The sequence below is a fragment of the Leifsonia sp. NPDC058230 genome (assembly GCF_042882245.1).
Classification (GTDB): Bacteria; Actinomycetota; Actinomycetes; order Actinomycetales; family Microbacteriaceae; genus Leifsonia.
Window position 1 is genome coordinate 1 of the sequence record NZ_JBHVWM010000005.1, and the last position, 112689, is coordinate 112689.

A 112689-nucleotide genomic window follows, 5' to 3' on the forward strand; every position below is an offset into this window, starting at 1 on the left:
GAGGGGGCGCAACACGCCGTCGCGTGCACGGGCGAGACGGCGTGTTGCGACCCCTGATCGGTTATGACGTCGACTCGCGCCAGCCGAGGTTGCGGGCCATGGCCTCGAGGGTCGCCATTGCGGTGGCGTAGTCCTCGGCGCTGACTCCGTCGGCGACGGAGCTGCGAAGCTTCCGGATGTGCTCGAACGCGTCATCGTGGGCGGCTCGGCCCTCGGGAGTGAGCTCCGCGATGCCGTCGGTGATGGTCACCCAGCCGCGCTCGGCGAACGCGTCGAGAACGGATTCCACCCGTCCCGCACGGTTCTCGCCGCGGTGGCCACGGTGGTCGCGATGGCCAAGGTGGCCCCATTGGCCATGGTCGTGGTGGTCGTGGTGGTCGTGGTGGTCGTGGTGCTCGGCGTGGCCGTGGCCGCGCCACTCGCCGCGACCGAAGCCGTGACCGCGCCCTCGGCGGCCCTTGCCCTCACGGGCGGGAGGCAGTGTGCCGGCGATGTCCTCGGCGGTGGCGGGACCATCGGCGAGGGTGTGCAGGATGCGCCAGCTCCCGCGGCGGAGGCCGAGTTCGGCGAGCTCGTCGCGCATCGAAGCCCGGAGCTTGTGCTCGATGATGCCGAACCAGTATCCGGGCGGTGTGCTTTGAGAGTCTTTGGTGGTGTTCATCGTGAACCCCCTTCTATTGCATGTACTGTTACAAGCAAATGTATGATTACATACATGGAAATCGACGGTCAAGTCCCCGCGGAAAACTCCCGGTCTTCGGATGTGGTGGCCCTGATCGAGCAGTCGCTCGTGGCCGTGCGGCGCGACCACGCCCGCCGCCACCTGCAGCATCGCGCAGAGCACCACGGGGGTCCGGGAGGATTCGGCGGACCGTTCGGCGGCGCCCCTTGGGGCGGCGGCCCCTGGGGAGATCCGTCATTCAGGCATGGACCCGGCGGCGGACACCAACACGGGCACGGCGATGAAGCATCCACCGACGCATCCACCGACGGCGAAACACCGCGCGCCCGCCGCGGTCGCCCCGACGGCTCCCTCGGCAGGGCGGCGCGCTTCCGGATGCTCGACGCCCTGGAAGCCGCCGAACAGGCCGGAACCAGCCTCTCGATCGGTGCGCTCGCCGACGCGGTGGGCGTCGATCAGCCCCGGGCCAGCCGCCTCGTGCAGGAGGGCGTCGACCGCGGGCTGGTGCGCCGCATCCAGGACCCGACGGATGCGCGCCGCAGCCTCATCCAGCTGACGAGCGCCGGCCGCACCCAGATCACCGACGTGCGCACCCACCGCCGCTCCGCAGTCGAGGAGGCCATCGCATCCTTCACCCCGGAGGAGGCACGCACCTTCGCGACCCTCTTCGATCGCTTCGTGCGTGCGTGGCCCCGCGACTAGACCGGGTCAGAGCGACGCGCGCTCCGTGCGGGACGCGGATGCGCGAGCAGAGTGCGCAGCCTTCACCGGGATGAGGAGCGCGAGTCCGACCGCGAGCACGAGCACGATCCCGAGGATCCCCCAGAACTGGGCTCCGCCGATCGCCACGAACATCGCGAACAGCAGCGGCGCCAGGAAGCTCACGGCGCGACCCGTCGTCGCGTAGAGCCCGAAGACCTCGCCCTCCCGGCCGACGGGCGTGATCCGCGCGAGGAACGTTCGGCTCGCCGACTGCGCCGGACCGACGAAGAGGCAGAGCACCAGCCCGCCGATCCAGAAGGCTCCCGCGCCCAGATCGTGCGCGAAGAACACCGCGAGCCCGGCGACGATCAGGCCGATCAGTGAGGTGACGATCACCGGCTTCGGTCCGAACCGGTCGTCGAATCGGCCGGAGACGAGTGTGCTGACACCGGCGACGACGTTGGCCGCGATGGCGAAGATGATGACGTCCCCGCTGGAGAAGCAGAAGGTTCCGGCGGCGAGAATGCCGCCGAAGGTGAAGACGCCGACCAGGCCGTCACGGAAGAAGGCGCTCGCGACGAGGAACAGCACCGTGTTCCTGCTCTCCTTCCAGAGCCGCCCGATGTCACGGACGAGTGCCGGATACGACGCGAAGAAGCCGACCCTGACCCGGCGATCGGCGGCGGGGATCTCGGGGACGCTGAACAGTACGGGCAGGGAGAACACGAGGGTCCAGGCCGCAGCGATCAGGGTGACGATGCGGATGTTGAGGCCTTCGTCCTCGGGGACGTGGAGCAGGCCACCGTTACCCGACACCAGGCCGAAGTAGACGATGAGCAGGAGGACGATCCCACCGAGATAGCCGGCGCCCCACCCGTAGCCGCTGACCTTGCCGACGGTCTTCGGGGTGGAGACCTGCACGAGCATCGCGTTGTAGTTGACCGTCGCGATCTCGTAGAACACGGTCCCGACCGAGACCAGGATGACGCCGAGGAGGAAGTAGCCCGGCTCGCCCTTGACGAAGAACATCAGTGCCGTCATCACCACCACGACGCCCGTGTTCACCGCGAGCCAGAACTTGCGGCGGCCGGAGCCGTCGGTTCTGCGGCCGAGAACGGGAGCGAGGAGTGCGACGACGATGCCGGCGACGGCGAGACCCAGCCCGAGACCGCTCGACAGGGGCGCCGCTGTCGCCGTCGTCGGGCACGAGGCCGTCGGATCCTTCGTCAGCGCCATCGAGGGGTCGACGAAATAGCTGCTGGTCAGGTACACCGTGAAGACGAACGTCGTGATGACGGCGTTGAACGCTGCTCCGCCCCAGTCCCAGAGCGCCCACGCAACGACCCGCCCGCGCGGGATGACCCGCTCGGCCGCGGTGTCGAGGAAGAGGGGGCTCGCGGCGGTGAGCAGCGCATCCGTGTTCGCGGCTGTGGGGGGCTGCGCTCCGCTGCCGGCTTCGTCGCCGTGCGGACTCGGGTCGTTCGTCATGTGCACACAGTAGCGGCGCACGGTGAACTCCCGGGGAACCGCGCCTACCCGAACAATTCGGCCACCAGCTCCCCGAAGAGCTCGTCGGCATCGCACTCGTGTCCGCGCCGCGTGAACCACTCGCACACGTTCACGCAGTCGCGCTGCAGAAACTCCATACCCCCGGGGTTTCCGACCACGTCGACGACCTGCGGAAGGTCGATGACCACGACCCGGCCGTGGTGCACCAGGAGGTTGTACGCGGAGAGGTCGCCGTGGGCCAGTCCGGCGCGCGCCAGGGCGCGCATCGCATCCGTGACCTGCACGAAGCAGTCGGCGAGCTCGTCCTCGGTCAGCCGGGCCTGCGCGAGGCGCGGTGCTGCTTCGACGCCGTCGCCGATGAACTCCATGAGCAGCTCGGTGCCCTGCACCTGCACCGGATACGGGACCGGCAGCCCCAGGAGGAACAGGCGGCTGAGGGTCTCGAACTCGGCGTACGCCCATCGGCCCGCCGACACCTGGCGCCCGTAGGACGAGCCGCGTTTGACGGCGCGGCTGTCGCGGGTGTTCCGCATCCGCCGACCCTCCTGGTAGCGGCCCGAGCGATGGAAGTCGCTGGTCGCAGCGTCGCGGTACCGCTTGGCGGCGAGCAGGACGCTCCGGCCCGGCCCTCCCGTCGGAGGATCGAGCGGGTCGGCGGGATCGGCGGGGATGGCGCGCTCGACGAGGTGCACGTCCGCCTCCTTGCCGGTCTTGACGACGCCGAGTTCGGTGTCGATCGCGGCGGCCGAGGTGACCACCCACGGTGGATGCGGCTTCGGGCCGCGCTCGGAGGGCATGGTCGCCGGCCAGGTGCTCCACCGCTGGCCCTCGCCGGGCTTAGCGGTCGAGAACGTCGGGACCGAGAAACCGGGGGCTGAAAAGGTGGGAAAAAAGGGGTCTTGAAAAGACTGGTCTTGAGAAGACAACAGAGTGAGCTCCAGGGTTGGAGGCCACCGGGTGTCAGATGTTCGCCGTGGCCTCGAGGGTGAGTGGGCAGGATGCGGTCACTGCTTCGGCATTCATGAGTCACGCATCCTCTCCGCCCTGGGCTCGGGAGCAGATCTCCCGGCAGAACCCCCACACTCTACCGGCTTGTTTCCGCGAAGGGTAGACCGCTTGTACTGTTGGGCGGAGTTGTGATCAGACGAACGGAAACGTGAATGAGCAGAGTGAACGCGGCGAGCGAGATCCCGCCCGAAGATCAGGCCACGGCGGTGAGCATCCGCGGGCTGCGCAAGCACTTCGGGCAGAAGGCCGCCGTCGACGGCATCGACCTCGATGTTCCGAGTGGCAGCTTCTTCGGGCTCGTCGGCCCGAACGGCGCGGGAAAGACGACCACGCTGAGCATGGTCACCGGCCTGCTCCGTCCCGACCAGGGGCAGGTGCTCCTGCACGGTGTGGATGTCTGGCGCGACCCGATCCGGGCGAAATCCCTCGTCGGTGTGCTCTCCGACGGCGTTCGCCTCTTCGACCGCCTGACCGGTCAGCAGCTCGTCGAGTACGCCGGGTTGCTCAGCGGGATGGACCGCCCTACGGCGACCGAGCGCACGCTCGATCTGCTGCGCCTCCTCGACCTCGAGCAGGACGCCGGCACGCTCGTCGTCGACTACTCCGCGGGCATGACCAAGAAGGTCGCACTGGCTTGCGCGATGGTCCACGCCCCGCGCGTGCTGGTGCTGGACGAGCCGTTCGAGTCGGTCGACCCGGTGTCGGCGGCGAACATCCGGGACATCCTGCAGGGCTTCGTGCGCGGTGGCGGAACGGTGATCGTGTCGTCTCACGTCATGGACCTGGTGCAGCGGATGTGCGACCACGTCGCCGTCATCACCAGCGGCCGCGTCGTTGCGGCCGGCACGGTCGACGAGGTGCGCGGCGCATCCACGCTCGAAGACCGGTTCGTCGAGCTCGTCGGCGGACGCAGGGTCGGGGAGGGGCCGGAGTGGTTGCAACACTCGTAAGGCTTCGCCTTCTCGTGCTCCGGAACTCGTTCCGTCGCAGCACCGGCCAGCTGGTCGCCGTGATCATCGGCGCCGTCTACGGTGCGATCGCGTTGGTCGCGATCATCGGCGCGCTCTTCTCGTTCAACCTGCTCGGCGTGCCCGAACTGCGCACGATCATCGTGGTGGCGGGGTCTGCGCTCATCCTCGGCTGGGTGATCATCCCGCTGCTGACGTCGGGCGTGGAGCAGACGCTCGACCCGTCGCACCTGGCCGTGTACCCCATCCCGCTGAACCAGTTGCTGCTGGGGATCCTGCTCAGCGGCATCGTCGGCATCCCGGGCGCCGTCACGACGATCGCGGCGCTCGCGACCGCCGGGTCCTGGCTCCGGATGCCCGGCATCGCCCTGATCGCCCTCGTCACGGGGGCGATCGGCGCGGTCACCTGCGTCGTCGCCTCGCGGGCGGTCACCTCGATCTCGGCGGGTCTCGCATCCGGCCGCCGGTTCAAAGAGGCGAGCGGGCTGCTGATCCTCATCCCGCTGATCCTCGCCGGGCCGATCATCATCGGGATCACCCAGAGCATCCGCAACTCGGCGGAGGGGCTGCCGGGTATCGCCGAAGCGCTCTCCTGGACGCCGCTCGGCGCCATCTGGGCCGTTCCCTCGTCGGTCGCGCTGGGTGATCCGCTCGGCGCGTTGCTGCGGCTGCTGATCGCGCTTGCGACACTGGCCATCCTCTTCGTGGTCTGGCGGTGGGGCCTCGCCAAATCGCTCGTCACGCCCGTGCGTGGTTCGTCGCGCGCCCGTGGGCACGGCAAGCAGGGGTTCTTCGGGGTCTTTCCTGGCACGCAGGCGGGGGCGATCGCCGCGCGCTGCCTCACCTACTGGTTTCGCGACCCGCGCTACCAGCGGCAGCTCATCATCATCCCGCTGCTGCCTCTGCTGCTCTGGTTCTATTCGAGCCTCAACCACGGCTCCGGATTCCTGCTGATCTCGGGCCCGATCGTCGCGTTCCTGCTCGGCGTCGGGATGATCGCGGACGTGTCCTTCGACTCCACCGCGTTCGCTCTGCACATGTCCAAGGCCGTGCCGGGGAGCGCCGATCGCGCCGGCCGCGCCTGGGCGGTGCTGACGTTCGGAGTGCCCGTCGTGGTGGTTCTCACGCTGGGTGCCGCGGCCATCCAGAACTCCTGGATGCCCGTCCCCGGCATCCTCGGACTCGCACTGGGCCTCCTGGTCACCGGCCTCGCCGTCTCGTCGGTGACGTCGGCGCTCTTCGTGTTCCCCGCCCCGGCCCCGGGTGACGGCGCCTTCAAGGCGAAGCCGGGATCGAACGTGGCAAACCTCGGCGCGACTTTGGTGGCGTGGGTCGTGCTCGGCGTACTGTGCCTCCCCGAGATCGTGCTGCTCGTCGTCTCGATGCTGACCCAGGATGCGCTCTGGGGGTGGCTCGGACTCGTCGCCGGCACCGCGCTCAGCGTCGTGCTCCTGACCGTGGGCATCCGGATGGGCGGCCGCCTCCTCGACGCCCGCGCACCGGAACTGCTCGCCCAGCTCGGCAAGGAGAAGTAGCCGCGCCCTCGAATTGAAGGTCAGCTGGGCACCTCTTGGAGGGCGCGGACTTCGATGCGACTCTGTGTCGCCCTCGATGCCATCGTCGCCCAGCGCACGGCGGCGGCCTCGTCGTCCGCTTCGATCACCCAGAACCCGCCGACGTAGGCGCTCGCCTCGACGAACGGGGCGTAGACGACCTGTGTGGGCTCGGTCGTCGCGTCCACGGTCTTCGCTGTCGATGGCGGTTGCAACCCGCCGGCGAAGAGGAGGGCGCCGGCCTTCTCGAGCGCCGAATTCAACTCCCCGACTGCGCCCAAAAGGGCTTCCAGCTCCTCCGGATCGAGGTCCTTCATCGACGCCATTGTCGGCTCTGTGGCCGAGTCGTGCGGCATGGTCAGAAAGTACTGCATGATGTGTCGTCCCCTAGGTCTCGTCGGATGCCATGAACATTGCTACTCACTGATACGTCGAACAGCGGAGCCGCCGATCGACACAGCGGACGGGGCGCAGATCCTGAATCTCAGTATATTTTAGATGCAAACATTTCTATCTCGAGTGGTTCCTCGTAAGTTCGAGAAGCAGAACACGAGACAAGGAGTTTGCAATGCGTCGTCCTCAACACCTTCGACGTCGACTACTTGCCGCCCTCCTGTCGTTCGCTCCGGCGTCCGTCTTTGGCATCGCCGCGGCGATTCTTCTGCCACAGTTGCCCGCGAAAACGGTCTCGCATGTGTCCAGTCAGGGTGTTCCCGATGAGTACATGCCGACAGGGTCGGTGTTCGCGGTCGTATCCGTGGTAGTTCTTGCGTCGGCAGTCGGTGGAGCCGTATCGGCGTTGGTCATCTCTGACCGAACTGGGGCGGGAAAGGCAGCGAGCGTCTTCACTGTCGTCGGCGCCGCCACCGGCACCGGGTGGATTGTTACAGCGCGCTTGACCGTGTCGGATGCGGCGACCCCCGAATTTGGAGGCTGGGTCCTTCTAGTCGTCGTTGCCGTGGCGTACGGCTTTCTACCCTTCCTGGCGCTTCGCGAAAGAACCGGACCCGGTAACGGGGAGGGTGGGGATTCGGCGGCGCCCCCAGAGGCGACGCGTTCGTCGGACGGCAGGGGACCGCATTCTGCGTCACGACGACGAGAGGCCTGACCTATGTTGTCGGATGCTCTGATCTGAGCTCAGCCGCGTCGATGCTGGACTCTTTGGCTAAGACGCTGAACAAAAAGAACGACTCCAATCTCCACTTGGACCATAGGAACTCTTATGAATCGCACGAGATTAGCCCCTTGGCTCACTTGCCGAGGCTGAACGAAAGAAACACAATGGCACAACATCAAAAGGCCTTCATCTCGTTGATGGTCACAGCCGCACTTGTCGGATCTGTGGGTGCAGTCGCAAACGGTTCTCCCGCATCGGCAGTCCCGAGTCACTCGGTGGTGAGTCCATCTGCTCAGGAAGCGGAGTACACGGACTCGGAGATCGTTGAGCTCTTCCTCTTCGCTCAAGGGCGGGCGGCGGAAGACCATCCTGATCTAGCGGTTCAGGTTCTCCGGGGAACTACCATCCCAGTCGTCGAGCAAGGAATGGTCGATTTCGTCACTGCAGGTCTGATCAGAATGGACCCCGAATTTCACGCCACGGTGACCGGAGCCGTCCAGAGTCAGGATCCATATCTCGTCAAAGCGGCCCTCCTTCGTCTAACAGAGGACACGAACCACTGGCTTGATCAGACTCAGACGAACCAGAGCCCGATGGTTCAAGCCCGCGACTGGTTCTACCCGAAGAGCAACATCGCCGTTATGAATCAGGTTGCCGCGGCTGCAGTTGTGGCGGTGACCCTTGCAGCGCTCGTGTCGGTCGTAGGCGTGTTCCTCGCGCTCTACAGCTTCGATGACAAAGGCAAAGATCAATTCACCGCCGACAGTCTTGTCGCAAAAGTTGTGACGGCGCTGTGACGATCGACGAGATGGAGCACCGCTCGGGTCCAGCGCAACATGTACCTTCCTTCGAATTCTGGCTTTCGCGCGGACTCCCTCTCGCCCTGACCACGGCTATCCTTTTCGGGTTCCTCTCATTGTCCGCCTTCTTTACTCTTCCCAATAACGTCCTTGCCGAGAAGAGAGCAGGTGGGCCTCACGAGTTCTTCAATGGGGTCGCAGCTCAGAACTTCGCTTTCTTCACGAAAGATCCGCAAAGCACGGCACCATTTGCATTTGCTGTTGAGCGCGACGGTGTTCTGAGGGACCTTTCTACGACGCCTCAGAACACCCCCATGAACTTGTTCGGACTTACCCGTACCCAGCGCGCGCAAGGCCCGGAGCTCGCGACGCTCATGAACGACCCCAAGGTAGCTTGGTCCGCATGTGGAATTAGCGAAGCGATGACCGTCTGCGGCAACGCCCGATCCACCAGCGAAGCCGCTGACATCAAGAACACCAGTACGCACCCCACTATCTGCGGGGACGTCGTATTCCTCGAAGCCAGACCCGTGCCATGGGGGTTCAAAGATCTTGTCCCGGACAGTTACAGACCTGTCAGAGCAACCCACGTCATCGTTGGGTGTCGCGAATGAACGCCCGGACATGGCTTGAGGTGCGCATCGGCGAGTTCACCGAAGGCGTTGATCCCCGTGACCGGTGGATCGCAATAGGGCGCTCGACACTTGCGCTCGGTGCCCTTACTACGCTGCTATTCACCCCGATGGCCGCTCTCACCGTACCGATTGCAGGTGGGCCCGCTGGCCCGGTGTGTGCGTCCTTTCGCGCGGTCTCAATTCTGTGCATCGGTAATCCCGCCGAACTCACCGAACTTCGGCGATGGATAATGATCGCGGTCCTTGCTGCCGCAGCTGCCGGCTACCGGCCGCGCATCACCGGACCGCTTCACCTCTGGGTCGCATTCAGTGTCGCCACCAGCATCACTCTTCCCGATGGTGGAGACGCGATCGGGCTGATAATACTTACGCTCCTGCTGCCCATTAGCCTTGCGGATGGTCGACGCTGGCAATGGTCGCCTTCGGCCCTGCCTCTCGCAGCCCCTTGGCAATCGATTGTCGCCGCGTCGCACCTCGCCGTACGGATGCAACTCGCGTTTATCTACCTTGACAGCGGCATATCGAAATTCGCCACCGCGGACTGGTCAAATGGCACAGCGGAGTACTACTTCCTCCGGGATCCCATGTACGGAGATGGGGGCCCATTTGCTTGGCTCTCGCTTTGGGCGTCGTCATTTCCACTCGGGACTGTCACTATGACCTGGGGAGCGATAATTGTTGAAATCGCGATCGGGCTAACCCTTCTAATGTCATGGAGATGGCGGAGACTCTCACTTACACTCGACGCGCTCCTTCACGTTGGAATAATCGTCACCATAGGACTTTGGTCCTTCTCGATCGTCATGATCGGCGCGGCCACGATCTGCGCCAGCCCACTTGGCAAGGCTAAGCGACCAAGCCCGGCGCCCGCCCGGATCGAACCCGGCGGCCGCCTCCTCGACGCCCGCGCACCGGAAGTTCTCGCCCAGCTCGGCAAGGAGAAGTAGCAGGAGGGGACCTCGGCGCGTAGCGACTGCCGCTACGGCGTCACGATGTTGAACGAGGGGTCGCCCGCGCTCAGCACGCCCAGAAGCGATTGCAGCACCGAGGAGTCCCCTTGGGTCGCGATTCCCGGGCTCGACATGTCGCCACCGATCATGGCGATCATCCGTCCCTTCGTGAGTGAGAGGGATGCGCCCGCGGTGTCGTCGGCCGGGTGCTCACGGTAGATGAGCACGCCGTTGCGGAGGGTCAATCGATAGTTCTTTCCGAGGTCGGTGAAGGTGACATCCAGGGCGAGGTCGAGATCCCACGCCTTCGGGCCGTCGACCGACAGGGCGAGCGAGTCGAAGAGCTGCTCGGCGCTCAGTTGCGCGACGATGGCCGGCGCAGCCGTGGCGGTCGGGGTTCCGAAGTTCCCCTCGCGGAGCTCGGTCGCACCCGAGAGGAAGAAGTTGCGCCAGGTGCCGTTCTCGGAGCCGTAGGCGAGCTGTTCGAGCGTGTCGGCGTAGAGCGCGCGTGCGCCGGAGTGGTCGGGGTCGGTGAACACCGCGTGGTCCAGCAGCGTCGCCGCCCAGCGGAAGTCACCGGAGTCGAACGCCGTCTGTGCGAGCGTGACGACCGCGTCGAGGCCGCCGAGCGCATCCACGTAGCGTGCGGCGAGCTCCGCGGGCGGATGCGGCCACAGGCGGGCGGGGTTGCCGTCGAACCAGCCCATGTAGCGCTGGTAGATGGCTTTCACATTGTGGCTGACCGACCCGTAATACCCGCGCGTGTTCCACGCCTTCTCGAGCCGCGGCGGAAGCTGGATGATCTCGGCGATCTCGGCACCGTTGTAACCGTGGTTGAGCAGTCGAAGGGTCTGATCATGCAGGTAGGCGTAGAGGTCCCGTTGCGTCGACAGGAATTCGACGATGCGGTCCTGCTCCCACGTCGGCCAGTGGTGGGACGCGAACGCGACGTCGGCCCTCGAGCCGAACCTGTCGATCGCCTCGGTGAGGTAGATGGACCACACGTGCGGGTCGCGCACCAGCGCACCGCGCAGCGTGAGCAGGTTGTGCAGTGTGTGCGTGGCGTTCTCGGCCATGCACAGGGCACGGTACTTCGGGAAGTAGAAGTGCATCTCCGCCGGGGCCTCGGTTCCGGGGGCCATCTGGAACTCGATCTCGACGCCGTCGACGGTGTGCGTCTCTCCGGTCTTGCGGATGTCGAGTGTCGGCACGATCATCCCGACCTCGCCGCCCGAGGTGGTCTGCCCGAGGCCGGCGCCCACCTGGCCCTGCGGACCGCGGGCGAGGACCGCCCCGTACATGTAGCCCGCGCGGCGGCTCATCGCGGTGCCGGCGTAGACATTCTCGGAGACGGCGTGCTCCACGAAGCCCTCGGGTGCGATGACCTGTATGCGTCCGGCCGCGACGTCGGCCTCGGATGCCACTCCGAAGACACCGCCGAAATGATCCACATGGCTGTGGGAGTAGATCACGGCGACGACCGGCCTGTCGCCGCGGTGCGACCGGTACAGGGCGAGAGCAGCAGCCGCGGTCTCGGTGGAGATCAGCGGGTCGATGACGATGACACCGGTGTCGCCCTCGACGAAGGTGATGTTCGACAGATCGAGACCGCGCACCTGGTAGATGCCCTCGACGACCTCGAACAGGCCCTGCTTGGCGACCAGTTTCGACTGCCGCCAGAGGCTGGGGTTCACCGAGGCGGGTGCATCCCCGCTCAGAAAGGCGTAGCTGTCACCGTCCCAGACGACCCGGCCGTCCGCCGCCGTGACGACTCCGGGTTCGAGGGCGCCGAGGAATCCGCGGTCGACGTCATCGAAATCGGTGGTGTCGTCGAAGGGGAGTGCCGAGAGAAGAGCTTGGTTCGCGTCCTTCACCGACTGGGTTGGCGGTTTCTGATCCATCGGATGCTCCCATTCACGTGGCGGACGGCGGTCACCCTGCGACGCTAGGCGGTGGGTCCGCCGATGGCGTCATCCAATGAGGATGATGTCCTTGCCCATGGGTCAGTCCCCGCTGTAATGTCAGCGCATGCTGACCATTGTTCCGCGCGTCGACGTCATGAACCGGTTGGGCCGGGCGATGGCCGATCCGACCCGCTCGCGCATCCTGCTCTCGCTGTTGACGCATCCCGGTCACCCGGGCGCTCTGGCCACCGAGCTCGGGCTGACCCGCTCGAACGTCTCGAACCACCTGGCCTGCCTGCGCGGGTGCGGCATCGTGGTCGCGGTCCCGGAAGGACGATCGACGCGGTACGAGATCGCCGACCCGCACCTCACCCGTGCGCTGTCCTCCCTCGTCGACGTGGTGCTCGCGGTCGATGACGGAGAGCCGTGCACGGACGAGACGTGCGACCTCCCTCTCTGCTGCGGCGCCGGAGCCGTTGGATGAGTGCGGAGAGCGTCGCTCGCGTCGGCGTGGTCGGATCGGCGCGCAAACGCATCCTGCAGCGCCGGATCCGCTGGATCGTGGCGGCCACGATCGCGTACAACGTCGTCGAGGCGACCATCGCCCTCGCCGCCGGCGCGGTCGCCTCGAGCGCCGCGCTCATCGGCTTCGGGCTCGACTCGATCGTGGAGGTGCTCTCCGCTGCTGCGATCGCCTGGCAGTTCTCGGCTCGTGACCCCGAATCGCGGGAGCGAGTCGCATTGAGGGTGATCGCGGTCTCGTTCTTCGGGCTGGCCGCCTACGTCACCGTCGACAGCGCGCTTGCGCTCTTCGGCGTGCGCGAGGCGGCTCACAGCCCGGTCGGAATCGTGCTCGCTGCCGTGAGTCTGATCGTGATGCCCCTCTTCAGCTGGTTCGAGCGTCGCACCGGACGCGAGCTCGGCTCGGCCTCCGCCGTGGTCGACTCCAAGCAGACGCTGATCTGCGCCTACCTGTCTGCCGCCGTTCTCGTGGGCTTATTGCTCAACAGCCTCTTCGGATGGGCGTGGGCAGACGCCGTCGCCGCTCTGGTGATCGCGGCGTTCGCCGTCAAAGAGGGAGTCGAGGCCTGGCGCGGTGACGCCTGCACGGTCCCTGTGAGCGAGCTCACCGGCGAACGCGAGGCCGGCGGCGCCGTGCTCTAGGGGGAATGAATGCCCGTTCCTGAAAGTTGAGTCATGTGTACTCAAGTTTTCGCCGATCGACTTGACACCCGATTCGGCTGATGAAACACTTGAGCCATCAAGACTCAAGTCTTGATCCAGACTTTCAGAGCACGAATCAGCAACAACAAGGAGAGCACATATGTCCCGTGCAGTAGGTATCGACCTCGGAACCACCAACTCCGTCGTCTCCGTTCTCGAGGGTGGCGAGCCGACGGTCATCGCCAATGCGGAAGGCTTCCGCACCACCCCGTCGGTCGTCGCGTTCACGAAGGATGGCGAGGTGCTCGTCGGAGAGACCGCGAAGCGCCAGGCCGTCACCAACGTCGACCGCACCATCGCATCCGTCAAGCGCCACATGGGCACCGACTGGAAGACCGAGATCGACGGCAAGAAGTACACGCCGCAGGAGATCTCGGCACGCATCCTCGCCAAGCTCAAGCGCGACGCCGAGCAGTACCTCGGCGACACGGTCACGGATGCAGTCATCACCGTTCCGGCATACTTCAACGACGCCGAGCGCCAGGCCACCAAGGAGGCCGGTGAGATCGCGGGCCTCAACGTTCTGCGCATCATCAACGAGCCCACCGCTGCGGCCCTCGCCTACGGCCTCGACAAGGGAAAGGAAGACGAGCTCATCCTCGTCTTCGACCTCGGTGGCGGAACCTTCGACGTCTCCCTCCTCGAGGTGGGCAAGGACGACGACTTCTCGACCATCCAGGTGCGTGCGACCGCCGGTGACAACCGCCTCGGTGGCGACGACTGGGACCAGCGCATCGTCGACTGGCTCATCAAGAAGTTCAAGGACACCACCGGTGTCGACGTCTCGAACGACAAGATCGCGAAGCAGCGTCTGAAGGAGGCTGCCGAGCAGGCCAAGAAGGAGCTGTCGTCGAGCATGTCGACGAGCATCCAGCTGCCGTACCTGTCGCTGACCGAGAACGGCCCCGCCAACCTCGACGAGACGCTGACCCGCGCACAGTTCGAGCAGATGACCAGCGACCTCCTCGACCGCACGAAGAAGCCCTTCCAGGACGTCATCCGTGAGGCCGGCATCCAGGTGTCCGACATCGCGCACGTCGTGCTCGTCGGCGGTTCGACCCGCATGCCCGCGGTGAGCGAGCTCGTCAAGCAGGAGACCGGCGGCAAGGAGCCCAACAAGGGCGTCAACCCGGATGAGGTCGTCGCAGTGGGTGCCGCCCTCCAGGCCGGTGTCCTCAAGGGCGAGCGCAAGGACGTCCTGCTGATCGACGTCACCCCGCTGAGCCTCGGTATCGAGACCAAGGGCGGGATCATGACGAAGCTCATCGACCGCAACACCGCGATCCCGACCAAGCGCAGCGAGACCTTCACCACGGCCGACGACAACCAGCCGTCCGTCGCGATCCAGGTCTTCCAGGGCGAGCGCGAGTTCACCCGCGACAACAAGCCGCTCGGCACGTTCGAGCTGACCGGTATCGCGCCAGCTCCCCGTGGCATCCCGCAGATCGAGGTCACCTTCGACCTGGATGCGAACGGCATCGTGCACGTTTCCGCCAAGGACAAGGGCACCGGCAAGGAGCAGTCGATGACGATCACCGGTGGCTCCTCGCTGCCGAAGGAAGACATCGAGCGCATGGTGCGCGAGGCTGAGGAGCACGCCGCAGAGGACAAGAAGCGCCGCGAGACCGCCGAGACCCGCAACACGGCCGAGCAGCTCGTCTACTCGATCGAGAAGCTGATCAAGGACAACGAGGACAAGCTCCCCGAAGACGTCAAGAACGAGGTGCAGGGTGACGTCGACGCCCTCAAGGCGTCGCTGGCCGGCGACGACGACGAGGCCGTGAAGACCGCGTACGACAAGCTCAACGCGAGCCAGTCGAAGCTGGGCGAGGCCATCTACGCCTCCAGCCAGGCCGAGGCGGCAGCGGGCGAGCAGGCTCCCGCCGGTGAGCAGCCGGCCGACGAGTCCTCCGACTCCGACGAGGACGTCATCGACGCCGAGGTCGTCGAAGACGAGGAGAAGAAGTAACCATGTCGGATCAGAACCCCAACGGGCAGGACTCGAACGAGCCCGAGCACGAGGACCCGATCATCCGCGACAAGCGCAGGATCGACCCCGAGACCGGAAAGGTTCGTGAGCCGGCAGGCGCGGGGAACGGGTCGGAGGACTCCTCCGACCCCGACCCCGACCTCGCGCACGAGGAGCTCGTCGATGTCGGACCGGCCCAGGGCGACGACTTCGGGACCTTCCTGAGCGACGACGACCTGGATGTGCTGAGCGGTCAGGCCACGGCCGAGCAGCTGGCCGCAGAACGGCTCGCCGACCTCCAGCGGTTGACCGCGGAGTACGCGAACTACCGCAAGCGCACCGAAGCCAACCGCGAGGTGGAGCGGGAGCGAGCGGTCGGCGACACGGTGAAGGGTCTCATCCCGGTGCTCGACGACCTCGATCGCGCCGAGAAGCACGGCGATCTGGAGGAGGGCAGCGCGTTCGCGACCATCGCGGCCAAGCTGCGCACCACGATCGACCGCCTCGGACTGACGCCGTACGGCAAGGCGGGCGACGTGTTCGACCCGCAGATCCACGAGGCGATCTTCCAGCAGCCGAGCCCCGACGTCGCGGTGGCGACTGTCGCCGACGTCGTCGAGACCGGCTACCAGCTCGGCTCGACGACGGTCCGGGTCGCCAAAGTCGTCGTGGCGGTGCCGGCCTGAGCCGGAGCTACCTGACGAGAGAGCGGCGGGAGTCACATCCCGCCGCTCTCTCGATGCAAGATAAAGCAGAGAAACACCGAGGGAGGAGGCGCCGTGGCAAGCCAGGACTGGTTCGACAAGGACTTCTACAAGGTTCTGGGCGTCTCCAAGGACGTCACCCCGGCCGAGCTGAAGAAGGTGTACCGAAAGCTCGCGCGCAAGTACCACCCCGATTCGAACCCCGGAGATGCGGCCGCAGAGGCCAAGTTCAAGGAGATCAGCGAAGCCAACTCGGTGCTGAGCGACCCCGAGCAGCGCAAAGAATACGATCAGATCCGCGCCATGGGCTCGGGCGCCCGCTTCACCGCCCCCGGTTCCGCCGGTCAGGGCGGGTTCGACGATGTGTTCGGCGGGATGTTCGGCGGCGCCGCTCCCGGCGGTCGCGGCTACACCTACCAGCAGGGCGGCAACTTCGACGACATCTTCGGGGGGATGTTCGGCAGCGGCCGCGGCGGCGGGTTCGGCTCCTCCAGCGGCGGCTACCGCGGCTTCGGCGGCCCGACGCGGGGCAACGACGTCACCGCGCACACCACCATCGACTTCGTCACCGCCACCAGAGGCGAGACGATCACCCTGCAGGCTTCGGACGGCAAGCCGATCAAGGTCAAGATCCCCGCCGGTGTGGCCGACGGGCAGAAGATCAAGCTGCGCGGCAAGGGTCAGCCGAGTCCCGACGGCGGGGAGTCCGGCGACATCGTGCTCACCGTGACCGTGCGCAAGCATCCCGTGTTCGAGCGCGACGGTCTCAATCTGCGCGTGACCGTGCCGGTGACCTTCGCAGAGGCCGCGCTCGGCGCGACCATCGAGGTGCCGACGCTCGGCGGCGACCCCGTCAAGCTCCGCGTGGCACCCGGAACCCCGAGCGGCCGTGTGCTGCGGGTGAAGGGTCGCGGCGTGCAGACGGCGAAGGGCACGGGCGACCTGCTCGCGATCGTGCAGGTCGCGGTTCCGTCGCACCTGTCGTCGGATGCGGAAGAGGCGCTCAAGACGTTCGCCGAGAAGCTCCCCGACGAGAACCCGCGCGACGACCTCCTGGCCAAAGCGAGGGGCTGACGATGATGGACGAGAACAGCCAGGTCTTCGTGATCTCGATCGCGGCCGAGCTCGCGGGGATGCACCCCCAGACGCTCCGGCAGTACGACCGGCTCGGACTCGTCAGCCCCACCCGCACCTCCGGCAAGTCCCGCCGCTATTCGATGCGGGATGTGGTCAAGCTGCAGGAGATCGCGCGGCTCGGCGGTGAGGGAGTGAGCCTGGAGGGCATCCGGCGCATCATCGAACTCGAAGATCAGGTCGGCGAGCTGCGCAACCGTGTGCACGAGCTGGAGAGCGCGCTCGCCGACGAGCTGCTCAACCGCCCGGGCCGGCGTGTGTTCGCGGCCGGCTCGGAGGGCGAGGTCATCTCGATGCGCGCCGGCACCCGCGTGCGCCGCAGCAACCAGGTCGTCGTCTGGCGCCCCCTGGGCCGCGACTAGCCCGCGCCCGCCCCGAGCCCCCCCCACCCTCCCCCCCCCCCCCGCCCAGCTCGCGAGTACACGAATTGTCTGCGGACTCGGTGGTTTTGAGGCGATTTTGCGCGGACTCGAGAGGTAGATTCTGCGGACTCGGCAGGCGAGCGAGCGCGGCGGGGCGGTCGGTAGGGTTGAGGGTGCGGCTCACGAGGCCGCAGAACCACGTATCCCATGAGGACACGCACACGAGGAAGGCGCCGATGAAGGCTCTCTACAAATCCGAGGCAGGACCAGGTCTCGAATTGGTCGACGTTCCCGAACCCGAGATCGGGCCGGAGGACGTGAAGATCCGGGTGCTGCGCACGGGCATCTGCGGAACCGATCTGCACATCCAGCGGTGGGACGACTGGGCGGCGTCCGCGGTCGCGGCTCCGCTCATCCCCGGGCACGAGTTCTTCGGCGAGGTCGTCGAGGTCGGGCCTCTCGTGCACGACGTCGCCGTCGGGGACCAGGTCTCCGGCGAAGGGCACATCGTGTGCGGCACCTGCCGCAACTGCCGCGCCGGCCGCCGGCAGATGTGCATCCGCACGAAGGGGCTCGGGGTGCAGCGCGATGGAGCGTTCGCCGAATACCTGAGCCTGCCCGCCACCAACGTCTGGGTGCACCACAGCGCGATCGAGCCCGACGTCGGCGCACTGTTCGACCCGCTCGGCAACGCCGTGCACACCGCCCTCGCCTTCCCGGTCGTCGGCGAGGATGTGCTGGTCACCGGATGCGGTCCCATCGGCCTCATGGCGATCGCTGTCGCCCGCCACGTCGGTGCGCGATTCATCGTCGGCACCGACATCAGCGCATCCCGGCTCGCTTTGGCCGAGGGGATGGGGGCCGACTTCACCGTGGACGTCTCGGCCGCCCCCATCCGGTCGGCGCAGGAGGCGCTCGGGATGCGCGAAGGATTCGACGTCGGCTTCGAGATGAGCGGCGCACCGACGGCCCTGCCGCAGATGATCGAGAACATGAACCACGGCGGGCGCGTTGCGATGCTCGGGCTGCCGTCGTCGCAGATCGCCGTGGACTGGGGCATCGTCGTCACGCACATGCTCACGCTCAAGGGCATCTACGGGCGCGAGATGTTCGAGACGTGGAACGCGATGGGCGCGATGCTGCAGACCAGCTCGACCCTGCGCGACGCGATCGCGTCGATCGTCTCCGACCGGTTCGCGGCGCGTGACTGGAAAGACGGATTCGCGGCCGCGGCCGCTGCCGGCGGTGGCAAGGTCATCCTCGACTGGACGGAGCTCTGATGTACGGAACGTTCCGCGGCCACGTGGCCGCACAGCTGGCCGAGATCGAGGAGGCCGGGCTCACCAAGCGCGAGCGCAGCATCCGGGGTCCGCAGCAGGCGCTGATCACAGCCGACGGCGCACCGGTGCTCAACTTCTGCGCCAACAACTACCTCGGGCTCGCCGATCATCCGACCCTGGTCGAGGCCGCCAAGACGGCGCTCGACGACTGGGGCTACGGGATGGCCAGCGTCCGCTTCATCTGCGGAACGCAGGAGCAGCACCTGGAACTGGAACGTCGCGTGTCGCACTTCCTCGGCACCGAGGCGACCATCCTCTTCTCCTCGTGCTTCGACGCGAACGGCGGGGTCTTCGAGACGCTCTTCTCGGCCGAGGATGCGATCATCTCCGACGAGCTGAACCACGCGTCGATCATCGACGGTATCCGTCTGTCGAAGGCTCAGCGATTCCGCTACAAGAACCGCGACCTGGCCGACCTCGAAGCGCAGTTGCAGGCGGCTTCGGATGCGCGGTTCCGTGTGATCGTGACCGACGGCGTGTTCTCGATGGACGGTTACATCGCACCGCTGCGCGAGATCTGCGACCTTGCCGACAGGTATGACGCGCTCGTGTTCGTGGACGACTCGCACGCGGTCGGGTTCGTCGGCGAGCACGGCCGGGGTACGCCCGAGCTCTGCGGGGTGTCGGATCGTGTGGACATCTACACCGGCACCTTCGGCAAGGCGCTGGGCGGTGCATCCGGCGGCTATGTGTCGTCGCGGCAGGAGATCGTGGACCTGCTGCGTCAGCGTGCGCGACCGTACCTGTTCTCGAACACGCTGGCGCCCTCGATCGTGGCGGGAACGCTCGCTGCGCTCGATCTGCTGGAGCAGTCGGACGGGCTTCGCGCCCAGCTCGTCGAGAACGCGAGCCTGTTCCGCTCGCTCATGACGGAGGCGGGGTTCGACCTGCTGCCGGGTGAGCATCCGATCGTGCCGGTGATGTTCGGGGATGCGGCGCTCACCGCGCGCATCGCCGACGAGATGCAGAAGCGCGGGGTCTACGTGACGGCGTTCTCGTTCCCGGTCGTTCCACGGGGGCTGGCGCGTATCCGCGTTCAGCTCTCTGCTGCGCACACGGCGGACGAGATCCGTCGCTGCGTCGACGCGTTCGTCGCCTCCCGCGAGGCCGTCGCCGCCTGATCTAGGTTCGGGCGCCCGCCGGTGCGGTCGATTCGCGGACCACGAGGGCGGCCGGCGGTGCGTCGAGGCGTTCCACGCGTTCGCCGGCGCGCATGCGCGTGTAGGCATCGAGGAGGGTTTCGGCCAGTGTCCCGGCGGCGAACGTCGTCGTGGTGAGGCGGGGGATGTAGTCCGCGGCGGCGGGATGATCGTCGGCGCCGACGACCGACACGTCGGCGGGAACGCGGATGTCCGCATCGGCGAGAGCGCGGATGGCCGCCATCGCGAGTCGGTCGTCGTAGGCGACGACTGCGGTGGGCGCGGCCGGGTCGAAGCGCCACGCGTGGGCCCAGTCGCGCAGGGACGCGCTGGTGGCGCCCGCGTGCCAGACGGTCAGGTCGATGCCTGCCGCCGCGGCGGCGTCCCGTGCCCCAGCAAGACGTTCACTCCCGGTCTCGGCGGCGGCCGAGGCGGTGGGGGAGAGGAAGTGGATGCGCCGGTGGCCGAGCGCGACGAGGTGCTCGACGGCGAGCAGCCCGAACGGGCGCTGCGGGATCACGAGCGACGGAGCGTAGTCGACCGCCTCGGAGCCGTGCACGATCAACGCCCGCACGCCCGCCAGGCGCAGGAGCTCGGTGGCCTCGGCGTCGCAGCGGGCGGACTCGGCGAGCACAGCTTCCGGGCGCAGTGTTGCCCAGAGCTGGGCCGCGGCGGCGCCGGACTGTTCGGTGTCGGCGTGGAGGAGCGCATCCGTGCCGTCCTCGATGGTGTGGTCGAGGAGGAGGTCGAAGCTGCGCGCGACGGTCGCTCCGTAGTCGCGGCGGGTGGCGGCGAGGAGCAGGCCGGCGACCGCTTCACCGCTGGCGAGTGAGCGCGCGGCGGTGTTGGGGGTGTACCCCAGCAACCGGGCGGCTTCGAGCACGCGGTGGCGGGTGTCGTCGGAGACGCGCGAGTTCGGCTTGTCGTTGAGGACGAAGGACACCGTGGCGCGCGACACTCCGGCAGCGAGAGCGACATCGGTGCTCGTCGGCGCTTTGACGACCTGGGGAGTGAACATGCTGTGGCCAGTCTAGGTCGGAAGGGGCATCCGGTTACGCGAGTAAGCACAAAACCGAGTGATGGCTTGTATTAAGCCCGGGGAGTGGTTTATGGTTACGCGTGTTAGCACGCAACGTCGCCTGCTCGAAAGGACAACCCCTGTGACAACGCCGTCAGACAACCCGAACCAGCCGCCCACAGCGACCACTACGACCGCCGGATCTGATTTCAGTGCCGCGCCCACGTCGGCCCCCTCGGCCGTCGCCCCCAAGGTCAAGGTGCGCGGCAAGCTCCTCAAACTGATGATCTCGATGCTGTTCGCCAACGTCGGCATCTTCATGATCTGGGGCGCCGTGCCGGGCATCCTGCTGCCGCTGCAGATCCAGGGCATCGTCGGCGACGCGAACAAGGCGGGCGCGCTCGCAATCGTTGCGACCATCGGAGCGTTCGCCGCGATGGTGGCGCAGCCGATCGCCGGTACGGTCTCCGACCGCACGCGCACCCGCTTCGGACGCCGTGCACCGTGGATGGTCGCCGGTGTGCTGGTGGGCGGTCTCGCGCTCGTCGGAATGGCGGCGGCGAACGGCCTGGTGCAGCTCGCGATCGCCTGGATCATCGTGCAGATCGCCTACAACTTCGCGCAGGGCCCACTGAGCGCCATCCTGCCCGATCGGGTTCCGAGCGCTGTGCGCGGAACGTTCTCCGCACTGGCCGGACTCGGCGTGATGGTCGGCGCGCTCGGCGGCCAGATCGTCGGCGCTCAGTTCGCGAAGGCGATTCCCGCCGGCTACCTGACCTTCGCCGGGCTGGCCCTGATCTTCATCGTGCTGTTCATCGTCTTCAACCCCGACCGCTCGAACAAGGACGAGCCCAAGCCGGCCTTCAATCTCGTGGCGTTCGCCAAGACCTTCTGGGTCAGCCCCGTCAAGCACCCGGACTTCTTCTGGGGATTCACCGGCCGTCTGCTCCTCTATGCGGGGTACTTCATGGTGACCGGATACCAGCTCTACATCCTGCAGGACTTCATCGGCCTCAAGGACGAGGCCGTGGGCTACGTGCCGCTTCTCGGGCTGGTCAGCCTGGCCGGCATCATCGTGTCCACGCTCATCGGCGGTCCCCTCTCCGACAAGCTCGGCCGACGCAAGATCGTCGTCATCGTGGCCGGTCTCGTCCTGGCCGTCTCGCTGGTGTTCCCGTTGATCATGCCGACCGTGACGGGGATGCTGATCTTCTCGCTGGTGAGCGGCCTCGGCTTCGGTGCATATCAGTCGGTCGACACCGCACTGATGAGCGAGGTGCTTCCGTCCAAGGACGACTTCGCCAAAGACCTCGGAGTGCTGAACATCGCGGCCACCCTGCCGCAGACGCTCGCCCCGGGGCTCGCCGGCCTCATCGTCTTCGCCTTCAGCGGATACGCCGCGCTGTTCCCCATCGGCATCGTCATCGCGTTGCTCGGCGCATTCGCGGTCATCCCGATCAAGTCCGTTCGCTGACGACGCCCCGTTCATCCCTCTCCGACGAAAGTGAAATCGTGACCTCCGAGACAACCCTCACCGTGACGAACCCCGACACCGAGGCCGTCATCGCCGCCCTGCTTCAGCGGCTCACCCTCGAGCAGAAGGTGCGCCTGCTCACGGGCGCGTCCTTCTGGACCCTGCACGACGAACCCGACATCGGGCTCGACACCATCGTCGTCTCCGATGGCCCCGCTGGTGTGCGCGGACAGCTCTGGGACGAGCGCGACAGCTCGGCCAACCTGCCGTCGCCGACGTCGCTGGCCGCATCCTGGGACGTCGAGCGCGTCTTCGAACTCGGCCGGCTGATCGCCGCCGAGGCGCGCCGCAAGGGTGTCGGTGTTGCGCTCGGGCCGACGGTGAACATCCAGCGCTCCCCGCGCGGTGGGCGCCACTTCGAGGCCTACAGCGAGGACCCGTGGCTGTCGGGTGTGATCGGCACCGCGTTCGTGAAGGGCATCCAGTCGTGCGGCGTCGGGGCGACGCCCAAGCACTTCGTCGCCAATGACAGCGAGACCGACCGGATGACCGTCGACGTGATCGTCGACGAGCGCACCCTGCGCGAGGTGTACCTGGCACCGTTCGAGCGGATGGTCACCGAGGGCGGCGCGTGGCTCGTCATGTCGTCGTACAACTCGGTCAACGGCACGACGATGACCGAGAACGAGCTGCTGCGCTCGCCGCTCAAGGACGAGTGGGGCTTCGATGGTGTCGTGGTCTCGGACTGGATGGGCGTTCGCGACACGGTCGCGGCCGGTGTCGCGGCGCAAGACCTCGCGATGCCCGGGCCCGACGGTGTGTGGGGGGATGCGCTGGTCGAGGCCGTGCGCGCCGGCCAGGTCTCCGAGGCCGACATCGACGCGAAGGCGCTGCGCATCCTTCGGCTGGCCGGGCGCATCGGGGCGCTCGCCGATGTCGCCCCGGCCACGCCGCTCGCCGAGCCATGGCCGCAGGAGCGGATCGACGCGCTGCTGCGCGAGGCGGCGGCCGACGGGATGGTGCTGGTCAAGAACCAGGGCCTGCTCCCGCTCGACAGCGCATCCGCCCCCCGGATCGCCGTCATCGGTCAGCACGCCCGCGTCGCGCGCAGCCAGGGTGGCGGGTCGGCCACCGTCTTCCCGGATCATGTCGTCACGCCGCTCGCGGGGCTCACCGAGGCCTTCGGCGCCGACCGGGTGGCCTTCGCGCCCGGCGTCCGGGCCTCCGACGCGCTCCTGCCGCTGGACGGCGCGACCGCCTCCGACCCGACGACCGGCGAGCCCGGCGTGCACGTGCGCTTCCTCGCCGACGACGGCCGGGTCGTGCTCGACGAGCATCGCGGCAGTGGTCGGCTGACCTGGCTGGGCGACCCGGTGCTGGCCGACACGACCGTGGTCGAGGCGAGGGCGCGCTTCACCGCCCCCGCCGACGGCGAGTACGCGGTCGGGTTCGCAGGGTTGGGCCTGTTCCGCTTCGAGGTCGACGGCGAGCTGAAGAGCGACGGCCTGTTCTTCCCGGAGGGCACGGACCCGTTCATGGCGTTCCTGAACCCGCCCAAGCAGGCGTTCCCCATCGCACTGAGCGCCGGCCAGACCGTCGAGCTGCGCCTCGAGCACCGGCCGCAGCAGCAGGCGGGGCTCTCGGCGGTGATGTTCACGCTCGGCTACGAGGAGCCGTTCGCCGACGCCGCGGACGAGTTGGAGCGGGCGGTCGAGCTGGCCGCCGCATCCGATGTCGCCGTCGTGGTGGTCGGCACCACCGACCAGCTCGAGTCTGAAGGTTTCGACAGGCAGGATCTGCGGCTCCCCGAGGGTCAGGATGAGCTGGTGCGGCGCGTGCTCGCCGCCAACCCGCGCACGGTCGTCGTCGTCAACTCCGGCGGTCCGGTCATCATGCCGTGGCTCGATGCAGCCCCCGCGGTGCTGCTCACCTGGTTCCCGGGTCAGGAGATGGGCGGGGCTCTCGCGGACGTGCTGGGCGGCGTGCGCGAACCCGGCGGGCGCATCCCGACGACCTGGGCCGCCACCGAGGAAGACGTTCCGGTCTGGCAGGTCGAGCCGGTCGACGGCAAGCTCTTCTACGACGAGAAGCTCAACGTCGGGTACCGCGAGTGGGCGCGCCGGCAGCGGGCAGGAGGGCCGGCGCCTGCGATTCCGTTCGGGCACGGGCTCGGCTACACCGAGTGGGAGTTCGGTGACGCCACGCTCGACGATCTCACCGTGAGCGTGCCGGTGACGAACACGGGCGGCCGCGCCGGGAAGCAGGTCGTGCAGGTGTATCTGTCGCGTGCATCCGGGTCACGTGTCGAACGGCCCGTCCTGTGGCTGGCGGGCTACGCCGTGGTGCGGGCGGATGCGGGTGAGTCGACGGTCGCGACCGTCACGATCGAGCCCCGCTCGCTGCAGCACTGGTCGGTCGACGATCACGCGTGGATCACGGAGGCGGGCACGTACGCGGTGCGGGTGGGCGCATCCGTCGCCGCACTGTCGAGCCCCATCGAGTTCACAGTCTGAAGGCGATAGCGTGGCGGCAGCCTCGGAGAAGGAGCTGCCGCCATGCTTGTCGACAATGCCGTGTACGTCGATGGGCGGCGCACGGCCGCCCCGGCATCGCTCGACGAGACGTACGAGGCGGTTCGCGACCGCCACGGGTTCGCGTGGATCGGCCTGTACCGGCCCTCGGAGAGCGAGCTGGGCGCAGTGGCGACCGAGTTCACCCTGCCGGCGCTCGCCGTCGAGGATGCGCTCACCGGCCATCAGCGCGCCAAGATCGAGAAGTACGAGGGGACGACCTTCGTGGTGCTGCGCCCGGCGCGGTACATCGACGAGACCGAGAAGGTCGAGTTCGGTGAGGTCCACGTCTTCCTCGGTGACGACTTCCTCATCACGGTGCGGCACGCCGAGACTCCCGACCTGGCTGCGGTGCGGCGTCGGATGGAGTCGGACCCCGGGATGCTCGCCCACGGCCCGATCGCCGGGCTCTACGCCATCCTCGACCAGGTCGTCGACGAGTACGGCCCCGTCGTCGCAGGCCTCGAGAACGACATCGACGAGATCGAGGACCAGCTCTTCAACGGCGACCAGAGCGTCTCGCGCCGCATCTACGAGCTCTCGACCGAGGTGATGCACTTCCAGCGGGCGGTCGCTCCGCTCGGTGGGGTGCTGCAGACGCTGCGGGATCACCTGGAACAGGCGGGGTTCGACCTGTCGCTCCGCGAGGCGTTCCGGAACGTGCACGACCACGTCATCCGGGTCACCGAGCGTGCCGACGGGTTCCGCGAGATCCTGCAGAACGCGCTCAACGTGCACACCGCGCTCGTGGGGCAGCAGCAGAACGATGAGGTGAAGAAGATCTCGTCGTGGGCGGCGATCCTCTTCACCCCGACGCTCATCGGCAGCATCTACGGGATGAATTTCCAGTACATGCCCGAACTGCACTGGGCGTTCGGCTACCCCTTCGCGATCGCGCTGATGCTCGCGACGGGACTCGGGCTGTACTGGGCGTTCAAACGGAAGGGCTGGCTGTAGCCACGGACCCGCTCACGGCATTCCCGGCGTGCACGAGCTGCCGGACCTCGATCGGCGAGAACCGCGCCTCCACGAACCGTCCGGCGATCTCGACCGCGCGATCGATGCCGGCGACGTCGACCACGTAGTAGCCGCCCACCCACTCCTTCGACTCGCAGAACGGTCCGTCAACGGCGAGCACCATCCTCGTGCCTGGGTCGACGCGCACCGTCGCCGCCGCCGTCGTGCTCAACTCGTCACTGTCGACGAGTTCCCCGGATGCGGTGAGCTCCTCGATCACGGCGCGGTGCGTGCTGTCGAGCTCCTCCATGAGTCCGTTCCGGAGAGCCATGTCGAACTCGGCGTTGTTGTAGATCAGAATCTGGAACCGCATGAGCGCTTCCCCTTTCGTCGTTAATCCTGCCGTCGAACGAACGCGCACGTTTTCGACATCATCGCCGAGAATCCTGCCTACGCCGCCGCCGCCTTCTCGGCGAGCACCGCGCGTTCGGCCGCGTTACCGCACAGGTCGGCCGCGAGCAGGTACTCTCGCCGGGCTTCGTCGCGGCGCCCGAGACGGGCGAGCAACTCAGCGCGAACCGCCGGCAGCAGGTGCGACCCGTCGAGGTCGCCCCGCGCGGCGATCTCGTCGACGAGCTGCAACCCGGATGCGGGCCCGGACGCCATCGCGACCGCCACCGCCTGGTTGAGGTCGACCACCGGCGACGGCGCGACCTGTCCGAGCGCTTCGTAGAGCAGGACGATGCGGTCCCAGTCGGTCTCGGCGACCGAAGCCGCCACCGCATGGCACTCGGCGATCGCGGCCTGCAGACCATACGGACCGAGTCCACGGCCCGCCGAGGCGGCCTGGGCGAGTGCCGCCTGCCCGCGCCGGATCGCCGAGCGATCCCAGCGACGACGGTCCTGGTCTTCCAGGAGGACGGGCTTCCCGTCCGCGTCGACCCGGGCAGGGAAGCGGGCCGCCGTGAGTTCCAGGAGCGCCAGCAGCCCGTACACGTCTGGCTCGGGTTCGAGCCGTACCAGTACGCGTGCCAGGCGAACCGCCTCGTGCGCCAGGTCGATCCTGATCCACGCGTCGCCGCCGGATGCGGACGAACCCTCGGTGAAGATCAGATAGACGACGCTCAGCACCGAACCCAGCCGGTCGGCCCGCTCCCGTGCCTCCGGCACGGCGAAGGGCACCTTCGCAGCGGCGAGCGTCTTCTTCGCCCGGGTGATGCGCGCCTGCACCGTCGGAACCGGCACGAGAAAGGCCTTCGCGATCTCGTCCGTCGTGAGTCCGCCGACCACCCGGAGGGTCAGAGTGATCCGCGCCTCCTTCGACAGCACGGGGTGGCACGCCGTGAACATCAGGGCGAGCACGTCGTCGTCGATCGCGTCCGGATCGAACAGCAGGTCGGCATCCGGGCCGCCGGCGTCCAGGTCACCGGCGAGGATGGCGTAACGTTCGTCACCGGCGGCGCGACGGCGGAACGCGTCGATCGCGCGACGTCGACCGGCGGTCAGCAGCCACGCGACGGGGTCACGCGGCACACCGGCCGTCGCCCAGCCGACCAGCGCCTCGGCGAGAGCCTCCTGAGCGACGTCCTCCGCCAGAGCGAAATCACCCGTGTACCGGGCGAGCGCGCCGACGATGCGGGCGGACTCCATCCGCCACACCGCCTCGACGGCGCGCCGCTCTTCGGTCACAGCTGCCCGGTCGCCTCGCGCCAGGCGCGCTCCTTCTGGATCCACACGTTGTCCTGCGGAAACTCGTCGATCGTCGGAACCCGGCGGATCTCGACCTTGGTGCCGTCGGAGCTCGGCACGCGCTTGGCCCACTCGACCGCCTCCTGCACCGACGCGACGTCGAGGATGTAGTAGCCGTTGAACAGCTCCTTCGTCTCCCCGTACGGGCCGTCGGTGACCACCGGTGTCTCGCCCGTGAAGTCGACGACGACGCTCTTCGACGGGTCCTCCAGCCCTTCGGCTGCGAGCAGGACCCCCGCGCGGATCAGCTCGTCGTTGAACTTGCCGACGGACTCGAGCATCTCGTTGAAGTCGACGTTCTCGAACTTCGCGTTCGCCTCGTCTGTCGATCGCCAGATCAGCATGTACTTCGCCATCATGTTCTCCCTTGTCGTCCGGAAAGTCCGTTCTGACTTTCTCACCCCAAGGTCGAACGCGAAAGGCTCGAATCGACAGATCCGCGAGAAATCTTCGGAGGCGGGTCGGGATGGTAGGAAGGAGCGTGCCCAGCATCCCCGAGTTCCCCTTCGAGCGCCTCCGTCGCCGGCCCGACATCGAGGCGCCGAACCTGTTCGCGATGGATGCGGCCGATCGGCTCATCCTCGACACGGCCGCCGAGGCGCTCGGGGAGGCAGGCGACGGCGACGTGGCCGTCATCGGCGATTCGTATGGAGCACTCACGCTCGCCGCTGCCTTCCAGGGCGGCCGACGCATCCGGGTGTATCAGGATGCGTTGACCGGCTCCCGAGCACTCGCTGCGAACGCGGAGCTGCTCGGCCTGGACGGAACGTACGAGGAGCACCAGCTCGACCCGTCGCTCGTCACGGGCGCGCGAGTGGTGCTGCTGCGCCTGCCGAGAAGCCTCGACGCGCTCGCCGAGATCGCGGCCCTCATCGCCGAGCACGCGCATCCGGATGCGACCGTCTATGCGGGGGGCATGGTGAAGCACCTGACCACCGGGATGAACGGCGTGCTCGGGCAGGTGTTCGGCTCGGTGCAGGCGTCGCTCGCCCGGCAGAAGGCGCGGGTGCTCACGGTCACGGATGCTCTCCCCGCGGCCGCTGCGGCGCTCGGCTCCTGGCCCCGCCGCCACTACGACGACCACCTAGCGCTTTGGGTCTGCGCGCACGGCGCCGCATTCGCCGGAACCTCGGTCGACATCGGAACCCGCCTCCTGCTGGGCGTGCTCGACGACGCTGTTCCGGATGCGCGCACCGCGATCGACCTCGGCTGCGGAACCGGGGTACTCGCGAGCGCTCTGGCCATGCGTCGCCCGGGCATCCACGTGATCGCCACCGATCAGTCCGCCGCGGCGGTCGCCTCGGCCGCCGCGACCGCCTCGGCGAACGGCGTGACCTCGCGGGTGACAGTCGTGCGCGACGACGCCCTCGGGGGCCGTCCGGATGCGAGCGCCGACCTGATCGTGCTGAACCCGCCCTTCCACATCGGCAGCGCCGTGCACACCGGGATCGCGCACCGGATGTTCACCGACGCGGCCCGCGTCCTGTCGCCCGGCGGGGAGCTCTGGACGGTCTGGAACTCCCACCTCGGCTATCGCGCCGCGCTGGAACGCACTGTCGGGCCGACCCGGCAGATCGCGCGCAATGCGAAGTTCACCGTGACGGCGTCCCACCGCCCGTAGGAGATATCGATGACCGAAGAGGATGCACGGGCCCAGGTCGGAGGCGTTCTCGCGGCCTTCGCGCAGGGCCGGCCCGGCGACGCGAAGCTCCTGCTGCATCCCTACCTCCATTGGACGACGCCGTCGGGCGACACCGTGCGCGGCCGCGCCAACGTGCTCGCCCTCCTCTCCGAGCTCGCAGCGACGGATGCGGCGCTCCCCGAACCCGAGTCCGTCGAACTGCGAGACGGCCAGATCTACCGCTGGCTGAGCGCGTAGGGCTGATATTCCAATGTAAGCATTGTGTCCCTCGGCGCAGGATCGATAACTTCAGGGTCGGGAGTGTCATCGGGACGCCCGCGGAGCCCCTGAGGACGCTGCAAGTGAGGATCGTCGACATGTTCAGGCCCGATGTTCGTACAGCCATCCACGCCACCACGCCGCGCAAAGTGGCATCCGTCGGCTCGACACTCGGCGTTGTCGCGTCGGCCCTCATCTTCGGGGCGGTTGCTCCCTGGTGGCTCTGGCTCGTGTTGTTGGCAGCCGAGGGCGTGGTCTTCCTCGTGCTCGGCAACTACTGGGCCGGCCAGGACGCGGTCGCGGCTGAGAACCGTGAGGGATGAGGGAGCGCGTAGCGCGACCCCCGAAACGGATGAGGGGTCGCAACGCGCCGTGCGACGCACCGGGGAGACGGCGTGTTGCGACCCCTCATCCCGACACGGCGGCCGGAGGGCACCCGACAAGTGAGGAGGCTATTAACGGGCGCCGGTCAGCCTGACACGGTAGCTTGAGGACATCTGAGGGTGCATACCCGCTAACGCCGGCTGGGAAGTCGAATCGACCGAACGGCATGGCATGTCTACACTCGCACCTACGCTCGGCCCGATTCGCAAGACGGGGCCCCGCATCAGCACCCAGCCGATCGGCACGGGAAGCTACTCGCGGCTGCTCAGCACCGTGCGCGACGGCGGCCTTCTGCGCCGAACGCCGGTCTTCTACTCGCTGGTGTTCGCCGGGCTCGTGGTGGCGCTCGCCGCCGGGTTCGCCGGGATGGCACTGCTTGGCGACAGCTGGCTTCAGCTCCTCGTCGCCGGCGCCTTCGGCGTCATCTTCACCCAGTTCGCGTTTCTGGGGCATGAGGCGTCCCACCGGCAGATCGCCGCATCCGGACCCCTCAACGACAAGATGGGGCGCGTGCTCGCGACCCTCTTCGTCGGCATCAGCTACGCCTGGTGGATGACCAAGCACACCCGCCACCACGCAAATCCGAACACGATCGGCAAGGACCCCGACATCGAGGTCGACACCATCACGTTCACCGAAGAAGATGCGGCCAAGCAGCAGAGCGGCATCCTGGGCATGATCACGCGCCGCCAGGGCTACCTCTTCTTCCCGCTGCTCGCCTTCGAGGGCGTCAACCTCCACGTGCGCTCGTTCGGCACGCTGTTCAAGCGTGGCAAGGTCGACGGACGCGGCAAAGAGATCACGTTCCTCGTGGTTCGGTTCGCGCTCTACCTCGGTGTCGTCTTCTGGCTCATCCCGTTCCCCGTCGCCGTCGCGTTCCTCGGGGTGCAGCTGGCCGTCTTCGGCATCTACATGGGTGCCAGCTTCGCGCCGAACCACAAGGGCATGCCCCTGATCGAGGCGGGCGTGAAGGTCGACTTCCTCGGCCGTCAGGTGCTGACCTCGCGCAACATCGAGGGATTCGGCACGACCGCGTTCATGGGCGGCCTCAACTACCAGGTCGAGCACCACCTCTTCCCGAGCATGCCCCGCCCGCACCTGCGCAAGGCGGCGGCGATCGTGCGCGAGCACTGCGCGGCCGAGAACATCCCGTACACCGAGACGACGCTTCTGCGCTCGTACGGCATCGTCATCAAGTACCTCAACCGGGTCGGTCTCTCCGCCCGTGACCCGTTCGACTGCCCGGCAGCAGCGACGCTGCGCTGATCGCGGGCCACAGAGGTGAGAGAGCCGGCGCATATCGGGTCGCGGCCACGCAAGGTGGTCGCCTTCCTGGTCTACCCGCGCAGCCAGGCCTCCGACGTGTCCGTGATCCTCGAGGCCGCACCGGATGCGCTGCCCGCGACGGTCGCGATCGAGTCGCGGGAGCAGAACACCCACGGGCTCGACGTTTTCACCCTCTTCGACGACTCCGACGCTCCCCGATTCGTCACCTACGTCTACCGTAAGACGGTCGCGGCCGCGAGCTAGCGGCGAACCAAAAGGCTCGACCCCCTTTCGTGCGGCCCCAGGTCGGCGTTCTATTGAGCGGGCGAGGAGGTTCCAGGATGCGCGTACTCAGCGAACAGAGGTCGAAGCTGCGCGTGAGCGTGACCGGCGGCGACGTCCTCGGGGTGCGCGAAGGCGAAGTCGACTCGTGGCGGGGGATCCCGTATGCCGCGCCGCCGGTGGGGGACCTGCGCTACCGGTCGCCGGCTCCCGTGGTGCCGTGGGACGGTGTGCGCGACGCGACCAGGTTCGGTGCCGAGGCGCCCCAGACGCTTCGGCGGCGGCTTCGAGGAGCCCCCTCGTCGTACGCGTCCGATGAGGACTGTCTGAGCGTCAACGTGCAGACGCCCGCCGACGTCGATGGGCCGCTGCCGGTGCTGGTGTTCATCCACGGCGGAGGCTACAGCCAGGGGTCGTCTCGCGAGTTCTCCGGGCAGGGGCAGAGTTTTGTGCTGTGCCGTCGGGCCGTCTACGTGAGCTTCAACTACCGGCTCGGACCGCTCGGCTACCTCGACTTCACCCGGTACTCGACCCCCGAGCGGCCGATCGAGAGCAACCTCGGCCTCCGGGATCAGGTTGCCGTGTTGCGCTGGGTGCGGGACAACATCGCCGGTTTCGGCGGCGACCCCGACAACGTGACGGTCTTCGGGGAGTCGGCCGGTGGGAACGCCGTCGTGACCCTGCTCGCCACCCCGTCGGCCGAGGGGCTGTTCGCCCGGGCAATCGCACAGAGCGCACCGCCGAGCGCCGTCTACCCTCCCGCGCAGACGGGCGAGTGGGCGGCCGAGTTCATTCAGATCCTGCGCGGCCTGGTGCCGTCCCCTGTGCCCGAAGACGATCACGACCTGCTCGTGGGTGCGCGCGTCTCCGACCTCCTCAACGCGTGCCTGGTATTGCAGGTCCGCACTCCGGACGCCTACCCGGGGATGTTCTGCCTCGCTCCCGTGATCGACGGTGAGTTCCTCCCCGAGCATCCGATGGATGCCGTGCGCGCCGGCCGCGCGCACCGGGTCCCGCTGATCATCGGGACGAACGAGCGGGAGGGCTCCATCTTCCGTGGACGTGTCGACATCCTGCCGAGGTCGCCGTCGAGGATCGACTCGTTGTTCACCCGCGCCCCCGCAGCATCCCGTCCCCGGATGCGCAAGGCCTACCCCGGGCTGCCCGGACGTCGACCTGCCGCCGACTTCGGGGGAGACTACGGGTTCTGGTATCCGAGCATCCGGGTCGCCGACTTCCACTCTGCGTTCGCACCGGTGCACGTCTACCGGTTCGACTTCGCGCCCCGCCTGCTCAGACTCGTGGGGCTGGACGCCACGCACGGCGTCGAGATGTTCGCGCTGTTCGATCGGATGGACGTCCCCCTCGCCCGTGCGATCACCTCGCTCGGCGGCAGCGAGCTCTACGCCGATGCCGGAGAACGGATGCGGGAGCACTGGCTCACTTTCGCCGAGCGCGGCGAGGTCGACGGATGGCCGTCGTACACGGAGCGCTCGCGCATGACCCTGATCATCAACGACGAGGACCGCATCGAGGAGGACCCGCACCGGGCGCAGCGCCGCGCGTGGAACCTGTTCCTTCCGGAGTTCGGGCAGACGATCCGTCAACTGCCCGTATGACGCTCAGCGGCTCGTGATGCTGGTGAACTTGCGGATGGACAGCGGGATGAAGACCAGCAGCACGACCGTCACCCCGATGAGGACCGTCACGATTGGGTACTGCAGCGGCCAGGCGGTCGGTTCCGGAGCACCGGGCGGAACGTTGCCGAACAACTCTCGGGCAGCCTGAACGAGCGCACTGACCGGGTTGTACTCCGCGAAGACCTGCAACGGGGGCGGCAGGGTGTCGCTCGGAACGAACGCGTTCGAGAGGAACGTGAGCGGGAAGAGGATGAGGAACGAGACGTTGTTGATCACTTCGGGGCTGCGCACGCTCATCCCGAGAAAGGCCATCACCCAGGAGAGCGCATACGCGAACAGCAGGAGCAGGGCGACGGCGCCGATCGCCTCGATCGCGCTCGAGCGGATGCGCCAGCCCACGATGAACCCCGTCGCCATCATCACGCCCATCGAGATCGAATTGATCAGGAGGTCGCCGTTGGTGCGCCCTATCAGCACCGCGGAGGGGCTCATCGGCAGGGTGCGGAAACGGTCGATGATGCCGTCGCGCAGATCCTGAGCCATCGCCGAGCCCGAATAGGTGGAGCCGAAGACCACGGTCTGCGCGAAGATGCCGGCCATGATGAACTCGGTGTACGTGCTGCCCGGGATGTCGATCACGCCCGCGTAGACGTAGGTGAAGAGCAGCACGAACATGATCGGCTGCAGGGTGGTGAAGACGAGGACGTCGGGCACGCGCTTGATCTTGATCAGGTTGCGGCGCGTGGTGATCCAGCCGTCGTTGAACCAGTTCGCGATGGCCGAGGTGTTCGCCGGCGCGATCTCCGGGGGTCTGCTCGTCGTCGCAGTCATCGCTGCCTCGCTTCGCTTTCTCGCGCCGTCTTCTTCCGCTTGGACTTCGAGGTCGGGGCCTGGTCGTCGCCGTCGCCCTCTTCGTCGGCGGACGCCATGTGGCCGGTCAGGCGGAGGAAGACGTCGTCGAGTGTCGGGCGGCGCATCCCCGCATCGAACAGGCGGATTCCGGCGGCGCTGCACTCGGCGAGAACGTGCTGCAGGGCGGCGGGAGCGTCGTCGGCGTTGACGCTCAGCGCGCGACCCTCGTTCTCGACCTTCGGTTCCCCGGTGCCGTAGCGGCTGAGGATGTCGATCGCGGTGGCCGTGTCGTCGGTCGACACGAGTGTGAGCTCGATCTTCTGGCCGCCGATCGACGCTTTCAACTCGTCGGAGGTCCCCTCGGCGATCACCTTGCCGTCGTCGATCACCGAGATGCTGTCGGCGAGCTGGTCGGCTTCCTCGAGGTACTGGGTCGTGAGGAGCACCGTCGTCCCCTCGCCGACGAGGGAGTTGATGATGTCCCACATCCCCAGCCGGCTGCGCGGGTCGAGGCCGGTGGTCGGTTCGTCGAGGAACAGCATCCGGGGCCTGGTCACGAGAGCACCGGCGAGGTCGATCCGGCGCCGCATGCCGCCCGAGAATCCCTTGACCGGCCGGTTCTGCGCCTCGGTCAGGTCGAACAGGTCGATCAGTTCTCTGGCGCGGGCCCGGGATCGCCGCGCGCCCAGGTGGTAGAGCCGGCCGACCATGTCGAGGTTCTCGAAGCCGGTCAGGTTCTCGTCGACGGCCGCGTACTGACCGGAGACACCGATCATGGGCCGGATGCGCTCGGGCCGCGTCAGCACGTCGACCCCGTCGATCGTCGCCGTGCCCTCGTCCGGCTCGATCAGCGTGGTGAGCACCTTGACGGCCGTGGTCTTGCCCGCTCCGTTGGGGCCGAGCAGCGCCTGAACCGTGCCTTGAGGAACCTGCAGGTCGAGGCCGTCGAGAGCGTGTACGGGTTCCGCACCGCGGGGACGGTACGTCTTCTTCAGGCCACACGCTTCGATGTACGGCACGCAAAGGAACTTACCGCACATAGACCGCTCGCCGTCAGAGAGCTAGGGTCGTGACTGAGTCCCGATCCTGTCTGCGCCGATGCCGGGACACACGGGAGATGACTGACATGTGCCGTTGGCTTGCTTACTCGGGAGAACCGCTCAAACCGTCCACCCTCATCCTCGACGCCCAGCATTCGCTGGTCGCCCAATCGCTCAATTCGCCGCTCGGTGCTGAGACCGTGAACGGTGACGGTTTCGGGTTCGGCTGGTATCCGGAAGGGTCGGTGGCCGGCAGCACGCCGGCGATGTTCCACAGCATCGAGCCCGCCTGGCACGACGAGAACCTGCGCGAGCTGACGGATTCGATCGCCAGTCCGCTGTTCTTCGGGCACGTGCGCGCCGCGGGCGGGCCGCCCATCCAGCAGACGAACTGCCACCCGTACCGCTATGAGAACTGGCTGTTCATGCACAACGGCTTCCTCTCGGGCTTCGACAAGATGAAGCGCGACCTGACGTTCGCAGTCGACCCGTCGCTGTACCCGCACATCAAGGGCACCACCGACTCCGAGGTGCTGTTCCACCTCGCGCTCACGCTCGGCCTGCGCGACGACCCGATCGGGGGAGTGGAGAAGGCGCTCCGGATGGTCGAATCGGTCGCCCACGACCACGGCGTCGCATTCCCCGTGCAGGCCACCATCGCGCTCTCCGACGGAGCCACGGTGTGGGCGTTCCGCTATTCGACGCAGGGCATGACGCGCTCGCTCTTCCACTCGGTCGACATCCCGACGCTGCAGCAGCTGTATCCGGATGCAGAACGGCTGAAGCTGTTCGGCGAGCGTGCCCGCGTGGTCGTCTCCGAGCCGCTGAACGATCTGCCCGGCGCCTTCGTCGAGGTGCCGGAGTCGACGGTGATGACCCTCCACGAATCGGGCTACGAGCACCGGCCGTTCATGGAGGCCGCGTAGTCCTGCGCGCGCGTCCGGCCGGCTAGCCGCTGAGCTCGTCGAGCACCTTCGCGATCCGGCGTGCGCGCGTCTCGTCGGTGCGGGCTCCCGTGACGGCGAGCACGTGGCGGCGCTGGTTGCTGTAGGAGAGCCTCGCGAATCGCTCTCCCGCGGCGGCGTCGGCGGCCAGTGCCGCCGCGAGGTCGGCGGGCACGTCGACCGTGCGCGGCTGGTCGTCCTTCTCGATCGTCACGGTCAGTTCGTCGCCGGCCTCGACGCCTGCCAGGCCGCGGATCTCCGCGCTCACGGGGATCATCGCCTCACCGCTCAGCATGGCGATGGTGCTCGGATACTGCACGCCGTTGATCGTCACCTGCACCGGAGTCCGTTTGCCTCCTCCGAGCCCGGCGACGACGTCGTCCGGAACCCGGATGCCCGTGGCCGTCTTGCCCCCGAGCTGCAGCGTTGCGATGAACTCCATGGTGACCTCCCTGACGCGGAGCCTAGTCGGCCTCGGGGACGTACCGGTAGCCCATCCCGACCTCGGTGAGGAAGTAGCGCGGGCGGCCCGGATCCGGTTCGAGCTTCTTCCGGAGCTGTCCGATGTAGAGGCGGAGGTATCCCGTGTCGCCCACATGGTTGGGCCCCCGGATCTCGGTGAGCAGCGTTCGCTGGGTGACGAGCTTGCGCGGGTTCCGCAGCAGCAGCTCGAGGATCTGCCACTCCGTCGGGGTGAGCCGCACGACCGTGTCGACCCCCTCATCCCGAACGGTCGCCACCTTGGCGGCGAGGTCGATGGTGACGTTCGCGAATCGCACGATCGGTTCGTCGGCCGTGCCCGCGGTCCTCCGGGTGAGGGCACGGATGCGCGCCAGCAGCTCATCGGCGGCGAACGGCTTGGTGACGTAGTCGTCCGCCCCGGCATCCAGAGCGCTGACTTTGTCGGCGGAGTCGGTTCGTCCGGAGACGATCACGATCGGCACTGAACTCCAGCCGCGAATGGCCCCGATGACCTCCAGGCCGTTGAGCTGCGGCATGCCCAGGTCGAGCACGACGAGTTCCGGATGCTCGGCGATGACGGCGTCGAGCGCTTCCTTGCCCGTGCGAGCCAGCTTCACCTCGTAGCCGTGTGCCCCGAGGATGATCCTGAGCGCTCCGAGCATCTGAGGGTCATCGTCTGCGACAACGATCTTCACGCTTATCCCTCGTTCTTGCTCGGAGCCGGTTCGGCCTGCAGCGAGACGACCATGGTGAGACCGCCGCCGGGAGTGTCCTCCGCTGTGAGCGTTCCGTCCATTCCTTCGACGAAGCCCTTCGTCAGCGCCAGCCCGAGACCGATGCCGGTGGTGTTGTCCAGGTCTCCGACGCGCTGGAAGGGCTGGAAGATCTCCTCCTTCCGATCGTCGGGCACGCCGGGGCCGGTGTCGGCGACGCGCACTTCGACGATCCCCGCGAACGTGCTCGCGCTGAGGCGCGGCGGTTGACCTGCAGGCGCATAGCGGAGCGCATTGGTCAGGAGGTTCACGATCGACCTCTGCAGCAGCACGCCGTCGGCGTGCACCGGCGGCAGGTCGTCGGGGATGTCGATCACGATGTCGCCCGGAGCGAGGTCGAGCTCGTCGATGAGCGAGGGGACCAGGTCTTCGATATCGACGGCGGTGAGCGACACCGCGAGCACGCCGGCCTGGACCCGACTCACGTCGAGCAGGTTGGTCAGCAGGTCCGCGAGGCCGCTCAGGCTCACTTCGGCCGTCTCGAGCAGGCTCTGCCTGTCCTTCTCCGAGAGGACGACATCGCGCGAGCGGAGACTGGTGACCGCTGCCGTCGCCGCAGCAAGCGGGCGCCTGAGGTCGTGGCCGACCGCCGCGAGCAGGGCGGTTCGCACCTTGTCCGTTGCGGCGAGGGGGCCGACTTCCTTGGCGACCGTGCTGAGGTCCCGATGCTCGAGTGCCGCATCGAGCTGGGTGACGATGACGACGAGGAGACGGCGGTCGGATGCCTGCAGGTCGGGCCCGAACAGCTCGAGTCGTCCGCGCTCACCGACCGGCATGGTCGTCGACGGCGTGCCCTGGGTGTCACCGTCGGTCACGGGTTGGGTTCCTTCGGCCTCCAGTCGTGCGCCGCGCATCCCGAACGCCTCCCGGGCTCGGGAGACGATGGCCTGGAGGGCGTCGTCGCCACGGATGACGCCACCCGCGACCGTGGCCAGGAGTTCCGACTCGGCCGCTGCGCGCGCCGCAGCGCGGCTGCGACGGGCGGCTTGATCGACGACGAGGCTGACCAGGGTGGCGATGACCACGTAGAGGGTGAGGGCCAGAAGGTGCGTGGGACGCCCGATGGTGATGTTGAAATAGGGCTCGACGAAGACGTAGTCGAGCGTCAGCCCCGAGAGCACCGCAGCGAACAGGGCCGGCCAGATACCGCCGACGAGCGCGACCACCACGACGAGCAGCTGGTAGCTGAGCGTGTCCGCGGTGAGCGAGTCGGGATTGCGGATCGGGAGGAGCGCGAGGGTGAGCAGCGGACCGACGACCACGGCGAGCAGGAATCCGAGTAAGCGACGCCTCACACTCAGGGCGCCGCCGAGTCGCGGGAGGGACAGCAGGTGTCGCCCGGCCGCGGCATGCGAGACGATGTGAACGTCGATGTCGCCCGATTCGCGGATGACCGTCGCGCCGATCCCGGGACCGGTGAGCAGAGCCGTGAGGCGGCTGCGACGGGAGACGCCGATGACGAGCTGGGTGGCGTTGCTCGCCCGCGCGAAGGTGACGAGCGCTTCTGGAGTGTTCGAGCCGACCACCTGGTGATAGGTGCCGCCGAGTTGCTCGACGAGGGCGCGCTGGGCGGCGAGCGCAGCCGGGTTGGTCTCGCGCAGGCCGTCCTGGCTGGTCACGTGCACGGCCAAGAGCTCGCCGCCGGAGGAACGCGCCGCCACGCGCGCACCCCGCCGAAGCAGGGTCTCGCCCTCCGGCCCACCGGTGAGCGCCACGACGACCCGTTCGCGCGCCTCCCATTTCTGGTCGATGCCGTGCTCGGCTCGGTAGCGCTTCAGAGAGCTGTCGACCTCGTCGGCCAGCCAGAGCAGGGTCAGCTCGCGCAGGGCGGTCAGGTTGCCGAGGCGGAAGTAGTTCGAAAGGGCGGCGTCGATGCGAACCGCCGGGTAGACCTGGCCGTCGGCGAGACGGTCGCGTAGAGCCTGCGGGGCGAGGTCGACGACCTCGACCTGATTGGCGCTCCGGACGACCGAGTCCGGTACGGTCTCGCGCTGGGGAGCGCCGGTGATCTGCTCGACGACATCGTTCAGCGATTCGATGTGCTGGATGTTGACGGTGGTGATGACATTGATGCCGGCTTCGAGGATCGCGTCGACGTCTTGCCACCGCTTGGTGTTGTGCGATCCCGGCGCGTTCGTGTGCGCCAGTTCGTCGACCAACGCGATGTCCGGATGCCGCGCGAGCACGGCATCCAGGTCCATCTCGGTGAGCTCGATGCCGCGATGTTCGACGGTCACCCGGGGAACGACTTCGAGACCCGTGAGCATCGACGCCGTGGCGTCGCGGTCGTGGGTTTCCACGACCGCGACGACCACGTCTTTGCCCAGATCCCGCAGTCGGCGACCCTCTTCGAGCATTGTGTATGTCTTGCCGACACCGGGAGCCGCACCGAGCAGCACCCGCAGGTTGCCGCGGGCGGTCACGCTACCTGTCCCTACCCGTTTCCGTTGGGATCCAGCTGCGCCAGAGCGATGTTCAGCTGGAGCACGTTCACGGTCGGCTCGCCGAGGTAGCCGAGGTCACGACCCTGGGTGTGCGACTCGACCAGCTTCTTGACCGTGGCCGGGGCGAGGCCACGAGCCTTCGCGACGGCGTTGACCTGGAGCAGGGCGTAGTCGGGCGAGATGTGCGGGTCGAGCCCCGATCCGGATGCGGTGAGCGCGTCCGACGGGATGACGCTCGCGACGACCCCGTCCGTCTTCTCGATCACGGCCTTGCGGTCCCTGATCGCCTTGAGGAGGTCGGGGTTGTTCGGGCCGAAGTTGCTTCCGCTGGATGCTCCCGCATCCCAGCCGTCGCCGGCCGCGGACGGCCGCGACTGGAACCACTGCGGCAGCGGGTTGCCCTTCTTGTCGACGAAGCCCTGGCCGATCAGGCTCGAGCCGACCGTCTTGCCCTGGTAGGTGACGGCCGAGCCGTTCGCCTGCGCCGGGGTGATGACCTGCCCGATGCCCGTGACGACGAGCGGGTACACGATCCCGAGAGCCACGGTGAAGATGAGCAGCGCCCGCAGGGCCACCCAGTACTGGCGTCCCGTTCCACGTATCGATGCGTTCATGATGTTTTGTCCGGTCTACTTTCTAGAACCCTGGGATCAGGCCGACGACGAGGTCGATGAGCTTGATTCCGATGAATGGAGCGATGATGCCGCCGAGGCCGTAGATCAGCAGGTTGCTGCGCAGCAGTATCGATGCCGATGACGGGCGGTAGCGCACACCTCGCAGTGCGAGCGGGATCAGGATCACGATGATGATCGCGTTGAAGATCACGGCCGACAGGATGGCGGAGGACGGCGAGTGCAGCTGCATGATGTTGATCGCCTGCAGTCCGGGGAAGACGCCCACGAACATCGCCGGGATGATCGCGAAGTACTTCGCGACGTCGTTGGCGATCGAGAACGTGGTCAACGCTCCGCGGGTGATCAGCAACTGCTTGCCGATGCTCACGATGTCGATCAGCTTGGTCGGGTCGGAGTCGAGGTCGACCATGTTGCCGGCCTCCTTCGCGGCCGACGTGCCCGTGTTCATCGCGACTCCGACATCCGCCTGCGCGAGGGCAGGGGCGTCGTTGGTGCCGTCACCGGTCATCGCGACGAGGTTTCCGCCCTCCTGCTCGCGGCGGATGAGCGCCAGCTTGTCCTCTGGCGTCGCCTCGGCGAGGTAGTCGTCCACGCCTGCTTCGGCGGCGATCGCCTTGGCGGTGAGCGGGTTGTCGCCGGTGATCATCACCGTGCGGATGCCCATCCGGCGCATGTCGGCGAACCGGGCCGCGAGACCCTGCTTCACGACGTCCTTCAGGTAGATGACGCCCAGGATGCTGGCCTCACCGGTGGCCGTCTTGGTCGCGACCGCGAGGGGCGTGCCACCGACCTGTGAGATCCGTTCGACCTGATCGTGCAGTTCGCTCAGAACGGTCGAGGCGACCGGCCCGGACTCTTCCGCCCAGGCGATCACCGAGGACGCAGCGCCCTTGCGGACCTGCGTGCCGTCCGCGAAGTCGACACCGCTCATGCGCGTCTGCGCCGTGAACGGCACGATCTCGCCGTCCAGCGCGCCCTCGTGGGTGAAGCCCATCTGCGAGGCGAGCGAGACGACCGAGGATCCTTCGGGGGTCGGGTCGCTCAGCGATGCGAGCGCCGCGGCGCGGACCAGATCCATCGGGGCGACTCCGTCGACGGGCGTGAACTCGCTCGCCTGACGGTTGCCGTAGGTGATCGTTCCGGTCTTGTCGAGCAGCAGCGTCGTCACGTCGCCGGCGGCCTCGACGGCACGGCCGGACATGGCGAGCACATTGTGCTGCACCAGACGGTCCATGCCGGCGATGCCGATCGCCGACAGCAGCGCGCCGATGGTGGTCGGGATCAGACACACCAGCAGGGCGACGAGCACGGGCAGTGTGGGGGACGCATCCGCGAACCCGGCGATCGGGCCGAGCACGAGAACCACGACCACGAAGATGATCGTCAGGCTCGCGAGCAGGATGTTGAGCGCGATCTCGTTCGGCGTCTTCTGACGCGACGCACCCTCGACCAGCTTGATCATGCGGTCGACGAACGTCTCACCGGGCTTGCTGGTGATGCGAACGACGATGCGGTCGGAGAGCACGCGGGTGCCGCCGGTGACAGCGCTGCGGTCGCCGCCCGACTCGCGGACGACGGGGGCGGATTCGCCGGTGATGGCCGACTCGTCCACCGAGGCGATGCCCCAGATGATGTCGCCGTCGCCGGGGATGAGCTCGCCTGCGGTCACGACGACCACATCGCCGAGCCGGAGATCGGCCGACGCGACCTGGGAGACGGATGCGCTGGTAGCCGCCGCATCCGTCGCGTCGTCGTAGTCGGCGACGCGGTTCGCGACGGTGGTCGTGCGGGTCTTTCGCAGGCTCGCAGCCTGCGCCTTGCCGCGGCCTTCGGCGACCGACTCAGCGAGGGTCGCGAAGAGCACGGTCAGCCACAGCCAGATCGCGATCGACCAGGTGAACGCGAGCGTGGTCGTCGACCCGCCCGACGTCTGCTTGCCGAGGAACGGTTCCGCGATGGCCAGAATGGTCGTCAGCGCGGCGCCGATCTCCACGATGAACATGACGGGGTTGTGCCACATGTCCCGGGGGTTGAGCTTGCGGAACGCGCCGGGGAGCCCGCTGATGAGTTGACCCGTGCTGAAGGCGCCCTGCGGTGCCTTCTGCGAGGGCTTGTGCGCCTGGTGGGGCGCAGATTCGGAAATGGTGGACATGCTTAGTTAAGCCCTTCAGCCAGGGGACCCAGCGCGAGAACGGGGAAATACGTGAGTGCGGCGACGATGACGACCGTGCCGACGACCAGCGTCACGAACAGCGGCTTGTGCGTCGGCAGGGTGCCGGCGGTTGCGGGGACCTTGTCCTGGGCCGCCAGCGATCCGGCCAGTGCGAGCACGAAGACGATCGGCAGGAACCGGCCGAGGAACATCGCGGTACCGAGCGCTGCGTTCAGCCACGGGGTGTTCGCGGTGAGTCCCGCGAACGCGGAGCCGTTGTTGTTCGCCGCGGAGGTGAACGCGTAGAGCACCTCGGAGAAGCCGTGCTGACCGGGGTTCCAGATCGAGACCTTCTCGATGTTGTCCCTGATCGCCGGGATCGCGAAGCTGAGGCCGGTGCCGAGGAGCACGAGCGACGGAGTCGTGAGGATGTAGAGGCTCGCGAGCTTGATCTCGCGGGAGCCGAGCTTCTTGCCGAGGTACTCGGGGGTGCGTCCGACCATCAGGCCGGCCAGGAACACGGCGATGATCGCGATGATCAGGATGCCGTACAAGCCGGCCCCGATACCACCGGGAGCCACCTCGCCCGTCATCATGTTCAGCATCGTCATCATGCCGCCCAATGGCGTGTAGCTGTCGTGCATCGAGTTGACGGCACCCGTCGAGGTCAGCGTGCTCGTCGTTCCGAAGAACGTCGATCCGAGTATGCCGAGACGTTGCTCCTTGCCTTCGAGGGCGCCTCCGGCCGCCTGGGTGGCGGAACCGCCGCCCTGCAGCTCGAACAGCGTCAGAGCGACCAGGGACACGATGAAGATCGTCGCCATCGCGCCGAGGATCGCGTATCCCTGCCTCTTGTCGCCCACCATCTTGCCGAAGGTGCGCGGCAGCGAGAACGGGATCAGCAGCATGAGGAAGACCTCGATGAGGTTGGTCCAGGCCGTCGGGTTCTCGAACGGATGCGCGGAGTTGACGTTGAAGAAGCCGCCACCGTTGTTGCCCAGCAGCTTGATCGTCTCCTGAGAGGCGACCGGTCCTCCCGGAATGGTGACCGTGCCTCCCGTCAGCGAGGTGACGTGCGTGAACCCGTTGAAGTTCTGCACGGCGCCACCGATGATCAGGATGATCGCGAAAACGGCCGCGAGCGGCAGAAGGATGCGCAGGGTCGCGCGGGTCACATCCACCCACATGTTGCCGATGGTGCCCGAGCGGTGCGCGGCGAATCCACGCACGAGGGCGATCGCGACCGCGATGCCGACGGCGGCCGACAGGAAGTTCTGCACGGCGAGACCGGCGATCTGCACGGTGTAGCCCACCGTGACCTCAGGCGAGTACGACTGCCAGTTGGTGTTGGTCACGAAGGAGATTGCCGTGTTGAACGACAGACCTTCGGGCACCGGGGGCAGGCCCAGGGAGTACGGGAGAACCGCCTGCGCGCGTTGCAGCACGTAGACGAGGAGCACGCCGATGATGGAGAAGGCGAGCACGCTGCGGAGGTACACGGGCCAGCTCTGGCTGGCCTTCGAGTCCACGCCGATCAGCCGGTAGAAACCGCGCTCGATCTTCAGGTCCTTCTTCGACAGGAAGGTCGCGGCCATGTAGTCGCCGAGCGGCCGGTAGGAGAGCCCGAGCATGAGCACGAGCGTGGCGAGCATCGCCACGAAGAGCCAGAACGTCATTTAGAACTTCTCCGGCTTCAGCAGGGCGTAGACGAGGTACGCGAGCGATGCGACGGCGAGTACCGCCGCCAGGAGATTGAAGAAGATCACAGCTTCTCCACCCCTCGGCCGACCAGGGCGACGATCGCGCCAAGCGCGAGAATCCCCAGCACACAAATAATGTCCAACAACGGAATATCTCCATCCGCGGATAAGCGATGCACCTCTCGGTGCTCCAACCGGGGCGGCATGGTGCCGAAAACCCCGGACTCATATAACTCCCAGCGGAGGGGCCGAAACGAAGTCCTAACGCAATCCATGCGGGTGTGCGGCGAACCCTAACGGGATCCATCCGACCCGCCTCGATTGCGAAACGGGGCGCCGGAATGCGTTGCCGGGCAGAGCCGTTCGGAGCGCGTTAGGGTCTGCGACGTTCGTGTATCAACAGCGTTAGGATCGCCGCCGAGCCTGCGCCGGAGTCGCAATCTGAACTGATGCACATTCTGTTTCAGAAATTGACCGAGGGCGCGCATCCGTGGGGGACCGTCGACGTGTCTCCTGCCGGACGGGGCGCCTGGCAGCGCGTCCGCCTGACCGTCTACCCGCCCGGGACCACCGCCGGCGAACGCCGAGCCCTCACCTTCGCACACGCCTGGCCGATCCTCGGTGCGGTGCTCGCTGTGCTGCTTCTCGCTCCTCTGGGATCGGCGTGGCCTGCCCCGCTGGTGCTCGTGACGATGCTCGTCGTCTATGTCGCGGGCTTCTGGGTCGGGGCACGGATCACCAGACCGATCCGCGGCCGGCTGCGGAGTCTCACGACCGCGACCGTGTACCTGTCGGGCGAGGTCCAGGAGTTCGGCAACCTGCGCCTGCTTCGCGAGACGCTCGCGGAGTTCGACCGCATCGATGCACTTCGCCGTCGAGGCGAGCTCACGCCGGTGCAATACGAGGCCGAATGGTCGGCCATCTTCGACACCCTGCCGGCCTCGCCCGAGCTGCACGCGCAGGTCGATGAGAGGCCGTCCGAAAAGAGGTAGCCGTCTGGGAAATAAGGGGATGCGCCATAAAGTTGACCCAAGTAGACTCAACTTTGCCCGTACGACGAAAGGGACACGGATGGCGAACATGCAGGGGGCCCCCTCGACTCAGGAAGAGCAGAAGAGCGCGCTCGAACAATACGGCGTGAACCTCACGGAGATCGCGAAGAGCGGCAAGCTCGACCCGGTGATCGGCCGCGACGCCGAGATCCGCCGCGTCAGCCAGGTGCTCACGCGGCGCACCAAGAACAACCCGGTGCTGATCGGTGAACCCGGCGTCGGCAAGACGGCCGTCGTGGAGGGTCTCGCGCAGCGGATCGTCGCCGGCGACGTCGCCGACTCCCTCAAAGGCAAGCAGCTCGTGGCGCTCGACCTGTCCGCGCTGGTCGCCGGGGCCATGTACCGGGGCCAGTTCGAGGAGCGGCTGAAGGCCGTGCTCAAGGAGATCAACGACGCCGACGGCCAGATCATCACGTTCGTGGACGAGCTTCACATTCTGATGGGCGCCGGCGGCGGCGAAGGTTCGGTAGCGGCCTCGAACATGCTGAAGCCCATGCTGGCCCGCGGCGAACTCCGGCTGATCGGTGCGACCACGCTCAACGAGTACCGCGAGTTCATCGAGAAGGACGCGGCCCTCGAGCGCCGCTTCCAGCAGGTCTACGTGGGTGAGCCGAGCGTCGAGGACACCGTGGCCATCCTCCGCGGACTCAAGGGGCGGTACGAGGCGCACCACGGCGTCACGATCGAGGACTCGGCGCTGGTCGCAGCCGCATCCCTCTCCAACCGGTACATCACCGCACGCCAGCTGCCCGACAAAGCGATCGACCTCATCGACGAGGCCGCCAGCCGGCTCAAGATGGAGATCGACTCGGCGCCGGTCGAGATCGACACCCTGCAACGCGTCGTCGAGCGGATGAAGCTCGAAGAGTTCGCGTTGAAGAAGGAGAAGGACGACGCCAGCAAAGACCGGCTGGCGGAGCTCCAGACGCGACTGCTCGAGAGCGAGGCCACCCTCGAGGAGCTGCAGGAGCGCTGGCGGCTCGAGAAGGCATCCCTCAACCGGGTCGGTCAGTTGCGGCTGCAGCTCGACGAGGCGAAGACGAAGCGCGACCTCGCACTGCGCGACGGCCGGTACCAGGAGGCCTCGAAGATCGAGTACGAGACCATCCCGTCGATCGAGCGCGAGCTCGCGGATGCCGAGCAGGCCGAACTGCACCCCGACAAGCCGCGCATGGTCAACGAGCAGGTCACCAGCGACGACATCGCATCGGTCGTGGCCGCGTGGACGGGCATCCCCGTCGACCGGCTGACCCAGGGCGAGACCGAGAAGCTGCTGCATCTCGAGTCGGAGCTCGGGCGACGCCTGATCGGTCAGAAGCCGGCCGTGAAGGCGGTTGCGGATGCCGTGCGCCGCACGCGCGCGGGAATCTCCGACCCCGATCGGCCCACCGGTTCGTTCCTGTTCCTCGGGCCGACCGGTGTCGGCAAGACCGAGCTGGCGAAGGCGCTCGCCGCCTTCCTGTTCGACGACGAGAAGGCGATGGTGCGCATCGACATGAGCGAGTACGGGGAGAAGTTCTCCGTGTCGCGGCTGGTCGGTGCCCCTCCCGGCTATGTCGGTTACGAGCAGGGCGGCCAGCTGACCGAGGCAGTGCGGAGGCGTCCGTACTCGGTGATCCTGCTCGACGAGGTGGAGAAGGCCCATCCCGAGGTGTTCGACGTGCTGCTGCAGGTGCTCGACGACGGGCGCTTGACGGACGGGCAGGGCCGCACCGTCGACTTCCGCAACGCGATCCTCATCCTGACCTCCAACCTGGGAAGCCAGTTCCTCGTCGACCCGACGCTCAGCCGGGCCGAGAAGGAGCAGGCGGTGCAGCAGATGGTGCGCGAGGCGTTCAAGCCCGAGTTCGTGAACCGGCTCGACGACATCGTCATCTTCGAGACCCTCGATCAGGAGGAGCTGGGCGAGATCGTCGAACTCAACATCGACCGCCTGATGCGCCGCCTCCAGGAGCGCCGGCTCGAGCTCGCGGTGACGCCGGATGCGCGGCGCTGGCTGGCAGAGCGAGGCTACGACCCGATCTACGGCGCGCGCCCACTGCGGCGCCTGATGCAGCACGAGATCGACGACCGTCTCGCGACCGCCCTCCTCGCGGGCGAGGTGCGCGACGGCGACCTCGTCCGTGTCGACATCGCCCCGGACGGCGATGCGCTCACAGTCGAGCCCGTCCGCGACGAGGGCTGAGGCCGGATTCGGACCGGGCCGCCCCGACTACTGGGGGCGGAGCGGGAAGACGCCCTGCACAGCGATCATGTAGTTGAGCGTCAGGTAGGGCGGCATGTTGTTGTGCGGGAGGCTGCCGCCCGCCGGGTTGAAGGCCGACGGCGAGAGCGGGAGCGGTCCGGATGCGGCCGCGTACGTCGGCTCGGGCGTCCGGCCGATGCGCGGGGTGGCGAACGAGGCGCTCGCCGGGGAGTTCGTGGTGCCTAGAGCATCCACAGCGGACACCGTGTGAGTGTGGACGGGCATCTCGCTCGCGATGAGGGCCACGGTCTCTGCGCCGCCCGAGTCTCCGAGCTCGTGGAGCCCGGCGGCGGGATGCATCGCGGTGCGACCCTGCAGATCGGGGAGCGCGAACGTCGACCTGCCGTCGCCGCCGTAGGTGGTTCCGAGTAGCGAGAACAGTGCTGTGTTCTGCGAGATCCCCAGGAGCTGGCCGTTGCAGAGCGCCCATCCGGGCGGGGCGAAGGTGAACGGCACGAGGCGGATCTCGGCGAGGTAGGGGTTTGCCATGCGAATTGCTCCTCGAGCTCAGGTCCTGCTGGGGAATACGCCCTGCAGGGCGATCGCGAAGGAAAGCGTCATGTACGGCGGCATGTTCGGATGCGGCTGGTTTCCACCCACCGACGAGACGGTCGCCGGATTCATCGCGACAGCGGGCGACGCCCCGAACGTCACTTTGCCGGGTGCAGCGAAGAAGGACCCGGCAGGCGCCCTGCCGGTGGCGACCAGTGCGGGCGACGCGAGGTGGGTGTGCAGCGGCATCTCCTGCAGCGTGAGCGCGTGCGCCGGCTCGCCCCCGGACTCGCCGACGTTGTGGCCGTTCCCGACGCCGAGCGGAATCCTCCCGCGGAGGTCCGGGAGCGCGAACTCCGTCACGCCGTTGCCGCCGTAGAACGTGCCGATGAGCGAGAAGATCGCCGCATTCTGGCTGATCGGCAACAGCTGCCCGTTGCAGAGCGCCCAGCCTTTCGGGGCGAATCCGAACGACAGGAGGCGGATCTCGCCCAGGTACGGTTCTGACATCGAGGTGCTCCAGCCGTCAGGTGGTCGGGTAGACGCCGGTGAGCGCGATGATGAAGTTCACGCCCAGGTAGGGGGAGAGGTTGTCGTGCGGCTGCGAACCGCCGCTCGGGCTCAGCACGGCAGGATTCAGGGGAACGGTCGGCTGCGCCGAACTGTACGGGCTGTCCTGCCAGGCCGAGAAGACCGTGTTCGACGTGCTCGCGGTCACCGGCGCGGTGCCGGCGACGGGCACGTGCGAATGGAACGGGAGCTGCTGCGCGGTCAGGGTGACGGTCTCGGTGCCGGCCTTCTCTCCGAGGACGAAGGTGGTGCCGTTCGAGTTCCCCTGGTGCAGCGGCAGCCGGCCCGAGAGGTCGGGGAGCGCGAAGGTGGTCTCGCCGTCTCCGCCGTAGGTCGTGCCGATCAGGGTGAAGAGCGTTTCGTAGACGGAGATCGGAAGGAGGGCGCCGTTGCAGAAGGCCCAGTCCTGGGGCGCGAATCCGCCGGCGAACATCCGGATCTCTCCGACGAAGTAGTCAGCCACGATGGTCCTCGTTTCGCTGGTTGAACACGGCTTCGAGGTCGACTCCGACCTCGCGACGGCCGATGGGCACGAGGAAGACGGCCTCGGGGTCGTCGGCAGGGTCGCCGCCGGCAGTGAGGAGGTACGTTCCCTGCGCAGCGTCGTCCGACTCCGTGCCGAAGGTCAGGACGAAAGACGCCCACTCCCCGGACAGGCTGAGAGGGCTGCACGAGTCCAGGCGCAGTGTGTGCGGACGGCCCGCCTCATCCGTCGCGCCGAATTCCGTGCCGACGACGGCGGACCAGCGCTCGTAGTCAGCGGTCATGCGCTCGGCTCCCGTCGCATCGCGTCGTACCCGGAGCGCTCGCCGACGGTTTCGAAGCCGAAGGACTTGTAGAGCCCGATCGCGGCCTGATTGTTCGCCCACACGTGCAGAGTGAGCGGAAGCTCCGACTCATCCGACTCGGCGGCGAGCTCGCGGAGCACGGCCGACCCGATCCCTTCGCGGCGATGGCCGGCGGCGATGGTGAGATCGACCAGGTGGATGCCCGTGGAGGAGCGATCGACCACGACCGCGCCGACGGGTGTGCCCGCCTTCTCGATGACCGTCGTCCGGGCATCCGGATGCTCGGCCGCGACCTGAGCGGACTGCGCCCGCAGCTGCAGGTCGACGAGTTGATCCACGGCATCTGGGGAGAGACCCGCGAGGGCGAACTCCGCGCCGCGGGTCTGCGCGAAGAGCTCGCGGATGAACGGCGCATCCCCGTCGGCGCCCGCACGGAAGCGCAGGATCGCGACCGCCATCAGGCGTGCCGGTTGACGATGGCCTGCAGGGGCTGCGTCGCGGCCGAGGTGCCGATCGGGGACAGGAACAGCGTCGTCGTGGGCGTTCCGTTGCGGCGCAGAGTGAAGATGCCCTCGTGCGCATCGGCGGGGGAGCCGCTGAAGATCAGGTTGAAGCGGTTCTCGTCGTCGGCTTTCAGCACCGGAGCGAGGTCTTCGACGGCGGTGAGGGTGAGTTTCAGCGACCGCTCGCCGTCGACGGCGTCGAAGGTCTCGCCGATGGCCGGAACGAAATGCGAGCGCATCGGAAGGGACCCGGCTTCGATGGCGAACGGGTTGCGGGCTGACGTGGGTGCGCCAGGGGCCGACCAGCCGAGTGCGGGTGCAGCCTGTGTCGCGAGCACGACGGCCCCGACCCCTGCACCGGCGGCACCGGCCAGCACGGCGGTGCGACGCGACACCTCTGACACGGCGTTCTCCTTTGGAAAGTGCGGCGGCAGTCGGGTCGGGCGCAGCCTGATTGCGAGCCTATGGGATGCGCGTTCGAATCGTGATCCCCCCAGATGGGGGAGCCCGTCGGGTGACCCGCGCGCACTACGCTCCAAATGCACGCATTTATAGCCAGCGACCCGGGTTGGCAGAAGGAGTCTGCCCCTCCCATGGCATCCAGAGCCGCCCGTGCGGTAGCCGTTGTGCTCAGCGCCGCCCTTGCCGTCACTGGATTGATCGCACTCGCGGAGCCGGCTCAGGCCGCACCGGCCATCGTCGTCGACACCAACGCCGACGCCGACGCCAGCGGCGCGTGCGCCGGCTCGGGGACGACCCTGAGCACGCCGGTCACCCTGCGCGAGGCGCTCTGCGTCGCGAGCAACCGCGGTGGCGCGCAGACCGTTCTGCTCCCGTCGGACACCTACACGCTCTCGGCTGCGCTCGGCGCCTTGACGATCGGGGCGAACGGCAACGCGAACGTCACGGTTCAGGGCACGTCGCGCGCATCGACGGTCATCGAAGGCGACGGACTCCACCAGGTGTTCACCCTCGACCCCACCCTGCTCGGCGGCGTCTCGGTCACGATCGACTCGGTGACGGTGAGCGGGGGAGCCGGTCTCGACTTCGGCGGGGGCGGCCTGATCGGCGGAGACCCGTCCGGATCCGACTCGCTCGTCGTGCAGAACTCGTCCTTCGAGGGCAACACCTCGGGCGCCTCTGGAGCGACGAACCTGCCGGGCGGAGCGATCCAGTTCGTCGGCGGTTCCCTGACCGTGGAGAACACGCAGTTCACGGACAACTCATCGGGCAGCAGCCAGGGCGGCGCGATCTACTACCAGTCGGTCGCGGGCGTCAGCGGGCAGAAGCTCGCCGTCAGCGGGAGCACCTTCACGAGCAACACGACGCAGTCGGCGGGCGGTGTCGACAACGGCGGCGGCGCCATCTTCATCGCCGACCCGGCTGCCGCATCCGGAACCGCGCTGACGATCGACTCGAGTGTGTTCACCGGCAACGCGGCATCCGGCACGGCCGGCCAGCCGGCGCGCGGAGGCGCCATCTGGGTGCAGACCGGCGCATTGACCGTGACGGCGTCGACCTTCACCGCGAACTCGGTGTCGGGCGGTGGCTCCGGCGCATCGGCGATCGATGTGGGGAGCGCGACGCTCAACGCGAGTGGCAACCGCATCGCGGGCAACACCGGCGGTCCGGCTCTCGTCGTCGGAGCGGGTGGCCTCGCCAACGCGGCGCACAACTGGTGGGGATGCGCGAGCGGCCCCGGCGCGACCGGATGCGACACCGTCGCGCTCGCCGGCGCGTCGACCGTCACGCCCTTCCTGACGCTCACCGGAACGGCGACTCCCAGCCTCATCCTTCCGCCCGCGACCTCGTCGGCAATCGCGGTGAGCATGCTCACGGACTCGGCCGGGGGCGCGGTCGACCCGGCCTCGCTCGGCGCATTCGAGGGGCTCCCGATCACCTGGTCGGCCACCCCGGCGGGAGCATTTGTCGCCGACGTCGACTCTCTTCACAACGGCACCGCCGGCGCGACGTTCTTCGCGAACTCGGCCACGGGTGCAGGGTCGGCCAGGGCTGCGCTCGGAGCGACCCCGATCATCATTCCCGTCGGCATCGGCGCACTACCCGCCTTCACGTCCACGGCCGTCGCCACCGCCGTGGTCGGAATCGCAGGAGCGTTCACCGTCACGACCTCCGGCTATCCCTCGGCGACGCTGTCGATCGGTCCCGGCGCCCTTCCGGCAGGGCTCGCCTTCACCGACAACGGCGACGGCACGGCGACGATCGCCGGAACGCCCGCCGGGGGAACGGCCGGCGACTACGCCTTCACGCTCACGGCGGTCAACGCGGTCAACGCGGTCAGCACCGCGGCCCCGGCATCCGTGACGCAGGCCCTCGTTCTCCACGTGCAGCAGGCTGCGGCCTTGACCAGCGCAGCGGCAGCCACCTTCCCGGTCGGCACGGCGAGCACGTTCACGGTGACGACGACGGGAACACCGACGCCCGGTCCGATCACCACGACCGGAACGCTGCCGTCCGGCGTGACCGTCGTCGACAACGGCGACGGGACCGCGACCATCGCCGGGACGCCGGCGGCCGGCTCGGGCGGCGTGTACTCGTTCACTATCCACGCGCCGAACGGCGTGAGTCCCGAGGGGCTGCAGTCGTTCACGCTGACGGTGCCCGAGTCTCCGGTGTTCACCAGCGCGGCGACGGCGACCCTCCGGCTCGGCACCGCGGCCAGCATCGGTATCGCCGCGACGGCCGGTTTCCCGGCCGCGACCACGATCACGCAGACCGGCACACTACCGGCCGGCCTGGCGTTCCACTCCAGCGGCGGCAGTGCCACGATCGACGGCACCCCGACCGCGACGGGCGTCTTCACGATCGGCCTGACGGCGTCGAACGGCGGGGCACCGGATGCGGTGCAGACCCTGGTCATCACCGTGCGGTCCGCTCCGGTCGTCACCATCCCGGCCGCAGACCAGACCGCGAACGCGGGCAACCCGGTCAGCTTCACGGCGACGGCCACCGGGTTCCCGACACCGACCGTGCAGTGGGCCGTGTCGACCGACGGCTCGAACTTCGCCGACATCGCCGGCGCGACATCGCCCACGTACTCGTTCACCGCTGCGCAGTCGCAGAACGGCTCGACGTTCCGGGCGACGTTCACCAACGCTGCTGGCGTTGCGGCGACCGCCGCCGACCTGACCGTGGGCACGGCCCCGACCATCAGCAGCGACTCGGCTCACACCTTCGTCGGCAGCGGCGGAACACAGACCTTCACGGTGACAACGCAGGGCGTTCCGGATGCGGTGCTCGGGATGACGGGCGCTCCGAGCTGGCTCTCACTGTCCGACAACCACGACGGCACCGGCACCCTCTTCGGCACGCCACCCGCGGGATCGGGCGGACCGCATCCGTTCACCATCACCGCAGGCAACGGGTTCAGCCCCGACGCCAGCCAGAGCTTCGTGCTCACGGTCGTCGAGCCGCCGGTGTTCTCGAGCGCGGACGCCGCGACATTCACGGTCGGGTCTGCCGGGTCGTTCACCGTCACGACGGCGGCGGGCTTCCCGGCGGCGACCACGATCACTCGCGCCGGCGCCCTTCCGGCCGGGGTGACGTTCACCGACGTCGGAGGGACGGCCACGATCACGGGAACGCCGGCGGCACGGTCGGGCGGCGTCTACTCGCTCACCCTCACGGCCGACAACGGCGGCACGCCACCGGCGTCGCAGACCTTCACGCTCACGGTGCTCGAGCCCGCGACCTTCGTGAGCCCGGCCTCCCGCACGGTCCTGCGCGGCGAGAACCTGGACTTCACCGTTCAGACCGGTGGCGCGTATCCAGCGGTGACCAGCATCACGATGTCGGGCGCCCTGCCCACGGGCATCGCCTTCACCGACAACGGCGACGGCACGGCGACCATCGCCGGAACGACGGCCGACGCTGCGGCCACCTTCCCGCTGACCTTCACCGCGTCGGCCCCGGGTCAGCCTCCCGTGCAGCAGCTCTTCGACCTGGTGCTCGTCAACGCCCCCGTCGTGAACCTGCCCCCGATCGTGCCGGCAGGCTCCGGCCCGGTCGGCGGAGTGCCCAACTCCCCGAAGGCGGGCGACACCTTCACCGTCACCGCGGGCGGGTTCGCCGCGGGCGCGCCCGTGACGTTCGGAATCTACTCGGCGCCGGTGGTGCTCGCCCTCGTGAATGCGGATGCGCTCGGCACGGCCACAGCGACGATCACTATCCCCGCGGGGTACGCCGGAGCGCACTCGATCATCGCCGCCGGCAAAGCCCCCGACGGCACCGATCGCTTCCTGCGCACCAACTTCGTTCTCCCTGGCGCCGCGGGTGGCGCATCCACTCCCGCCGCTTCCGGGGCCTCCGGCTCGCCGGGGAACGGCCTGGCGAAGACCGGCCTGGATGTCTCCGGTCTCGCCCTGCTCGCTCTGCTCCTGCTGGCCGCGGGCGCCGCGATCGCGGCCCGCCGCATCCCGCGCCGCCGCTGAACAGACGAGGGGCCGCAACACGCCGTCTCGCCGGAGCCCGGCGCGGCGTGTTGCGACCCCTCATCCTGCGGCAGGCCGGTGGGGCCCGCCCTTACGGGTTGGTGGACCAGCCACCACGCGGCGGCGTCGGCCAGTGCGGATGCGTCGGAACGACCGCGGTCACTGCGCCGGTCGACGGCGAGAGCAGCACCTCGCGCTGCTGCGGGCGGAACCAGTCGAACATCCCGCCGAGTGAGCCCGAGCGCTGATCGAACGACGCGTCGCCGATGCGGCCGGTCAGCCAGTTGGTCTCGATGAAGCGCAGGATCGAGGCCTGGTCGGTCTGGGTGTGGTCGACGTGGTTCTGCGCGGCGTACGGCGAGATCACGAGCAGCGGCAGGCGCTGGCTCGGGCCGCACCGGTCGGCGTAGCCACCGGCCGACTTCTTGACGGTCGTGCAGACCGTGGAGTCGGCGGCGGGGTCGTTCGATCCGTTCGTCACTGTCGGGGCCACGTGGTCGTACCAGCCGTCGGAGTCGTCGTAGGAGACGACGACGGCGGTACTGGACCACGAGCTGGACTTCTGGATGGCGTTGATCTCGTTCACGAGGAACTTCTGCTCATCCAGCGGGTCGGAGTACGAGGCGTGACCGTCCTGCGCCTCCGGTGCCTTGAGGAACGACACCGCCGGCAGGTTGTTGTGCTGCAGCGCAGCGTCGAACGAGGTCAGGTCGTACTGGTGGTTGGCCCGGTCGGTGTGGCCGATCGCGGCCTCGGAGGTCGGCGCCAGGTGGTGCGGGTTCGCCGTCGACTTGTAGTACTGGAACGGCGAGTGGTGCGGCGAGTAGTCCTTCGACGCCGCTCCCGCGACGTTCGTTGTGGTCGCGTCGCACTTGGCGTAGTCGCCGGACTTGCCGTCCCAGGCCGTGGTCGGGGTGAAGCCGCCCTGGAACCAGCCCCAGGTGACGCCCCGCTTGTTGAGCAGGTCGCCGACGTTCTTGCCGGACATCCCCACCAGCGCAGAGGTCGAGACGTGGTCGTTGTCCGAGCAGTCGTCGAAGGCCGGATCCGGATCGCCGATCACCGTGCCCACGCCCTTCGCGTTCGGCGTGGAGACCGCGGTCGACGCGGGAAGCACCGCGCCGGTCGTCGGGTCGTACGCGGTTCCGCCGTGCGTCTGCCCCGAGATCAGGTTCAGCGCGCCCGGCGTCGACGGACCGAAGGTGGTGTCCCAGCTGTTATCGCTCATGGAGTAGTTCTGGGCGTAGTTCCACAGACCGGTGACGGTGTTGCCGTCGTAGTAGTCCATGGCGAGTCCGGGCGCTCCGAACTGCCCGGTGCACGTGTCGGTGGAGGTCTTCTGCACGAAGAGGTCCATCTTGCCGTTGTCGACCGCCTGCTGCTCGGCCGAGTATCCGTGATTCTGGTCGCACGTCACGGCCTGGGCGGGGGTGAGCCGCTTGGGCGGGTAGAGGTTGGGGTTCTTGGTCAGCGTGCCCGAGGAGACGAGGGTGTTCGCCTTCGGGGTGTTCGGCGCAGCCTTGAACGGGGTGCCGTCGGTGCCGGCGGCCGACGGGTACGTGCCGAAGTAGTGATCGAATGAGACGTTCTCGTCGAAGATCACGACGAGGTGCTTGATCGGCGTCAGGGTCGCCGACGAATGGTCGGGGCTGGCGATAGCCGGCGAACCGGCGAGCAGCCCGGCGCCGACCAGTGCAGTCGCGCCGACGACGGCGAGACCGGCGTAGCGCAGACGGAACTTGGTGAACACTGTTCCTCTTCCTTGTGGATGTTGCCCTTGAGTGTCGGCGCGGATGCGTCGAGTCGGTCGACCGGTCAGGCGAGCATCGTGCGCCCGAGCCAGTCAGAACTGTCGCGCGCCCCCGGGAGCGCGAAGAAGTAGCCGCCGCCGAACGGCGACACGTAGTCGACGAGCGGCTCATCGGCGAGTCGCTTCTGCACGGCGACGAACTGGCGTTCGAGGTCCTGGTTGAACGCGGTGAAGATCAGCCCCATGTCGAGGTTGCCGTTCGTATCGAGCCCCGCGTCGTAGTTGTATGCCCGGCGCAGCATACGTTGCTTCGCGCTTGCCGCAGTCCGCGGATTCGCGAGCCGGATGTGCGCATCCATCTGGATGACGTCGCCGGTCGGGTCGAGCTCGTAGTGCGGATCGTCGTGCTCGTGCGAAGCGGTGAGCGGCGCCCCGCTGTCGCGACGCCGGCCGATCATGTTCTCCTGTTCGTGCAGGTTCACGCGGTCCCAGAATTCGACGAGCATCCGGATGAGTCGCACCACGTGGTAGCTGCCGCCCGTCACCCAGGCCGGCTCGACCCCACCCGGTCTCGCCCAGACGAGGTCGCCCATGGTCGCCGCATCCGTGACGTCGGGATTGGAGATCCCGTCCTTGAAGCCCATGAGGTTGCGGGGGGTTCCGGATGGGCGGGGCGGGGAGACGAAGCCGTCCTGCCGCCAGCGCACCTGCATCCCCCCTCGGGTGGCGCGGGCGATCTCCCGCACGGCGTGCGTCACCGAGTCCCTGTCGTCGGCGCAGACCTGGAGCAGGAGGTCGCCGTCGCAGACCTCGCGTCGCAGCGAGTCGTTGGGGAAGTCCTCCATGGTCCGGAGGCGCCCAGGCTTGGCTGCTGCCAGCCCGAATCGGTCGTCGAAGAGCGACGCTCCGACGGAGAGCGTCACGGTGAGCCCATCCGGGACGACGGTGGCGCCGAGGATGCCCGAATCGCGCGGCGGAGCGGTGAGCCCGGGATCGGGCGGCGTGCCGCCGGTCGTCGAGAACCGGGCACGGTCGGTGATCGTGCGGAGCAGATCGGCGAGTTCGACGCGGGTGGCGGCGGTGACGTCGAGCGAGACGAATGCCGCCGAACGCTGCGCGGGGGTGAGGATGCCCTGCTGATGGGCGCCGTGAAACGGGAATGCCGCCTTCGCCGCGCGCTCGCCGACCGCCGAGCCCGCGGAGGCTGCAGCGGATGCATGGGCCGCGTTCCCGCCTCCCAGCCCGAGGCCGGCCGCCACCCCGGCGGCGACGCCCGCCCCCACTGCCGTGCCGACGAACCCTCGGCGCCCGATCCCGGGTGTCCCGCTCGTCGTCCCGCTCATGCGTCCCTCCGGATGTCGCAGATCGCCGCCACCGGGGCGAGCAGTTCCACTGTGTTGCCGAGGGCGGCGTCGAGCCGCTCCCGATCGCTGCGGTTCAGCTGCACCAATGGGGTCCAGGCGCCGTCCGCCTGACGGAACGACTCCACGAGTTTCTGGGCGGAGGTCAGGCTCGTGGTCGTCGCCCCGAGCTCGTCGTAACGGGAGGTGAGGATCGTTGTCAGTGGATTCAACGCCTGCTGCGCTCCCGTGAGATTCGCGTCGATCGTCGCGAGTTCGGTCCCCGACCCCGCATCGGTCGCGCCGGTCAGCTCGAACTGGATCGCGTTCTCGACGATCTCGTGCGCCCGCAAGCCGATGTCCTGGGGGTCGATCTCCGCATCCGAGAACGCCGTCCCGAGCTGGTCGACTGCCGAGGCGAGGGGAGCGACCGACGCTGCGACGACCGCGGCGGGAGCACCGGACCAGAGCGCGGCCTCCACCTTGTGAAATCCGGTCAGGTCGGGATCGGTCGACGCTGTCAGCCCCGGCGCGGGCGTCCCGTCGATCGCGGAGTCGAGGTCGCCGAACGCGCCATAGGCCGCGCCGAGCGTCTCGTAGGTCTCATGCGCGGTCAGCCAGTCGCGGCGTGCGGCCGATAAGTCGCCCTCCGCGGCGTCGTCGCCGAGCGCGGCGACCTGCTGTGCGAGCACCGGGATGCGTGAGCCCACCCAGTCCCCGTACGCCTTCGCCACCGGGATCAGGTCGTTCCGCGTCACGGGAACGATGCCCGGCGTCAGCTTCGCCGCCGGTGGGGCCGCGCCGACCGTCACGGTCGGACCGCGCACCGGATCCGCGTCGGCGGGCAGGCACACGAATCGGTAGCGTCCGGAGCCGAGCGTCACGCGCGCCTTCGCGTGCGCACCCGTGCCGAGCCCTTCCAGGTCGAGGTACACCTTGCTCGTGTCCACCGCCTGCAGGTAGACCTCGATGCCGGCGATCGTTCCGTTGGTCACGGTGAACGTCTGGTCTCCGCCGGGCACGTGGGCGTTCGATCCGCTGCCCCAGCCGGCGCCGCACGCATCCTGTCCGGCCGAGATCGCATAGGTTCCCGGATGCGGGGCCGCGTTCGCAACGCCCGGTCGCACCGCGATCGTCAACACGACACCGACCGCGATGATCACGCCCACGACCGTGAAGAACACGGCGAACCGGGAGCGCTTCGACATTGAACGGTGCCTCCTCGAGGAATGAAAGGGGGTGGAGCCGGCGCCGGTCTCACCGGCACCAGTGATGCTACGAGCGCCCGGCTCGCTCGGCATCGGCCTTCACCGTCTGTTCACGTCGGCGCTACCGTGTGGGCCCCGAATGGGGGTCGTGCCTGAATGGGCTCTCAGGCGGGAGCGGACCGTCGGAGCGCCCCGCGCCGGCCGGAGCGTAGCCTGGAAGCATGCTTGCTACTCTCATCTACGGCGAACGTGACATCCGCGTCGAAGAGGTTCCCGACCCTGTTCTCAGCACCGGAGGCGACGCGATCGTGCGCGTGGTCGCCGCCTGCGTCTGCGGTTCGGACCTGTGGCCCTACCGAGGCGTCACACCGACGACCCACCCGCACCGTATCGGGCACGAGTTCGTGGGCGTGGTCGAGGAGGTCGGCCCCGAGGTGAAGAAGATCGTGCCCGGCGACTTCGTGATCGCCCCCTTCTACGACTGCGACATGACCTGCGTCAACTGCCTCAACGGCGTCAGCACGTCCTGCCTGCACGGCGGATGGTGGGGGTCGAAGGATCGACTGGGCGGCTTCGCCGACGGTGGTCAGGGCCAGAAGGTGCGGGTTCCGCACGCCGACGGAACGCTCGTGGCGACGCCCGAGTACCCGCGCGAGGAGCTCATCCCGGGTCTGCTGACACTCGCCGACGTCATGGGAACGGGCCACCACGCGGCCGTCTCCGCCGGGGTCACCGAGGGCAGCACGGTCGTCGTGGTCGGCGACGGAGCGGTCGGCCTCTGCGCGGTTCTCGCCGCGTCGCGTCTTGGGGCATCCCGGATCATCGCGATGTCCCGCCACGAACCGCGCCAGGAGCTGGCCCGTGCGTTCGGCGCCACCGACATCGTCGAGGAGCGTGGCGACGAGGGTGTGGCCGTGGTCAAGGCTCTGCTCGACGGGATCGGCGCGGACTGCGTGCTGGAGGCCGTCGGCACCAAGGAGTCGATGGATCAGGCGATCCGCTCGGCCCGCCCCGGCGGAATGGTCGGCTACGTCGGCGTGCCCAACGGCGGCCCCGAACTACCGGTGCGCCCCCTCTTCGACGGCAACATCGGTGTGAACGGCGGCGTCGCTCCCGTGCGCAACTACATCGAGGAACTGCTCCCCGACGTCTGGTCGGGCGCTATCGATCCCGGCCGCGTCTTCGACCTCGAGCTCCCGCTCGACGAGGCCGCCGAAGCCTATGCGGCGATGGACGAGCGCCGCGCGATCAAGGTGCTCCTGCGTCCCTGACGCCACTCCCATAAACGACGAGTCGCGGCAGATCGACCTTCCCGAAGCCTGGGAGCATCGATCTGCCGCGACTCGTCGTCATGTCGACGGGCGGCGGATGCGGTCAGCCGTTGACGACGACCAGGTCGTCGAGCGCAGTGCGCGTGCGCGGGGCGAGCTCGCGCGCCCGGAGGACCTCGGGGAGCGCATCCGGATCGCCGAGCGTGCCGAGCGCCGTGATGGACACCGGCAGGAAACGGTCGTCGATGTCGAACGCGGAACGCAGCCCCTCAACGACGAAGCCGCCCATCTGGTGCACGTGCAGTCCGTCGTGGTGCGCCTGAATGCTGAGGTGCGCGATCGCCTGGCCCAGGTCGTAGGTGGCCCAGCGGCGCGCGTTGCCGTCGCTGTCGATCACTTCGGCGAGGGCGACGATCAGTACGCTCGCCGATCCCGCCCAGGCCGCGTTGAAGCCAACGAGGTTCTGCTCGATCGCGGCGAACGCCGCCCCTCCGCGGCGGGCGACGATGAATCGCCACGGCTGCGTGTTTCCGGCGGACGGCGACCAGCGCGCGGCCTCGAGGGCAGCGGTCAGCTTCTCTTCGTCGACGGATGCGGTGGGATCGAACGCGCGCGGGCTCCAGCGCTCGGCGAGGACGGGCAGCAGGCGCGCGCTCGTGTCGGCGGCGCGATCGGACAGTTCGGCGATAGCCATGAGACTCCTGAAGGGAGAGAACGGGGGACACGGCTCCATTGCCAATCTATGTAAACACATAGGCTCAGTGGCTATTCCCCGCTCGCTGCGTGTCCTATCCGTGTGCTCCCGTCATCGCCGTGCGCGCCTCGCTCGTTCCGAACGCGGAGAAGAGGTGATTGCGCACAGCGCTCATCGGCCACACCGGGGCATCCGATGCCGGCTCCAGGCCGGCGTTCCAGCCCCAGGCGTCGGCCGCCTTGAGCGCCGCGTCGTCCTTCGTGATGAGCATGACCGGCGTCTGGTGGCTGGCGCCCTGGCGGGTGACCGAGCTGTTGGGCTGGTGGTCGCCCATCGCCAGCACGACGAGGTTCGGGTCGTGGCTGTTCGTGACGAACTGCGTGAGCGCCTGCATGGCGTACGCGACGGTGCGCGCGTAGATCACACGGGGGCTGGTCGTCGTGGCGACGGGCCCGGTGAACGCGGCCCCGTCGCCGACGTCGTTCCACGGCAGCAGCGACGGCGGCTGCGTCCAGGGGTAGTGGCTGGACAGCGTGTCGATCTCGGCATACACCGGCGGGCGGTCCCCCGGCGTGAGCTCGCGTTGCGCGAACGCGTGGTAGATGTACTGGTCGGGCATCGTGGCGTAGCCGTACGGCTTGCCCTGGTAGCCGACGTTGAACTTCGTGTACAGCTTGTCGTATCCGTAGAACTGCTGCCCCTGCACCCACGGCCGGTCGGTGGAGGGCACGTCGAACACGGTGCGCCAGCCGGCATCGCCGAACGTGCTCGACAGTGTGATCCGGGGCGCGGCTATGAGCTGGTCGTAGCGGCGCTGGCTGTTCACCCAGAGCCCCGCCCCGACACTGGCATGGGCCAGCCAGCTGCCGGCGCCGAACGTCGGCGAGTCCACCCATGCGCTGCGAGCCGAGAACCCGGCTGCCGACAGTTGTTCGTCGGAGGTCGTGAGCGCGCTGCGCACGGTCGGCGCCAGCTGCGGGTCGTCCAGCGCCACCCGTCCGTAGCTCTCCACGTAGACCACCAGAACGTCTTTGCCGGCGAGACCGGCGATGCGACTCGACGCCGGCACGGCGGCCGCCGGGTCGGTGCGGATGTCGTGCGCGAAGGCGTCCCGATCGGCGAGGTCGTCGGGCAGGACCTGCACCGTCTGCCAGGCCATCCGCGCCGTGGCGTCGCTGGCGATCGCCGCCGTGTAGTACCCGTGCGGCCAGCCCACGCCCGTGACCGCCAGTATCGACCACGCCGCCACCAGCGTCGCCAGAACGGGCACAGCGCGAACGCGCTGCCGGCCGATCGCGTCGGCGACGCGCATCGACGCCCACGGCACGAGCACGAAGATGCCGACCGCCACGGCGATGGCGGCGGTGACGGCGAGTGCCGCGACCGCCGGACCCGCGAATGTCGCGAGGGTCTCGGCGCCGTCGCGCAGATACGTCCAGTCATCGACGATGTCGAACGGCCGGGTGAGCACGGCGCGAAAGCCCAGGTTCAGGCCGCGCAGCAGAACGAGGGCGGCCAGCAGCACACCGAAGACCAGGGCGACGACGCGCATCGGCCGCGGTGGAAGCAGCAGAGCGGCCACACCCAGCGCCAGGCCCTCGATCGGCAGTCGCAGAAAGTCCTGGATGCCCCACACGGAGTACTGTCCGGGCGACGCCAGCGCCAGGCACAGCACGACGGCGGCGAGAATGGTCACGAGTATCCTGCGCACCGCACTCCTTCGCGACTCTCGCCGGTTTGCGTTTCAAGCTTCCACCGGCACATCACTAACCACACGAGCGGGCCGCTGGAAAGGTTCAATCGCCCACGTCGAGGTGCCGGGGTGCCGGATGCGGTGGTTTGCTTCTGCGTGCCTACACGCGCCGTGCCGTCAGCGCGAATTTGCGGATGCGGCCGGTCGCCATCCAGTCCCGCCACAGCCGGTGCGAGGCGAAAAGGTCATCGGTGAGGGTCGTGCCCAGCTCCGCCACGATGCGGTCGCGATTCGCGGCGAACTGGGCCAGCAGGGCCGTGACCACACGCAGGTGCGCTGCGGTGTCGTCCTGAACCGATTCCGTGGCGAGACCGGCGTCGGCCAGCACCTTCTCGAACTCGTCCAGCGGCACGGGCCAGACGGTGTCGGCGGCCGGCATGGCGGCGCGCTCGGCGGGCGTCAACGGCATCCCCTCCTCCAGCGTGCAGGCGAACCGGCCGCCCGGGTGCAGCGCCGTGGCGACAGCCGCCACCAGCCCCCGCTTGTCGCGGAACGCCAGCACGGTCTCCAGCAGCAGCACGATGTCGAAGGTGCCGGCGGGAAGCGGCGGCACGGTGTGCACGGCGTAGGTGCACGGCAGTCCGGCGGTTCGTTCCCAGGCGAGCGCAACGGCCTCGGCATCGGCGTCGACGCCGGTGTAGGCACAGCCGAAGGTGCGGACGATGTGTCTGCCGGGGCCGCCGGTCCCGCAGCACACGTCGAGCACGCGCACGTCGGCGTCGACGCGGGCGCTGCGGGCGAGGGAGAGGATGGCGTCGGCCGTCATGAAGCTCTCCTGACCGACGAACTGGCCGGGCAGGTGTGCGGCCACCCGCGCGTCGAGCAGGGCGGCTCCGACGTCGGCGCGTCTGTTCACACTGGCTCCCGGCGTCGGCACCACAGCCATCGCGGCAGCGACATGACACAAGTATTGCGCATCACCCATCGCCAGCGCCGCCGATCCGTGGAACCCTATGAAGAGGACGCAGGCCGCGGAAGCATGGCGACCGGAACCCGTCCACGGATGGCCGACCCGATGACGATCAGAACCGAGAGCCGCATCACAGTCACTGGAAGCGTCAGTGACGTGTGGGACTACCTGTGCGACGTCGGCCGCTGGCCGGAGTGGGCGCCGACGGTGCTCGAGTGCCGCATCGACGGCGGCGGTCCCATGCTGCCTGGCGCCTGGGTGGAGCAGCGGGCTAAGGACCTTGGCTGGAATCACAGCCGGCGTGAGCAGGTGACCGCCGTCGACCCGCCCCGCTCGATGGCGTTCGCCGGCACGATGGGAACGTCCGTGGCGCGCTGGGGAATGGAGTTCGAGCCGGCAGGCGATGAACACACGAACGCCATGATGTGGGTCGAGGTCGACCTCGCGAACATCATGCGCGCCGTCCCCGGCCGCGCCCTCCAGGGCAGAATTCAGCGCGTGAGCGATATCGAGATGGCGGCGATCAAGGCCGCGGTCGAGTCGGACGTGCAGACGGGCACGGGGTCACCGTGAGCCAGGCCGACCGTACCCGTGAGCGCTTGATCGAGATATACCGCAAGAAGGCGAGACACTACGATTCCACCTCCTGGCTCTACCCGGCCCCCGGCTACCCGCATCGGGCGCAGCGCTCGCGTGCCGTGCGGGCACTCGGCCTCCGCCCGGGTGACAGGGTGGTCGACATCGCCTGTGGCACGGGCTTGAACTTCCCGTTGGTCGAGGAGGCGATCGGTCCCAGCGGCCGGCTCGTCGGTGTGGACCTGACCGACGCGATGCTCGCTCGCGCCAGGGACCGGGTCGAGGCGAATGGCTGGAACAACGTCAGCCTCGTGCAGTCCGACGCGGCCGAGTTCGACTTCCCGGCGGAGGTCGACGCGATCCTGTCCACGTACGCACTGACACAGGTGCCCGAATGCGGGCAGGTCATCGCGCACGGTGCGGCGGCCCTCTCCGACGGCGGTCGCTTGGTCGTGCTGGATCTCAAGCTCCCGGATCGAACGCCCGGCTGGCTGTCGCGGCTCGGAATCGCAGCCGTGCGGACCTCCGCCTCCCCTGACGAGTGGATCATGCGCCGTCCGTGGGCGACCATCCGCGCCGCAATGCACGACGAACTGGCCGATCCCTCCTGGACGGAATTGTGCTTCGGAACCGCGTTCCTCGCAGGCGGATCCAGCCCACGCAACCGTCGCTGACGCGACCCGACGCCTGCAGGTGGACACCGCTGTGTCAAGAGGTCCGCGACGAACCTTCTGGTGAACCTTTTGTTTCAGGCTTGTAAATTCTTGGCCCCCGTTTCAGGGTCGGAGCTCCTCCCGGAGGCCTCCCGTCCATGACCCCGGACCGGGGTACAAGGGTCGGAAGCTCGTGATGTGCGCCCTCGTACGACGCGCATCCGGATCCCATTTCTGTTTGGGATGCTGACCGGCCTTTCCGGGACCCCCGAACGAGGGTGTGTCCGCACTTCTGCCGACAGGGTGCGAGTGTCCGCATGTCGACGGACAGCCTCCGCGAAACCGACCGGTGGAAGGTGCTCGCCGAAGCGTTGTTTCGGGCTCTTTTCAGGCGATCCGGCCCACTTGCGCCCCGATCGGGGGCCCGGATAGAAACAAGACCTACCCGAATCTGATCATCGTCCTCAACGCTGCGGATGTTCGCCCCGTCGATCACGAAAGGTCTCCTCGTGTTCATTTTCATCCTTCAAATCAGACACATGCTCGAAGGCCACCCCCAGCTGTATTTGTTCGCTGTGTATTCGGCGATCATTTGGGTCATTTGGGTTATCAAGGTGGTGGTTTCGAAGCGGTATCGGGCGTACACCGAGGATTTCGCGGTGTCGACGAGTGTGGTGGTTCCGGTGGTGGACGAGCCGTTGGATCTGTTCCGGGATGTGTTGGGCCGGATGGTGGAGCAGCGGCCGGGGGAGATCATCGTGGTGATCAATGGGGCGCCGAACCCGGGGTTGGTGGAGGTGTGCGAGGAGTTCGCGCCGTTGGTGCGGTGGGTGCACACGCCGATTCCGGGGAAGCGGAACGCGGTGATGATCGGGACGCGGATGTCGTCGGGGGATGTGACGGTGTTGGTGGACTCGGACACGGTGTGGACGCCGAATGTGTTGAGCGAGTTGGTGAAGCCGTTCAAGGATGAGCGGGTGGGTGGGGTGACGACGAAGCAGCGGATTTTGGAGCCGGAGCGGTCGTGGATCACCCGGTGGGCGGATTGGTTGGAGAATTCGCGGGCGTTGTATTCGATGCCGGCGCAGTCGGTGGTGGGTCAGATCGGGTGTTTGCCGGGGCGGACGATCGCGTTCCGCCGGTCGATTCTGATGCGGGTGATGGACAAGTTCATGACCGAACGGTTCCTGGGGGTGTTCCTGGAGGTGTCCGATGACCGCACGTTGACGAATCTGACGTTGAAGGAGGGGTATCGGACGGTGTACCAGCACACGTCGCTGGTGTACACGGATGCGCCGTTGAAGGTGAAGAAGCTGTTCAAGCAGCAGTTGCGGTGGGCGCGCGGGTCGCAGTACAACACGTTGCGGATGCTGCCGTGGATGCTGGGCCACGCCCCCCTGCTGGCGTTCTTCTTCCTCACCGACATCCTGCTCCCCTTCATCCTCGCCGGCGTCCTCGGCGGCTGGATCTACCGCTCCCTCACCGGCCAGGGCTACAACCTGTACGAGGGGTTCCTGCACGCCTACGGGGTACAAACCGGTGTGCTCACCGTCGTGGGATTGATGGTCGTCTCCTCGGTGATCAGCATGGCCATCCGGCAGATCCGCCACCTCTCGGAGAAGCCCAGTGACTTCTTCCGGTTGCCGGTGTTCATCATCGTCTCGACGTTCTTCCTGATGCCGATCCGCCTGATCGGGTTCTTCCGGATGGCCCACGCCTCCGGCTGGGGCACCCGCTCCGGCGCCTACTCCGGCGGCCCGAACGAGATCACGTCCGACAACGAGATCGACCAGATCGAGGCAGCGGATGCGGCCTCGACATACTCGTCCACGTCCGGTCCCGCACTCCCCGACGCCGTCGGCGGAGTCTCAACCGCCACCGCCCTCGCCACCCGCGCCGAAGTCCGCAAGGCGCAGGCGTCGGCACCGGCTCCCGCACCGAAGACCGAGTCGAAGCGCGCGGAGCGCCGCCGGCTCAACCCCCTTGCAGCCATCCCCTACCTGATCGGTATCGCGATCCTGACCCTGGAGGTCTTCTTCCTTGTCTGAATTCACGTCCAACTGGTGGGCGCAGAGCAAATCCCGCTCCCAGATCACCACGGCCGCCTTCCTCGTTCTCGCGCTCGTGCTCGGCGGGCTCTCGTACTTCATCTGGGCCTCGCCCACCAGCCCGGTGCGTGGCGCAGTCAACGCCGCGGTCGCGGCGGTGAACCCGCTCGCGGGCGAGAACACCACGCTCAAGAAGAGCCTCACGAGCGCGACCAAGATGATCAGCACCCAGCAGGGCAAGATCACCGCTCTCCAGAAGAAGGTGCTCACGTCGCAGGCCTCGACGGCCAAGCAGCTCGCCGAGGCGCAGCAGCGCGCCGTCGCCGCGGAGAACGCCCTGGCGCAGGCCAAGGCGCAGCTGAGCGCTGCGGGCTCCGGAACCAAGACGCACACCGCATCCGGAAGCAAGCCCGGGTCGGGTTCGGTCGCCGCGCCGATCACCGCGCCGTCCAAGGCGCAGCTCCTGCAGCCCGCGAGCCGCTACTTCGGGATGTACACCGACCAGGCCCCCTTCAACTGGGCGACCTTCGACGCCACCAGCGCGAAGATCGGCGTGCAGCCGAACGTGGTCGGCTACTTCAGCGGCTGGGATGAGACCTTCCGGGCCAACGCGGTCACTCGCGCCTGGCAGGCGGGCCGGCTGCCGCTGATGACCTGGGAGTCCCGGCCGATCAGTGCGGGCAACGACACCAACGTGGCGCCCGACTACTCCCTGCCGAAGATCATCGACGGCTCGTTCGACGCCTACCTGCACCAGTACGCGAAGGACATCGTCGCGACCGGTCTGCCACTGGCGATCCGCCTCGACCACGAGATGAACGGCGTCTGGTACCCATGGTCGGAGACCGATGGCCAGGGCAAGTCGATCAACGGGAACAGCGCGGGCGAGTACGTGAAGATGTGGCAGCACGTGCACGACATCTTCCAGGCCGAGGGTGCGAACAACCTGGTCATGTGGGTCTGGTCGCCGAACATCGTCAACAACCTCCCCGCCGCCCACAAGGTCGACGGCTACCTGCAGTCGCTCTACCCCGGCGATGCCTACGTCGACTGGGTCGGGCTCTCGGGATACCTGCGGCCGCCGTACAAGCCCGACAACGACTTCTCGTTCGACTACACGTTCAAGCCGAGCCTGGACGAGCTGAGGTCGATCACCGCCAAACCGATCCTGCTGTCGGAGATCGGCGCCTCGGAGACCGACGGGCACAAGGTGGCCTGGATCAACTCGTTCTTCCAAGCCATGGGCAAACCGGAGAACGACGACATCATCGGCTTCTCGTGGTTCAACCTCGCGGTCACCAGCTATGTCGAGGGCGTACGCGCCACCAACGACTGGCGCATCGACTCGCGAGCGGACACCCTGTCGGCCTTCATCACCGGCCTGACCAAACCCGAAGACAACTTCACGCTCACCCCAGCGAAGTAAGGACTGATCATCATGAAGAAACTCCTCAAGGACGCCCCGGCGCCCCGCATCAGCGTCATCGGCACCGGCTACCTCGGTGCGACCCACGCGGCCGCCATGGCCGAACTCGGCTTCGACGTCATCGGTGTCGACACCGACCCCCGCAAGGTCCAGGAGCTCAGCGAGGGGCGCGTGCCGTTCTTCGAGCCCGGGCTGCCCGAACTCATCACCAAGCACGTCGCATCCGGTCGCCTCCGCTTCACGAGCGACATCGCCGAGGCGACCGCGGTCTCGGATGTGCACTTCATCTGCGTCGGAACGCCCCAGCAGTCGGGGAGCTTCGCCGCCAACCTCAGCTATGTCGAGACCGCGGCGCGCTCCATCGCCTCGAACCTGACCCACGACGGGCTGATCGTCGGAAAGTCGACCGTTCCGGTGGGCACGGGATCCCGCCTTCGCGCCATCGTGGCCGACGCCCTCCCCGAGGGGGTGCAGGCGGAGGTCGTCTGGAACCCGGAGTTCCTGCGCGAGGGCAAGGCCGTCGAGGACACGCTCACGCCCGACCGCCTCGTCTTCGGCGGCACGACAGCCCGCTCGGAGGCGGTGCTGCGCCAGGTCTACGCGCAGCCGATCGCATCCGGAACCCCGGTGCTCGTCGCCGACCTGCCGACCGCCGAACTGGTCAAGGTCAGCGCGAACGCGTTCCTCGCCACCAAGATCTCCTTCATCAACGCCATCGCGGAGATCTGCGACGTCGTCGGCGCCGATGTCTCGTTGCTTGCGGATGCGCTCGGCCACGACAAGCGCATCGGCCGCCAGTTCCTGAACGCCGGCCTCGGCTTCGGCGGCGGCTGCCTCCCGAAGGACATCCGCGCGCTCATGCACCGCTCCGGCGAGCTCGGCGCGCACTCGGCCGTCGGATTGCTGCAGCAGGTCGACGAGATCAACATGGGCCGTCGGCAGCGCGTCATCGACCTGGCGCTCAAGGCGGTCGGTGGATCGGTGCTCAACCGCCGCATCGGAGTTCTGGGCGCGGCCTTCAAGCCGCACACCGACGACGTGCGCGACTCGCCCGCTCTGAACGTGGCCGCCGCTCTTCACCTGCGCGGCGCTCAGGTGGTCGTCTACGACCCGCAGGCCAACGCCACGGCTCAGCGGATGTTCCCGACGCTCGGGTACGCCGACTCGGTCGACGAGGCGGTCGCGGGTGCCGACGTCACGATCGTGCTCACCGAGTGGCAGGAGTTCATCGACCTCGACCCGGTCGCCCTCGGCGATGTCGTGCACCACCAGACGGTGATCGACGCCCGCAACTGCCTGCCCGCGACCGAGTGGAGCAAGGCCGGCTGGACCGTCCACGCCATGGGCCGGGTTCCGGAGGTGGCTGCGCTCGCCGACGACCTCGCCGAGCTCGCCCCGCTTCGCTGAGTCGCGCATCCGCCGACCGCTGACGAACCCTCCCCACTTCTTCGTACCGTCCACCGACAGGAGATCATCGTGACCCACTACGTGACCAAAGCCGTCATCCCGGCAGCCGGGCTCGGAACCCGCTTCCTCCCCGCCACCAAGGCCATGCCCAAAGAGATGCTGCCGGTGGTCGACAAGCCGGCCATCCAGTACGTCGTCGAAGAGGCGGTGAGCGCGGGTCTCCACGACGTGCTGCTCGTGACCGGCCGTAACAAGAACGCGCTGGAGAACCACTTCGACCGCGCGACCGAGCTGGAGGACACCCTCGCACGCAAGGGCGACACCGACCGCCTCGAGAAGGTCAACCACTCCACCGGTCTGGCCGACATGCACTACGTGCGCCAGGGCGACCCCAAGGGTCTCGGCCACGCAGTGCTCCGCGCCAAGATGCACATCGGGCACGAGCCGTTCGCGGTTCTGCTCGGCGACGACATCATCGACGCCCGGGATGAGCTGCTCACCCGGATGCTCGACGTGCAGCGCCAGCGCAACACCACCGTCGTCGCGCTGCTCGAGGTCGACCCGAGCCAGATCCACCTCTACGGTGCCGCGGCCGTCATCGAGACCGACGAGGACGACGTCGTGCGCATCACCGGACTGGTCGAGAAGCCCGACCGGGACAGCGCGCCGTCGAACTACGCCGTGATCGGCCGCTACGTGCTGCGCCCCGAGATCTTCGACATCCTGGAGAAGACCGAACCGGGCAAGGGCGGCGAGATCCAGCTGACCGACGCGCTGCAGGGCCTCGCGAGCGCGCCGGACTGGACCGGCGGAGTGCACGGTGTCATCTTCAGCGGTCGCCGCTACGACACGGGCGACCGGCTCGACTACATCAAGGCGATCGTGCAGCTCGCCTCCGACCGCCCCGACCTCGGCCCGGATCTCGTGCCGTGGCTGCGCGAGTTCGTGGGCTCGTCGGCTCCGGAGTCCGCGCTGGACGCGGCCGAATCGGGCTCGGTGCGCCCGGCGGTGGCGCCTGAGCCGGTTCCGGCGGGCGCGTCTGTCGCTGCTGCGCCTGTTGCGGCAGCGCCTGCCCGCAAGGGCAAGCAGGACAAGGAGCTGCTGCCGGCCGGCCTCGTCGACTGACGCTGTCGCTAGGCGCCTCGGCTCACTTCTCGAGTCCGAGGCGCTTCAGCGTGTGCTTCTCGTCGTGGTCCGCATCCGTTTCGACCTCGTCGACGGCCACCGGGATGCCGGGGCCGATCGCCAGCCAGACGAAACCGTCGCGATGCACCAGTGGGACCAGGTCGGTCGTGCCGTCTTTAAGGAGGGTGCGGATGCGCTTCAGGAGCGCGTAGCCTTCCGTCGGCCGGGTCACGTAGGTCTTGCGGCGGTAATGGACCACGTGCGCGACCGTCTTCGCGCTCAGGCCCTCGATTTGGGAATCGTTCAGCGTCTCGGTCATCCTCGGGTCCTCTCGTCGCCGGCATTCCCGGCGCAGGTCGACGGTACGCGCGACGGCGGAGGAGTCAAGACGGGTTAAACCACGATGCCGGGCTCATGAATCCTAGGGAGATTCACGTGCCCGGCATGCGTTTCGGGGTTATCGGGAGAGGATATTCGGGTTCCTCTACCGACTCTTGAACTCTAGCGGAGAAACACCTCTTGTGGGCCAAAATGAGGACACGATTTGTACCCCAGTCTGAGTGCCAGGATTTCGGCCCGCGGGCTGCTGGCTTTTTGCGGGTCTCAGACAGCCAGTTCGTCGACGAGGGCGGCCACGAACGCGTCGATGTCGTGCTCGGTCGTGTCGAAGGAGCACATCCAGCGCACCTCGTTGTTGGCCGCGTTCCAGTCGTAGAAGCGGAAGTGCGTGCGGAGGCGATCGGCGACACCGGTCGGCAGCGTGGCGAACACCCCGTTCGACTCGGTCGCCTGGCTGAAGCCGACGCCCTGGATGCTGCCGTCGGCGATTCCCGTCTCGAGGGCGGTGCGAAGTCGGTTCGCCATCGCATTCGCGTGCGAGGCGGACCGCAGCCAGAGGTCGTCGGTGAGCAGGGCGATCAGCTGAGCGGAGATGAAGCGCATCTTGGACGCGAGCTGCATGTTGAGCTTGCGCAGGTAGAGCAGGCCCTCCGACGCCTCGGGATTCAGCACGACGACGGCCTCGCCGTAGAGCATCCCGTTCTTGGTGCCGCCAAAGCTCAGCACGTCGACGCCGGCGTCGGTCGTGAAGGCGCGCAGCGGAACGCCCAGGGAGGCAGACGCGTTGGCGATGCGGGCGCCGTCCATGTGCAGTTTCATGCCGAGCGAGTGCACGTGGTCGGCGATGGCTTTGACCTCTTCGACCGTGTACGCCGTACCGAGTTCGGTCGTCTGCGTGATCGACACGACGAGCGGCTGGGCGCGGTGCTCATCGCCCCAGCCCCAGGCCTCCCGGTCGATGAGCTCGGGGGTCAGCTTGCCGTCGGGCGTCTCGACGGGCAGCAGCTTGATGCCCGCGACGCGTTCTGGTGCGCCCGCTTCGTCGGTGTTGATGTGGGCGGTCTTGGCGCAGACCACGGCGCCCCAGCGGGGCAGCATCGACTGCAGGCCGACGACGTTCGCGCCCGTTCCGTTGAAGACGGGGAAGACCTGCACGCCCGTGCCGAAGTGCTCTTCGAAGACGTCGTGCAATCGTTCGGTGTAGACGTCTTCGCCGTAGGAGATCTGGTGGCCCTCGTTGGCGGCCGCGATGGCGTCGAGGATCTCGGGATGGACACCCGCGTAGTTGTCGGAGGCGAAGCCGCGGAGGTTCAGGTCATGGAGTTGTAGCGTCACCCTTACATCCTCGCAGGATCGGCCGACTTGTTTTCACCGTCGGCCCGATCTGTGAGCAACGTGCGCACGCCGTTGATCGTGGAGGGATCTTCGCTCCAGAGATCGACCACTCTCGACGCCAGTTCGGCCTCGAGACCGGCGAGCGACTTCACGACGAAGATCGCCGCGGCCGCGTTCGGGGCATCCTTGGTGAATCCCTGCGCGACGGCCCGCGTCCACGCATCCGCCGCCGCCTTGGCCGCTGCGTAGTTGGCGCCGCCGGCGGTTGGCCGATCGACGGCCGTGGAGGAGACCACGGCGAGACGTCCTGCCGGAACTGCGACGAGATCTTCGTAGAAGACTCGCGAGCTGTTGCGCAACGTCTCGAATCCCCGCTCGAGGAATGCCCAGTCCTCGTCGCTCTGACCGGCGATCCCGCCACCGCCGCGCCAGCCGCCGACCAGGTGGACGAGACCGTCGACGTTGCCGAACTTGACGTGGATGCGCATGGCGAGCTCGGCAACGGCCGACCGGTCGCCGAGGTCGCACACCCGGGTGTCGACGCCGGGAACGGCGTCGGCGAGGGCGGCGAGGGCCTCCGGCCGGGTGCCGACGGCCAGAACGGTCGCGCCGGCGCCGACGAGTGCTCGGGCGACCGCCTCACCGCTGGCGCTGGTCGCGCCCGCGATGAGGACGATCTTTCCCGTGAGGTCAGTGCTCACTTCGTGTCCGACTCCGCTGTGATGCCGGCCGTCGACTCGATGACGCCCGACATCTTCTTGCTCAGCGCCTCGTAGAACATCGAGAGCGGGAACTCGTCGTCGAGCACGGCATCCGTGTAGCCCTTCGGCACCCCGGCGAGAATCTCGTCGGAGAGACCGCGCGCCCAGTTCGACGCCGGGTTCGGTGTGAGGGTCTCAGTGAGCATGTCGTATGCGGCCAGCCAATGAGCGACCTTGGGCCGGTCGATGGAACGCCAGTAGAGCTCGTTGATCCGATCGCTCAGGGCGACGACCACCTCGGGAACGTTCTCCCAATCGATGGTCAGCTTCGTGTCGGTCCAGTGCAGAACGTCGTGCTGGTGCATCCATGCGAACAGGAGCTGGCCGCCCAGTCCGTCGTAGTTGCGCACACGGCTGCCGGTGATGGCGAAGCGGAAGATGCGATCGAAGATCACTGCGAACTGCACCAGCCGGGCATGCTCGCGGATATCGCGCTGCGCAGCCGAGAGCTCGGAATCGGGCAGGGCCGCGAGCTCGCGCTCCTGACGGACCGACTCGCGGAATGCCGTCAGATCGCAGCGCAGCTCTTCCAAGGAGTAGAGGAAGAACGGCATGCGCTGCTTGATCATGAAGGGATCGAACGGCAGATCTCCCCGCATGTGACTGCGGTCGTGGATGAGATCCCACATCACGAAGGTCTCCTCCGTGAGCTTCTGGTCGTCGAGCATCCGCGCTGCGTCCGCGGGCAGCTCGAGCTTCGTGATCTCGGCTGCTGCGCGCACGACCGTGCGGTAGCGCGCCGCTTCACGGTCCTGGAAGATCGCGCCCCAGGTGAACTGCGGGATCGAGCGCATCGCGACGGTCTCCGGGAACAGCACCGCTGAGTTGGTGTCGTAGCCGGGGGTGAAGTCGACGAACCGCAGGGGGACGAAGAGCTTGTTCCCGTAGTCGCCGGCTTCGAGCTCGGCGATGAACTCCGGCCAGATCACCTCGACGAGCACGGCCTCGACCAGCCGGTCGGTGCTGCCGTTCTGCGTGTACATCGGGAACACCACGAGGTGGCCGATCCCGTCGACTCTGTGCTGCTGCGGCTGGAACGCCATGAGCGAGTCGAGGAAGTCGGGAACGCCGAACCCCTCGTCCGCCCACCGGTGGAAGTCGGTGGCCAGCGCCTCCAGGTACTCGGCGTCGTGGGCGAAGTACGGGGCGAGCTCGACGATGCAGTCCACGATCGTGGCGACATCGCGCGCAGCGTCGGATCTGTGCGACTCCTCGGGAATCGAACCGTCCTTGATCTGAACGGTCTGCAGGGCGACAGCCGCATCCTTCAGCCGGAGCCAGGCGGGATGCGCGGCGAGCGAGCGCACGGAACGGCCGTCTTCGACGACCTCGGGCTCTCCGACAATTGCATCCGTGGGGAACTGGGAAACGAATTGAGACATGACGAACCTCCCGTCGCTGATCGGCCGCGGTCGCGGCTTCCTGTTGTGGCGAGCGCTGCACGAGCACCCTGTCGAAATCCTAACGAGATGCCTGAGAACTTTTCTTGCCCCTCTGCGTGGATTGTTGCGTGAACGCTCATCCGACGCGGATCTGTGCCGTCAATCTGGGGCCAGACGCCAAAATCCGTCCTCCTCTGGACGAACGAAACGCGGCTAGGCTCGCCGCATGACCACTCCCGCCACCGCCGAAGCCGTGGAGCGTGCGCTCGCCGAGGTGGCAGATCCCGAAGACGCACAGTTCTTGCAGCGATTCTTCAAAACGGGGCCGGGGCAGTACGGCGAGGGTGACGTGTTCATCGGGGTCCGCGTTCCCCAGACGCGCGCCATCGCCAAGCGCTTCCCGACCCTCGACCTCGGCGAGATCCGTCGCCTCCTCGACAGCGAAGTCCATGAGCACCGGCTGGCGGGGCTGATCATCCTGAACCGGATGTTCGAGCTGGCCGGGCGGCCACGCACCGACGATCCGGCCCGGCGTGAGCAGATCGCAGAGTTCTACCTCGACGCGGTGCGGCGCGGACGCGTGAACAACTGGGATCTCGTGGATTCGTCTGCCGAGTTCGTGCTCGGCGAGTTCCTCTGGACCGGCCCGCGCGACGTGCTCTTCGAGCTCGTGCGCAGCGAGAGCCTGTGGGAGCGCCGGGTCGCGGTGATGTCCTCGTTCGCCTTCATCAAGCACGGCGACGCCTCCACGACCGTCCAGCTGGCGGAGCTGCTGCTCGACGACCGCGAAGATCTGATCCAGAAGGCGGTGGGGTGGATGCTGCGCGAGATCGGCAAGCGGATCGACCGGGCGACGCTACTGGAGTTCCTCGACGCGAACGCTCCCAGGATGCCGCGCACCATGCTCAGCTACGCGACCGAGCACCTCTCGCCCGAGCAGCGAGCCGACTACCGGGGGCGCCGATGACCAGTCGGGTGAGCGACCCTCAGGTGAGCTTGCCATGATGGTCACATGACGAGAACGGTTCGAGGGGCTCGCGTACTGATCACCGGCGCCGCGTCCGGCATGGGTCGGCTGTATGCGGAGCGCGCCGTTCGTGAGGGTGCGCGCGCAGTGGTGCTCTGGGATCGCGACGAGGATGCGCTGCAGACCCTCGTCGCCGAGCTCCGGGGCATCGTGATGGACGGGCGCACGGCCACACCCTGGGGCGCACCGGAGCGCTCGCCGAGTTCGGCATCCGGTGCGCCGGCCACCATCGTGCATCCGTACGTCCTCGATCTCAGCGAGCTGGGCGCGATCGCCCAGTCTGCGCAGGCGGTGCGCAAAGACCTCGGTGGCATCGACATCCTGATCAACAACGCGGGCATCGTGCGCGGCAAGTACTTCTGGGAGCACGACAACGGCGAGGACACCCGACCGACCATGCAGGTCAACGCGCTGGCGCCGATGTACGTGACGCGCGAATTCCTGCCCGGCATGATCGAGAGCCCTCGCGAGGCGCGGGTGGTCAACATCGCGTCGGCGGCAGGCACGATGGCGAACCCCCGGATGAGCGTCTACGCCGGCTCGAAGTGGGCGGTGATCGGGTGGAGCGACAGCCTTCGCCTCGAGTTGACCCAGCAGGGCTTCGGGCACGTTCGGGTCACCACGGTGGCTCCCAGCTACATTTCGACGGGGATGTTCGACGGGGCTCGTGGCCCGCTCCTCACCCCGGTGCTCACGCCCGAACACGTCGCCGACAAGGTGTGGCGCGCCATGCTCGCGGGACGACCGATGCTGATGCTGCCCTGGTCGGTCGGGCTCGCCAAGACGCTCAAGGGGATCCTGCCCACGCGGGCCTGGGATGCGGTGGCCGGCCGCGTGTTCGGCGTCTACTCCTCGATGGAGAACTTCACCGGACGACAGCTCTGAGCTTTCGCGACACCACCCGGATGGGTGGAGTTTCTGTGAACTCTCACATAAAGTGACCCCCAAACGCACTGGAGAGTGGGGGCCATGAGCGATCCATCCTGGACTCAGGTCGTGAAGACCGAGTCGCCGCAGCCGGAGCTGAAGCGGGCCCTCGGCCCCGGGCTTCTGCTCCTGTTCATCGTCGGGGACATCCTCGGAACCGGCGTCTACGCCCTCACCGGGCAGGTCGCTGCGGAGGTCGGGGGCGCCGCCTGGCTTCCGTTCCTTCTGGCATTCGCCGTCGCGACGGTGACAGCGCTCTCATATCTGGAGCTGGTGACCAAGTATCCGCAGGCGGCCGGCGCCGCGCTCTACACCCACAAGGCGTTCGGCATCCACTTCTTCACGTTCATCGTGTGCTTCATCGTGATGACCTCGGGCATCACCTCCGCTGCCACCGCATCCCGGGCGTTCGCCGTCAACCTGACGCTCGGATTCGCGTTGCCGGCCGACAACACGGTCACGATGCTCATCGCCGTCGCCTTCATCGTGCTGATCATGCTCGTCAACCTGCGCGGGGTCACGCAGAGCGTCTGGCTGAACGTCGTGCTCACGCTCGTCGAGCTCTCCGGGCTGCTGCTCGTGATCATGATCGGCCTCTGGGCGATCGCCGGGGGCAACGCCGACCTGTCCCGGGTCGTCGCCTTCGACACCCCGGAAGACAAGGGTGTTCTGCTCGCCGTCAGCACCGCGACCTCGCTCGCCTTCTTCGCGATGGTCGGGTTCGAGGACTCGGTGAACATGGCCGAGGAGACGAAGAATCCGAGCAAGATCTTTCCGAGGATCATGCTCACCGGGCTCGGGATCACGGCCGTCGTGTACGTGCTCATCTCGATCTGCGTCGTCGCGCTGGTGCCGATCGGCGAGCTGGCCGGCAGTGAGACGCCGCTTGTCGCCGCGGTCGAGGCTGCGGCACCAGGCTTCCCGATCGCCGACCTCCTGCCGTTCATCTCGATGTTCGCCGTGGCCAACACTGCGCTCATCAACATGATGATGGCCAGCCGGCTCCTCTACGGCATGAGCAAGCAGAAAGTGCTTCCCGGGTTCCTGGCGAAGGTTCAGCCGAAGCGCCAGACGCCGTGGGCGGCCATCCTGTTCACGAGCGCCCTCGCCGTCGGACTGATCGTCTACGTCTCGCTCGACCCCGAAGGGTCGATCGTCGCGCTTCTCGGCGGAACGACCTCGCTGCTGCTGCTTGCGGTCTTCGCCGTGGTCAACGTCACGGTTCTGGTGCTGAGGCGCCAGCCCGTCGACCACAAGCACTTCCGTACGGCGACCTTCCTGCCGGTCGTCGGCGCGATCACGTGCCTCTACCTGGTGTTCCCGTGGACCTCAGGCCGCCCGCCCGGTCAGTACACCATCGCACTCGCGCTTCTCGCGATCGGCATCATCCTCTGGGCGGTCGAGCGCATCTTCCGCCTCGTCGCGGCCCGCAGAGCTCCCACCCCCTGACGCCGGGCCGCCCCGGGCGTCAGCCCCAGCGGCGGGTGGACCAGCGTTCGAAGATGCCGACGAGGGAGTCGGTGAGCTTTCCGATGATGGCGAGGAGGATGATCGCCAGGAAGAGTCGGTCGGTGCGTCCGTTGTTGGCGGAGTCGCTCAGGAGGAACCCGAGCCCCATCGACGAGGCGATCAGCTCGGCGGCCACCAGGAACAGCCACGACTGAGCCAGGGCGAGGCGCAACCCCGAGATCACCGACGGGAGCACGAACGGCAGCTGCACCGTGGTGAACAGCCGAACGCCCCTGAGACCGAAGGCTCGGCCGGCCTCGACGAGGTGCCGGTCGACGTGCCTGAGCGATGCGGCGACCGTCGTGTAGACGGGGAAGAACGCGCCGATCGCGATGAGGATCACCTTCGACTCCTCGCCGATCTTGAACCACAGGATCAGGAGGGGAACCCAGGCGAGCGACGGCACCGCGCGAATGGCGCTGAGCGTCGAGCTGAAGAAGATGTCCCACAGCCGGGACAGGCCGACGAGCGCGCCGAACACGAGGCCGAGCAGGGCGCCGCAGGCGAACCCGATGAGCACGCGCTGCGTGGAGATCGCGATGTAGAGACCGAGCAGTCCGCGCTGGGCGAGGTCGACGGCGGCCTCGACCACCATGGTCGGGCTCGGGAGCTGAGCCGAGGAGAACGCACCGGAGGTCGAGGCGATCTGCCACGCCGCCAGCAGGATGATCGGCAGCACGAAGCCGCCGATGATCCGCACGGACCGGCGAGACAGGAACGGCACGCGGGCGTCCTTCTCCGCGCCAGGACGACCTCCCGTCAGGTAGCCGTCGACGCGTGCGACAGACGTGCCGCCGATCGAGGCGACCATCATCGGCCCGTCGCCCTCCGGTGCGCTCTGGTAGCTCATGGGTGCGTCAGCCTCCGATGGCGCTCGGGTCGGCCTTCTCGACGAAGCTCGGCTCGAGCAGGGTCTTCAGCGCGGTGTCGATGTCGGACTGCTTCTTGACGTCACCGGACTGCACGAAGATCGGCCCGACCTTCTTGAGCACCTTCAGCTGTGCGTCGCCGGGGATCGGCGAGACGTCGAGGTTGGTGCGCTCCGTGATGACCGTCGTGGCGACGGAGGGGTCGATGCCGGCAACGTCGGAGAGGATCTTCGCCGTCTCGTCGGGGTGCTTCAGCGCCCAGGCGCGGGCGTACTCGTAGGTGTTCACGACGGTCTGCGCGACGTCGGGCTTGGACGAGAGGAACGACTCGGTCGCATTGAGGAATCCGTAGGTGTTGAACGCGACGTTGCGATAGATCAGTTTGCCGCCGGCCTTCTCGGCGTTCGCCATGATCGGGTCGAGGCCGCTCCACGCATCCACCGAGCCGTTCTGAAGCGCCGCCCAGCCGTCGGCGTGCTGCAGGTTCTGGATGGTCACGTCGCTGGCCGAGAGGCCGTTCGCTTCGAGCGCCTGAAGGAGGAAGAAGTAGGGGTCGGTGCCCTTGGTGGCCGCGATCTGCTTGCCCTTGAGCTCTTTGACCGAGCTGATATTGGAGTTCGGGCCGACGACGATGGCCGACCACTCCGGCTGCGAGAAGATGTCGATCGTCTTGATGGCCGAGCCGTTGGACCGTGCGAGCAACGCCGCGGAGCCCGCGGTCGATCCCACGTCGATCGCGCCGGCGCGCAGCGACTCATTGGCCTTGTTCGACCCGGCCGACTGCACCCAGTTGACGGTGATCTTCTGCTTCGCAAGGGCCTTTTCGAGCCAGCCCTGCTGCTTGATCACGAGGCTCAGCGGGTTGTACGTGGCGAAGTCGATGTTGAGCGTTCCGCCCTGGGTGACACCGGCGGTGCTGGACGAGCCGGATTCGGCGGCCGAGCCCTCGCCGGCGACGCAGCCGGACAGGAGCAGGCTGGCTGCTGCGGCGATCGCCGCGACGGCGGTGAGGATGGTGGGTTTACGCATGATGCCTCTCGAAGGTGCGGTGCGGATTCCAGCCTCGCCGTTTGCTGCGGGCGGTGGGCCGGGATGGCTGTGTCTGTGGATCAGTAGGGAAGCGCAGGGACTGTGGAGGAACTCTGCGCCCCGCGGGCGAGCCCGTGCCGGTCGATGCCGAGCAGGTCGAGGAGCTCGGCCCGCAGCTCGGCCAGTTCGGCTGAACCGCGATCGCGCGGGCGGGCGCCCGGAACAGTGAGGACGCGTCGGATGGTCGCGCCCGGCCTGTCTTCCTCGGCGCCCAGCAGGATGATGCGGTCGGCGAGTTGAAGGGCCTCGTCCACGTCGTGGGTGACGAGGAGGATGGTCGTGGGGTTCGCGCTGTGCACCTCGAGCAGCAGATCCTGCATCTTCAGCCGGGTCAGCGCATCCAGTGCGCCGAAGGGCTCGTCGAGCAGCAGAACGCCGGGGTTGCGGGCGAGGGCGCGGGCGAGGGATGCGCGCTGCGCCATGCCGCCGGAGACCTCGCGCGGCCGCAACCCGGCTGAGGCGGACAGTCCGACGAGGTCGAGGAGGCGGGCGACCTGCTCGTCGCCGTCGCGACGGTCGAGCCCGCGAGGCAGGCCGAGCGAGACATTGGCGGCGAGGGTGCGCCAGGGGAGCAGCCGTGGCTCCTGGAAGCCGACCGCGCAGCGCGCGTCGACGCCGGCGACAGCCGAGCCGTCGATCAGGGCCGCGCCGGAGGTTGGTGTGTCGAGGCCGCCGGCGATCCGCAGGAGGGTCGACTTTCCGCATCCGCTCGCACCGAGGATCGCGACGACCTCACCCCTTTCGACACGGAGCGAGACGTCGCGGAGAACGAGCCGTTGGGCGGAACCGCGCGCGGGCGAGCCTGCCTTCTTCTCCTTCTTCGGGTCGACCACGAACGAGCGTGCGACGTCGACGAACTCGACGGGGAACGCGGAAGGCGTGGACATGGCTCTCGCTCGGATCGGCGGAAAGGGCGATTCTGAAGCTACCGGGCCTCCGCACGCAACGCAGTCGGTCGCGAAACGTAACGTAACGAAACCGGACGTCAAGCTTGTCTCGGGCCCTTGACCGGCCCCCGATCGTCAGCCGAAGATCATCGGCCTGTCGTCGTCGTCACCCTCGTCGGGCAGCAGGTCGAGGTCGACGACCACGGGCACATGGTCGCTCGGCGCTGTGCCCTTTCTCTCGTTGCGATGGATGCTCGCCCCGGTCACGAGGTCGGCGAACGGCTTCGACCCCAGGATGAAGTCGATGCGCAGCCCCTCGTTGCGTGGGAAGCGCAGCTGCTTGTAGTCCCAGTAGGTGTAGCCCTCGGGAACGAGCGGACGCACCACATCAGTGAGGCCCGCCGTCTCGAAAGCGGCGAACGCACTGCGTTCGGGCGGTGAGATGTGCGTGGAGACGCCGGGGATGAGGCTTGGATCGCCCACGTCGGAGTCGAGCGGCGCCACATTCCAGTCCCCCATGAGGGCGAGCGGCTGGTCGGGCTTCTCGGCGAGCCAGGCCTGGGTGTCGGCAGCGAGCGTCGCCAGCCAGTCGAGCTTGTAGTGATAGTGCGGATCGTCGAGCGCACGCCCGTTCGGCACGTAGAGGCTCCAGATGCGGATGCCGTCGACCGTCGCACCGATGGCGCGCGCCTCCTTGGGAAGGTCGGGGCCCTCTTCTCCCTTGAGGAAGCCGGGCATCTCGGGGAAGCCGATCTCGACGTCTTCGATCGGAAGCCGGCTCGCGATGGCGACCCCGTTCCATTGGTTGAGGCCGTGCAGCGCGACGTCGTATCCGGCGTCTTCGAACGCCTGGTGCGGGAACTGCTCGGGCTTGCACTTGATCTCCTGCATTGCGAGCACATCGATGTCTTCGCGCACCATCCAGTCGACGACCCGCTCCACTCGGGTGCGGATCGAGTTCACATTCCAGGTCGCAACACGCATGTCCCGATCGTATCGGCCGGCACCGACGAGGCTCACCAGTGACTGACGACTCTCCCCACACACCCGTCAGCCTGTCAACACCAGCGCGAGCAACAAGGAAACAGAAGATGAGGGTGGCGCACCGTACCTGATAGCAGTGCACCACCATCAGAGGAAGGAACCGCCTTCCGTCGACCGATCCCTTGCGACGGTCCAAGGCACTAGCGGCACCCATCGACGGCGTGACCGCGAAAAGCAGGCTCGATATCACCGGCCGGAGCGCTGCCGCTTGCTACCGAGGTTGTAGGCATGGTGGGTATGTGCACGGCCTGCGGTGGTGAGGATGCAGATGTCACGGTCGGGGCTGGTGGCTAGGGAGTGAAGCGCCCCGGGGGGCGTTGCGCGTAGAGGCAACATCATTGTCCCGCTGGCCGCATTGATGTTTCAGATTTTGCATATGTGTTACTGTTCACTCGCGGTTAGTTGCCGCTGAATGGAGAGCAAACTCATGAAAATCCTTCGAGGGGTAAGCGCATTCGTCGCGGGCGCAATTTTGGTCGCTGGATTCACGTTCGCAAATGGCGCAGGTGCGATGGCGGCGGAGTCGGCGGAGCCGACGGGTACCGGCGCGATGGTGGAGGATCTTCCGAACCTCACGGACGATCAGTTGTCTGAGGGGCTCCAGGAATTGAAGAACTCTCCGCTGCCGCGGACCTCCGAGGTGACGGCGACGGGACTCGCGACGACGTATGTGCTCGGCAATGGGCTGACAATGACCGTCAATGAGTCCGTTATCGCACCGCGCCTGGGCGGGGGTTTCGAACCGAACGGGCAGTTCTACGTGTCGTTTAACCAGTTCGATCAGGACATGTTGATTTCGGGTGCGGGATTCGGGCTTGGCGCGGCGATCTGCGCCATACCAGGCGTCGGGTGGGTAGCGTGCACCGTCGTCGGCGCGATCATCACCGTCGGCGTTGTTGCCGTGTCGACCAACGCGAAGTGCAAGAACAACAAGCAACTCATTGTGCACGTGAACCCGAGCTGGTCCACCTGCCGGTAGTTTCCCTTAGGCGAGTGGGTGGTGGGGTGAGAGAGTCAACCGACCACCCATTCGTCATTCCAAAGTGAAAATGTCTTCGACCGTCACCTGGAACCGTCGGGCGAGCTTCAATGCCATTGTGAGGCTGGCTTGGAACGTACCGTTCTCGAGGGCTATGATCGTGCGCCGTGACACAGCACAGTCACGGGCGAGCTCGCTCTGAGTGAGGCCGGCGGCCGTGCGGAGCTCACGAATCCTGTTCAACATCAGCGCCCCCGATCCGGTTGCTGCTGATCAGATAGCGAATCCAAACGTCTACCACCAAAACCGCGACGTAACTGAGCATCACGAGGCCGGCCGACCACGCGGATCCCAGCATCAGGGCCACCACTCCAACGAGAACGCCGAGTACAAGAGCATCGACCAGAACCGCGGCACGTATCTGCACGGCAATCCGCGCCTCAACACTGTCAGGCGCCGCAGTCCGATCCGCAACTTCACGCGCCCTACGGAAAGCAAACGTCCCCAATATCGCCATAAATACAACACCGCCGAGCAACCACGGATAGAACGGGCGCGCTGACGAGGTGTCTCCGGAGTTCCCCCATGCGGCGATCGCCACAACAGCAGCCGCGCAGCCGGCAAGAAAGATGATAAAACCGGTTCGCGTTCGCACCTGGAGCCTCCGTCAATCTGCACTGCACAGGTGAAGTAGTCTTCACCCAACGTGAAGATTACTTCACCCCGCTGCCCGTTTCAAACCGATCCTGCCCGGACTAGTGCATCCGGCGAACCGGTCGGCTACGGATCACCCTGGTCTGTAGCCTGCCGACGGGCGGGTGGTCGAAGCGCATTCGGTGCTCCCCGTGGATGGCGGCCATCCAGCCCGGAACAAGGCGTTCCCTCTAGAATCGTGGATGTGACCGACGCAAGACAGCAGCTCATCGACTACATCTCGGCCGACGCCGTGTTCCACGGCGACTTCACGCTGACCAGCGGCAAGAAGGCGACCTACTACGTCGATCTTCGCAAGGTCAGCTTGGACCACCGCGTCGCGCCCCTCATCGGTCAGGTCATGATCGACCTCATCCAGGAGGTTCCGGATGTGGTCGCCGTCGGCGGCATGACGATGGGCGCAGACCCCGTGGCCGCGGCCATCCTGCATCAGGGTGCCGCTCGGGGGCTCGCCTACGACGCGTTCGTCGTGCGCAAGGAGCCGAAGGATCACGGCCGCGGCCGGCAGGTCGAGGGTCCCGATCTCGAGGGCAAACGCGTCATCGTGCTCGAAGACACCTCGACCACGGGCGGCTCTCCGCTCAAAGCGATCGAAGCCCTGGAGAAGGTCGGCGCGCAGATCGTCGGCGTCGCCGTGGTCGTCGATCGCAACACCGGCGCCCGCGAGGTCATCGAGGCCGCCGGCTACCCCTACTTCGCAGCGATCGGCCTGAAGGACCTGGGGCTCGAATAGTGGCCGACCACCGCGATCGGGACGAAGACGCCCCCGAGGCCGGCAATGGCCAGGGTGCGCCGGAGCCCGAGTTCGGCAGTTCCGAGTGGCTGCTGCAGCAGCTGAGCGGCGGCCGGCTGAGCGGTGACAGCAAGCAGGACGACGATGCGGATGCCGAGCCGCCGACCGGTCCTCGACGCTCGAACTGGGTCGAGCCGCCGGCGAGCACGACGCCGTTGGTGGTGCCTTCGTTGCTCGAGCCCGAAGTACGGGCTCCCGAGCCCGAGCCCGAGGCGCCCGCGCCCGAGCAGTACCAGCCCGAGCCCGCGCAGCACCAGCCCGAGCCGGAGTCCGGCGTCGTGGAGCCGACGACTCCGTCGTTCGACCCGCAGTTCGCGAATCCCGAGGACACGTTCGAGCCGGGCGCACCGTTCGTTTGGAATCTGACGCCGGGTGTCGGCGGCGATCCTCTCGCGGAGGTTCCGGCCCCGAGCGACCCCGTCGCCCCCGCAGTCCCACCCGCTGAGCCGCCGGTCGCACCGACGTTCGCGGCGCCGGGCTTCACCGAGTCGCTCCGGATGCCCGAGCCGCCCTCGTGGGAGGTACTGCTCACCGGCGCCGCGGCAGACGAGCCCCGCGAATCCGCCGAAACCCCCACCCCGGATGAGGAGGGGGAGGAGCCTTCCGCGCCGTCCCCCTGGAACCCCTTCGCCACTGCACCGACCGAGGTCCCGGCACACCAGGAGCCGCCCGCCCCTCGTCTCGAGCCTGAGCCGCCGGTCGTCCTGGTGCCCCCTGTGTTCCCGCCGGCGATGGATGTTCCGCCGCCGGTGTCAGCCGAGCCGGCCGCCGTCCCGCCGCAGGAAGAGCCCGAAACGACCGCTCAGAGCGCGGACGACAGCCACGGGCTCGCCTCGCTCCTCGGATTCTTCGACGGCGCCCCTGACGAGGAGAAGCCGGCGAGCCACTCGGTGATCGGCGACACCACCGGCATCGTCATCGTGCCCCCGCCCATCCCTCCGGCCGCGCCGTCACCGCCGGCCAGCTCCCCGGCGGACACCCCCACCACGCAGCTCGACACCGCCGAGATGGCGGCGCTTCTCAGGGCGCGCACCGACGACCCGCAGCCGGAGGAGTTCCTGTCGCCCGAGCCCGAGGCGCCGCCCGTCGTGCCTCCGCTCGAGGAGGCCGCCCTGCTCATGGGTGCGCTTCCCTCTCCGGCCACACAACGACTGGATGCGGAGAGCCTCGCCGACGCGACCGCCACCGGCGCCAATGCTGCCGTCCCCGCGGACGACGTCGAGGACACCGCTGACGAGCGCGCCGACGACACAGCGACGAAGCCCGTCGAGGCGGACGGGCTCGCTTCGCTCTTCGGCACCGCATCCGCAGCGCCCACTGTCCTGTTCCCCGAGCTCGCGGCCACGGAGGCCATGCCGTCTCTGGCCGGGACGCCGTCCCCAGCCGTGTCGGCCGCATCCGGTGCGCCGATCCCGACCTCCGCGATCCCCGTGCCGGCCGGTCCCGTCATCCCCGGAGGACCCGGAGCGCCGGGAGGTGCCGGTGGTTCCGGCGGCCCCGGAGGCCCCGGCCGGTCGTCGGGTCTCGGCGGCTCGTCGAACGCCAATCGCCTACTGTTCTGGGTGGCGGGTGGCCTCGCCGTCGTCCTCGTGCTGATCGGTCTGTTCGCACTCGGCACGCGGCTCCCGTCTCTGTTCGGCGGAGCCGCGCCGGTTCCGTCATCGAGCGCGTCCGGCGCTTCGGCCACTCCGACGCCGTCGCCCACTCCGACGCCGACCGTTCAGCCCAAGCCGGCCGCTGCGCAGCCCGCAGGAACGCATCCCTGGAACACTCTCGGCGGCGGTGAGTGCATCGACCCGTACACGACACCGTGGGCCGAGACCTTCACGGTCGTCGACTGCGCCGCGCCGCACGCTGCGCAGATGGTCTACACGAACCTGTTCTCCGCCGATCCCGCCGCACCGTATCCGGGAGCCGACGCGCTCGCTCAGCAGATCAACGTGCTCTGCACGAAGCCCGGGGTCATCGACCTGGCCGCCGCCGGGGCCTACCCCGACCTCCAGCTGCAGGGCACGTATCCGGCGACCGAGCAGCAGTGGAAGGACGGGCAGCGCTCGTACTACTGCTTCGCGAACCGATCGGGCGGGCAGCCGCTCACCTCGAGCGTCGCAGGTCCCGGACCGGCAGCCTGACCCTCGAACCGTGAGCGACTACAGGTCGGATTCCACCGGTGTGCTGGTGACGAGCTCGTACACGCCCTTGAGGATCTCGTCGGGCCGGAACGGGTAGCGATCGATCTCAGTCTGGTCGCTGATGCCCGTGAGCACCAGGATGGTGTGCAGCCCAGCCTCGATCCCCGCGACGATGTCGGTGTCCATCCGGTCGCCGATCATGGCTGTGTTCTCGGAGTGCGCCCCGATGCGGTTCATCGCCGAGCGGAACATCATCGGGTTGGGCTTGCCGACGACGTAGGGCTCCATGCCGCCGGTCGCCTTGGTGATCATGGCGGTGATCGCACCGGTCGCGGGCAGCGGGCCCTCGGCGCTCGGGCCGGTCGCGTCGGGGTTGGTCGCGATGAACCGCGCTCCGGCCCCGATCATGCGGATGGCCTTGGTGATCGCGTCGAACGAGTAGCTGCGCGTCTCGCCGACTACCACGTAGTCGGGGTCGATGTCGGTCATGATGAAGCCGGCCTCGTGCAGGGCCGTGGTCATGCCGGCCTCGCCGATGACGAAGGCGCTGCCGCCGGGCATCTGCGACTTGAGGAAGTCGGCCGTGGCGAGCGCGGAGGTCCAGATCGACTCTTCGGGCACATCCAGCCCGGATGCACGCAGCCGGGCCGCGAGGTCGCGCGGCGTGAAGATCGAGTTGTTCGTGAGCACGAGGAACGGCGTGCCCTCGTCCCGCCACTGCTGAATGAGGTCGGCGGCGCCCGGAAGCGCAGCGTTCTCATGGACGAGCACACCGTCCATGTCGGTGAGCCAGCATTCGATCTCGTCGCGACGCGCCACGCAATCCCCTTTCGTCGGGTACAGCTTATTGGGCGGGGTGTTGCCGGAGGGTTTCGAGCTGCTGCAGGGAGCCGGAGAAGACGTTCAGATCGATGTACTGCTCGTCTCCGTCGTAGCCGTCGAGCCGGTCACGGTTCGAGTACTGCCAGAACGCCCAGTCTCGGCCGTCGGGCAGCTGTGGCGGAAGGGCGACCGATCTGATCCACAACGGGTTGTGCGGGTAGCCGGAGCGGAGGTACCGGTCGAACGCCTCCGGGGTCGCGTAGATGATCGCCGGCACGCCGTAGTGCTTCTCGAGGGCGGCGAGAAGCGGGTTCAGGATGCTGCGCACCCGCTCGCGGCTCGGCGGATGCTCGAAGTAGTCCCCGTAGAACTCCAGGTCGACGGTCACGGGGAGGGCGCCAGCCGTGGCCGGTACCGTCCGGATGATGTTCTGCGCCTGGGTCTCGCCGGAGCTGTCGAAACTGAGGAAGTGGTACGCGCCGACGAGAAGGCCGGTCTTCTGCGCTGCGGCCCAGTTGGCCGTGAACCGCGAGTCCGTCGAACCGGATCCCTCGGTCGCCTTGATGAACGCGAAGTCGATGTCCTGGCGCGCGAGGGTCGGCCAGTCGATCTTCCCCTGATAGGTGGAGACGTCGACGCCACGCACCGGGTACGTGCTCGCGAAGATCCGGTTGGGCCAGACCGTGCCGGTGGCGACGAGCGCGGCGCAGAGGCCGAGCACGAGGAGTGCGCCTCCCGTGATCCCGCCGGCGATCCACCATCGTCTCCGGCGGCGGGTTGACGTGGTCGATTCCGGGGGCACGAGTCCAATGTCTCACACGGTCCGCGCATCCGGTCGCCGGGGCGCCGGTTACGCTGAACGGGTGCAGACGCCAGACGAGACGACCGGACCGGGTGAGTCGGCTGCCACCCCCGAACTGACCACCAACGGCGTCGGACCCTGGCTCGGCGAGTGGCCCGACGAGCCGCACTTCGACCACGACCTTCTGAAGCACGGCGACACCCGCAATGTGATCGACCGCTACCGCTACTGGCGGATGGAAGCGATCGTCGAGGATCTCGATCAACACCGGCACCCGTTCCATGTGGCCATCGAGAACTGGCAGCACGACATGAACATCGGTTCGATCGTGCGCAGTGCGAACGCCTTCGCCGCCGACACGGTGCACATCATCGGCCGCCGCCGCTGGAACAAGCGCGGCGCCATGGTCACCGACCGCTACCAGCACGTCGCACATCACGACGACGTGGCCGGGTTCGTCGCCTGGGCGAAGGATGCGGCGCTCCCGATCATCGCGATCGACAACGTTCCCGGCTCGGTCATCATCGAGACCTACGCCTTTCCCCGCGAGTGCGTCCTCCTGTTCGGACAGGAGGGCCCTGGCCTCTCGGCAGACGCGATCGCAGCCGCGGACGCTGTGGTCGAGATCTCGCAGTTCGGCTCGACCCGTTCGATCAACGCATCCGCTGCCGCCGCCGTGGCGATGCACGTCTGGATCACCCAGCACGTCTCCTTCCCGCGCTGAGGCACGCGGTCGGCTACCTGTTCTCGCGCCGCCAGACGAGCTTCAGCCCCGACCAGTCCGTGTCGGCGGCGGCGACCTTGACGTCGACCATTCCGCGAGCGAGCGCCGTGTCCCGGATGAGGTTCTCGTCGAGGTCGCTCACGTGCCCGGCGGCCTTGCGGGGCCAGGCGACCCACAGCATCCCGTTCGGCCGGATGCGCGCGCCGAGCCCGTCCAGCTCGGCCTCGAAGTCCGCGGCCCGGCGATAGAACGCGAGGATCAGGCCGGCGGGCGAATCGTCGCCCGGCGCCAGCCAGCCGATGCCCTCGGGGCCGTCGTGCAGTGGGACGCTCCAACCCTCGTCGGCGTGCAGCACCTGCGCGGTCATCCCGGCCTTGAGCCCGAGCTTCTTCCACAGGGGCGTTCCGCTGTACCCGGCCGGGGTCGCGTTCACCGTGCGCTCACCCCGCGGTGCCCGGCCAGCCGGACTGGTCGGCGATGCGATCGATCGCGGTCTGGTCGAGGTCATAGACGCGGTGCCCGTCGTCGGCGGCGGGCGCCGTGACGAGGTGTGCGCGCACCGCGCCGGCGGCCGGCAGCTGCACGAGGGCGAAGCCGGAGCCGCGCACCGCCCGCTCGTGCCCGGCCGGTGACAGCACGTCGGTCGTGTTCGCCACGGCGGGGGCGACCACCACCGGAATCGACGTCGGTCCCGCGGAGGTGATGAGCGCGTGGTGGTAGTGCCCGGCCAGGATGAGCCGCACATCCGCTGCCGCGCACACCTCCAGGAACGGCGCGGGATCGACGAACTGCAGACGCTCGAAGAGTCCCGTCGTCGGGGCGACCGGCGGATGGTGCAGCACCACGACGGTTCCGCGCGGAGCCGGCTCGGCGAGCTCGTCGGCCAGGCGCCGCAGCCGCTCACCGCCGACCAGCCCGTACGCAGCGCCCGCCACTGTACTGTCGACGGTCACGATCCGCACGCCGCCGACGGTCACCACGCGTTCGCGCGCTCCCAGCACGCCTTCGAAGGTCGCGGGCAGGTCGTGGTTGCCCATCGCGTAGACGATCTCCGCACCGCGTTCGGCCGCCCACGGCTCGAGGCGGCCGGAGAGCAGCCGGTACGACTCGGCACTGCCGTCGTCGGAGAGATCGCCCGAGGCGACGACCACGTCGACCGAGTCGAGGGATGCGGCCCGGGCCAGCACGCGGTCGAGCGCCGCCAGGGTGTCGACCAGCCCGTAGTGCAGACGGCCATCGCCGTACAGGTGGGTGTCGCTGAGGTGCAGGATGCGCAACGATTCGCTCACGCCGTCACCATACCCGCCACCGCCGTCAGAGAGACGATGCCGGGCGATGCTCGGCGGGTACGCCGTCCCAGCGGGTGCTCCAGTCGACGAGCGGCTGGAGGCCCTGAATGAGTTCGCGGCCGCGCGGGGTGAGAGAGTATCTGATCTGCACCGGCGTCGTCGGGATCACGGTCCGGGCGATGAGGTCGTCGTTTTCGAGCTCGCGCAGGCGAACGGAGAGCATCCGGTCGGACACCCCCGTGACGAGGTGACGGTACTCGCTGAAGCGCTCGGCGCCGCGATAGGCGGCCAGGAGGATCGAGGCGGTCCACTTCTTGCCGGCCAGCTCGGCGGCCTGCTGAAAGCGGCGGCATGCGTCGTCGTCGATGGTGAGGGGGATGGTTTCACTGAGTGTCACTTACCCATAGTAAGCCACATACTGCGCGGTTGCCCGGGTGGACGGTCGAGCGCACGATGAGAGAACGCAACAGGAGAGGACAGCGATGGAACTGGGGATCTACAGCTTCGGCAACGGCCTGAAGGACGAGACGGGCGCTTTCGAGCCGTCCGCGCGGGCGACCCGCAACCTCGTCGAGGCGATCAAGCTCGCCGACGAGGTCGGTCTCGACTTCTTCGGGATCGGCGAGCACCACACGAAGGAGATGCCGGCGTCGTCCGCGGCCACGATCCTCGCGGCCGCGGCATCGATCACCTCGCGTATCCGGCTGGGCAGTGCGGTGACCGTGCTGTCGACCGACGATCCCGTTCGGGTCTACCAGCAGTTCGCGACCCTGGATGCCGTGTCGAACGGTCGCGCCGAGATCACCGCCGGACGCGGCTCGTCCACCGAATCGTTCCCGCTCTTCGGGTACCGGCTCGAAGACTACGACACGCTCTACGCCGAGAAGCTCGACCTGCTGCTGGCGCTCAACGCATCCGACACTGTCACCTGGCGCGGGACCATGCGGCCCGCACTCGACCGGTCGGTGATCGTTCCGCAGCCCGAGAGCGGCCGGCTGCGGATCTGGCTCGGCACCGGCGGCAACCCGGGTTCGACCCTGCGGGCGGCACAGCTCGGGCTGCCGATCTCGTACGGCATCATCGGCGGACACGCGGCACGATTCGCGTCGCTCGGCGATCTCTACTTCCGCGCGTCCGAGGAGGCCGGCACCCCGGTCGAGAACCGGATGATCTCCGTCGGCAGCCCCGGCTACCTCGCGCCGTCGAGCGCCGAAGCCCACGACACGTTCTGGAACGCCTGGCACACGACCATGACCGTCGTCGGGGAACAGCGCGGGTTCGCCGCGCCTCCGCGTTCGCACTTCGATGCGGAGTCGCATGGGGGCGGCGCTCTCTTCGTCGGCGAGCCCGAGGAGGTCGCCGAGCGGATGATCACCTTCCAGCGCCAGATGGGCCACATGCGCCATTTCCTGCAGACCGACGTCGGTCAGCTCCCGCACCGCGAGTTCCTGCGTTCGATCGAGCTGCTCGGCACCCGGGTGAAGCCGCTGGTGGATGCCGAGCTCGGCACGCAGACGAGCGCGGCGGCCTGAACCGCGCGGGCTCCGAGGCGGCCGAACCTCGGACGGCGTCAGCCGATCAGGCTCGGCCGCAGGTCGCGCAGCGTGCGGAAGTGCGTCATGCGCGTGACCCCGACAGCCGCGACCAGCAGGGCGACGAGCATCCACAGCGCGAGCACACCGGCGTCGGCCCAGGCTGTGGCGGGATTGCCGCCGTACATGAGCTGACGCATCCCGTCGACGGCGAACGACATCGGGAGCACGTGGTGCAGCGCCGCGAGCGGCCCGGGCAGCGTCTGCCACGGGAACGTCCCGCCGGCCGTCACGAGCTGCAGCACCATCAGCACGAGCCCGAGGAACTGACCCACGCTGCCGAGCCAGACATTGAGCGCCAGGATGATCGCCGCGAACGTGAGGGACGCCATCGCCATCATCCCGAACATCCCGAGTGGGCTGTGGATGGTGAACTGCAGCGCCCAGGCGACCACGGCGAACAGACCGACCATCTGGATCGCGCCGAGGAGTCCGGGCGTGAGCCAGCCCGCGAGGGTGATCTTGATCGGCGAGTGCAGGGCGGTGATCGCGCGGCGCGACACCGGCTTCACGATGAGGAACAGGGCGTAGATGCCGATCCAGGCCGCCAGCGCCACGAAGAACGGGGCGAGCCCGGCACCGTAGGTTCCGGCGGAGGTGACCGAGGAGTTCTGCAGGTCCACCGGGTCGGCGATCGTGGCGGCCTGCTTCTTCTGCAGTTCGGGTGAGTTGTCGGGGATCTGCGCGACCCCGTCGTTCAGGCCGTCGCGCAGTTGCGTCGTGCCGTCCTCCAGTACGGTCAGCCCGTCGCGCAGCCGGTCGGCGCCGCTCGCCGCCTGCTGCGCTCCCGAGGCGACCTGGGCTGCACCGCTCGCGGCCTCCTGAGACTTCGCGGCGAGCGTCGCGCTTCCGGATGCGACCTGGTCCGCCCCTGCCGAAAGCTGGTCCGCCTTGCCGACGAGCGTCTGCACCTGGGCGTTGCCGGCCTGCAGCTGGCCGCCGAGGTCGTCCAGCGCTGCCGTGGCATCGGCGATCTGCTGAGGGGTCGCCCCTGCGTCGGTGAGTTGCTGCAGGATCTCAGCCCGAACCGAGGGTGCGGCGGCGGCGGCGGACTGCGCGGCGGCCCCAGCCTTGTCGGCCGCCTGCGCGAGTTGCTGATTGCCGGCCGCCACCTGTGCGGCGCCGGCCGAGAGCTGCTGGGCGCCCGCGGCGAGCTGGGCGTTCCCGTCGGAGAGCTGTTGCGACCCGGTGGCCAGCTGCGCCGTGCCATCTGCAAGGGCGGACGCGCCCGACTGCGCGGTCGTGCTGCCGTCGACGAGCCGGCTCGCGCCATCCGTCGCCGTCATCAGGTTCGAGCGAATGTCCGCCAGCCCGAGCAGGAACTGCGATGCGGCCTGCTCGTTGACCTTCTTGACGATGGAGGTACGGATCTTCTCTGCGGCCTGTTCGCCGATCGTCGATGCGAGGTAGCTGTTCGTGTCGTTGGTGGTCAGCGTGACCGTCGCCCGCTGCGGGTTCTCTCCCGAGGCGGAGGCCAGCGACTCGGAGAAGTCCGCGGGGAAGGTGATGCTGAAGTCGTAGGTCGACGTGTCGACACCGCTCGCGGCCGAGCCGGTCGACACCACGTGCCAGTCGAACGACCCGTCTTTCACGAGTTCGTCGGCGACCTCTTTCCCGTAGTTGATCTTCTCGCCGTCGACGGTCGTGCCCGTGTCGTCGACGACGATCGCCGCCGGCACCTGGTCGAGGCGGTCGTATGGGTTCTGGTTCGCCCAGAGGTAGAGGCCGCCATAGAGGATGGGCACCGCCACCAGGGCGATGAGCGCCACGATCGACATCGGGCTGGCTGTGAGGCGGCGCAGCTCCGCCGCGATCATCTGGGGGATCTTCATTCAGGGTCCTCTGCGAGGGGGCTCGCGTGCAGGTCGGGGTCGTGGGGGGCGGGCGACGGATGCGCGGCCGCGACGATCACGTCGGGAAGCTCATCCGTGTCGTCGCGTCCGGGGTCTTCGTCGAAGGTCAGGGACGCCGGAGCGGCGTCGGTCGAGACAGTGGTGGCATCGTCGAGCCGCGCGACCAGCGAGGTGGCCGCGATCGCCGCGGCAGACGCATCCCCGGCCACGATCAGGATCGCGAGGCCGCGTCCGGCGAGTTGGCGCGCCAGTTCCCACCACTCGTTCGGATCGCCACCGTGGCGGTCGGGTGACGTGATGACCAGACCTTCGACGCCGGAGCGCAGCAGAGCGAGCTCGGTCAGGAGCCGGATGCGCACGGTCGGCGGAACGGTGCCGATCGCGGCGCGTGCCCACTCCGGTACTCCCAGCTCGCCGATCGCGCGGTTCACGGCGACGGGGTTGGACGGTCGCCCGGCGAACATGAGCTCTTCGGCCACGATTCCCGCGACGGTGATGTCGGGGGCGGGCTCGCACACATCCGGTGCGTCGATGAGGGCGATGCGCTTGCGCATGTCGGAGTAATCGGTGGCGCCGTCGATGGTGACCGATCCCGCATCGGGACGCATGCGTCCGGATGCGATCAGCCCGAGCACGGTCGGTCGCTGCTCCGTCTCGGCGCGGGCCAAGGTCACCTCGCCGGTCTGGAAGGTCGCGGAGGTCGGCGGAAGCGCGGAATTGCGGGAGCCCTTGGCAACCCGGTCGAGCACGATCTTCATACCGGCTCCTCCTGAAGAGCGAGTTCCGGGGTCTCGGCGACGAGCTCGTCGGCGTCACGCCAGCCGAGCCCTGCGGCGCTCAGGCCGGACAGCATCACGAGCCGGTGGCCGGCATCGCGGGAGAGGCCGGTGCGGGTGGCTTCGTCGAGTACCGCGATGGCGGCGTTCTCGATGAGGCGGGCGACCGTGTCCACGTCGATGTCTTCGCGCAGACTGTGCTCGGCGACGCCGCGTTCGACGGTCTGGCGGAGCCGGCGGCGGGCCGGCTCGAGCGCCTCCGCTACACGTGCGCGGTGCGGGCCGCGAACGGCGAGCTGCGCGTTCACCCGCACGTGCTCGACTTCGGACCACAGGGTCGCACCGAAGAGCGCGATCTCGACCCGGGCATCCGGATGCGCCACCGGCTCGAGCAGGGCCGCCACCCTGGCCGCACCCCGCGTGAACACGTCGACGAGCAGGTCGTCGCGGGTCGCGAAGTGCCCGTAGATGGCACGTCGGCTGAGGCCGGCGCGCGCAGCGATGGTCTCGAGCGAGGCGTCGATGTCGTCGTTCAGGGCCGCGGCGGCCGCGGTGAGGATGGCCTCGCGGTTCTCCGCAGCGTCGCGCCGGGGCGCGCGTGTCGAAGGAGGAGTGGTGGGCATGACCCCATCGTAGTAACTTGCACAGTGTTGTGCAAGTTAGCAGGATGAGGCCGCTGGCCGGGTGGGGAAAACGGGCGCGATAGGATCGAGTGCGACGGTGAGAAGGCCGCAAGGCGGCCGGTCCGGCGCGCTCCATCCCCATCGAGAGGACTGAACAGTGCCCGCGATCGTGATCATCGGTGCCCAGTGGGGCGACGAAGGCAAAGGCAAAGCGACCGACCTCCTCGGCAGCCGAATCGACTATGTCGTCAAGTTCAACGGCGGCAACAATGCCGGCCACACGGTCGTCATCGGCGACGAGAAGTACGCGCTTCACCTGCTGCCGTCCGGCATCCTGACCGCGGGTGTGACACCAGTCATCGCCAACGGTGTCGTCGTCGACATCGAGGTGCTGTTCGAAGAGCTCGACGCTCTCATCGCCCGCGGCGTGGACGTCTCGCGCCTCAGGATCAGCTCGAACGCGCACGTGATCACGCAGTATCACCGCACCATCGACAAGGTGACCGAGCGCTTTCTCGGAAAGCGCCAGATCGGCACCACGGGTCGAGGGATCGGCCCCACCTACGCCGACAAGATCAACCGGGTCGGCATCCGGATTCAGGATCTCTTCGACGAGAACATCCTGCGTCAGAAGGTCGAGGGCGCTCTCGACCAGAAGAACCACCTGCTCGTCAAGGTCTACAACCGCCGGGCGATCTCGGTCGACGAGGTCGTCGAAGACCTGCTCAGCTACGCCGAGCGCCTGCGTCCCATGGTCGTCGACAGCTCACTGCTGCTGAACGAGGCCCTGGTCGACGGCAAGTACGTGCTCTTCGAGGGCGGCCAGGCGACGATGCTGGATGTCGACCACGGCACGTACCCGTTCGTCACCTCCTCGAACTCGACTTCGGGCGGCGCTGCCACCGGTTCCGGCATCGGCCCGAATCGCATCGACCGGGTGATCGGCATCGTCAAGGCGTACACCACCCGGGTCGGCGCCGGGCCGTTCCCGACCGAGCTGTTCGACGAGTGGGGCGACTTCCTCCGCGAGCGCGGGTTCGAGTACGGCACCACGACCGGACGTCCGCGCCGCACGGGCTGGTACGACGCTCCCGTCGCGCGCTACACGGCCCGCATCAACGGCGTCACGGACTTCGTGCTCACCAAGCTCGACACGCTCACCGGGATCGAGCGCATCCCGGTCGCCGTCGCCTATGAGGTCGACGGCGTGCGACACAACGAGGTTCCGGCCTCGCAGAGCGACTTCCACCACGCAGCGCCGATCTACGAGGAGTTCCCCGGCTGGACCGAGGACATCAGCGGCGCCCGCACCTTCGACGACCTGCCGAAGAACGCTCAGGACTACGTTCTCGCCCTCGAGCGCTTGTCCGGTGCACGCATCTCAGCGATCGGCGTCGGCCCGGCCCGCGACGAGATCATCTCCCGCTACGACCTCGTCGACTAGCTTCGAGGCGGCCGACGGCCGCGACTCGCGGCAGATCGACCTTCACGGGCGACGGGAAGGTCGATTCGCCGCGACTCGGCGACTAGAACCAGGTGCTGAGTCGCGGCGGGACGGCGGTACGGAAGAGGCGATCGAGCGCATCCGCGTCGCCCTCGATCTTGCCGGCCGTCGCGAGGCCGCGGGCGGCGTCATGACCGAGATAGATGCTTCCGAGCGAGCTGACGGGAAGGGTCACGTCGGGCGAATCGGCCGTCTCCTCGACGTGCGCCCGACCGCCGCTGACGCGGAGCCGGTAGCGGCCACCGGCGAAGCCGAGTGAGTCGGTCACGCCGAGAACGAGCTCGCCGTCCTGCTCGTACCCGCGCGCGGTCAAAGCGGCCGGAACGTCGAGGATGCGCACCCAGAGGTGGTCTTCGACACTCGTCACGCGGGCGCCACGCACGTCGGAGACGAGGAAGGGCAGCGGCTCGTCCACGCCCCGGGTCGTGATGTGCACCTCTGCGACGAGGTCGAGTTCGAGGAGGAAGCGCCAGAGGGCGGTGAACGCCGCATCCGTCGTGGCGGCGAGGTAGTCGACCTCGACGGAGTGCCGCACGAAGTCGTCACCGTCCTTGACGAGGTAGCTCACGAATCCCTCCGGTTCGCCCTCGGGGGAGTCGTAGCGCACGAGCTGGTACTTGTCGGCGTCCGAATTGCCTTTCAGCGGACCCAGGAGCCGGTCGGCGAGATACGGCGACAGGCCGATCTCGCCCGCGCGGCCCGCCATGACGCGCTCGAGCACGCGGTGCCCGGTCTCACGGTAGGCGGCGGGGTCGGTGAACGACAGCCGGCCGCCCGTCGGCGGACCCGCCCAGCGCACGCGCTTCGTGTCGACGCGCCACTCGCTCGCGAACGTGGCGGGGCCGAAGCCCCAGCGGCCGTAGATCACCGACTCGGAGACGGTGAGGATCGCGATGGGCACATCCAGCGCCTTCGCGGTGCGCAGTTCGCCGCCGAGCAGGGCGGTCGCGATGCCGCGCCTCCGGTGGGTCGGAGCGACCGTGACGGAGCTGATCGCCCAGCCGGGAACGGTGCCCCCGCCGGGAACCGTCACCGGCGCGATCCAGGAGTTGACGGTGCCGATCGGCGAGGCCGCGGAAGGGATCGCGTCGTCGTAGACGGCGGTCGTGCGGCGATCGCGCAGGTAGTCTCGCGCCTCGGCCAGCACCTCGGGTTTGGGATGCTCGCTCAGGAACCCGCGGAAGTCTGCGGCGATCCACTGGTCGAACGCGGCGTCGTCGGTCGTGTCGACCAGCGTCAGTCTCAGGCCCGCCTCCGACACTGCGCGAGCGGATTCGTCGTCGATGGGTCGGCTGAGGGCTGTCTCGTTCACTCGACCACCGTATCCGGTGCCGATGGTGGGCGTCGAGGTGCACCGGAGTGAGGGTCCGCCTCCGCCGCAGGGATGACGGCCGCCGGCCGAACATGGGGCGACAGGCCGATGTGTCGGCGGCGAGCGATCGCGAGCATGGAGGAATGACAGCTGCCCCCTCCTCTTCACCCGTTCTCTCGGCGGGCTCCCTGGTCAAGACCTATGGCACCGCAGTCGCCCTCGGCGGCGTCGATTTCCGGGTGGCCGCAGGCGAGTCGGTCGCCATCATGGGTGCGTCCGGATCCGGAAAGACGACCCTGCTGCACTGCCTCGCCGGAATCATCCAGCCCGACTCGGGAACGGTCCGATTGGTTGCTCCGAGCGGCCTTGTCGACGTCGCGACCCTCTCGGAGAAGGAGCGCTCGCGGTTGCGCCGCGAGTCGTTCGGCTTCGTCTTCCAGCAGGGCTTCCTGCTCCCTGAGCTCACTGCGGTCGAGAACGTCGCGCTGCCGCTGATGCTCGGCGGCACCGCCCGTGCGCAGGCCGAGCAGGAGGCGGCCGGCTGGCTCGCCGCTCTCGGTCTCGCGGGCTTCGAGACGCGCCGGATCGGCCAGCTCTCGGGCGGCCAGGCGCAGCGGGTCGCGATCGCGCGCGCCCAGGTGACCGGGGCATCCGTCGTGTTCGCGGATGAGCCGACCGGCGCACTCGACTCGAACACCTCTGCCGAGGTGATGGATGCGCTGATCGGCTCCACCACCGGCCGCGGCCGTTCGCTCGTCGTCGTCACCCACGACGAGAACGTTGCGGCTCGCTGCTCCCGGGTGGTCCAGCTCGCGGACGGCCGCATCGTCGACGAGGCGGTGACGGCGTGACCACACTGAGGCTCGCCTGGCTCCTCTCTCGCCGCACCGCCTCCGATCGCACCACGATCGCGCTGCCGGTGATCGCCTTCGCCGTGGTGACCGCGCTGCTGCTGATCGTCAGCGGCGGAGCGCAGGCCTTCTTCAGCTGGAACGACGAGATGGCCGGGCTGCACCAGCTGCTGGCCGTCGTGGCTCTCGCGTTGCTCGTCGTGCCGCTCGTCGCGTTGGGCGGGTCGGCCGCGCGGCTCTCCGCCCGTCGCCGTGACGACCGGCTTGCCAGCCTGCGGCTGCTCGGTGCGACGCCCGGCACGGTGAGCGCGCTCACCGTGATCGAGTCGACGGTGCTCGCCGTCGCGGGCGCGCTCGTGGGCGTCGTGCTCTATCTCGTGACCCTTCCGCTGGTCGGCCTGATCCCGTTCCGGGGCGCGCCGCTCGGCGCCGCGGCGGTGTTCCTGCATCCACTGCTCATCGCGCTCGCCGTGGTGGCGATCGGTGCACTCGCAGCGGCCAGCGCGATGGTGGGGCTCAGAAGCGTCATCGTGTCGCCGCTCGGGGTGCGCACCAAGCAGACGGCGCCCCGGATGCACTGGGCACGGCTCGTCGTCGGCGTCGTCGTGGTGGTCGTCACCTTCCTCGCGATGGGCGTCATCCAGCGGGTGTCGGGTTTCGGGATCATTCTCGCCGTGCTCGCACTCGGATTCGGCGGGACCATCGCTGTGCTGAACCTCGTCGGACCGTGGGTGATCCGCACGGTCGCCTCCGGTCAGGCCAAGCGTGCGACGACCGTGGCGCGGCTGCTGAGCGCTCGCAGCATCCTCGAGTCGCCGAAGGCCGCCTGGCGGCAGGTCGCCGGCGTCGCGATGACGAGTTTCATGGCCGTGTTCGCCGGGGTCGGTGTCGCCCTGCTCGATGTGACCACCGACGATCGCCACACCGATCAGGCGTCTCTGCAGCTCTTCGCGGATGTGCGCACCGGCGTGATCATCACGGTCGCCGTGTCCTTCCTCATGGTCGCCTGCTCGGTCGGGGTCAATCAGTCCTCGGCCGTGCTCGATCGGCGGGAACTCTACGTGAGCCTCGACCGGCTCGGGATGCCGGAAGACACCATGAACGCGGCCCGGACCCGCGCGGTCATGTCGCCCCTGCGCATCACGACGATCGGGTCGGCGCTCACGGCGGCCATCGTGATCCTGCCGCTGTCCGGATTCGCGTTGCTCGTGGCCCCGGCGAGCATCGCGATGATCGTCGGCTGCCTGGCCGCGGGCATCCTGATCGTCTGGCTCGGGCTGTACGCCACCCGCCCGGTGCTGTCGCGCGTGCTCGCCGACCACTCGCCGTCGCTCTGAGGCGTGCCGAAGCCCCATTCTCTGATTCCCGAAGAGGGTTTTGACGTGACTCACCGGATGCTCCGGATAGGGTCGAAGGCATGGGTGATGACGCAAACGAAGAGGCCAAGGCGATCGAGCGGCTCGGCAGCATCCGGCAGAGCATCGACAACATCGACGCCGCGCTCGTCCACCTGCTCGCAGAGCGCTTCAAGTTCACGCAGCAGGTCGGGACGCTGAAGGCCGAGTACGGCCTGCCGCCCGCCGATCCGGAACGCGAGAAGGAGCAGATCCAGCGCCTGCGTGCCCTCGCCGAGGAGAGCCACCTCGACCCCGCGTTCGCCGAGAAGTTCCTCACGTTCATCATCGCGGAGGTCATCCACCACCACGAGCGGATCGCCACCGAGAGCACGCGGTGACCTGGGATCCCGAAGCCCTGCCCCACGCCGTGGGCAAGACGATCGCGGTCACCGGAGCCAACGCCGGCATCGGCTATTTCTCCAGCGAGCAGTTCGCGCGCGCCGGGGCGCACGTGATCCTCGCCTGCCGTGACCCGGAGCGCGCAGAGGCCGCCGTCTCGGCCATCCGGCGCCGCGTGCCCGGGGCGAGCGTCGAAGCGATGCCCCTCGACGTCGCCGACCGGTCCTCGGTCGCCGCCGCAGCAGCCGCCCTGGCGGAGCGCGAACACCTCGACGTCCTCCTGCTCAACGCGGGCATCGTGCACGCACCCAACCAACGGGCGACGGATGCGTACGGCAACGAGCTCGTGCTCTCCACCAACGTGCTCGGTCACTTCGCGCTCACGGCGCTCACCATGCCCGTGCTCGAGCGCACTGCGGGCGCCCGCGTGGTCTCGCTCGGGTCGCTCGCCACGCTGCTGGCGCGCTTTCCCCTCGACGACCTCCAGCTCGTGGACGACTACACCTCGTGGAAGGCCTACGCGCAGTCGAAGATCGCCATGCAGACCTTCGGGTTCGAACTGCACCGACGGCTGCGCGCGGCGGGCAGCGGCGTCTCCAGTCTGGTCGTGCATCCGGGATACTCGACCTCCGGACGCACCCCGGGCATCCGCGGTGTCAACCAGCCCTCCCACGCGAAGCGCTTCGTGGACAACCTGCAAGCCGCCTGGACGCAGGGAAAGGATCACGGCGCGTGGTCGCCGGTTCGGGCATCCCTCGACCCGGATGCGCAGAGCGGCCAGTTCTACGGTCCCCGCCTTGCGACGAAAGGGCGGCCCTTCCTCGACCGGGCGACGCGCACGAGTCGCAGCCCGCGCGTCGGAGCGCGGCTCTGGCCTCTGCTCGAGGAGTACTCGGGCCAGCGCTTCGAATTGGGCTGAAACGCTTCGAAGGCTATACACCAGAGCGTCACCGGATGCTCCCAGGCGCCGTTCAGATCACGGGTATGGGCTATGTACATGGATATCGCTTACACCGCAATTGCACACGCTTCTGGTGGGGGACGGGACGGTCACGTCCGCAGCGAAGACGACCGTCTCGACCTCGACACCCGCCCGCCCAAGGAGATGGGCGGTTCCGGAGAGGGAACGAACCCCGAGGAGCTGTTCGCTGCAGGATTCGCGGCCTGCTTCCTGAGCGCGATCCACGCCGTCGGCCGCAAAGAGAAGATGGACACGACCGACGCAGGGGTCTCCGCGAGCGTCGGCATCGGCCCGAACGGCGAGGGCGGATACGGTCTCGCCGTCGAACTGGACGTGTACATCCCGCGCGTAGGCCGTGACCAGGCCGACGAGCTGATCGAAGCCGCGCACCACGTCTGCCCGTACTCGAACGCGACCCGTGGGAACATCCCGGTCAAGCTGACCGTCGTCGAGTAGGGGTCGACGCCGGGCGGCGACGCTGCCTGCGCTAGCTGGTCGCGACGCGGCCGACCTTCTCGGTCTTGTCCCAGCGCGCCTCGGCGTGGCTGAGCTCTTTGAGGTACGAGTCGAACGTGATCGCGCAGAGCAGCGACCCGTACCCGGCCAGGAAGATCAGGGTGGGTGTCAGCCAGCGACCCGCCCAGGTGGGCTCGACCGCGCGTGCCAGCCAGGCGACGACCATCGAGAACGGGATCCAGATGTAGATGCACAGCGTGAGCACGAAGAGCGTGTTCTCGCTGAGCGTGACCCCGAACGCCTGGGGCAGCCACATGAGCAGCAGCGGCGGGAACAGGGCGACGAGCATCACGATCATGTTGACGATGCCGGGGAAGAGGAGCACCGCCACCCACGCCCGTCGGCTGGTGCGCGCATCCGTCAACGACCCCAGGGTCAGGATGAAGATGTAGGCCAGGGCGGCGGAGATCCAGAGGAAGCGGAAGGCGGTCGTTGCGATCGGCGGCTGCAGGAAGAGCAGCGCGGCCAAGCCGATCGACGACACGATCATGATCAGCGGCAGCAGCCACAGGCTGAACCAGGCGATGCCGAACGTCCAGGCGCCGAGGTGGTGCACCCGCGTCGGGTGGAACCACACCTTGCGGTAGCGGGCGGTCACCGTCACGTTGCCGCGTGCCCAGCGGAGGCGCTGCTTCCACAGAGCCACGACCGTGCGAGGCTCCTCGGCGAGCACGATCGCCAGCGGCTCGAAGACCACCTTCCTGCCGGTCAGCTGGGTCTCGAACGTCGTGATGGTGTCTTCGGCGAGCGATGACGTGTCGATCCGGCCGCCGATCGCGATCAGATTCTCGCGGGTGTGCAGCTGGGCGCCGCCCGCGAGACAGGCCTGTGCGCCCAGCACGTTCTGAGCGCGGCGAGCCGCCGGCTGCGAGAGCACGTACTCGACGCCGATGAACTTCGTGAGGTAGTTGCGGTCCTGGCTCCCCTCGCGGATGTACGCGGAGACCGCGCCCACGCGAGGATCCGCGAGGTGACGCGTCATCCGGCGCAGTGAGGTGGGGGTGTAGATGACGTCGGCGTCCATGATCAGAAGGGCCTCCATCCAGTCGTCCTTGAGGATCTCCCGGATGCCGTGGTTCAGCGTGTGGGCCTTGCCCTCGCCGCCCTTGTCGCGGCGCAGCAGCATGACGTTGCCCGGATAGAGCGCCGCCTTCGCGCGCACCACATCCGGAGTGGAGTCGGTGCTCGCGTCGTCGACGACGTAGATGCGCAGGGCCTCTCGCGGGTAGTCGAGCATCATCAGCCGGTCGATGGATGCGCCGATCACCGCACCCTCGTTCCACGCGGGCACCACGATGGCCACCCTGGGCAGGTAGGGCTTCGCCTCGCCGTAGTGATTGATGAACGCGTGGAACGGGATCGCGACGAAAGTGGCCGCCGCCGAGATCACGGGGACCAGCCCGCTCAGCGCCAGAACCAGGCACACGATCACGAGAGTCCAGCTGAGAACCGTCAGCACGTCCATGCGCGAACCCCCTTATGCCTTCCGCCACGATACCAAGTGTCCGAAACACGCGAGCGGATGTCGGGCGGCACCGATAGCGTCACCTTGTGAAGGTCGCACTGCAGTTCATCGCCATGGGTCTCGTCTGGGGCGCCAGCTTCCTGTTCATGAAGGTGGGCCTCGAGGGCGTCAACTTCGGACAGGTGGTCTGGGCGCGCCTGGTGTTCGGCGCGATCACACTCGGCATCATCGCGCTGATCACGCGCAGCCGGCTCCCCAAGGAGCCGATCGTCTGGCTTCATTTCGTCGTGGTCGCGATCACGTACTGCGTCATCCCGTATCTGCTGTTCGCGTGGGCGGAGCAGTACGTGTCGTCGAGTCTCGCGAGCATCTACAACGCGGTGACGCCGATCACCACGGCGATTCTCGTCACGCTCGCCTTCCGTGTCGAGAAGCTGAACCGCGACCAGGTGCTCGGCGTCGCGATCGGCGTGGTCGGGGTGATCGTCGTGGTCGGGCCCTGGCAGGTCGCGGCGCTCTCGGGAAGCCTCTGGGGCCAGCTCGCCTGTCTCGGGGCGGTCACCTGCTACGGATTCAGCTTCGGCTACATCCGCAAGTTCATCAGCCACCGCCAGATGCCTGCGACCACCATCGCGGTCATGAACATCGGCGTCGCGGCAGTGATCATGATCCTGCTCACGCCGGTGCTCGCCGTGGGGCCGATCACCTTCAGCTGGCCGGTGCTCCTCAGCCTGCTCGCGCTCGGCGCGCTCGGCACCGGCGTCGTCTACATCTGGAACATGAATGTGCTGCGCGCGTGGGGTCCGACGGCGACGTCGGGCGTGACGTATGTGACGCCCGTGGTCGGCGTGGCGCTGGGCATCCTCATCCTGCACGAGACGCTGTCGTGGAACGAGCCGGTCGGGGCGCTGATCGTGCTGGCGGGCATCCTGCTCACCCAGCGGCGGGTGCGGCTGCTCACTCGCAGGCCGCACGAGCGCGCGGTCGCCGAGCGGATCGCTCGGTGAGGGGCCGGCCGTTCCTCCTCGTCGCGTTGTTCGCCGCGGCCATCGTCGCGGTCTCCGGATGCACGGCCACGGCAAGTGTGCACCGAGCGGGCGAGGCGACGTCGGCAGCCGCTGACGCTTCAGTCGGAGCGACCTATTCGGCAGCGGACCTGTCGCGGCTGCTGGATCGCGCATCCGTGAAGCTGGGGGTGACGGGCCAGCTCGTCGGCGATGCGGAGCTCAAGGACGCGGCGCGCGAACTCGGCGGAGCCGAGGGCCTCGGCCGGTTGCTCGGCGACCCGGGCGTCACCTTTTCGTCGGCGTCGTGCGGAACGCTGATCCGGGATGCGCTGTCGGCCGGAACCCCGAAGGACACGATCGCGGCGCAGCTGACCGCAGGCTCCAGCTCGATCACGGTCGCCGCCAACGACGGAGAGCCGCTGTCGCCGGCGCAGAAGTCGTCGTGGATCGAGCCGCTCGACACGATGCTCAGCGAGTGCCCGCACCTCACGATCGATTTCGACCTGGCCGGTAAGAAGACCACGGCGGACATGACCATGAAGAAGGTCGCGACGTCGACGACGGCGGACTCGACCGTCGGAGTCGTACAGACGATGACGTTCGCCCTCGACGGCGCGACGGTGGCAGCGGTCAACACGGTGGTTCAGGCGGTCTCGGGCAACCTCTTCGTCACGGTGATGAACACGAGGACGAATCAGGCGACGGAGTGGGCGGGAACGGATGCCCCGCTGGACCCCGTCGACGCTGTGAACGCCGTGGTCGAGTCAGCCGATTAGCGGCGTCGGCGTCGGAGGAATCGGGCGACACGCCGCCGGATCCTCCTTCGCGACGGACGAATCGGGCCGGTGGGGTCGATTCTTCCGTCGCAACGGGGAGGTTTACGCGACGACCGGTCCGAAGTGCTCCGGCAGGGTCGAGCGGTGCGTGTTGCGCAGCTCCTCGAGGCCGACGGTGAACTGGTCCTGAACTTCGAGCACGGGCTGAGCGCCGACCTCGGCGTCGGTGACGCCGATCCGCAGCACGGGGAAGTCGCGGCCCTCGCAGAGCCCGCGGAACTTCACGTCGTCCTCGCGGGGAACCGACACGAGCACGCGGCCGGTCGACTCGCTGAACAGGGCGGTCGCGGCATCCACGCCGTCGCGCTCCATGATCTCGGTGAGCCAGACACGCGCGCCGACGCCGAACCGGAGCACGCTCTCGGCGAGGGCCTGCGCGAGGCCGCCGTCGGCGAGATCGTGCGCCGAGGCGATGAGGCTCTCGAGCGACCCGGCGCGCAGCAGCTCGGCGAGATCGCGCTCGCGGCCGAGGTCGACCGTGGGCGGGAGGCCGCCGAGGTGACCGTGCACCGTGCCCGCCCAGGCGGAGCCGTCGAGCTCTTCGCGCGTGACGCCGAGGAGGTAGATGTTGTCGCCCTCGTCCTGCCAGCCGCTCGGGATACGCCGGGCGACGTCGTCGATCACGCCGAGAACGCCGACCACAGGCGTGGGGAAGATCGGGGTCGAGCCCGTCTGGTTGTAGAAGGAGACGTTGCCGCCGGTTACCGGGATCTCGAGCTCGAGACACGCATCCGACAGCCCCTCGACGGCCTGGGAGAACTGCCACATGACCTCGGGGTTCTCCGGGCTGCCGAAGTTGAGGCAGTCGGTGACCGCCGCCGGAACGGCTCCGGTCGAGGCGACGTTGCGGTACGCCTCGGCGAGAGCGAGCTTGGCGCCCTGCTTCGGGTCGAGCTGGCAGTAGCGGCCGTTGGCGTCGGTGGCGATCGCGAAACCGAGGCCGCTCTCTTCGTCGACACGGATCATGCCGGCGTCATCCGGGAATGACAGAGCCGTGTTGCCGCCGACGAAGTAGTCGTACTGGTCGGTGATCCAGCCCTTGTCGGCCAGGTTGGCGCTGCCCAGCAGGGCGAGGAACTGCTCGCGCAGCTCGTCGCCGGTGGTCGGACGCGCGAGGCGGGAGGCGCTGTCGGCCTGGAGTGCGTCGATCCACGCCGGGTAGGCGACGGGACGCTCGTAGACGGGACCGTCGACGGCGACAGTGCGCGGCTCGACGTTCACGATCTCTTCGCCGTGCCAGTCGATGATGAGGCGGCCCGTGTCGGTGACTTCGCCGAGGACGCTCGTCTCGACGTCCCATTTGGCGGTGACCGCGAGGAAGGCGTCGAGCAGTTCGGGCTTGACGACCGCCATCATCCGCTCCTGACTCTCCGACATGAGGATCTCCTCGGCCGTGAGGCTCGGGTCGCGCAGCAGCACCTTGTCGAGCTCGATGAACATGCCACCATCTCCGTTGGAGGCAAGCTCTGAGGTGGCGCACGAGATGCCGGCCGCGCCGAGATCCTGGATGCCCTCGACGAGCTTGTCGCGGAAGAGCTCGAGACAGCACTCGATGAGCACCTTCTCGGCAAAGGGGTCGCCGACCTGCACGGCCGGGCGCTTGGTCGGGCCGCCGGCTGAGAACGTGTCGGAAGCGAGGATGCTCGCGCCGCCGATCCCGTCGCCTCCAGTGCGCGCGCCGAACAGGACGACCTTGTTGCCGAGGCCCGACGCGTTCGCGAGGTGAAGGTCTTCGTGGCGCAGCACCCCGACCGAGAGGGCGTTGACCAGCGGATTGCCCTGATAGATCGGGTCGAAGTAGGTCTCGCCGCCGATGTTCGGGAGTCCGAGGCAGTTGCCGTAGAACGAGATGCCGGAGACGACCCCGTGTACGACACGCGCCGTGTCGGGGTGATCGATGGCGCCGAAACGCAGCTGATCCATGACGGCCACGGGACGCGCGCCCATCGAGATGATGTCGCGCACGATACCGCCGACACCGGTCGCGGCGCCCTGGAACGGCTCGATGTAGCTCGGGTGGTTGTGCGACTCGACCTTGAACGTGACCGCCCAGCCCTCGCCGACATCCACCACGCCGGCGTTCTCGCCGATGCCGACCATGAGGTTCTTCTTCATGGCGGGCGTGACCTTCTGCCCGAACTGGCGCAGGTACATCTTGGACGACTTGTACGAGCAGTGCTCCGACCACATCACCGAGTACATCGCCAGCTCGCCGCTGGTGGGCCGGCGGCCCAGGATCTCGCGGATGCTCGCGTACTCGTCCTCTTTGAGACCGAGCGCCGCGAACGGCTGCTCCTTCTCGGGCGTCGCGGTCGCGTTGGCGACCGTGTCGACGACGTGGGCGGTCGCGGCGGGGGATGCTTCGGTCACGCGGACGTTCTCCAAGATGTGTGAATGGGGGCTAGGCCGGGAGCAGCGTGGAACGCAGCACCGAGGTGAAGAAGGTGAGGCCGTCGGTGCCGGAGCGCATCGCGGCCTTGGTGTCGGGGCCGAAGCCCGGCTCGACCGCGTGCTCGGGGTGCGGCATGAGGCCGACGACGTTTCCGCGCTCATTGCGCACGCCGGCGATGTCGTTGAGCGAACCGTTCGGGTTGACGCCCTCGTAGCGGAACGCGACCAGGCCCTCCCCCTCGAGACGGTTCAGCTCCTCGGCGGAGGCGATGAACCCGCCCTCGCCGTTTTTGAGCGGGATGACGATCTCCTGGCCGGGCTCGAAGCCGCTGGTCCAGGGGGTGTCGACGTTCTCGACGCGCAGGTGCTGATCGCGGCGGATGAAGTTGCCGTGGTCGTTGCGGATCAGGCCGCCCGACACGAGGTGGGCCTCGGCGAGCATCTGGAATCCGTTGCAGATGCCGAGCACGGGCATCCCCTTGCCTGCGGCGTCGACGACCTCGGTCATGATCGGGGAGAGGCTGGCGATCGCGCCGCAGCGGAGGTAGTCGCCGTAGCTGAAGCCGCCGGGCAGGACCAGCGCATCCACACCCTGGAGATCGTGCTCGCCGTGCCAGAGGGCGACGGGCTCGGCGCCGGCCAGCCGGATGGCGCGCAGCGCGTCGCGATCGTCGAGCGAGCCCGGGAAGGTGACGACGCCGATGCGCATCAGGCGTGCACCTCGGTGGGGTAGTGGATGCCGACCACGTCTTCGATCACCGAGTTCGACAGGATGTCGTTCGCGATCTCCTCGACGGCGGCGCGGGTGGCATCGTCGATCGGGCCGTCTACGGTCAACTCGAACCGCTTGCCGACACGGACCGCGGTGAACCCGCCCTTGCCTGTGCGCGCGAGGGCGCCGGCGACGGCCTTGCCCTGCGGGTCGAGCAGCTCGGCTTTCGGCATGACTTCTACAACGATCGTTGGCAACGCGCACTCCGCTTCACACAGGGTCGGGGATGCTGTCGATTCTACCGGGTCCAGGCCGGGTGTCCGCCGGGTGCTCGGCAGACGTGCGGGAGGCCGCCGCCAGGCGCGCGTGGGCGAGCGCTCGAGGGGCGAGTGTCGCGAGCAGCACGTCGAACAATGCCGCCGAGCGTGCTCCTGGCCAGTCCGACGGAAGCGCGGCCGCGGGGAGGCCCGGGTCGAGGTACGGGATCACACGCCACTCGTCGAGCGCACGCATCCAGCGGGCGAACGCTTCGCGGTCGGTCGCGGGGTCGGCGGCGTCGCCGAAATGGGCGAGGAAGGTGTTGTGGGCGGCGCGCATCCGGTCGAGGTCGTACCAGCCGGCCACGAGCACGGGGAGCTCGGCGGTGTCGGGGCGCACCTCCGTGAACAGTGTCGCTTCGCCCGGCGCCGCGAGGGCGCTGGTGGCGTCGCGAAGGTCGCCGGCGAGCCGGGAGGGTGCGATCCAGAGACCGTCGGAGACCGTGCCGCAGCCGAGGCTCTCCAGACGCCGGCGCAGACGGTGGCGGCGCGAGCGGTGGCTCTCCGGAATCGAGTAGGAGACGAGGCACCAGGAGTCGTCGGGTGCAGGGGTGCGGTCGGCGAAGATCCGGAGGTCTCCGCGCTCGAGCATGGGGATCGCAGCGGCCGTGAGCCCGTATCCGGCTGCCCCACGGCGCACCTCGCGCGCGAGCACCCCCCGCGCGCAGAGCCTGGTGAGCGCCGACCGCGCGGTCGAACCCGGGATGTCGAGGGCGGCCAGAAGCTCGACGGCGCGGGCCGACGACATCCACCCGCCGAGGGGGCGGAGGACGCTGCCGACGATGGTCCGCAGCAGGGCGGCCGAGCTGCCGGAGCGCGCTTCGAGGTCTTCGAGCGCGTCGAGTCGCGGCAGATCGATGCTCGCGGGAGCAGGGAGGGTCGATTCGCCGCGACTCGCGGGGGCAGTAGTCACGGGAGCTCGTCGAGGGCGTCGCGCACGGCCGCGACACCCCGGTATGTCTCCTCGAAGCTGGTGCTGAGCGGAGACAGTCCGAGGCGCAGGCCGTTCGGGTCGCGGTAGTCGGGGATGACGTCGCGCTGCCAGAGCGCCGCCGTGACCTGTCGCATCGCCGGATGGTTCAACGTCACGTGGCCGCCGCGGCGCTCCGACTCCCGGGGTGACGCGAGAGTGAGGCCGAACGGGCTCAGCAGATCCTCGGCGACGGTGATCGCGAATTCGGTCAGGGCGACCGACTTGGCGCGCACCGCAGGCATCCCGCACTCGGCGATCATGGCGATCGTGTCCTGCATCGCGAGCATCCCGACGATCGGCGGAGTGCCGCTGATGAAGCGCCGGATGCCCGCGGCCGGGCGGTACTCCGGACCCATCGCGAACACGTCGTCGGCGCCCATCCAGCCCTGGATCGGCTGGGCCAGAGTGTTCTGGAGACCAGCACGCACGTAGCCGAAGGCGGGGGAGCCGGGGCCTCCGTTGAGGTACTTGTACGTGCATCCGGCGGCCAGGTCGACCCCCCAGGCGTCCAGGTCGACGGGCACCGATCCGGCCGAGTGGCACAGGTCCCAGAGCACCAGGGCTCCGGATGCGTGGGCGATCCGCGTGATCGCGGGCACATCGGCGAGATAGCCGGACCGGTAGGCGACGTGGCTGAGCACGACCAGCGCGGTCTGCGGTCCGACGACCGCCTCGACCTGCTCGGGTGTGACGCCGGCGGAGGTGTCGGCCTCGATCCAGCGCAGCGTCAGGCCGCGCTCCCGCGCGATTCCGTCGAGCACGTAGCGGTCGGTGGGGAAGTTGTCGGTGTCGAGCACGATCTCGGAGCGGCCGGGCCGGGCATCCGCCGCCGCCCGGGCCAGCTTGTACAGGGTGACCGTGGTCGAGTCGCCCACGAACGTCTGGCCGGGCGCTGCCCCGAGCACGTTCGCGCCGAGCGCGTCGCCGATGGTGAAGGGGAGCTCCATCCACTCCTCGTCCCAGCCGCGGATCAGCCGGCCGCCCCAGCCCTCGACCAGAAAGCGGCCGATCCGGTCGAGGCTCGCCCGCGTCGGCCTGCCCAGCGAGTTGCCGTCGAGGTAGGCGACGATGTCGCTGGAGCCGTCGTCGATGCCGGCGAACCGCGTGCGGAAGGCGGCGAGCGGGTCGGTGGCGTCGAGAGCGCGCGCTGCCGCGAGGTGGTCGGTCGTCGTGGATGTCATGCGGAGGCTCCAAGAATGGTCGTGGTCGTGTGGCCGCGCGCCGTCGCCAGCCAGGCGGGCAGCGCGCTGAGGTCGTCGAGATGCCAACTCGCAGGCGGTGGTGTGGGGAGCCAGGCGAAGCGTGGGCCGGGGGTGCGGGCGTTGCCCGCGATGGACTGGAGCAGCTGTGCTCCGTCGAGCCCGGCGGCGACGAGGCGACCGAGTTCGCGCTCGTTCACCCCGACCGGGAGTGGGCCGTTGCCGAGGTCGGTGCCGTACAGGATGCGTCCGCCCGCGGCCGCGAACCGCCTCACGTTGTCGATCGCGATCGCGAGGGCTGGTGTCGGTCTGCCCCAGCCGTGGATGTCGAGGGTCGAGACCCAGCTCATCCCGGCATCGACCGCTCGCTGGAGGGTGTCGTCGTCGACGCGTTCGGAGAACGGCGCGTGTGCCAGCTGGTCGGCGCCGGCCTCCAGCGCGCGCGCGACCTGACCGGCTCCCTGTGCGTGCACGGTGACCGGAACGCCTGCGGCGTGGGCCTCCTCCACGATCGCGGCGAGGGTCGAGTCGTCCACCGTCGGGCCGGCATCGGTGTTCAGGGTCACTTTGATGCGAGAGGCTCCCACCACGAGCTGCTTCTGCGCCGCCTCGGCCGCCTCGGCCGCATCCGCCACCTCGGCCGTAGAACCGGGCGGTCCCCATCCGGCGTTCTTCGGGTATCCGCCGGGCGCGGTGATCAGGGCTCCGGCGATCTGCACCGCCGGGTGGCCCGGATGCGCGTCGAGCCAGCGCGACGCGACCTCGGGGATCCAGCCCAGGTCGACGACGTCGGTGATGCCGTTCGCGAAGAGGTCGGCCGGGTCGGTGAGACCCAGGTGCACGTGGTGGTCGGTGAGGCGGGGGATGAGGGTGCCGCCGGCTTCGTGGTCGGCGCGCTGGTCGCCGGTCGGGTGGAGCATCCCGTTCTCCACGGCGAACACCGTGTGTCCCTGGAATCGTCTGCCGTCCCAGAACGCGTCGAAGCCGATGGTGGGTGCTGCGGCCTGGCGTGCATCCGCGGCTTCCCGCTCGGTCACCGCGGCGCGCCGATCTCGGTGCGCACGGCGAACAGCTCGGGGAAGAAGGTGAGCTCGAGCGCCTTCTGCAGAAAGGAGACCCCGGTCGATCCGCCGGTGCCGGACTTCATGCCGATCGTTCGCTGCACGGTCTTCAGGTGGCGGAAGCGCCACAGCTGAAAGTTGTCCTCCAGATCGACGAGCTCCTCGCACGCTTCGTACTCGCTCCAGTGCTCTGCGGCGTGCTCGTAGATGTCACGGAACACCGGGACGAGCTCGGGCGTGAACGTCCAGGCTTCGGTGATGTCCCGTTCGAGTACGGAAGCCGGAATCGCGAAGCCCGCTCGATGGAGGTAGCGCAGGAACTCGTCGTAGATGCTCGGCTGGTCCAGCAGCTCGGCGAGCAGTGCATGAGCCGCGGGATCGTTCTCGAAGACGGTGAGCATGCGGCGGTTCTTGTTGCCGAGCACGAATTCGACGGCACGGTACTGGTACGACTGGAAGCCCGACGAGTTGCCGAGAAAGCCACGGAACTCGGCGTACTCGGTGGGCGTGAGCGTGGCGAGCACCGACCACTGCTCGGTGAGAGTCCGCTGGATGTGCTTCACCCGTGCGATCCGCTTGAGGGCCGGAGGAAGGTCGTCCGCCCTCAGCAGGTCCCGCGCCGATTCGAGTTCGTGCAGCACCAGCTTCAGCCACAGCTCCGTCGTCTGGTGCTGGATGATGAACAGCAGCTCGTCGTGATGCTCCGGCACGCTCACGGGATTCTGGGCGGAGAGCAGTGTGTCGAGGTCGAGGTACGACCCGTACGACATCCGCTCCCGGAAGTCGGTCACGATGTCGGGATCGAACGCGCGCGTGTTGTCGTCGACGGTCATGCTGCAATTCTGCGCCGACCGTCACAGAAGTGCAATGCGCGCACCTGCCGCATCCCGTTCATCGAGGTGTAACCCGCGGTTGTCGCATCCTTCGCCCCCGCTCCGTACCGTGCCCGTCGTACACAGCAGCGCAACCCTGCGCGCACCGATGAAAGGTCTTCGATGAAACTGTCACTTCCCAAGGCGCTCGCCGTCGGCGCGGCCGTCGTGCTGTCGCTCGGTCTCGCCGCCTGTTCGGGCTCCGCCAACGCGAGCTCCGACGGCGACTCGACCACCAGCGCTTCCGCCGGAACCTTCGCGAAGGACTCCTCGACGCTGGTCTTCGGTGTCGTCCCCGACACGGTGAACACGCAGTCGAACTACCAGCCGATCGCCGACTACATCGCCAAGATCACGGGCAAGAAGGTCGAGTACCGCGAGTCGAGCGACTACACCGCGCTCATCCAGGCCGCCATCGCGGGCCAGGTCGACGTCGCCAGCTTCTCGGGCTTCACCTACGTCACCGCCACCAACGGCGGCGCGAAGCTGACCCCGTTCGCCTCC

Annotated in this window: 108 protein-coding genes (1 of these 108 only partly in view); 51 read left to right on the forward strand and 57 right to left on the reverse strand. The window is 68.1% G+C overall.

What is annotated here, in order from left to right:
• Positions 1-61: 61 nt before the first annotated feature.
• Positions 62-661, reverse strand: coding sequence for a hypothetical protein (locus ACFVV0_RS16065; RefSeq protein WP_387065229.1), 600 nt, complete (start codon positions 659-661; stop codon positions 62-64).
• Between the two features lie 54 nt (positions 662-715).
• Between ACFVV0_RS16065 and ACFVV0_RS16070 the strand changes: the two genes are divergently transcribed.
• Entirely contained in the window at positions 716-1384 is a 669-nt protein-coding gene (locus ACFVV0_RS16070) for a MarR family winged helix-turn-helix transcriptional regulator (protein WP_387065232.1), read from the forward strand.
• Between the two features lie 6 nt (positions 1385-1390).
• Here ACFVV0_RS16070 and ACFVV0_RS16075 read toward each other — a convergent pair whose 3' ends face one another.
• On the reverse strand, positions 1391-2872 hold the full coding sequence (locus tag ACFVV0_RS16075) for an MFS transporter (protein WP_387065235.1): 1482 nt from the start codon (positions 2870-2872) through the stop codon (positions 1391-1393).
• Positions 2873-2916: 44 nt separating this feature from the next.
• Positions 2917-3690, reverse strand: coding sequence for a serine protein kinase RIO (locus ACFVV0_RS16080; RefSeq protein ID WP_387065238.1), 774 nt, complete (start codon positions 3688-3690; stop codon positions 2917-2919).
• 363 nt (positions 3691-4053) lie between these two features.
• Between ACFVV0_RS16080 and ACFVV0_RS16085 the strand changes: the two genes are divergently transcribed.
• The gene (locus ACFVV0_RS16085; protein WP_387065241.1) at positions 4054-4851 is read left to right on the forward strand and encodes an ABC transporter ATP-binding protein; all 798 of its coding nucleotides are present in this window, start codon (positions 4054-4056) and stop codon (positions 4849-4851) included.
• A complete protein-coding gene (locus ACFVV0_RS16090) occupies positions 4833-6404 on the forward strand; it encodes a transporter (RefSeq protein WP_387065243.1) in 1572 nt (523 codons plus the stop codon). The genes ACFVV0_RS16085 and ACFVV0_RS16090 overlap by 19 nt, the downstream gene beginning before the upstream one ends.
• A gap of 20 nt (positions 6405-6424) precedes the next feature.
• Here the strand turns inward: ACFVV0_RS16090 and ACFVV0_RS16095 are convergent, their stop codons facing one another.
• Positions 6425-6796, reverse strand: coding sequence for a YciI family protein (locus ACFVV0_RS16095; protein ID WP_387065245.1), 372 nt, complete (start codon positions 6794-6796; stop codon positions 6425-6427).
• A gap of 907 nt (positions 6797-7703) precedes the next feature.
• On the opposite strand from ACFVV0_RS16095, the gene ACFVV0_RS16100 reads away from it, so the two are divergent.
• The 3 genes from ACFVV0_RS16100 to ACFVV0_RS16110 are packed head-to-tail and all read left to right on the forward strand — an operon-like array spanning position 7704 to position 9921.
• Complete coding sequence (locus ACFVV0_RS16100; protein WP_387065248.1) at positions 7704-8336, forward strand: hypothetical protein; 633 nt, start codon at positions 7704-7706, stop codon at positions 8334-8336.
• Positions 8333-8953, forward strand: a complete 621-nt coding sequence (locus ACFVV0_RS16105) for an SdpA family antimicrobial peptide system protein (RefSeq protein WP_387065251.1) — start codon at positions 8333-8335, stop codon at positions 8951-8953. Before ACFVV0_RS16100 ends, ACFVV0_RS16105 begins: the two co-directional genes overlap by 4 nt.
• Entirely contained in the window at positions 8950-9921 is a 972-nt protein-coding gene (locus ACFVV0_RS16110; protein WP_387065254.1) for a sporulation-delaying protein SdpB family protein, read from the forward strand. The genes ACFVV0_RS16105 and ACFVV0_RS16110 overlap by 4 nt, the downstream gene beginning before the upstream one ends.
• 32 nt (positions 9922-9953) lie before the next feature.
• Here the strand turns inward: ACFVV0_RS16110 and ACFVV0_RS16115 are convergent, their stop codons facing one another.
• Entirely contained in the window at positions 9954-11825 is a 1872-nt protein-coding gene (locus tag ACFVV0_RS16115) for an alkyl/aryl-sulfatase (protein WP_387065257.1), read from the reverse strand.
• A gap of 127 nt (positions 11826-11952) precedes the next feature.
• On the opposite strand from ACFVV0_RS16115, the gene ACFVV0_RS16120 reads away from it, so the two are divergent.
• The 8 genes from ACFVV0_RS16120 (at position 11953) to ACFVV0_RS16155 (ending at position 19682) form a co-directional block, all read left to right on the forward strand.
• Entirely contained in the window at positions 11953-12312 is a 360-nt protein-coding gene (locus tag ACFVV0_RS16120; protein ID WP_387065259.1) for an ArsR/SmtB family transcription factor, read from the forward strand.
• Positions 12309-12992, forward strand: coding sequence for a cation transporter (locus tag ACFVV0_RS16125; protein ID WP_387065262.1), 684 nt, complete (start codon positions 12309-12311; stop codon positions 12990-12992). The genes ACFVV0_RS16120 and ACFVV0_RS16125 overlap by 4 nt, the downstream gene beginning before the upstream one ends.
• Before the next feature lie 160 nt (positions 12993-13152).
• The gene (gene dnaK / locus ACFVV0_RS16130; protein ID WP_387065265.1) at positions 13153-15021 is read left to right on the forward strand and encodes a molecular chaperone DnaK; all 1869 of its coding nucleotides are present in this window, start codon (positions 13153-13155) and stop codon (positions 15019-15021) included.
• Between the two features lie 2 nt (positions 15022-15023).
• A complete protein-coding gene (gene grpE / locus ACFVV0_RS16135) occupies positions 15024-15707 on the forward strand; it encodes a nucleotide exchange factor GrpE (RefSeq protein WP_387065268.1) in 684 nt (227 codons plus the stop codon).
• A gap of 93 nt (positions 15708-15800) precedes the next feature.
• Positions 15801-16799 (forward strand): DnaJ C-terminal domain-containing protein, encoded by a 999-nt coding sequence (locus tag ACFVV0_RS16140; protein WP_387065271.1) that lies wholly within the window; start codon positions 15801-15803, stop codon positions 16797-16799.
• Positions 16800-16804: 5 nt separating this feature from the next.
• Complete coding sequence (locus tag ACFVV0_RS16145) at positions 16805-17221, forward strand: heat shock protein transcriptional repressor HspR (protein ID WP_387066337.1); 417 nt, start codon at positions 16805-16807, stop codon at positions 17219-17221.
• A 236-nt stretch (positions 17222-17457) separates the two neighbouring features.
• Positions 17458-18501, forward strand: coding sequence for an L-threonine 3-dehydrogenase (gene tdh / locus ACFVV0_RS16150; protein WP_387065273.1), 1044 nt, complete (start codon positions 17458-17460; stop codon positions 18499-18501).
• The gene (locus ACFVV0_RS16155; protein ID WP_387065275.1) at positions 18501-19682 is read left to right on the forward strand and encodes a glycine C-acetyltransferase; all 1182 of its coding nucleotides are present in this window, start codon (positions 18501-18503) and stop codon (positions 19680-19682) included. The genes tdh and ACFVV0_RS16155 overlap by 1 nt, the downstream gene beginning before the upstream one ends.
• A 1-nt stretch (position 19683) precedes the next feature.
• Here the strand turns inward: ACFVV0_RS16155 and ACFVV0_RS16160 are convergent, their stop codons facing one another.
• Complete coding sequence (locus ACFVV0_RS16160) at positions 19684-20718, reverse strand: LacI family DNA-binding transcriptional regulator (protein ID WP_387065278.1); 1035 nt, start codon at positions 20716-20718, stop codon at positions 19684-19686.
• 142 nt (positions 20719-20860) lie between these two features.
• Between ACFVV0_RS16160 and ACFVV0_RS16165 the strand changes: the two genes are divergently transcribed.
• Genes ACFVV0_RS16165 through corA form a run of 3 tightly spaced genes read left to right on the forward strand, consistent with a single transcriptional unit; the run spans position 20861 to position 25719 of the window.
• A complete protein-coding gene (locus tag ACFVV0_RS16165) occupies positions 20861-22192 on the forward strand; it encodes an MFS transporter (protein ID WP_387065280.1) in 1332 nt (443 codons plus the stop codon).
• A gap of 38 nt (positions 22193-22230) precedes the next feature.
• Complete coding sequence (locus ACFVV0_RS16170) at positions 22231-24705, forward strand: glycoside hydrolase family 3 C-terminal domain-containing protein (protein WP_387065282.1); 2475 nt, start codon at positions 22231-22233, stop codon at positions 24703-24705.
• Between the two features lie 42 nt (positions 24706-24747).
• Positions 24748-25719: a magnesium/cobalt transporter CorA gene (gene corA, locus ACFVV0_RS16175; RefSeq protein ID WP_387065284.1), complete on the forward strand. Its 972-nt coding sequence runs from the start codon at positions 24748-24750 to the stop codon at positions 25717-25719.
• Here the strand turns inward: corA and ACFVV0_RS16180 are convergent.
• From ACFVV0_RS16180 to ACFVV0_RS16190, 3 genes are all read right to left on the reverse strand, one after another.
• Positions 25697-26092 carry a YciI family protein gene (locus ACFVV0_RS16180; protein ID WP_387065287.1) on the reverse strand — a complete coding sequence of 132 codons (396 nt, stop codon included), beginning with the start codon at positions 26090-26092 and terminating at the stop codon, positions 25697-25699. The two genes, corA and ACFVV0_RS16180, sit on opposite strands and share 23 nt — an antisense overlap.
• A 77-nt stretch (positions 26093-26169) precedes the next feature.
• Positions 26170-27369, reverse strand: coding sequence for an RNA polymerase sigma factor (locus ACFVV0_RS16185; protein ID WP_387066338.1), 1200 nt, complete (start codon positions 27367-27369; stop codon positions 26170-26172).
• A 35-nt stretch (positions 27370-27404) separates the two neighbouring features.
• Positions 27405-27824 carry a YciI family protein gene (locus tag ACFVV0_RS16190; RefSeq protein ID WP_387066340.1) on the reverse strand — a complete coding sequence of 140 codons (420 nt, stop codon included), beginning with the start codon at positions 27822-27824 and terminating at the stop codon, positions 27405-27407.
• Positions 27825-28024: 200 nt separating this feature from the next.
• Between ACFVV0_RS16190 and ACFVV0_RS16195 the strand changes: the two genes are divergently transcribed.
• The 6 genes from ACFVV0_RS16195 (at position 28025) to ACFVV0_RS16220 (ending at position 32919) form a co-directional block, all read left to right on the forward strand.
• Positions 28025-29089, forward strand: coding sequence for a class I SAM-dependent methyltransferase (locus ACFVV0_RS16195; RefSeq protein ID WP_387066342.1), 1065 nt, complete (start codon positions 28025-28027; stop codon positions 29087-29089).
• A 9-nt stretch (positions 29090-29098) separates the two neighbouring features.
• On the forward strand, positions 29099-29347 hold the full coding sequence (locus tag ACFVV0_RS16200; protein ID WP_387065289.1) for a hypothetical protein: 249 nt from the start codon (positions 29099-29101) through the stop codon (positions 29345-29347).
• 119 nt (positions 29348-29466) lie between these two features.
• The gene (locus ACFVV0_RS16205; RefSeq protein ID WP_387065292.1) at positions 29467-29691 is read left to right on the forward strand and encodes a hypothetical protein; all 225 of its coding nucleotides are present in this window, start codon (positions 29467-29469) and stop codon (positions 29689-29691) included.
• A gap of 232 nt (positions 29692-29923) precedes the next feature.
• Positions 29924-31018 (forward strand): fatty acid desaturase family protein, encoded by a 1095-nt coding sequence (locus tag ACFVV0_RS16210; RefSeq protein WP_387065294.1) that lies wholly within the window; start codon positions 29924-29926, stop codon positions 31016-31018.
• A gap of 15 nt (positions 31019-31033) precedes the next feature.
• The gene (locus ACFVV0_RS16215) at positions 31034-31282 is read left to right on the forward strand and encodes a hypothetical protein (protein ID WP_387065297.1); all 249 of its coding nucleotides are present in this window, start codon (positions 31034-31036) and stop codon (positions 31280-31282) included.
• 77 nt (positions 31283-31359) lie between these two features.
• Complete coding sequence (locus ACFVV0_RS16220) at positions 31360-32919, forward strand: carboxylesterase/lipase family protein (protein WP_387065300.1); 1560 nt, start codon at positions 31360-31362, stop codon at positions 32917-32919.
• Positions 32920-32922: 3 nt separating this feature from the next.
• Here ACFVV0_RS16220 and ACFVV0_RS16225 read toward each other — a convergent pair whose 3' ends face one another.
• Both ACFVV0_RS16225 and ACFVV0_RS16230 read right to left on the reverse strand, forming a co-directional pair.
• Positions 32923-33771, reverse strand: a complete 849-nt coding sequence (locus ACFVV0_RS16225) for an ABC transporter permease (RefSeq protein ID WP_387065302.1) — start codon at positions 33769-33771, stop codon at positions 32923-32925.
• Positions 33768-34811 carry an ATP-binding cassette domain-containing protein gene (locus ACFVV0_RS16230; protein ID WP_387065305.1) on the reverse strand — a complete coding sequence of 348 codons (1044 nt, stop codon included), beginning with the start codon at positions 34809-34811 and terminating at the stop codon, positions 33768-33770. The genes ACFVV0_RS16225 and ACFVV0_RS16230 overlap by 4 nt, the downstream gene beginning before the upstream one ends.
• A gap of 107 nt (positions 34812-34918) precedes the next feature.
• Here ACFVV0_RS16230 and ACFVV0_RS16235 point away from each other — a divergent pair, with 107 nt between their 5' ends.
• On the forward strand, positions 34919-35758 hold the full coding sequence (locus ACFVV0_RS16235; RefSeq protein ID WP_387066344.1) for a class II glutamine amidotransferase: 840 nt from the start codon (positions 34919-34921) through the stop codon (positions 35756-35758).
• Between the two features lie 22 nt (positions 35759-35780).
• Here the strand turns inward: ACFVV0_RS16235 and ACFVV0_RS16240 are convergent, their stop codons facing one another.
• The 7 genes from ACFVV0_RS16240 to kdpF all read right to left on the reverse strand — a co-directional run bounded on the left by ACFVV0_RS16240 (position 35781) and on the right by kdpF (position 44008).
• Entirely contained in the window at positions 35781-36218 is a 438-nt protein-coding gene (locus tag ACFVV0_RS16240) for a YdeI/OmpD-associated family protein (RefSeq protein WP_387065308.1), read from the reverse strand.
• 22 nt (positions 36219-36240) lie between these two features.
• Positions 36241-36933 carry a response regulator gene (locus ACFVV0_RS16245; protein ID WP_387065310.1) on the reverse strand — a complete coding sequence of 231 codons (693 nt, stop codon included), beginning with the start codon at positions 36931-36933 and terminating at the stop codon, positions 36241-36243.
• Between the two features lie 2 nt (positions 36934-36935).
• On the reverse strand, positions 36936-39368 hold the full coding sequence (locus tag ACFVV0_RS16250) for a DUF4118 domain-containing protein (RefSeq protein WP_387066346.1): 2433 nt from the start codon (positions 39366-39368) through the stop codon (positions 36936-36938).
• A gap of 77 nt (positions 39369-39445) precedes the next feature.
• On the reverse strand, positions 39446-40069 hold the full coding sequence (gene kdpC / locus ACFVV0_RS16255; protein ID WP_387065313.1) for a K(+)-transporting ATPase subunit C: 624 nt from the start codon (positions 40067-40069) through the stop codon (positions 39446-39448).
• Between the two features lie 22 nt (positions 40070-40091).
• Positions 40092-42242: a potassium-transporting ATPase subunit KdpB gene (gene kdpB, locus ACFVV0_RS16260; protein WP_387065316.1), complete on the reverse strand. Its 2151-nt coding sequence runs from the start codon at positions 42240-42242 to the stop codon at positions 40092-40094.
• Positions 42243-42244: 2 nt separating this feature from the next.
• A complete protein-coding gene (gene kdpA, locus ACFVV0_RS16265; protein WP_387065319.1) occupies positions 42245-43918 on the reverse strand; it encodes a potassium-transporting ATPase subunit KdpA in 1674 nt (557 codons plus the stop codon).
• A complete protein-coding gene (gene kdpF / locus ACFVV0_RS16270) occupies positions 43919-44008 on the reverse strand; it encodes a K(+)-transporting ATPase subunit F (protein WP_387065322.1) in 90 nt (29 codons plus the stop codon). It lies immediately after the preceding gene.
• 383 nt (positions 44009-44391) lie between these two features.
• Here kdpF and ACFVV0_RS16275 point away from each other — a divergent pair, with 383 nt between their 5' ends.
• Complete coding sequence (locus ACFVV0_RS16275) at positions 44392-44934, forward strand: DUF6611 family protein (protein WP_387065325.1); 543 nt, start codon at positions 44392-44394, stop codon at positions 44932-44934.
• Positions 44935-45013: 79 nt separating this feature from the next.
• Positions 45014-47179: an ATP-dependent Clp protease ATP-binding subunit gene (locus ACFVV0_RS16280; protein ID WP_387065328.1), complete on the forward strand. Its 2166-nt coding sequence runs from the start codon at positions 45014-45016 to the stop codon at positions 47177-47179.
• A 27-nt stretch (positions 47180-47206) separates the two neighbouring features.
• Here ACFVV0_RS16280 and ACFVV0_RS16285 read toward each other — a convergent pair whose 3' ends face one another.
• The 6 genes from ACFVV0_RS16285 to ACFVV0_RS16310 are packed head-to-tail and all read right to left on the reverse strand — an operon-like array spanning position 47207 to position 49996.
• Positions 47207-47728 carry a phage tail protein gene (locus ACFVV0_RS16285; RefSeq protein WP_387065330.1) on the reverse strand — a complete coding sequence of 174 codons (522 nt, stop codon included), beginning with the start codon at positions 47726-47728 and terminating at the stop codon, positions 47207-47209.
• An 18-nt stretch (positions 47729-47746) separates the two neighbouring features.
• Positions 47747-48241 (reverse strand): phage tail protein, encoded by a 495-nt coding sequence (locus ACFVV0_RS16290; RefSeq protein WP_387065333.1) that lies wholly within the window; start codon positions 48239-48241, stop codon positions 47747-47749.
• A gap of 16 nt (positions 48242-48257) precedes the next feature.
• The gene (locus tag ACFVV0_RS16295; RefSeq protein ID WP_387065336.1) at positions 48258-48764 is read right to left on the reverse strand and encodes a phage tail protein; all 507 of its coding nucleotides are present in this window, start codon (positions 48762-48764) and stop codon (positions 48258-48260) included.
• On the reverse strand, positions 48757-49068 hold the full coding sequence (locus ACFVV0_RS16300; RefSeq protein ID WP_387065339.1) for a DUF6916 family protein: 312 nt from the start codon (positions 49066-49068) through the stop codon (positions 48757-48759). The genes ACFVV0_RS16295 and ACFVV0_RS16300 overlap by 8 nt, the downstream gene beginning before the upstream one ends.
• Positions 49065-49547, reverse strand: coding sequence for a GNAT family N-acetyltransferase (locus ACFVV0_RS16305; protein WP_387065342.1), 483 nt, complete (start codon positions 49545-49547; stop codon positions 49065-49067). The genes ACFVV0_RS16300 and ACFVV0_RS16305 overlap by 4 nt, the downstream gene beginning before the upstream one ends.
• Positions 49547-49996, reverse strand: a complete 450-nt coding sequence (locus tag ACFVV0_RS16310) for a DUF6916 family protein (RefSeq protein ID WP_387065345.1) — start codon at positions 49994-49996, stop codon at positions 49547-49549. Before ACFVV0_RS16310 ends, ACFVV0_RS16305 begins: the two co-directional genes overlap by 1 nt.
• A gap of 189 nt (positions 49997-50185) precedes the next feature.
• Between ACFVV0_RS16310 and ACFVV0_RS16315 the strand changes: the two genes are divergently transcribed.
• Complete coding sequence (locus ACFVV0_RS16315) at positions 50186-54043, forward strand: beta strand repeat-containing protein (protein WP_387065348.1); 3858 nt, start codon at positions 50186-50188, stop codon at positions 54041-54043.
• Between the two features lie 91 nt (positions 54044-54134).
• On the opposite strand, the gene ACFVV0_RS16320 is transcribed toward ACFVV0_RS16315, so the two are convergent.
• The 3 genes from ACFVV0_RS16320 to ACFVV0_RS16330 form a co-directional block, all read right to left on the reverse strand.
• A complete protein-coding gene (locus tag ACFVV0_RS16320; RefSeq protein ID WP_387065351.1) occupies positions 54135-55793 on the reverse strand; it encodes a phospholipase C in 1659 nt (552 codons plus the stop codon).
• Positions 55794-55858: 65 nt separating this feature from the next.
• Entirely contained in the window at positions 55859-57136 is a 1278-nt protein-coding gene (efeB, locus tag ACFVV0_RS16325) for an iron uptake transporter deferrochelatase/peroxidase subunit (RefSeq protein ID WP_387065354.1), read from the reverse strand.
• Positions 57133-58341: an imelysin family protein gene (locus ACFVV0_RS16330; protein ID WP_387065357.1), complete on the reverse strand. Its 1209-nt coding sequence runs from the start codon at positions 58339-58341 to the stop codon at positions 57133-57135. The genes efeB and ACFVV0_RS16330 overlap by 4 nt, the downstream gene beginning before the upstream one ends.
• 221 nt (positions 58342-58562) lie before the next feature.
• Here ACFVV0_RS16330 and ACFVV0_RS16335 point away from each other — a divergent pair, with 221 nt between their 5' ends.
• Positions 58563-59612, forward strand: coding sequence for a zinc-dependent alcohol dehydrogenase family protein (locus ACFVV0_RS16335; RefSeq protein WP_387065360.1), 1050 nt, complete (start codon positions 58563-58565; stop codon positions 59610-59612).
• A gap of 103 nt (positions 59613-59715) precedes the next feature.
• On the opposite strand, the gene ACFVV0_RS16340 is transcribed toward ACFVV0_RS16335, so the two are convergent.
• From ACFVV0_RS16340 to ACFVV0_RS16350, 3 genes are all read right to left on the reverse strand, one after another.
• The gene (locus ACFVV0_RS16340) at positions 59716-60306 is read right to left on the reverse strand and encodes a nitroreductase family protein (protein WP_387065363.1); all 591 of its coding nucleotides are present in this window, start codon (positions 60304-60306) and stop codon (positions 59716-59718) included.
• A gap of 94 nt (positions 60307-60400) precedes the next feature.
• Positions 60401-62002 carry a CDP-alcohol phosphatidyltransferase gene (locus ACFVV0_RS16345; protein ID WP_387065366.1) on the reverse strand — a complete coding sequence of 534 codons (1602 nt, stop codon included), beginning with the start codon at positions 62000-62002 and terminating at the stop codon, positions 60401-60403.
• Positions 62003-62159: 157 nt separating this feature from the next.
• Positions 62160-62915, reverse strand: coding sequence for a class I SAM-dependent methyltransferase (locus tag ACFVV0_RS16350; RefSeq protein ID WP_387065369.1), 756 nt, complete (start codon positions 62913-62915; stop codon positions 62160-62162).
• Between the two features lie 159 nt (positions 62916-63074).
• On the opposite strand from ACFVV0_RS16350, the gene ACFVV0_RS16355 reads away from it, so the two are divergent.
• The 6 genes from ACFVV0_RS16355 to galU all read left to right on the forward strand — a co-directional run bounded on the left by ACFVV0_RS16355 (position 63075) and on the right by galU (position 70204).
• Positions 63075-63542 (forward strand): SRPBCC family protein, encoded by a 468-nt coding sequence (locus ACFVV0_RS16355; RefSeq protein WP_387065371.1) that lies wholly within the window; start codon positions 63075-63077, stop codon positions 63540-63542.
• Positions 63539-64219, forward strand: a complete 681-nt coding sequence (locus ACFVV0_RS16360) for a class I SAM-dependent methyltransferase (protein ID WP_387065374.1) — start codon at positions 63539-63541, stop codon at positions 64217-64219. Before ACFVV0_RS16355 ends, ACFVV0_RS16360 begins: the two co-directional genes overlap by 4 nt.
• A gap of 707 nt (positions 64220-64926) precedes the next feature.
• A complete protein-coding gene (locus ACFVV0_RS16365; RefSeq protein ID WP_387066348.1) occupies positions 64927-66246 on the forward strand; it encodes a glycosyltransferase in 1320 nt (439 codons plus the stop codon).
• On the forward strand, positions 66239-67672 hold the full coding sequence (locus ACFVV0_RS16370) for a glycosyl hydrolase (RefSeq protein ID WP_387065376.1): 1434 nt from the start codon (positions 66239-66241) through the stop codon (positions 67670-67672). Before ACFVV0_RS16365 ends, ACFVV0_RS16370 begins: the two co-directional genes overlap by 8 nt.
• A gap of 12 nt (positions 67673-67684) precedes the next feature.
• The gene (locus tag ACFVV0_RS16375) at positions 67685-69079 is read left to right on the forward strand and encodes a UDP-glucose dehydrogenase family protein (RefSeq protein ID WP_387065379.1); all 1395 of its coding nucleotides are present in this window, start codon (positions 67685-67687) and stop codon (positions 69077-69079) included.
• A 66-nt stretch (positions 69080-69145) separates the two neighbouring features.
• Positions 69146-70204: a UTP--glucose-1-phosphate uridylyltransferase GalU gene (gene galU, locus ACFVV0_RS16380; protein WP_387066350.1), complete on the forward strand. Its 1059-nt coding sequence runs from the start codon at positions 69146-69148 to the stop codon at positions 70202-70204.
• Between the two features lie 22 nt (positions 70205-70226).
• Here the strand turns inward: galU and ACFVV0_RS16385 are convergent, their stop codons facing one another.
• The 4 genes from ACFVV0_RS16385 to ACFVV0_RS16400 form a co-directional block, all read right to left on the reverse strand.
• Entirely contained in the window at positions 70227-70523 is a 297-nt protein-coding gene (locus ACFVV0_RS16385) for a hypothetical protein (RefSeq protein WP_387065382.1), read from the reverse strand.
• Between the two features lie 284 nt (positions 70524-70807).
• Positions 70808-71878 (reverse strand): threonine aldolase family protein, encoded by a 1071-nt coding sequence (locus tag ACFVV0_RS16390; protein WP_387065384.1) that lies wholly within the window; start codon positions 71876-71878, stop codon positions 70808-70810.
• Positions 71879-71880: 2 nt separating this feature from the next.
• Positions 71881-72579: an SDR family NAD(P)-dependent oxidoreductase gene (locus ACFVV0_RS16395; protein ID WP_387065386.1), complete on the reverse strand. Its 699-nt coding sequence runs from the start codon at positions 72577-72579 to the stop codon at positions 71881-71883.
• On the reverse strand, positions 72576-74021 hold the full coding sequence (locus tag ACFVV0_RS16400) for a DUF6421 family protein (protein WP_387065389.1): 1446 nt from the start codon (positions 74019-74021) through the stop codon (positions 72576-72578). Before ACFVV0_RS16400 ends, ACFVV0_RS16395 begins: the two co-directional genes overlap by 4 nt.
• A 226-nt stretch (positions 74022-74247) precedes the next feature.
• On the opposite strand from ACFVV0_RS16400, the gene ACFVV0_RS16405 reads away from it, so the two are divergent.
• From ACFVV0_RS16405 to ACFVV0_RS16415, 3 genes are all read left to right on the forward strand, one after another.
• A complete protein-coding gene (locus tag ACFVV0_RS16405; protein WP_387065392.1) occupies positions 74248-74988 on the forward strand; it encodes a DNA alkylation repair protein in 741 nt (246 codons plus the stop codon).
• A 45-nt stretch (positions 74989-75033) separates the two neighbouring features.
• A complete protein-coding gene (locus ACFVV0_RS16410; protein ID WP_387065395.1) occupies positions 75034-75933 on the forward strand; it encodes an SDR family NAD(P)-dependent oxidoreductase in 900 nt (299 codons plus the stop codon).
• Between the two features lie 84 nt (positions 75934-76017).
• Complete coding sequence (locus ACFVV0_RS16415; protein ID WP_387065398.1) at positions 76018-77424, forward strand: APC family permease; 1407 nt, start codon at positions 76018-76020, stop codon at positions 77422-77424.
• Positions 77425-77443: 19 nt separating this feature from the next.
• On the opposite strand, the gene ACFVV0_RS16420 is transcribed toward ACFVV0_RS16415, so the two are convergent.
• From ACFVV0_RS16420 to ACFVV0_RS16435, 4 genes are all read right to left on the reverse strand, one after another.
• A complete protein-coding gene (locus ACFVV0_RS16420; RefSeq protein ID WP_387065400.1) occupies positions 77444-78334 on the reverse strand; it encodes an ABC transporter permease in 891 nt (296 codons plus the stop codon).
• A gap of 7 nt (positions 78335-78341) precedes the next feature.
• A complete protein-coding gene (locus ACFVV0_RS16425; protein ID WP_387065403.1) occupies positions 78342-79382 on the reverse strand; it encodes an aliphatic sulfonate ABC transporter substrate-binding protein in 1041 nt (346 codons plus the stop codon).
• An 80-nt stretch (positions 79383-79462) separates the two neighbouring features.
• On the reverse strand, positions 79463-80329 hold the full coding sequence (locus ACFVV0_RS16430; RefSeq protein ID WP_387065406.1) for an ABC transporter ATP-binding protein: 867 nt from the start codon (positions 80327-80329) through the stop codon (positions 79463-79465).
• Between the two features lie 135 nt (positions 80330-80464).
• Positions 80465-81313 carry an exodeoxyribonuclease III gene (locus ACFVV0_RS16435; protein ID WP_387065408.1) on the reverse strand — a complete coding sequence of 283 codons (849 nt, stop codon included), beginning with the start codon at positions 81311-81313 and terminating at the stop codon, positions 80465-80467.
• A 472-nt stretch (positions 81314-81785) separates the two neighbouring features.
• Here ACFVV0_RS16435 and ACFVV0_RS16440 point away from each other — a divergent pair, with 472 nt between their 5' ends.
• A complete protein-coding gene (locus tag ACFVV0_RS16440; RefSeq protein WP_387065411.1) occupies positions 81786-82352 on the forward strand; it encodes a hypothetical protein in 567 nt (188 codons plus the stop codon).
• 54 nt (positions 82353-82406) lie between these two features.
• Here the strand turns inward: ACFVV0_RS16440 and ACFVV0_RS16445 are convergent, their stop codons facing one another.
• Together ACFVV0_RS16445 and ACFVV0_RS16450 are read right to left on the reverse strand one after the other, a co-directional pair.
• Positions 82407-82598 carry a helix-turn-helix transcriptional regulator gene (locus ACFVV0_RS16445; RefSeq protein WP_387065414.1) on the reverse strand — a complete coding sequence of 64 codons (192 nt, stop codon included), beginning with the start codon at positions 82596-82598 and terminating at the stop codon, positions 82407-82409.
• The gene (locus tag ACFVV0_RS16450; RefSeq protein ID WP_387065417.1) at positions 82579-83007 is read right to left on the reverse strand and encodes a hypothetical protein; all 429 of its coding nucleotides are present in this window, start codon (positions 83005-83007) and stop codon (positions 82579-82581) included. Before ACFVV0_RS16450 ends, ACFVV0_RS16445 begins: the two co-directional genes overlap by 20 nt.
• A gap of 243 nt (positions 83008-83250) precedes the next feature.
• On the opposite strand from ACFVV0_RS16450, the gene pyrE reads away from it, so the two are divergent.
• Both pyrE and ACFVV0_RS16460 read left to right on the forward strand, forming a co-directional pair.
• Positions 83251-83799 carry an orotate phosphoribosyltransferase gene (gene pyrE / locus ACFVV0_RS16455; RefSeq protein WP_387065419.1) on the forward strand — a complete coding sequence of 183 codons (549 nt, stop codon included), beginning with the start codon at positions 83251-83253 and terminating at the stop codon, positions 83797-83799.
• Positions 83799-85991 (forward strand): septum formation family protein, encoded by a 2193-nt coding sequence (locus ACFVV0_RS16460; RefSeq protein WP_387065422.1) that lies wholly within the window; start codon positions 83799-83801, stop codon positions 85989-85991. Before pyrE ends, ACFVV0_RS16460 begins: the two co-directional genes overlap by 1 nt.
• An 18-nt stretch (positions 85992-86009) precedes the next feature.
• On the opposite strand, the gene ACFVV0_RS16465 is transcribed toward ACFVV0_RS16460, so the two are convergent.
• Together ACFVV0_RS16465 and ACFVV0_RS16470 are read right to left on the reverse strand one after the other, a co-directional pair.
• Complete coding sequence (locus ACFVV0_RS16465) at positions 86010-86810, reverse strand: HAD-IIA family hydrolase (protein ID WP_387065425.1); 801 nt, start codon at positions 86808-86810, stop codon at positions 86010-86012.
• A gap of 25 nt (positions 86811-86835) precedes the next feature.
• Complete coding sequence (locus ACFVV0_RS16470) at positions 86836-87615, reverse strand: GH25 family lysozyme (protein WP_387065428.1); 780 nt, start codon at positions 87613-87615, stop codon at positions 86836-86838.
• 61 nt (positions 87616-87676) lie between these two features.
• Here ACFVV0_RS16470 and ACFVV0_RS16475 point away from each other — a divergent pair, with 61 nt between their 5' ends.
• Positions 87677-88339, forward strand: a complete 663-nt coding sequence (locus tag ACFVV0_RS16475) for a TrmH family RNA methyltransferase (protein ID WP_387065431.1) — start codon at positions 87677-87679, stop codon at positions 88337-88339.
• Between the two features lie 13 nt (positions 88340-88352).
• On the opposite strand, the gene ACFVV0_RS16480 is transcribed toward ACFVV0_RS16475, so the two are convergent.
• From ACFVV0_RS16480 to ACFVV0_RS16490, 3 genes are read right to left on the reverse strand one after another with little or no spacing between them, the layout of a single operon-like run.
• Positions 88353-88772 (reverse strand): DUF3052 domain-containing protein, encoded by a 420-nt coding sequence (locus tag ACFVV0_RS16480; protein WP_387065434.1) that lies wholly within the window; start codon positions 88770-88772, stop codon positions 88353-88355.
• Between the two features lie 7 nt (positions 88773-88779).
• A complete protein-coding gene (locus ACFVV0_RS16485) occupies positions 88780-89628 on the reverse strand; it encodes a metallophosphoesterase family protein (RefSeq protein WP_387065437.1) in 849 nt (282 codons plus the stop codon).
• A 25-nt stretch (positions 89629-89653) separates the two neighbouring features.
• Positions 89654-90025 carry a winged helix-turn-helix transcriptional regulator gene (locus ACFVV0_RS16490; protein WP_387065440.1) on the reverse strand — a complete coding sequence of 124 codons (372 nt, stop codon included), beginning with the start codon at positions 90023-90025 and terminating at the stop codon, positions 89654-89656.
• 85 nt (positions 90026-90110) lie between these two features.
• Here ACFVV0_RS16490 and ACFVV0_RS16495 point away from each other — a divergent pair, with 85 nt between their 5' ends.
• Positions 90111-91160 (forward strand): LLM class flavin-dependent oxidoreductase, encoded by a 1050-nt coding sequence (locus ACFVV0_RS16495; protein ID WP_387065443.1) that lies wholly within the window; start codon positions 90111-90113, stop codon positions 91158-91160.
• A gap of 38 nt (positions 91161-91198) precedes the next feature.
• On the opposite strand, the gene ACFVV0_RS16500 is transcribed toward ACFVV0_RS16495, so the two are convergent.
• The 3 genes from ACFVV0_RS16500 to ACFVV0_RS16510 are packed head-to-tail and all read right to left on the reverse strand — an operon-like array spanning position 91199 to position 94472.
• Positions 91199-93052: a YhgE/Pip family protein gene (locus ACFVV0_RS16500; protein WP_387065446.1), complete on the reverse strand. Its 1854-nt coding sequence runs from the start codon at positions 93050-93052 to the stop codon at positions 91199-91201.
• Entirely contained in the window at positions 93049-93831 is a 783-nt protein-coding gene (locus ACFVV0_RS16505; RefSeq protein ID WP_387065448.1) for a hypothetical protein, read from the reverse strand. Before ACFVV0_RS16505 ends, ACFVV0_RS16500 begins: the two co-directional genes overlap by 4 nt.
• Positions 93828-94472 (reverse strand): TetR/AcrR family transcriptional regulator, encoded by a 645-nt coding sequence (locus ACFVV0_RS16510; RefSeq protein ID WP_387065450.1) that lies wholly within the window; start codon positions 94470-94472, stop codon positions 93828-93830. The genes ACFVV0_RS16505 and ACFVV0_RS16510 overlap by 4 nt, the downstream gene beginning before the upstream one ends.
• 157 nt (positions 94473-94629) lie before the next feature.
• Between ACFVV0_RS16510 and ACFVV0_RS16515 the strand changes: the two genes are divergently transcribed.
• A complete protein-coding gene (locus tag ACFVV0_RS16515; RefSeq protein ID WP_387065452.1) occupies positions 94630-95916 on the forward strand; it encodes an adenylosuccinate synthase in 1287 nt (428 codons plus the stop codon).
• Positions 95917-95998: 82 nt separating this feature from the next.
• On the opposite strand, the gene ACFVV0_RS16520 is transcribed toward ACFVV0_RS16515, so the two are convergent.
• Positions 95999-97288 (reverse strand): GNAT family N-acetyltransferase, encoded by a 1290-nt coding sequence (locus tag ACFVV0_RS16520; RefSeq protein WP_387065454.1) that lies wholly within the window; start codon positions 97286-97288, stop codon positions 95999-96001.
• Between the two features lie 143 nt (positions 97289-97431).
• Here ACFVV0_RS16520 and ACFVV0_RS16525 point away from each other — a divergent pair, with 143 nt between their 5' ends.
• The 5 genes from ACFVV0_RS16525 (at position 97432) to ACFVV0_RS16545 (ending at position 101292) form a co-directional block, all read left to right on the forward strand.
• Positions 97432-98139 (forward strand): ABC transporter ATP-binding protein, encoded by a 708-nt coding sequence (locus tag ACFVV0_RS16525; protein WP_387065456.1) that lies wholly within the window; start codon positions 97432-97434, stop codon positions 98137-98139.
• On the forward strand, positions 98136-99476 hold the full coding sequence (locus ACFVV0_RS16530; RefSeq protein WP_387065458.1) for a permease: 1341 nt from the start codon (positions 98136-98138) through the stop codon (positions 99474-99476). The genes ACFVV0_RS16525 and ACFVV0_RS16530 overlap by 4 nt, the downstream gene beginning before the upstream one ends.
• An 80-nt stretch (positions 99477-99556) precedes the next feature.
• Complete coding sequence (locus ACFVV0_RS16535) at positions 99557-99874, forward strand: chorismate mutase (RefSeq protein ID WP_387065460.1); 318 nt, start codon at positions 99557-99559, stop codon at positions 99872-99874.
• Positions 99871-100794: an SDR family NAD(P)-dependent oxidoreductase gene (locus ACFVV0_RS16540; protein WP_387065462.1), complete on the forward strand. Its 924-nt coding sequence runs from the start codon at positions 99871-99873 to the stop codon at positions 100792-100794. The genes ACFVV0_RS16535 and ACFVV0_RS16540 overlap by 4 nt, the downstream gene beginning before the upstream one ends.
• A gap of 78 nt (positions 100795-100872) precedes the next feature.
• The gene (locus ACFVV0_RS16545; RefSeq protein WP_387065464.1) at positions 100873-101292 is read left to right on the forward strand and encodes an organic hydroperoxide resistance protein; all 420 of its coding nucleotides are present in this window, start codon (positions 100873-100875) and stop codon (positions 101290-101292) included.
• A gap of 31 nt (positions 101293-101323) precedes the next feature.
• On the opposite strand, the gene ACFVV0_RS16550 is transcribed toward ACFVV0_RS16545, so the two are convergent.
• Positions 101324-102817: a glycosyltransferase gene (locus ACFVV0_RS16550; RefSeq protein ID WP_387065466.1), complete on the reverse strand. Its 1494-nt coding sequence runs from the start codon at positions 102815-102817 to the stop codon at positions 101324-101326.
• An 86-nt stretch (positions 102818-102903) separates the two neighbouring features.
• On the opposite strand from ACFVV0_RS16550, the gene ACFVV0_RS16555 reads away from it, so the two are divergent.
• Together ACFVV0_RS16555 and ACFVV0_RS16560 are read left to right on the forward strand one after the other, a co-directional pair.
• Positions 102904-103824, forward strand: coding sequence for a DMT family transporter (locus ACFVV0_RS16555; protein WP_387065468.1), 921 nt, complete (start codon positions 102904-102906; stop codon positions 103822-103824).
• Positions 103821-104600 (forward strand): hypothetical protein, encoded by a 780-nt coding sequence (locus tag ACFVV0_RS16560; protein ID WP_387065470.1) that lies wholly within the window; start codon positions 103821-103823, stop codon positions 104598-104600. The genes ACFVV0_RS16555 and ACFVV0_RS16560 overlap by 4 nt, the downstream gene beginning before the upstream one ends.
• A gap of 102 nt (positions 104601-104702) precedes the next feature.
• On the opposite strand, the gene purL is transcribed toward ACFVV0_RS16560, so the two are convergent.
• Genes purL through kynA form a run of 7 tightly spaced genes read right to left on the reverse strand, consistent with a single transcriptional unit; the run spans position 104703 to position 112146 of the window.
• On the reverse strand, positions 104703-107030 hold the full coding sequence (purL, locus tag ACFVV0_RS16565) for a phosphoribosylformylglycinamidine synthase subunit PurL (RefSeq protein ID WP_387065472.1): 2328 nt from the start codon (positions 107028-107030) through the stop codon (positions 104703-104705).
• A gap of 31 nt (positions 107031-107061) precedes the next feature.
• Positions 107062-107760 (reverse strand): phosphoribosylformylglycinamidine synthase subunit PurQ, encoded by a 699-nt coding sequence (purQ, locus tag ACFVV0_RS16570; RefSeq protein WP_387065474.1) that lies wholly within the window; start codon positions 107758-107760, stop codon positions 107062-107064.
• A complete protein-coding gene (gene purS, locus ACFVV0_RS16575; protein ID WP_387065476.1) occupies positions 107760-108020 on the reverse strand; it encodes a phosphoribosylformylglycinamidine synthase subunit PurS in 261 nt (86 codons plus the stop codon). The genes purQ and purS overlap by 1 nt, the downstream gene beginning before the upstream one ends.
• A gap of 13 nt (positions 108021-108033) precedes the next feature.
• Entirely contained in the window at positions 108034-108993 is a 960-nt protein-coding gene (locus ACFVV0_RS16580; protein ID WP_387065479.1) for a PaaX family transcriptional regulator C-terminal domain-containing protein, read from the reverse strand.
• Positions 108990-110234 (reverse strand): kynureninase, encoded by a 1245-nt coding sequence (locus tag ACFVV0_RS16585; protein ID WP_387065481.1) that lies wholly within the window; start codon positions 110232-110234, stop codon positions 108990-108992. The genes ACFVV0_RS16580 and ACFVV0_RS16585 overlap by 4 nt, the downstream gene beginning before the upstream one ends.
• Complete coding sequence (locus ACFVV0_RS16590; protein ID WP_387065483.1) at positions 110231-111289, reverse strand: amidohydrolase family protein; 1059 nt, start codon at positions 111287-111289, stop codon at positions 110231-110233. Before ACFVV0_RS16590 ends, ACFVV0_RS16585 begins: the two co-directional genes overlap by 4 nt.
• A complete protein-coding gene (kynA, locus tag ACFVV0_RS16595) occupies positions 111286-112146 on the reverse strand; it encodes a tryptophan 2,3-dioxygenase (protein ID WP_387065485.1) in 861 nt (286 codons plus the stop codon). The genes ACFVV0_RS16590 and kynA overlap by 4 nt, the downstream gene beginning before the upstream one ends.
• A gap of 162 nt (positions 112147-112308) precedes the next feature.
• Here kynA and ACFVV0_RS16600 point away from each other — a divergent pair, with 162 nt between their 5' ends.
• Positions 112309-112689, forward strand: the beginning of a protein-coding gene (locus ACFVV0_RS16600; RefSeq protein WP_387065487.1) for a phosphate/phosphite/phosphonate ABC transporter substrate-binding protein. 558 nt of this gene lie beyond the right edge of the window; the window shows 381 of its 939 coding nt (coding positions 1-381); its start codon is at positions 112309-112311; the stop codon falls past the right edge of the window.

What these genes read in the sequence shown, in the direction of transcription:
- ACFVV0_RS16065 (WP_387065229.1), bottom strand. Translation starts at nt 661, where the DNA reads ATGAACACCACCAAAGACTCTCAAAGCACACCGCCCGGATACTGGTTC.
- ACFVV0_RS16070 (WP_387065232.1), top strand. Translation starts at nt 716, where the DNA reads ATGGAAATCGACGGTCAAGTCCCCGCGGAAAACTCCCGGTCTTCGGAT.
- ACFVV0_RS16075 (WP_387065235.1), bottom strand. Translation starts at nt 2,872, where the DNA reads ATGACGAACGACCCGAGTCCGCACGGCGACGAAGCCGGCAGCGGAGCG.
- ACFVV0_RS16080 (WP_387065238.1), bottom strand. Translation starts at nt 3,690, where the DNA reads ATGCCCTCCGAGCGCGGCCCGAAGCCGCATCCACCGTGGGTGGTCACC.
- ACFVV0_RS16085 (WP_387065241.1), top strand. Translation starts at nt 4,054, where the DNA reads ATGAGCAGAGTGAACGCGGCGAGCGAGATCCCGCCCGAAGATCAGGCC.
- ACFVV0_RS16095 (WP_387065245.1), bottom strand. Translation starts at nt 6,796, where the DNA reads ATGCAGTACTTTCTGACCATGCCGCACGACTCGGCCACAGAGCCGACA.
- ACFVV0_RS16100 (WP_387065248.1), top strand. Translation starts at nt 7,704, where the DNA reads ATGGCACAACATCAAAAGGCCTTCATCTCGTTGATGGTCACAGCCGCA.
- ACFVV0_RS16110 (WP_387065254.1), top strand. Translation starts at nt 8,950, where the DNA reads ATGAACGCCCGGACATGGCTTGAGGTGCGCATCGGCGAGTTCACCGAA.
- ACFVV0_RS16115 (WP_387065257.1), bottom strand. Translation starts at nt 11,825, where the DNA reads ATGGATCAGAAACCGCCAACCCAGTCGGTGAAGGACGCGAACCAAGCT.
- ACFVV0_RS16120 (WP_387065259.1), top strand. Translation starts at nt 11,953, where the DNA reads ATGCTGACCATTGTTCCGCGCGTCGACGTCATGAACCGGTTGGGCCGG.
- ACFVV0_RS16125 (WP_387065262.1), top strand. Translation starts at nt 12,309, where the DNA reads ATGAGTGCGGAGAGCGTCGCTCGCGTCGGCGTGGTCGGATCGGCGCGC.
- dnaK (WP_387065265.1), top strand. Translation starts at nt 13,153, where the DNA reads ATGTCCCGTGCAGTAGGTATCGACCTCGGAACCACCAACTCCGTCGTC.
- grpE (WP_387065268.1), top strand. Translation starts at nt 15,024, where the DNA reads ATGTCGGATCAGAACCCCAACGGGCAGGACTCGAACGAGCCCGAGCAC.
- ACFVV0_RS16145 (WP_387066337.1), top strand. Translation starts at nt 16,805, where the DNA reads ATGGACGAGAACAGCCAGGTCTTCGTGATCTCGATCGCGGCCGAGCTC.
- tdh (WP_387065273.1), top strand. Translation starts at nt 17,458, where the DNA reads ATGAAGGCTCTCTACAAATCCGAGGCAGGACCAGGTCTCGAATTGGTC.
- ACFVV0_RS16155 (WP_387065275.1), top strand. Translation starts at nt 18,501, where the DNA reads ATGTACGGAACGTTCCGCGGCCACGTGGCCGCACAGCTGGCCGAGATC.
- ACFVV0_RS16160 (WP_387065278.1), bottom strand. Translation starts at nt 20,718, where the DNA reads ATGTTCACTCCCCAGGTCGTCAAAGCGCCGACGAGCACCGATGTCGCT.
- corA (WP_387065284.1), top strand. Translation starts at nt 24,748, where the DNA reads ATGCTTGTCGACAATGCCGTGTACGTCGATGGGCGGCGCACGGCCGCC.
- ACFVV0_RS16180 (WP_387065287.1), bottom strand. Translation starts at nt 26,092, where the DNA reads ATGCGGTTCCAGATTCTGATCTACAACAACGCCGAGTTCGACATGGCT.
- ACFVV0_RS16185 (WP_387066338.1), bottom strand. Translation starts at nt 27,369, where the DNA reads ATGGAGTCCGCCCGCATCGTCGGCGCGCTCGCCCGGTACACGGGTGAT.
- ACFVV0_RS16190 (WP_387066340.1), bottom strand. Translation starts at nt 27,824, where the DNA reads ATGGCGAAGTACATGCTGATCTGGCGATCGACAGACGAGGCGAACGCG.
- ACFVV0_RS16195 (WP_387066342.1), top strand. Translation starts at nt 28,025, where the DNA reads ATGGATGCGGCCGATCGGCTCATCCTCGACACGGCCGCCGAGGCGCTC.
- ACFVV0_RS16200 (WP_387065289.1), top strand. Translation starts at nt 29,099, where the DNA reads ATGACCGAAGAGGATGCACGGGCCCAGGTCGGAGGCGTTCTCGCGGCC.
- ACFVV0_RS16205 (WP_387065292.1), top strand. Translation starts at nt 29,467, where the DNA reads ATGTTCAGGCCCGATGTTCGTACAGCCATCCACGCCACCACGCCGCGC.
- ACFVV0_RS16210 (WP_387065294.1), top strand. Translation starts at nt 29,924, where the DNA reads ATGTCTACACTCGCACCTACGCTCGGCCCGATTCGCAAGACGGGGCCC.
- ACFVV0_RS16220 (WP_387065300.1), top strand. Translation starts at nt 31,360, where the DNA reads ATGCGCGTACTCAGCGAACAGAGGTCGAAGCTGCGCGTGAGCGTGACC.
- ACFVV0_RS16225 (WP_387065302.1), bottom strand. Translation starts at nt 33,771, where the DNA reads ATGACTGCGACGACGAGCAGACCCCCGGAGATCGCGCCGGCGAACACC.
- ACFVV0_RS16235 (WP_387066344.1), top strand. Translation starts at nt 34,919, where the DNA reads ATGTGCCGTTGGCTTGCTTACTCGGGAGAACCGCTCAAACCGTCCACC.
- ACFVV0_RS16240 (WP_387065308.1), bottom strand. Translation starts at nt 36,218, where the DNA reads ATGGAGTTCATCGCAACGCTGCAGCTCGGGGGCAAGACGGCCACGGGC.
- ACFVV0_RS16250 (WP_387066346.1), bottom strand. Translation starts at nt 39,368, where the DNA reads ATGCTCGAAGAGGGTCGCCGACTGCGGGATCTGGGCAAAGACGTGGTC.
- kdpC (WP_387065313.1), bottom strand. Translation starts at nt 40,069, where the DNA reads ATGAACGCATCGATACGTGGAACGGGACGCCAGTACTGGGTGGCCCTG.
- kdpB (WP_387065316.1), bottom strand. Translation starts at nt 42,242, where the DNA reads ATGTCCACCATTTCCGAATCTGCGCCCCACCAGGCGCACAAGCCCTCG.
- kdpA (WP_387065319.1), bottom strand. Translation starts at nt 43,918, where the DNA reads ATGACGTTCTGGCTCTTCGTGGCGATGCTCGCCACGCTCGTGCTCATG.
- ACFVV0_RS16275 (WP_387065325.1), top strand. Translation starts at nt 44,392, where the DNA reads ATGCACATTCTGTTTCAGAAATTGACCGAGGGCGCGCATCCGTGGGGG.
- ACFVV0_RS16280 (WP_387065328.1), top strand. Translation starts at nt 45,014, where the DNA reads ATGGCGAACATGCAGGGGGCCCCCTCGACTCAGGAAGAGCAGAAGAGC.
- ACFVV0_RS16285 (WP_387065330.1), bottom strand. Translation starts at nt 47,728, where the DNA reads ATGGCAAACCCCTACCTCGCCGAGATCCGCCTCGTGCCGTTCACCTTC.
- ACFVV0_RS16290 (WP_387065333.1), bottom strand. Translation starts at nt 48,241, where the DNA reads ATGTCAGAACCGTACCTGGGCGAGATCCGCCTCCTGTCGTTCGGATTC.
- ACFVV0_RS16300 (WP_387065339.1), bottom strand. Translation starts at nt 49,068, where the DNA reads ATGACCGCTGACTACGAGCGCTGGTCCGCCGTCGTCGGCACGGAATTC.
- ACFVV0_RS16305 (WP_387065342.1), bottom strand. Translation starts at nt 49,547, where the DNA reads ATGGCGGTCGCGATCCTGCGCTTCCGTGCGGGCGCCGACGGGGATGCG.
- ACFVV0_RS16315 (WP_387065348.1), top strand. Translation starts at nt 50,186, where the DNA reads ATGGCATCCAGAGCCGCCCGTGCGGTAGCCGTTGTGCTCAGCGCCGCC.
- efeB (WP_387065354.1), bottom strand. Translation starts at nt 57,136, where the DNA reads ATGAGCGGGACGACGAGCGGGACACCCGGGATCGGGCGCCGAGGGTTC.
- ACFVV0_RS16330 (WP_387065357.1), bottom strand. Translation starts at nt 58,341, where the DNA reads ATGTCGAAGCGCTCCCGGTTCGCCGTGTTCTTCACGGTCGTGGGCGTG.
- ACFVV0_RS16335 (WP_387065360.1), top strand. Translation starts at nt 58,563, where the DNA reads ATGCTTGCTACTCTCATCTACGGCGAACGTGACATCCGCGTCGAAGAG.
- ACFVV0_RS16340 (WP_387065363.1), bottom strand. Translation starts at nt 60,306, where the DNA reads ATGGCTATCGCCGAACTGTCCGATCGCGCCGCCGACACGAGCGCGCGC.
- ACFVV0_RS16355 (WP_387065371.1), top strand. Translation starts at nt 63,075, where the DNA reads ATGACGATCAGAACCGAGAGCCGCATCACAGTCACTGGAAGCGTCAGT.
- ACFVV0_RS16365 (WP_387066348.1), top strand. Translation starts at nt 64,927, where the DNA reads ATGGTGGAGCAGCGGCCGGGGGAGATCATCGTGGTGATCAATGGGGCG.
- ACFVV0_RS16375 (WP_387065379.1), top strand. Translation starts at nt 67,685, where the DNA reads ATGAAGAAACTCCTCAAGGACGCCCCGGCGCCCCGCATCAGCGTCATC.
- ACFVV0_RS16385 (WP_387065382.1), bottom strand. Translation starts at nt 70,523, where the DNA reads ATGACCGAGACGCTGAACGATTCCCAAATCGAGGGCCTGAGCGCGAAG.
- ACFVV0_RS16400 (WP_387065389.1), bottom strand. Translation starts at nt 74,021, where the DNA reads ATGTCTCAATTCGTTTCCCAGTTCCCCACGGATGCAATTGTCGGAGAG.
- ACFVV0_RS16405 (WP_387065392.1), top strand. Translation starts at nt 74,248, where the DNA reads ATGACCACTCCCGCCACCGCCGAAGCCGTGGAGCGTGCGCTCGCCGAG.
- ACFVV0_RS16410 (WP_387065395.1), top strand. Translation starts at nt 75,034, where the DNA reads ATGACGAGAACGGTTCGAGGGGCTCGCGTACTGATCACCGGCGCCGCG.
- ACFVV0_RS16415 (WP_387065398.1), top strand. Translation starts at nt 76,018, where the DNA reads ATGAGCGATCCATCCTGGACTCAGGTCGTGAAGACCGAGTCGCCGCAG.
- ACFVV0_RS16420 (WP_387065400.1), bottom strand. Translation starts at nt 78,334, where the DNA reads ATGAGCTACCAGAGCGCACCGGAGGGCGACGGGCCGATGATGGTCGCC.
- ACFVV0_RS16425 (WP_387065403.1), bottom strand. Translation starts at nt 79,382, where the DNA reads ATGCGTAAACCCACCATCCTCACCGCCGTCGCGGCGATCGCCGCAGCA.
- ACFVV0_RS16430 (WP_387065406.1), bottom strand. Translation starts at nt 80,329, where the DNA reads ATGTCCACGCCTTCCGCGTTCCCCGTCGAGTTCGTCGACGTCGCACGC.
- ACFVV0_RS16435 (WP_387065408.1), bottom strand. Translation starts at nt 81,313, where the DNA reads ATGCGTGTTGCGACCTGGAATGTGAACTCGATCCGCACCCGAGTGGAG.
- ACFVV0_RS16440 (WP_387065411.1), top strand. Translation starts at nt 81,786, where the DNA reads ATGGAGAGCAAACTCATGAAAATCCTTCGAGGGGTAAGCGCATTCGTC.
- ACFVV0_RS16445 (WP_387065414.1), bottom strand. Translation starts at nt 82,598, where the DNA reads ATGTTGAACAGGATTCGTGAGCTCCGCACGGCCGCCGGCCTCACTCAG.
- ACFVV0_RS16495 (WP_387065443.1), top strand. Translation starts at nt 90,111, where the DNA reads ATGGAACTGGGGATCTACAGCTTCGGCAACGGCCTGAAGGACGAGACG.
- ACFVV0_RS16500 (WP_387065446.1), bottom strand. Translation starts at nt 93,052, where the DNA reads ATGAAGATCCCCCAGATGATCGCGGCGGAGCTGCGCCGCCTCACAGCC.
- ACFVV0_RS16505 (WP_387065448.1), bottom strand. Translation starts at nt 93,831, where the DNA reads ATGAAGATCGTGCTCGACCGGGTTGCCAAGGGCTCCCGCAATTCCGCG.
- ACFVV0_RS16510 (WP_387065450.1), bottom strand. Translation starts at nt 94,472, where the DNA reads ATGCCCACCACTCCTCCTTCGACACGCGCGCCCCGGCGCGACGCTGCG.
- ACFVV0_RS16525 (WP_387065456.1), top strand. Translation starts at nt 97,432, where the DNA reads ATGACAGCTGCCCCCTCCTCTTCACCCGTTCTCTCGGCGGGCTCCCTG.
- ACFVV0_RS16535 (WP_387065460.1), top strand. Translation starts at nt 99,557, where the DNA reads ATGGGTGATGACGCAAACGAAGAGGCCAAGGCGATCGAGCGGCTCGGC.
- ACFVV0_RS16545 (WP_387065464.1), top strand. Translation starts at nt 100,873, where the DNA reads ATGGATATCGCTTACACCGCAATTGCACACGCTTCTGGTGGGGGACGG.
- ACFVV0_RS16550 (WP_387065466.1), bottom strand. Translation starts at nt 102,817, where the DNA reads ATGGACGTGCTGACGGTTCTCAGCTGGACTCTCGTGATCGTGTGCCTG.
- purQ (WP_387065474.1), bottom strand. Translation starts at nt 107,760, where the DNA reads ATGCGCATCGGCGTCGTCACCTTCCCGGGCTCGCTCGACGATCGCGAC.
- ACFVV0_RS16585 (WP_387065481.1), bottom strand. Translation starts at nt 110,234, where the DNA reads ATGACATCCACGACGACCGACCACCTCGCGGCAGCGCGCGCTCTCGAC.
- kynA (WP_387065485.1), bottom strand. Translation starts at nt 112,146, where the DNA reads ATGACCGTCGACGACAACACGCGCGCGTTCGATCCCGACATCGTGACC.